The organism is Streptomyces sp. NPDC048106 (assembly GCF_040706415.1).
Taxonomy (GTDB): domain Bacteria; phylum Actinomycetota; class Actinomycetes; order Streptomycetales; family Streptomycetaceae; genus Streptomyces.
Genome location: NZ_JBEZND010000026.1, coordinates 1 through 113,785, shown reverse-complemented (window position 1 = coordinate 113,785; position 113,785 = coordinate 1). Strand labels below are relative to the sequence as shown.

At 71.8% G+C, this 113,785-nt stretch carries 100 protein-coding genes, 1 tRNA gene and 10 pseudogenes (1 of these 111 cut by a window edge); 59 read left to right on the top strand and 52 right to left on the bottom strand.

Annotated elements, in window-relative coordinates; genetic code table 11:
* A protein-coding gene (locus AB0927_RS25260; RefSeq protein WP_366669981.1) for a helix-turn-helix domain-containing protein crosses the window boundary here: on the top strand, positions 1-224 show its 3' portion. It extends 169 nt beyond the left edge of the window; only the last 224 of its 393 coding nucleotides appear in the window; its start codon lies off the left edge, out of view; it ends in the stop codon at positions 222-224.
* On the opposite strand, the gene AB0927_RS25255 is transcribed toward AB0927_RS25260, so the two are convergent.
* The 4 genes from AB0927_RS25255 to AB0927_RS25240 all read right to left on the bottom strand — a co-directional run bounded on the left by AB0927_RS25255 (position 191) and on the right by AB0927_RS25240 (position 9,397).
* Complete coding sequence (locus AB0927_RS25255) at positions 191-2,959, bottom strand: AAA family ATPase (RefSeq protein ID WP_366669980.1); 2,769 nt, start codon at positions 2,957-2,959, stop codon at positions 191-193. The two genes, AB0927_RS25260 and AB0927_RS25255, sit on opposite strands and share 34 nt — an antisense overlap.
* A gap of 279 nt (positions 2,960-3,238) precedes the next feature.
* Entirely contained in the window at positions 3,239-6,226 is a 2,988-nt protein-coding gene (locus AB0927_RS25250) for a BTAD domain-containing putative transcriptional regulator (protein WP_366669979.1), read from the bottom strand.
* 235 nt (positions 6,227-6,461) lie between these two features.
* On the bottom strand, positions 6,462-8,237 hold the full coding sequence (locus AB0927_RS25245; protein WP_366669978.1) for an HAD-IA family hydrolase: 1,776 nt from the start codon (positions 8,235-8,237) through the stop codon (positions 6,462-6,464).
* Positions 8,234-9,397, bottom strand: coding sequence for a DegT/DnrJ/EryC1/StrS family aminotransferase (locus AB0927_RS25240; protein WP_366669977.1), 1,164 nt, complete (start codon positions 9,395-9,397; stop codon positions 8,234-8,236). Before AB0927_RS25240 ends, AB0927_RS25245 begins: the two co-directional genes overlap by 4 nt.
* 204 nt (positions 9,398-9,601) lie before the next feature.
* Here AB0927_RS25240 and AB0927_RS25235 point away from each other — a divergent pair, with 204 nt between their 5' ends.
* Positions 9,602-10,042, top strand: coding sequence for a type II 3-dehydroquinate dehydratase (locus tag AB0927_RS25235; protein WP_366669976.1), 441 nt, complete (start codon positions 9,602-9,604; stop codon positions 10,040-10,042).
* 77 nt (positions 10,043-10,119) lie between these two features.
* Here AB0927_RS25235 and AB0927_RS25230 read toward each other — a convergent pair whose 3' ends face one another.
* Both AB0927_RS25230 and AB0927_RS25225 read right to left on the bottom strand, forming a co-directional pair.
* Positions 10,120-11,190 (bottom strand): 3-dehydroquinate synthase family protein, encoded by a 1,071-nt coding sequence (locus tag AB0927_RS25230; RefSeq protein WP_366669975.1) that lies wholly within the window; start codon positions 11,188-11,190, stop codon positions 10,120-10,122.
* Positions 11,187-11,969, bottom strand: a complete 783-nt coding sequence (locus AB0927_RS25225; protein WP_366669974.1) for a hypothetical protein — start codon at positions 11,967-11,969, stop codon at positions 11,187-11,189. The genes AB0927_RS25230 and AB0927_RS25225 overlap by 4 nt, the downstream gene beginning before the upstream one ends.
* 266 nt (positions 11,970-12,235) lie before the next feature.
* Here AB0927_RS25225 and AB0927_RS25220 point away from each other — a divergent pair, with 266 nt between their 5' ends.
* Both AB0927_RS25220 and AB0927_RS25215 read left to right on the top strand, forming a co-directional pair.
* The gene (locus AB0927_RS25220; protein WP_366669986.1) at positions 12,236-13,399 is read left to right on the top strand and encodes a 3-deoxy-7-phosphoheptulonate synthase class II; all 1,164 of its coding nucleotides are present in this window, start codon (positions 12,236-12,238) and stop codon (positions 13,397-13,399) included.
* 135 nt (positions 13,400-13,534) lie between these two features.
* A complete protein-coding gene (locus tag AB0927_RS25215; RefSeq protein WP_366669973.1) occupies positions 13,535-15,004 on the top strand; it encodes an MFS transporter in 1,470 nt (489 codons plus the stop codon).
* Between the two features lie 110 nt (positions 15,005-15,114).
* On the opposite strand, the gene AB0927_RS25210 is transcribed toward AB0927_RS25215, so the two are convergent.
* Positions 15,115-15,909, bottom strand: coding sequence for an alpha/beta fold hydrolase (locus AB0927_RS25210; protein ID WP_366669972.1), 795 nt, complete (start codon positions 15,907-15,909; stop codon positions 15,115-15,117).
* Between the two features lie 225 nt (positions 15,910-16,134).
* On the opposite strand from AB0927_RS25210, the gene AB0927_RS25205 reads away from it, so the two are divergent.
* Complete coding sequence (locus AB0927_RS25205) at positions 16,135-17,670, top strand: FAD-dependent oxidoreductase (protein WP_366669971.1); 1,536 nt, start codon at positions 16,135-16,137, stop codon at positions 17,668-17,670.
* Between the two features lie 5 nt (positions 17,671-17,675).
* Positions 17,676-18,620 carry an ROK family protein gene (locus tag AB0927_RS25200; protein WP_366669970.1) on the top strand — a complete coding sequence of 315 codons (945 nt, stop codon included), beginning with the start codon at positions 17,676-17,678 and terminating at the stop codon, positions 18,618-18,620.
* Between the two features lie 68 nt (positions 18,621-18,688).
* Here AB0927_RS25200 and AB0927_RS25195 read toward each other — a convergent pair whose 3' ends face one another.
* The 16 genes from AB0927_RS25195 to AB0927_RS25120 form a co-directional block, all read right to left on the bottom strand.
* Entirely contained in the window at positions 18,689-18,898 is a 210-nt protein-coding gene (locus AB0927_RS25195) for a DUF5988 family protein (protein WP_366669969.1), read from the bottom strand.
* A gap of 155 nt (positions 18,899-19,053) precedes the next feature.
* Positions 19,054-20,271, bottom strand: coding sequence for a cytochrome P450 (locus AB0927_RS25190; RefSeq protein ID WP_366669968.1), 1,218 nt, complete (start codon positions 20,269-20,271; stop codon positions 19,054-19,056).
* Positions 20,272-20,445: 174 nt separating this feature from the next.
* Positions 20,446-21,102 carry a DsbA family oxidoreductase gene (locus AB0927_RS25185; RefSeq protein WP_366669967.1) on the bottom strand — a complete coding sequence of 219 codons (657 nt, stop codon included), beginning with the start codon at positions 21,100-21,102 and terminating at the stop codon, positions 20,446-20,448.
* Between the two features lie 57 nt (positions 21,103-21,159).
* Positions 21,160-21,528: a MarR family transcriptional regulator gene (locus tag AB0927_RS25180; protein ID WP_366669966.1), complete on the bottom strand. Its 369-nt coding sequence runs from the start codon at positions 21,526-21,528 to the stop codon at positions 21,160-21,162.
* 281 nt (positions 21,529-21,809) lie between these two features.
* Complete coding sequence (locus tag AB0927_RS25175; RefSeq protein WP_366669965.1) at positions 21,810-23,228, bottom strand: MFS transporter; 1,419 nt, start codon at positions 23,226-23,228, stop codon at positions 21,810-21,812.
* Between the two features lie 146 nt (positions 23,229-23,374).
* Positions 23,375-24,592: an acyltransferase gene (locus AB0927_RS25170; RefSeq protein WP_366669964.1), complete on the bottom strand. Its 1,218-nt coding sequence runs from the start codon at positions 24,590-24,592 to the stop codon at positions 23,375-23,377.
* 34 nt (positions 24,593-24,626) lie between these two features.
* Entirely contained in the window at positions 24,627-25,589 is a 963-nt protein-coding gene (locus tag AB0927_RS25165) for a PDR/VanB family oxidoreductase (RefSeq protein WP_366669963.1), read from the bottom strand.
* 937 nt (positions 25,590-26,526) lie between these two features.
* On the bottom strand, positions 26,527-27,834 hold the full coding sequence (locus tag AB0927_RS25160) for a pyridoxal phosphate-dependent aminotransferase (RefSeq protein WP_366669962.1): 1,308 nt from the start codon (positions 27,832-27,834) through the stop codon (positions 26,527-26,529).
* A 158-nt stretch (positions 27,835-27,992) separates the two neighbouring features.
* Positions 27,993-29,684 (bottom strand): AMP-binding protein, encoded by a 1,692-nt coding sequence (locus AB0927_RS25155; protein ID WP_366669961.1) that lies wholly within the window; start codon positions 29,682-29,684, stop codon positions 27,993-27,995.
* Positions 29,681-30,814 carry a Glu/Leu/Phe/Val dehydrogenase dimerization domain-containing protein gene (locus AB0927_RS25150; protein ID WP_366669960.1) on the bottom strand — a complete coding sequence of 378 codons (1,134 nt, stop codon included), beginning with the start codon at positions 30,812-30,814 and terminating at the stop codon, positions 29,681-29,683. The genes AB0927_RS25155 and AB0927_RS25150 overlap by 4 nt, the downstream gene beginning before the upstream one ends.
* A 149-nt stretch (positions 30,815-30,963) precedes the next feature.
* A complete protein-coding gene (locus tag AB0927_RS25145) occupies positions 30,964-31,527 on the bottom strand; it encodes a gamma-glutamyl-gamma-aminobutyrate hydrolase family protein (protein ID WP_366669959.1) in 564 nt (187 codons plus the stop codon).
* Positions 31,528-31,552: 25 nt separating this feature from the next.
* Positions 31,553-32,344 carry an acetylglutamate kinase gene (locus AB0927_RS25140; RefSeq protein ID WP_366669958.1) on the bottom strand — a complete coding sequence of 264 codons (792 nt, stop codon included), beginning with the start codon at positions 32,342-32,344 and terminating at the stop codon, positions 31,553-31,555.
* The gene (argC, locus tag AB0927_RS25135) at positions 32,341-33,396 is read right to left on the bottom strand and encodes an N-acetyl-gamma-glutamyl-phosphate reductase (protein WP_366669957.1); all 1,056 of its coding nucleotides are present in this window, start codon (positions 33,394-33,396) and stop codon (positions 32,341-32,343) included. The genes AB0927_RS25140 and argC overlap by 4 nt, the downstream gene beginning before the upstream one ends.
* Entirely contained in the window at positions 33,393-34,241 is an 849-nt protein-coding gene (locus AB0927_RS25130; RefSeq protein ID WP_366669956.1) for a RimK family alpha-L-glutamate ligase, read from the bottom strand. The genes argC and AB0927_RS25130 overlap by 4 nt, the downstream gene beginning before the upstream one ends.
* Before the next feature lie 30 nt (positions 34,242-34,271).
* Positions 34,272-34,457: a lysine biosynthesis protein LysW gene (locus AB0927_RS25125; RefSeq protein WP_366669955.1), complete on the bottom strand. Its 186-nt coding sequence runs from the start codon at positions 34,455-34,457 to the stop codon at positions 34,272-34,274.
* Positions 34,458-34,516: 59 nt separating this feature from the next.
* Positions 34,517-35,677 (bottom strand): isopropylmalate synthase, encoded by a 1,161-nt coding sequence (locus AB0927_RS25120; RefSeq protein WP_366669954.1) that lies wholly within the window; start codon positions 35,675-35,677, stop codon positions 34,517-34,519.
* 253 nt (positions 35,678-35,930) lie between these two features.
* Between AB0927_RS25120 and AB0927_RS25115 the strand changes: the two genes are divergently transcribed.
* Positions 35,931-36,686, top strand: coding sequence for an arylmalonate decarboxylase (locus AB0927_RS25115; protein WP_366669953.1), 756 nt, complete (start codon positions 35,931-35,933; stop codon positions 36,684-36,686).
* Positions 36,687-36,880: 194 nt separating this feature from the next.
* On the opposite strand, the gene AB0927_RS25110 is transcribed toward AB0927_RS25115, so the two are convergent.
* Positions 36,881-37,537, bottom strand: coding sequence for a ScbR family autoregulator-binding transcription factor (locus AB0927_RS25110; RefSeq protein WP_366669952.1), 657 nt, complete (start codon positions 37,535-37,537; stop codon positions 36,881-36,883).
* A 510-nt stretch (positions 37,538-38,047) separates the two neighbouring features.
* Between AB0927_RS25110 and AB0927_RS25105 the strand changes: the two genes are divergently transcribed.
* The 4 genes from AB0927_RS25105 to AB0927_RS25090 all read left to right on the top strand — a co-directional run bounded on the left by AB0927_RS25105 (position 38,048) and on the right by AB0927_RS25090 (position 42,358).
* Positions 38,048-39,247, top strand: a complete 1,200-nt coding sequence (locus AB0927_RS25105; RefSeq protein WP_366669951.1) for a transposase — start codon at positions 38,048-38,050, stop codon at positions 39,245-39,247.
* A 135-nt stretch (positions 39,248-39,382) separates the two neighbouring features.
* Entirely contained in the window at positions 39,383-40,210 is an 828-nt protein-coding gene (locus tag AB0927_RS25100) for a response regulator transcription factor (RefSeq protein ID WP_366669950.1), read from the top strand.
* A 219-nt stretch (positions 40,211-40,429) separates the two neighbouring features.
* Positions 40,430-41,041, top strand: coding sequence for a sigma-70 family RNA polymerase sigma factor (locus AB0927_RS25095; RefSeq protein WP_366669949.1), 612 nt, complete (start codon positions 40,430-40,432; stop codon positions 41,039-41,041).
* Between the two features lie 105 nt (positions 41,042-41,146).
* Positions 41,147-42,358, top strand: a complete 1,212-nt coding sequence (locus AB0927_RS25090) for an MFS transporter (RefSeq protein ID WP_366669948.1) — start codon at positions 41,147-41,149, stop codon at positions 42,356-42,358.
* A gap of 139 nt (positions 42,359-42,497) precedes the next feature.
* Here the strand turns inward: AB0927_RS25090 and AB0927_RS25085 are convergent, their stop codons facing one another.
* From AB0927_RS25085 to AB0927_RS25075, 3 genes are all read right to left on the bottom strand, one after another.
* Positions 42,498-43,253: a glucose 1-dehydrogenase gene (locus tag AB0927_RS25085; protein ID WP_366669947.1), complete on the bottom strand. Its 756-nt coding sequence runs from the start codon at positions 43,251-43,253 to the stop codon at positions 42,498-42,500.
* A gap of 114 nt (positions 43,254-43,367) precedes the next feature.
* Positions 43,368-44,150: an SDR family oxidoreductase gene (locus AB0927_RS25080; protein WP_366669946.1), complete on the bottom strand. Its 783-nt coding sequence runs from the start codon at positions 44,148-44,150 to the stop codon at positions 43,368-43,370.
* Positions 44,151-44,252: 102 nt separating this feature from the next.
* Positions 44,253-44,882 carry a ScbR family autoregulator-binding transcription factor gene (locus tag AB0927_RS25075; protein ID WP_366669945.1) on the bottom strand — a complete coding sequence of 210 codons (630 nt, stop codon included), beginning with the start codon at positions 44,880-44,882 and terminating at the stop codon, positions 44,253-44,255.
* A gap of 115 nt (positions 44,883-44,997) precedes the next feature.
* Between AB0927_RS25075 and AB0927_RS25070 the strand changes: the two genes are divergently transcribed.
* The gene (locus AB0927_RS25070) at positions 44,998-45,948 is read left to right on the top strand and encodes a ScbA/BarX family gamma-butyrolactone biosynthesis protein (RefSeq protein WP_366669944.1); all 951 of its coding nucleotides are present in this window, start codon (positions 44,998-45,000) and stop codon (positions 45,946-45,948) included.
* Between the two features lie 615 nt (positions 45,949-46,563).
* On the opposite strand, the pseudogene AB0927_RS25065 reads toward AB0927_RS25070, so the two are convergent.
* Together AB0927_RS25065 and AB0927_RS25060 are read right to left on the bottom strand one after the other, a co-directional pair.
* Positions 46,564-47,082, bottom strand: a pseudogene (locus tag AB0927_RS25065) (PepSY domain-containing protein).
* Positions 47,083-47,119: 37 nt separating this feature from the next.
* The gene (locus tag AB0927_RS25060; protein ID WP_366669943.1) at positions 47,120-47,407 is read right to left on the bottom strand and encodes a hypothetical protein; all 288 of its coding nucleotides are present in this window, start codon (positions 47,405-47,407) and stop codon (positions 47,120-47,122) included.
* Between the two features lie 495 nt (positions 47,408-47,902).
* Between AB0927_RS25060 and AB0927_RS25055 the strand changes: the two genes are divergently transcribed.
* Positions 47,903-48,385 (top strand): DUF5994 family protein, encoded by a 483-nt coding sequence (locus AB0927_RS25055; RefSeq protein ID WP_366669942.1) that lies wholly within the window; start codon positions 47,903-47,905, stop codon positions 48,383-48,385.
* Between the two features lie 30 nt (positions 48,386-48,415).
* Here AB0927_RS25055 and AB0927_RS25050 read toward each other — a convergent pair whose 3' ends face one another.
* On the bottom strand, positions 48,416-49,609 hold the full coding sequence (locus AB0927_RS25050) for a PP2C family protein-serine/threonine phosphatase (RefSeq protein ID WP_366669941.1): 1,194 nt from the start codon (positions 49,607-49,609) through the stop codon (positions 48,416-48,418).
* A gap of 147 nt (positions 49,610-49,756) precedes the next feature.
* On the bottom strand, positions 49,757-50,200 hold the full coding sequence (locus tag AB0927_RS25045; protein ID WP_366669940.1) for a DUF5994 family protein: 444 nt from the start codon (positions 50,198-50,200) through the stop codon (positions 49,757-49,759).
* 645 nt (positions 50,201-50,845) lie between these two features.
* Here AB0927_RS25045 and AB0927_RS25040 point away from each other — a divergent pair.
* A pseudogene (locus tag AB0927_RS25040) lies at positions 50,846-51,058 on the top strand (IS110 family transposase); the annotation flags it as partial.
* A gap of 321 nt (positions 51,059-51,379) precedes the next feature.
* Here AB0927_RS25040 and AB0927_RS25035 read toward each other — a convergent pair.
* Positions 51,380-52,582: a PP2C family protein-serine/threonine phosphatase gene (locus tag AB0927_RS25035; RefSeq protein ID WP_366669939.1), complete on the bottom strand. Its 1,203-nt coding sequence runs from the start codon at positions 52,580-52,582 to the stop codon at positions 51,380-51,382.
* An 841-nt stretch (positions 52,583-53,423) separates the two neighbouring features.
* Here AB0927_RS25035 and AB0927_RS25030 point away from each other — a divergent pair.
* Positions 53,424-53,862, top strand: a pseudogene (locus AB0927_RS25030) (DEAD/DEAH box helicase); the annotation flags it as partial.
* A 113-nt stretch (positions 53,863-53,975) separates the two neighbouring features.
* Here AB0927_RS25030 and AB0927_RS25025 read toward each other — a convergent pair.
* Positions 53,976-54,332, bottom strand: coding sequence for a hypothetical protein (locus AB0927_RS25025; RefSeq protein WP_366669938.1), 357 nt, complete (start codon positions 54,330-54,332; stop codon positions 53,976-53,978).
* Between the two features lie 46 nt (positions 54,333-54,378).
* Positions 54,379-54,784, bottom strand: a pseudogene (locus AB0927_RS25020) (ATP-binding protein).
* Between the two features lie 1,265 nt (positions 54,785-56,049).
* Here AB0927_RS25020 and AB0927_RS25015 point away from each other — a divergent pair.
* Together AB0927_RS25015 and AB0927_RS25010 are read left to right on the top strand one after the other, a co-directional pair.
* Positions 56,050-56,388: a helix-turn-helix domain-containing protein gene (locus AB0927_RS25015; RefSeq protein WP_366669937.1), complete on the top strand. Its 339-nt coding sequence runs from the start codon at positions 56,050-56,052 to the stop codon at positions 56,386-56,388.
* Positions 56,389-56,628: 240 nt separating this feature from the next.
* Positions 56,629-56,832, top strand: coding sequence for a cold-shock protein (locus AB0927_RS25010; protein ID WP_055495910.1), 204 nt, complete (start codon positions 56,629-56,631; stop codon positions 56,830-56,832).
* Between the two features lie 257 nt (positions 56,833-57,089).
* Here the strand turns inward: AB0927_RS25010 and AB0927_RS25005 are convergent, their stop codons facing one another.
* A complete protein-coding gene (locus AB0927_RS25005; RefSeq protein WP_366669936.1) occupies positions 57,090-57,650 on the bottom strand; it encodes a hypothetical protein in 561 nt (186 codons plus the stop codon).
* A gap of 220 nt (positions 57,651-57,870) precedes the next feature.
* On the opposite strand from AB0927_RS25005, the gene AB0927_RS25000 reads away from it, so the two are divergent.
* The 5 genes and pseudogenes from AB0927_RS25000 to AB0927_RS24980 all read left to right on the top strand — a co-directional run bounded on the left by AB0927_RS25000 (position 57,871) and on the right by AB0927_RS24980 (position 60,944).
* Complete coding sequence (locus AB0927_RS25000) at positions 57,871-58,698, top strand: hemolysin III family protein (protein WP_366669935.1); 828 nt, start codon at positions 57,871-57,873, stop codon at positions 58,696-58,698.
* Between the two features lie 317 nt (positions 58,699-59,015).
* A pseudogene (locus tag AB0927_RS24995) lies at positions 59,016-59,219 on the top strand (xanthine dehydrogenase); the annotation flags it as partial.
* Positions 59,220-59,492: 273 nt separating this feature from the next.
* A tRNA-Met gene (locus AB0927_RS24990) sits at positions 59,493-59,566 on the top strand.
* A 692-nt stretch (positions 59,567-60,258) separates the two neighbouring features.
* Positions 60,259-60,663, top strand: coding sequence for an ATP-binding protein (locus tag AB0927_RS24985; protein WP_366669934.1), 405 nt, complete (start codon positions 60,259-60,261; stop codon positions 60,661-60,663).
* A 5-nt stretch (positions 60,664-60,668) separates the two neighbouring features.
* Positions 60,669-60,944 carry an ATP-binding protein gene (locus AB0927_RS24980; protein WP_366669985.1) on the top strand — a complete coding sequence of 92 codons (276 nt, stop codon included), beginning with the start codon at positions 60,669-60,671 and terminating at the stop codon, positions 60,942-60,944.
* An 80-nt stretch (positions 60,945-61,024) separates the two neighbouring features.
* On the opposite strand, the gene AB0927_RS24975 is transcribed toward AB0927_RS24980, so the two are convergent.
* Positions 61,025-62,710, bottom strand: a complete 1,686-nt coding sequence (locus AB0927_RS24975) for a ribonuclease J (RefSeq protein WP_366669933.1) — start codon at positions 62,708-62,710, stop codon at positions 61,025-61,027.
* A gap of 268 nt (positions 62,711-62,978) precedes the next feature.
* Here AB0927_RS24975 and AB0927_RS24970 point away from each other — a divergent pair.
* The 9 genes and pseudogenes from AB0927_RS24970 to AB0927_RS24930 all read left to right on the top strand — a co-directional run.
* A pseudogene (locus AB0927_RS24970) lies at positions 62,979-63,207 on the top strand (ABC transporter ATP-binding protein); the annotation flags it as partial.
* Between the two features lie 84 nt (positions 63,208-63,291).
* Positions 63,292-63,726, top strand: coding sequence for a hypothetical protein (locus AB0927_RS24965; protein WP_366669932.1), 435 nt, complete (start codon positions 63,292-63,294; stop codon positions 63,724-63,726).
* 250 nt (positions 63,727-63,976) lie between these two features.
* Positions 63,977-64,555 (top strand): hypothetical protein, encoded by a 579-nt coding sequence (locus AB0927_RS24960; protein WP_366669931.1) that lies wholly within the window; start codon positions 63,977-63,979, stop codon positions 64,553-64,555.
* A 42-nt stretch (positions 64,556-64,597) separates the two neighbouring features.
* Positions 64,598-65,193, top strand: a pseudogene (locus tag AB0927_RS24955) (cytochrome P450).
* A gap of 347 nt (positions 65,194-65,540) precedes the next feature.
* Complete coding sequence (locus AB0927_RS24950; RefSeq protein WP_366669930.1) at positions 65,541-65,783, top strand: DUF5302 domain-containing protein; 243 nt, start codon at positions 65,541-65,543, stop codon at positions 65,781-65,783.
* Between the two features lie 1,062 nt (positions 65,784-66,845).
* Positions 66,846-67,049, top strand: a complete 204-nt coding sequence (locus AB0927_RS24945) for a cold-shock protein (protein ID WP_014145516.1) — start codon at positions 66,846-66,848, stop codon at positions 67,047-67,049.
* 345 nt (positions 67,050-67,394) lie between these two features.
* Entirely contained in the window at positions 67,395-68,891 is a 1,497-nt protein-coding gene (locus AB0927_RS24940) for a DEAD/DEAH box helicase (RefSeq protein WP_366669929.1), read from the top strand.
* A gap of 79 nt (positions 68,892-68,970) precedes the next feature.
* Positions 68,971-69,159: pseudogene (locus AB0927_RS24935) on the top strand (hypothetical protein); the annotation flags it as partial.
* A 49-nt stretch (positions 69,160-69,208) separates the two neighbouring features.
* On the top strand, positions 69,209-69,535 hold the full coding sequence (locus tag AB0927_RS24930; protein ID WP_366669928.1) for an SCO5918 family protein: 327 nt from the start codon (positions 69,209-69,211) through the stop codon (positions 69,533-69,535).
* Here the strand turns inward: AB0927_RS24930 and AB0927_RS24925 are convergent.
* A complete protein-coding gene (locus AB0927_RS24925) occupies positions 69,441-69,833 on the bottom strand; it encodes a helix-turn-helix domain-containing protein (RefSeq protein WP_366669927.1) in 393 nt (130 codons plus the stop codon). The genes AB0927_RS24930 and AB0927_RS24925 overlap by 95 nt on opposite strands.
* Positions 69,834-69,835: 2 nt before the next feature.
* Between AB0927_RS24925 and AB0927_RS24920 the strand changes: the two genes are divergently transcribed.
* From AB0927_RS24920 to AB0927_RS24905, 4 genes are all read left to right on the top strand, one after another.
* Positions 69,836-70,423 carry a hypothetical protein gene (locus AB0927_RS24920; RefSeq protein WP_366669926.1) on the top strand — a complete coding sequence of 196 codons (588 nt, stop codon included), beginning with the start codon at positions 69,836-69,838 and terminating at the stop codon, positions 70,421-70,423.
* Between the two features lie 409 nt (positions 70,424-70,832).
* Complete coding sequence (locus AB0927_RS24915) at positions 70,833-71,168, top strand: hypothetical protein (protein WP_366669925.1); 336 nt, start codon at positions 70,833-70,835, stop codon at positions 71,166-71,168.
* Positions 71,169-71,225: 57 nt separating this feature from the next.
* A complete protein-coding gene (locus AB0927_RS24910; RefSeq protein WP_366669924.1) occupies positions 71,226-71,666 on the top strand; it encodes a tyrosine-type recombinase/integrase in 441 nt (146 codons plus the stop codon).
* Positions 71,667-71,695: 29 nt separating this feature from the next.
* Positions 71,696-72,991 carry an alpha/beta fold hydrolase gene (locus tag AB0927_RS24905; protein ID WP_366669923.1) on the top strand — a complete coding sequence of 432 codons (1,296 nt, stop codon included), beginning with the start codon at positions 71,696-71,698 and terminating at the stop codon, positions 72,989-72,991.
* Between the two features lie 146 nt (positions 72,992-73,137).
* On the opposite strand, the gene AB0927_RS24900 is transcribed toward AB0927_RS24905, so the two are convergent.
* From AB0927_RS24900 to AB0927_RS24890, 3 genes and pseudogenes are all read right to left on the bottom strand, one after another.
* Positions 73,138-73,398 carry a hypothetical protein gene (locus AB0927_RS24900; protein WP_366669922.1) on the bottom strand — a complete coding sequence of 87 codons (261 nt, stop codon included), beginning with the start codon at positions 73,396-73,398 and terminating at the stop codon, positions 73,138-73,140.
* Between the two features lie 72 nt (positions 73,399-73,470).
* Positions 73,471-74,145: a thioesterase domain-containing protein gene (locus tag AB0927_RS24895; protein ID WP_366669984.1), complete on the bottom strand. Its 675-nt coding sequence runs from the start codon at positions 74,143-74,145 to the stop codon at positions 73,471-73,473.
* An 11-nt stretch (positions 74,146-74,156) separates the two neighbouring features.
* Positions 74,157-74,384, bottom strand: a pseudogene (locus tag AB0927_RS24890) (thioesterase domain-containing protein); the annotation flags it as partial.
* 456 nt (positions 74,385-74,840) lie between these two features.
* On the opposite strand from AB0927_RS24890, the gene AB0927_RS24885 reads away from it, so the two are divergent.
* From AB0927_RS24885 to AB0927_RS24875, 3 genes are read left to right on the top strand one after another with little or no spacing between them, the layout of a single operon-like run.
* Positions 74,841-75,476, top strand: a complete 636-nt coding sequence (locus tag AB0927_RS24885) for an MBL fold metallo-hydrolase (RefSeq protein ID WP_366669921.1) — start codon at positions 74,841-74,843, stop codon at positions 75,474-75,476.
* A gap of 60 nt (positions 75,477-75,536) precedes the next feature.
* The gene (locus tag AB0927_RS24880; RefSeq protein WP_366669920.1) at positions 75,537-76,316 is read left to right on the top strand and encodes an exodeoxyribonuclease III; all 780 of its coding nucleotides are present in this window, start codon (positions 75,537-75,539) and stop codon (positions 76,314-76,316) included.
* 15 nt (positions 76,317-76,331) lie between these two features.
* Positions 76,332-76,745, top strand: coding sequence for a DUF6278 family protein (locus tag AB0927_RS24875; RefSeq protein WP_366669919.1), 414 nt, complete (start codon positions 76,332-76,334; stop codon positions 76,743-76,745).
* A 585-nt stretch (positions 76,746-77,330) separates the two neighbouring features.
* Here the strand turns inward: AB0927_RS24875 and AB0927_RS24870 are convergent.
* The gene (locus tag AB0927_RS24870; RefSeq protein WP_366669918.1) at positions 77,331-78,077 is read right to left on the bottom strand and encodes a hypothetical protein; all 747 of its coding nucleotides are present in this window, start codon (positions 78,075-78,077) and stop codon (positions 77,331-77,333) included.
* A 142-nt stretch (positions 78,078-78,219) separates the two neighbouring features.
* On the opposite strand from AB0927_RS24870, the gene ggt reads away from it, so the two are divergent.
* Positions 78,220-80,025 carry a gamma-glutamyltransferase gene (gene ggt, locus AB0927_RS24865; RefSeq protein WP_366669917.1) on the top strand — a complete coding sequence of 602 codons (1,806 nt, stop codon included), beginning with the start codon at positions 78,220-78,222 and terminating at the stop codon, positions 80,023-80,025.
* Positions 80,026-80,090: 65 nt separating this feature from the next.
* Here the strand turns inward: ggt and AB0927_RS24860 are convergent, their stop codons facing one another.
* Together AB0927_RS24860 and map are read right to left on the bottom strand one after the other, a co-directional pair.
* Positions 80,091-82,667 carry an ATP-dependent Clp protease ATP-binding subunit gene (locus tag AB0927_RS24860; RefSeq protein ID WP_366669916.1) on the bottom strand — a complete coding sequence of 859 codons (2,577 nt, stop codon included), beginning with the start codon at positions 82,665-82,667 and terminating at the stop codon, positions 80,091-80,093.
* A gap of 177 nt (positions 82,668-82,844) precedes the next feature.
* The gene (gene map, locus AB0927_RS24855; protein ID WP_366669915.1) at positions 82,845-83,621 is read right to left on the bottom strand and encodes a type I methionyl aminopeptidase; all 777 of its coding nucleotides are present in this window, start codon (positions 83,619-83,621) and stop codon (positions 82,845-82,847) included.
* Positions 83,622-83,706: 85 nt separating this feature from the next.
* Between map and AB0927_RS24850 the strand changes: the two genes are divergently transcribed.
* From AB0927_RS24850 to AB0927_RS24815, 8 genes are all read left to right on the top strand, one after another.
* Complete coding sequence (locus AB0927_RS24850) at positions 83,707-83,961, top strand: helix-turn-helix transcriptional regulator (RefSeq protein ID WP_366669914.1); 255 nt, start codon at positions 83,707-83,709, stop codon at positions 83,959-83,961.
* Between the two features lie 421 nt (positions 83,962-84,382).
* The gene (locus AB0927_RS24845; protein ID WP_366669913.1) at positions 84,383-85,225 is read left to right on the top strand and encodes a nitrilase-related carbon-nitrogen hydrolase; all 843 of its coding nucleotides are present in this window, start codon (positions 84,383-84,385) and stop codon (positions 85,223-85,225) included.
* Positions 85,222-86,508: an aspartate aminotransferase family protein gene (locus AB0927_RS24840; protein WP_366669912.1), complete on the top strand. Its 1,287-nt coding sequence runs from the start codon at positions 85,222-85,224 to the stop codon at positions 86,506-86,508. Before AB0927_RS24845 ends, AB0927_RS24840 begins: the two co-directional genes overlap by 4 nt.
* 58 nt (positions 86,509-86,566) lie before the next feature.
* Positions 86,567-88,144, top strand: coding sequence for a PucR family transcriptional regulator (locus AB0927_RS24835; RefSeq protein WP_366669911.1), 1,578 nt, complete (start codon positions 86,567-86,569; stop codon positions 88,142-88,144).
* A gap of 155 nt (positions 88,145-88,299) precedes the next feature.
* Positions 88,300-89,142, top strand: coding sequence for a nitrilase-related carbon-nitrogen hydrolase (locus tag AB0927_RS24830; RefSeq protein WP_366669910.1), 843 nt, complete (start codon positions 88,300-88,302; stop codon positions 89,140-89,142).
* A gap of 119 nt (positions 89,143-89,261) precedes the next feature.
* Entirely contained in the window at positions 89,262-90,665 is a 1,404-nt protein-coding gene (hydA, locus tag AB0927_RS24825) for a dihydropyrimidinase (protein WP_366669909.1), read from the top strand.
* Between the two features lie 11 nt (positions 90,666-90,676).
* Positions 90,677-91,699 carry a TIGR03842 family LLM class F420-dependent oxidoreductase gene (locus tag AB0927_RS24820; RefSeq protein ID WP_366669908.1) on the top strand — a complete coding sequence of 341 codons (1,023 nt, stop codon included), beginning with the start codon at positions 90,677-90,679 and terminating at the stop codon, positions 91,697-91,699.
* A gap of 155 nt (positions 91,700-91,854) precedes the next feature.
* The gene (locus AB0927_RS24815; RefSeq protein ID WP_366669907.1) at positions 91,855-93,384 is read left to right on the top strand and encodes an NCS1 family nucleobase:cation symporter-1; all 1,530 of its coding nucleotides are present in this window, start codon (positions 91,855-91,857) and stop codon (positions 93,382-93,384) included.
* A 27-nt stretch (positions 93,385-93,411) separates the two neighbouring features.
* On the opposite strand, the gene AB0927_RS24810 is transcribed toward AB0927_RS24815, so the two are convergent.
* The 6 genes from AB0927_RS24810 to AB0927_RS24785 form a co-directional block, all read right to left on the bottom strand.
* Complete coding sequence (locus tag AB0927_RS24810) at positions 93,412-94,101, bottom strand: hypothetical protein (RefSeq protein WP_366669906.1); 690 nt, start codon at positions 94,099-94,101, stop codon at positions 93,412-93,414.
* A gap of 161 nt (positions 94,102-94,262) precedes the next feature.
* A complete protein-coding gene (locus AB0927_RS24805; RefSeq protein ID WP_366669905.1) occupies positions 94,263-94,799 on the bottom strand; it encodes a hypothetical protein in 537 nt (178 codons plus the stop codon).
* Positions 94,777-96,075, bottom strand: coding sequence for a hypothetical protein (locus AB0927_RS24800; protein WP_366669904.1), 1,299 nt, complete (start codon positions 96,073-96,075; stop codon positions 94,777-94,779). The genes AB0927_RS24805 and AB0927_RS24800 overlap by 23 nt, the downstream gene beginning before the upstream one ends.
* A complete protein-coding gene (locus tag AB0927_RS24795) occupies positions 96,075-96,377 on the bottom strand; it encodes a DUF6317 family protein (protein WP_366669903.1) in 303 nt (100 codons plus the stop codon). Before AB0927_RS24795 ends, AB0927_RS24800 begins: the two co-directional genes overlap by 1 nt.
* Entirely contained in the window at positions 96,374-96,886 is a 513-nt protein-coding gene (locus tag AB0927_RS24790; protein ID WP_366669902.1) for an SAV_915 family protein, read from the bottom strand. The genes AB0927_RS24795 and AB0927_RS24790 overlap by 4 nt, the downstream gene beginning before the upstream one ends.
* Positions 96,887-97,087: 201 nt before the next feature.
* Complete coding sequence (locus tag AB0927_RS24785; protein WP_366669901.1) at positions 97,088-98,152, bottom strand: biotin/lipoate A/B protein ligase family protein; 1,065 nt, start codon at positions 98,150-98,152, stop codon at positions 97,088-97,090.
* Positions 98,153-98,232: 80 nt separating this feature from the next.
* Here AB0927_RS24785 and AB0927_RS24780 point away from each other — a divergent pair, with 80 nt between their 5' ends.
* Entirely contained in the window at positions 98,233-98,721 is a 489-nt protein-coding gene (locus AB0927_RS24780; RefSeq protein ID WP_366669900.1) for a DinB family protein, read from the top strand.
* A 16-nt stretch (positions 98,722-98,737) separates the two neighbouring features.
* Here the strand turns inward: AB0927_RS24780 and AB0927_RS24775 are convergent, their stop codons facing one another.
* Positions 98,738-99,181, bottom strand: a complete 444-nt coding sequence (locus AB0927_RS24775; protein ID WP_366669899.1) for a nuclear transport factor 2 family protein — start codon at positions 99,179-99,181, stop codon at positions 98,738-98,740.
* Between the two features lie 102 nt (positions 99,182-99,283).
* On the opposite strand from AB0927_RS24775, the gene AB0927_RS24770 reads away from it, so the two are divergent.
* Positions 99,284-99,895, top strand: coding sequence for a helix-turn-helix domain-containing protein (locus AB0927_RS24770; RefSeq protein ID WP_366669898.1), 612 nt, complete (start codon positions 99,284-99,286; stop codon positions 99,893-99,895).
* Positions 99,896-99,970: 75 nt separating this feature from the next.
* On the opposite strand, the gene AB0927_RS24765 is transcribed toward AB0927_RS24770, so the two are convergent.
* Positions 99,971-100,432 carry a pyridoxamine 5'-phosphate oxidase family protein gene (locus tag AB0927_RS24765; protein WP_366669897.1) on the bottom strand — a complete coding sequence of 154 codons (462 nt, stop codon included), beginning with the start codon at positions 100,430-100,432 and terminating at the stop codon, positions 99,971-99,973.
* 294 nt (positions 100,433-100,726) lie between these two features.
* On the opposite strand from AB0927_RS24765, the gene kdpF reads away from it, so the two are divergent.
* The 9 genes from kdpF (at position 100,727) to AB0927_RS24720 (ending at position 110,998) form a co-directional block, all read left to right on the top strand.
* Entirely contained in the window at positions 100,727-100,816 is a 90-nt protein-coding gene (gene kdpF / locus AB0927_RS24760; RefSeq protein WP_016434100.1) for a K(+)-transporting ATPase subunit F, read from the top strand.
* Between the two features lie 2 nt (positions 100,817-100,818).
* Positions 100,819-102,480: a potassium-transporting ATPase subunit KdpA gene (kdpA, locus tag AB0927_RS24755; RefSeq protein WP_366669896.1), complete on the top strand. Its 1,662-nt coding sequence runs from the start codon at positions 100,819-100,821 to the stop codon at positions 102,478-102,480.
* Positions 102,481-102,512: 32 nt separating this feature from the next.
* Positions 102,513-104,615, top strand: coding sequence for a potassium-transporting ATPase subunit KdpB (gene kdpB, locus AB0927_RS24750; protein WP_366669895.1), 2,103 nt, complete (start codon positions 102,513-102,515; stop codon positions 104,613-104,615).
* Positions 104,616-104,620: 5 nt separating this feature from the next.
* A complete protein-coding gene (locus AB0927_RS24745) occupies positions 104,621-105,253 on the top strand; it encodes a potassium-transporting ATPase subunit C (protein WP_366669894.1) in 633 nt (210 codons plus the stop codon).
* 172 nt (positions 105,254-105,425) lie between these two features.
* Positions 105,426-105,950, top strand: coding sequence for an SAV_915 family protein (locus tag AB0927_RS24740; RefSeq protein WP_366669893.1), 525 nt, complete (start codon positions 105,426-105,428; stop codon positions 105,948-105,950).
* Positions 105,951-106,000: 50 nt separating this feature from the next.
* On the top strand, positions 106,001-107,776 hold the full coding sequence (locus tag AB0927_RS24735; RefSeq protein WP_366669983.1) for a gamma-glutamyltransferase: 1,776 nt from the start codon (positions 106,001-106,003) through the stop codon (positions 107,774-107,776).
* 182 nt (positions 107,777-107,958) lie between these two features.
* Positions 107,959-109,368, top strand: a complete 1,410-nt coding sequence (locus AB0927_RS24730; RefSeq protein ID WP_366669892.1) for an NAD(P)/FAD-dependent oxidoreductase — start codon at positions 107,959-107,961, stop codon at positions 109,366-109,368.
* Positions 109,365-109,874, top strand: a complete 510-nt coding sequence (locus AB0927_RS24725; protein ID WP_366669891.1) for an O-acetyl-ADP-ribose deacetylase — start codon at positions 109,365-109,367, stop codon at positions 109,872-109,874. Before AB0927_RS24730 ends, AB0927_RS24725 begins: the two co-directional genes overlap by 4 nt.
* Before the next feature lie 110 nt (positions 109,875-109,984).
* Positions 109,985-110,998 carry a LacI family DNA-binding transcriptional regulator gene (locus AB0927_RS24720; protein WP_366669890.1) on the top strand — a complete coding sequence of 338 codons (1,014 nt, stop codon included), beginning with the start codon at positions 109,985-109,987 and terminating at the stop codon, positions 110,996-110,998.
* A 98-nt stretch (positions 110,999-111,096) separates the two neighbouring features.
* Here AB0927_RS24720 and yicI read toward each other — a convergent pair whose 3' ends face one another.
* Positions 111,097-113,367, bottom strand: a complete 2,271-nt coding sequence (yicI, locus tag AB0927_RS24715) for an alpha-xylosidase (protein WP_366669889.1) — start codon at positions 113,365-113,367, stop codon at positions 111,097-111,099.
* A gap of 281 nt (positions 113,368-113,648) precedes the next feature.
* Here yicI and AB0927_RS24710 point away from each other — a divergent pair.
* A pseudogene (locus AB0927_RS24710) lies at positions 113,649-113,785 on the top strand (xylose isomerase); the annotation flags it as partial.

Sequence of the window (113,785 nt, the reverse complement as noted above, 5' to 3'; positions counted from 1 at the left end):
GGCGCATGCTCACCCTGACCCTGCGCAACCTGGAGCGGGACGGCCTGCTCAGGCGCACCGTCTACGCGACGGTCCCGCCCCGCGTCGAGTACGAACTCACGGACATCGCAAGGGAACTGCACAAGTCCCTCCTCTCGCTGACGGACTGGGCCGAGCGGCACCGGGCGGCCATCTCGGAGGCGCGGACCGCCTATGACGCCGGGCGCCTGACCGAGGCGGGCTGAACCCGCCGCGACCGCCTGCGCAGCGGCGCCGTCCCCAGGTCGGCGGGGAGGTCCTTGCGCCGCTTGACGTCGAGCTTGCGGTAGACCCTGGTCAGGTGCTGTTCCACCGTGCTGGAGGTGACGTAGAGCTTCGCGGCGATCTCCCGGTTGGTGTAGCCGAGCACCGCGAGGTGGGCGACCCGCCGCTCCGACTCGGTGAGCTGCCGGGCGTCGGCGGGGCGCGGCTCGGGGGCGGCGGGTTCCGTCATGGCGAGCAGTTCGTCGCACAGCGGCACCGCAGCGCAGGACAAGGCCAGATGCCGCGCCCGGCGCAGCGTGGTCCGGGCCCGGGAACTGTCGCCCAGGGCGGAATGGGCCCGCCCCAGATCGGCCAGCACCCGCGCCTGTTCGTAGGCGTCGCCGCACTCCTCGAACAACTCGACGGCCTCCAGCAGCAGATGGGGCCGGCGCTCCGGCGCGCTCACCGCCGCCAGCATGCGCAGCGCCCGGCCCCGGCCGCTGCGGCCGGCCGCGTCGGACCGGGTGAGCTGCTCGCGCACCAGGCGGCGCGCCCGCTCCTCGTTGCCGAGCTGCAACCAGGCCTCGGCCGCGCCGGTCCGCCAGGGCACCAGGGCCGCCGTGTCCAGGCCCAGGGAGCGGGCGAGGTCCCCGCACGCCGCGAAGTCGGAGAGCGCCGCGTAGGAGCGCTGGGCGGCCAGGTGGTACCGGCCGCGGGCGTGCAGGTAGGAGAGGCCGTAGCGGGTGCCGAACATCGTCTCCGGCGGGGAGAACGCCTGGTGCCGCTCGGCCACCGCGAACTCTCCCGAACGGGCCGCCGCCAGGGTCAGCGTGCTCAGGGGGAGCCCGACGGCCACCCCCCAGGCGTGCGCGGGGAGCAGCGTCAGCGCCTCCTGGGCGCCGTGCAGTGCGCCGCTCAGGTCACCCCGGCGCAGCAGGGCCTCCGCCCGCAGGGCGCCGAACACCGCCCGCCGGGTCGGCTCCGGCCGGGCGTCCTGCCCGACGAGGGCGGCACACCGGTCGAGGACCACCTCCGGCAGGTCGGCGTCGAGCAGCCCCCACAGGGCCAGCGCGGCGCTCTCCTCGGCCCAGGCGGGGTTGCCGTGGGCCCGCAGGTCGCGCAGGCAGTGCTCCACCCAGTCCGCCCGCTCGGCCGTACGACCGCTGAGGAACAGCTCGCACAGCGCCGCCGCCACCGCCAGCCAAGGGTCGCCGCCGGACGCTCCGGCCGGCCCCCGGACCGCCGCCGGTCCGTCACCCGCGGCCCGCGGGAACGGGGACGCCCCCTGCCGCGCCAGCCGGGGATGGGTGAAGGCCAGCCAGGACTCCAGGGCGCGGGCGTCGGCCTCCGCCGCGGGGTCCTCGGGGGCCGCCGCGCGCAGCCGGGCGAGCACGGCGTCGGCGTCCTCGTCGCGGCCGTGCCAGAGCAACTGCCGTATCAGGCCCGGCAGTCGGTCGGTCGCCAGCCGGCCCGCCCGGGCCGCCGCCACCAGCGGGTCCAGGTGCCGCAGCACGGCCGAGGGGCTGAGCCGCCACTCGGCGTCGGCGAGCCGCTCCAGGGCGGCGGCGCGCTCGGCCGGGCCCGTGCTCGCGTCACCGGCCAGCTCGAAGAAGCGGACCGCGCGCTCGTACCGGCCCGCGAGCAGCTCCGCCTCCGCCGCCTCCGTCAGCACCGCCACCGCCCAGGGCTCCATCCGCTGCCGGGACTCGGCGAGATGGTGGGCCACGGCCGGCGCCGACTCGCCGAGCGCGTGCAGCAGCGAGGCGGCCCGCCGGTGCAGCGCCGAACGCTCGGGCCCGGAGAGGGTGGCCGCCACGGCCCGCTGGGCGGCCGGGTGCGGGAAGCGGCCGTCGCGCAGCACGCCCGCCGCCGTCATCCGGGACAGCTCGCGCTCCACCGCCCGGGTGCCCGACTCCGCCTCCAGCCCCGTGAGCCGGGCGATCCGCTCGGGGGTGGCGTGCTCGCCGAGCACGGCCAACACCCGGGCCACCGGCAGCAGTTCAGGGTCCCAGCGGCGCAGCAGGTCCACCACGGCGGCGCCGTACCCCTGCTCGGTGACCGGCTCGGGACCGCCCTGCCGCGCGTCCTCGACCAGGGCGTCGAGCAGCAGCGGGCTGCCGCCGCCGATGCGGTGCAACTCCTCGGCGAGACCGGGTCCGGCGGCCGGGTCGGCCAGCCGGTCCCGCACCAGCCGGGCGGTGCCCGCCGCGGACAGCGGTGCCACCCGCAGCCGCTCGGCCCGTGGATCTCCCAGGAGTTCGGCGATGAAGGGGGACACCACCTGGTCCTCGTCGCGCCGCCAGGTCGCCACCAGCAGCACCGGGGCGGCCCCCAGCCTGCGCGCGAGGTAGAGCAGCCCGCGCGCCGACTCCGGATCCGCGTGCTGGAGATCGTCCACGGCGACGACCAGCGGGGTGCGCGCCGCCGTCTTCAGGATCCACCGGCAGAACTCGTGGTAATCGGGCACCGGTTGCTCGGCCAGTTCGTCCGGGACCGGCAGGCTGTGCAGCAACTGGCTGAGCATGCTGCCCGCCAGCTCCCGCTCCAGCGGGGAACAGGCCGCCCGCAGCGCGCGCAGTCCCGCCCGCTCCGCGCCCTCGACCGCGCCGCGCAGCAGTGCCGTACGGCCGCTCGCCGCGACTCCCTCGATCAGCAGCACCCGGCCCCGTCCGGCCAGGGCTTCGCCGGTCAGGTGCCGCAGCCGCGCCTCGTGAGTCTCTCGCTCGTACAGATGCATGCCAACTCTCCAGAGCAGACCTGGCACTCGGTACCGGGGTGGCCGGGTCCGGGTGCCGTGGGAACCGTCGTCGTGGAAGGAGGCCCGGGCGGGGACGTGTGCGTCGCGCCGGGGTGGCTTCCGTGGCCCCCTCGCGACGCCGTTGTCGCGAGGGGTGGGTACTACGACGACTGTCAAACTACGGAGAGGTGGTGGGGGGTTCAACGGGGTCTGACCGCGGGGTTCGCCGCCGGTTACCGCACGGTGGGCCGACTCGCCGAGAGGCCCGCGGAGCACCGGTTACGCGGGTGACTTCTCCTCGTCCGGTCCGTGCAGCGGCAGCAGCAACCGGGCCTCCCCGGTGGGGGAGAGCTCGCGTGCCACGCCGAGGCAGTACCGGGCGGCGTCCGTCGCGCCCCGCTCGTGGGCCAGCCGGCCCGCCCGCACGAGCAGCGCGCAGGCCTCGGCGGACACGTCCCCGACGGGACCGCGTGCCGCCGTCATGTGCTGCACCGCCCTGCGGCAGTGGTGCGCCAGCACGGCCGGCGCGCGGGTCGGCCGCCGGGTCAGCCGGCGCGCCGCCTGGAGGTGCTTCGCCGCCCGCACTGCGTGCGGCAGCCGTGAGTAGGCGACCTCGCCGACGATCCCGTGCGCGAACTCGTACTCCACCGCGTCCAGTTCGGGGCAGCGCCGGCAGCGCCGCAGGAACCCGCGCCGCTCCAGGGCGGTGAGCGGCTCCCGGACCCGGGCGGGCCCGTGCCGCTCCTCCGGGTCGCTCAGCGCGGCGATCTCCCGGTCCAGGAACCGGCCGCCGAACACCGAGGCGTCGTAGAGCAGCGCCCGCTCCGCCGCCGGCAGGGTGTCGATGCGGGCCGAGACGACGTGGTGCACCAGGGCCGGCACCGGGACCGCGCCGTCCGGGCGGCGGGCGTCGGCGTCCCGCCGCGGCAGGACCGGCTGCGGCCCGGCCGCCAGCGCGCGGGCGTACTCGGTCAGGAACAGCGGGTTGCCGCCCGCCTGTTCGGCCAGCGCCGCGTGCGTCCGCGCGGTCCGCCGGTCGGCGGGGCCCGGGAGGAGGTCGCCCAGCAGGGCGTCGACCGCCTCGCGCGGCAGCGGGTCCAGGGTCAGGGTGGTGGCGTTGCGCCGGCCGCCGGTCCAGTAGGCGGCGCGGTCCGCCAGCTCAGGCCGCGCCGTCACCACGACCAGCAGGGGCAGGTCGCCCACGGTCTCCGGCAGCTCGCCGACGAGCCGGAGCAGCGTGTCGTCCGCCCGGTGCAGGTCCTCCAGGACGACCACGAGCGGCTCCCGGACGGCCAGTTCCTCGACCAGCCGGCGCCAGGCGGCGAGTCCGGCGCCGTCACCGGCGGGCGGCGGCCGGCGCCCGGCGTCGGCCGGGGGCGCGAGCAGCCGGCGCAGTCCCTCGGCCAGCCGTTCGGAGGTCCGCCCGGTACCGGTCAGCCCGGTCACCGCCGCCCGCAGCGCGCGGTCCTGCCGCAGGGCGTCGTCCTCCTCGGCGACACCCGCGTACGCGCGGACGACGTCCACGAGCGGGGCGTACGGGTCCTCCGGCTCCGGTGCCCGGTGACCGAGCAGGCAGCGCGGCCCGGCCTCGGCGGACAGCAGGCGCTCGAACTCGCGTACCAGCCGGGTCCTGCCGATGCCCGCCTCGCCCAGCACGGTCACCAGGTGCGGGCGCCGGTCGCGCGCCGCCTGCCGCGCCCACCAGTCCAGTTGCCGCAGCTCGCGCTCCCGCCCGGCGAACGGGGGCCCGGCCCGGCGGGTGTCGCCCGCCGGCAGCGGCACGAGCACGTCGTGTCCGCCGGCGGGCGTGCCGGACGCCTGGCAGCGGACCTGCCCCGCGGTCAGGGCGCGGGTGGCGTCGCAGATCCGGACCGTGCCCGGGACGGCGTCGAACAGCAGGTCGAGCCAGGTGCCCGGCAGCGGCCCGGTGACCTCGGCGTCCTGCGAGCCCCCGGGCGGCCCGGACACCGGGGCGACCAGCACCTCCCCGGAGGTGACGGCGACCCGCAGTCGTACCTCCGGGTCCGCGTGCCCGGCGATCCGCAGCGCCGCCCGGACGGCCCGGAGCGCGTCGTCCTCCCGCGTCCGCGCGGCCCCGAACACGCACAGCGCGACCGGGCCGAGGCAGCCCTGCGGGCGCCCGCCGAGCCCCGCGGCGTGGTCGCGCACCAGAGACCGCACCTCCTCCAGCAACCGCTCGGCCACCTCCGGGGGAGTGCCGGCGTCCACCACGTCGGCGCGGACGAACAGCGCCGTCACCCGCCTCAGTTCGGCGGTGCCGCCAGGCGAACCCGCGGCGCTCCCGACCGGCCCGAGGGGGCCGCGCTGCGACGCGGTCTCCCCGTCCGGGGGCGCGGAGCCGTGCCGCGCCGCAGTGCCGGGCGCCGGGCGCCCCGGCGGACCGTCGTCCGATCCGGCCGCCGGGTCCTGCGCCGGGGGGCCGCCCGGCCGGCGGCCGATCACCGGCTGCCGGCCGGACGACGGCCTTCGCGGCGGGCCGCCCGAGGAGGCGAGCCCGGGGTCGTGGTCGAGGATCGCCCGCTCCAGCTCGCGCAGTTCGGGGCTCGGATCGAGCCCCAGCTCCTCGACCAGCGCGGTACGGGTACGGCGGTACACCTCCAGCGCGTCGGCCTGCCGCCCCGCGCGGTACAGGGCCAGCATCAGCTGCCGGGACAGCCGCTCCCGCCGGGGCTCGGCGCTGACGACGGCCTCCAGCTCACCGAGGACGGCGAGGTGGCGGCCGGCCGCCAGCGCGGCTTCCATCCGGTTTTCCAGCACCGCGAACCGCTCGTTCTCCAGCGCCGTGAGCTCGGGCCAGTCGTAGCCGCCCGCGGCGAGATCGGCCAGCGCCGGGCCCCGCCACAGCTCCAGCGCCCGGCGCAGATGCCCCTCGGCCTCGTCCCACTGCCCGAGCGCCAGCGCCCGCTGCCCGCGCCCGGACAGCTCCCGGAACTCGCACAGGTCGATCGCGGCCGGATCCGCGCGGAGCACATAGCCGGGCGCATGGGTGACCAGCACCTGGGCCCCCTGCCGGGAGATGCCGTCGCCCAGCGCCCGGCGCAGGCCGGAGACCGCGTTCTGCAGGATCTTGCGTGCCGTCGGCGGCGGCTCCTCGCCCCACAGCGCCCGCAGCAACTGCCCCGTGGAGACGACGGTGTTCGCGTGCAGCAGGAGGTGACCGAGGGTCGCCCGCCGGCTGATCCCGCCCAGCGGGAGCGGTACGTCGTCGCGGAACACGTGCAGCGGGCCGAGCACACGGAACCTCATCTGGCATCGGACCCAACGGACGAAGCGGGCGTGCGCGTTTCGATATCCACCATGCCGGCGCGCTCCTTGGGGGAAAACGCTCTGCGAAGCGACTGTAGCTGGCGCCAGTTGCTTCATCAACGGCTTCGGAATTCGAACCGCGGGGGCGACCGCGCGGCCCGGAGCTGGGTACTTTTCCGGGAATTTTCCGACGGCTGACATCCGGCTGACATTCAGCCGAGGTGCCGTTGAGTTCTCACTGAGGTTTCCCGGAGGAATGCGCGCTCAATTCGGTGGACGGCGCGCACAGTTCGGCCAGCTCGCCGGGTTTGTGGACCACGAAGTCGGGACGGGCGGCGAGCAGCGTCGGCTCGTCGGTCTCGCCCCACAGGGCGGCCACCGCCCCCACCCCCGCGCCGCGGGCCGCGGCCAGGTCCGTCACCGCGTCGCCGACCATGATCGCGTCGTCCGCCCGGACGTCCAGCAGTTCCAGCGCGCGCAGCACGATGTCGGGCGCCGGCTTGGCCCGCGGGACCTCGTCGGAGCCGATGATGTGGTCGAACAGGTGGGCCACGCCGAGCCCTTCCAGCAGGGCGCGCGCCCGCCAGCCCGCCTTGCCGGTCGCCACGGCCAGCCCGAGCCCCTGGTCCCGCAGCCCGTGCAGCAGCTCGTCCACCCCGGGGAACAGCGGGACCTGGCCGGCCAGCCGGGTGCTCTCCCTGACGAAGGGGCCCTCCATCTCCGGCGGCAGCCCCATGATGCGCATGATGTCCGGGAAGTAGCGGCCGAGATGCCGGTTGTACTCCTCGAACGGCGGCTCGCCCGATCCGACCACCTCCCGGTAGGCGAAGGTGAAGGCCTGCCGCATCACCTCGAAGCTGTCGACCAGGACGCCGTCCAGGTCGAAGACCACGGCCCGCGGCGGCCGGGCCCGCCCCGGTACGGGACGCGGCGTGGCCGGGGCAGGGGCCGGGACGGCGGCCGAGGCGTACAGGCGCTCGACGGCGTCGACCGTGCGGCGCGCGTCCGCGATCGCCGCCCCCCGGCAGGCCGGGTCGGCCCAGCGCGCCGCCAGATCGTCCAGCAGCCGGTCGTACTCGGCGCCGATGCGCTCCTGCGCGACCGGCACCGTGGTCACCTCGCCGCGCCGGGTCACGGTCAGCACCGGCTGCCCCAGCCGATCGGGGCTGAAGCCGAAGGTGCAGGTCAGTTCGAGGGTGCCGGTGCTGCCCTCGACCACCACCCGCGTGATGTCGCTCGGCTGGTGCGAGGCCCAGCTCGCGGTCAGCGCCACCGACACCCCCTCCCGGGTGACGAGGAAGCCGCGCGCGGTGTCCTCCACGTCGCCCGCGCCGCCGGCGGCCGCCTCCCGGCGCCAGCCGGCCCGCAGCCCGGGGTCGTTGATGAAGTCGTCGGACACCGAACCGGCCACCTGCCCGAACGGCTCCGGCGGCAGCAGCGGCGCCACCACGTCGAGCAGGTGCCAGCCCAGGTCGACCAGCGCGCCGCCGCCGGACAGCCGCCGCCGGGTGAACCAGCCGGCCCCGTCCGGGATGCCCCGGGCCCGGATCCAGCTCGCGGACACGTGCCGTATCCCGCCCACGGTGCCGGCCAGTTCCAGCAATGCCCGGACGTCGGCGCGGAACCGCGCCGCGCTGCCGGCCAGCAGGACCGCGCCGCCGGCGGCCTCGGCGGCGGCCAGCCGGTCGGCCTCGGCCGGGGTCAGGCACACCGGCTTCTCCACGAACACCGGGACACCCGCCCGCAGCAGGTCCTCCGCCACGGCGGCGTGCAGATGGTTCGGGACCGCGACGACCGCGAGGTCCACCGACCCCGGCGGCAGCTCGGCCACCGAGGCGAACACCGGGAACCCGTCCGCCGAGACGGCGGCCCGGGCGGCCGGGTCCGGATCGACGACGGCCGCGACGGCGAACTCCTCGTGCGCCACGAGCCGGGGGAGCCAGATCGAACGAGCCGCCCAGCCCGCGCCGATGACGGCCACCCGCGGCGTGCGCCCACCCTGCCCGGTCATACCGCGGCCAGGGTGTCGGCGAGGATCTCGGCGATCTGGTGCATCTGCCGCTCGCTGCCGAGCAGCGTACGGTGGTGCAGCCAGACGGTGTCGGTGTAGACCGCCTCCGTGACGGGGCAGCGGGCGGCCAGCTCCTCCACCGACAGCTCGGGGGCGCCGGTCTCCCAGAAGCCGGGGCAGCGGTACAGGGCGCGGAACGCCGCGAACGCGGGCACGCCCCGCTCGACCAGGGCGTCGACCAGCCGGTTGCGGCGCTCCTCGGTGATGCCCGGGACGCGGAACATCATCATGTAGTGCGGGTCCCGGTCGCAGCGCTCGTCCCGGCTCTGGGGCACGACCCCGTCGATCTCGCCGAGCAGCCGCGACAGCAGGGGCGCCCGCTCCTCGCGCAGGGTGATCTGGTCGTCGAGCCGGCCGAGCTGGGCCCGGAGCACGGCGGCGGAGAACTCGTTCATCCGGAAGTTGGAGCCGGACGTCTGGTGGAAGTAGCCGCGGTCGGCGGCCGGGCGCCCGCAGCTGTGGCGCAGGAACGCCGCCTCGTACTGGTGCTGTTCGGGGAAGGTGACGGCGCCGCCCTCGCCGGCCGTCATGAGCTTGCCGTTCTGGAAGCTGAACGCGGCGACCGAGCCCAGCTCGCCGATCCGCCGGCCCTGCCAGCGGGCCCCGTGGGCGTGGGCGGCGTCCTGGATCAGCGGTACCCCGCTGTCGGCGGAGAGCTTCGCCAGGGTGTCCATGTCGGCGACCTGCCCGGCCATGTGCACCGGCATGATCGCGGTGGTCCGGGGGCCGATCGCGCGCTCGGCGGCGGCCGGATCGATGCACAGGGTGCCCGGATCGATGTCGACCGGCACCGCGACGGCGCCCAGCCGCTGGGCCGCCTGCGAGGAGGAGATGAAGGTGAAGGCCGGCACGATCACCTCCGAGCCCGGCCCCACGCCGAGCACCTGGAGGGCGAGTTCCAGGGCGTGCGTTCCGTTCGTCACGGCCAGGGTGTGGTCGGCGCCGTGGTAGGCCCCGAACTCCTCCTCGAACGCGGTGACCTCACCGCCCCCCATGCGCCACCACTGGCCCTGCTCCAGCGCGCGCGTGAGTCCCGCGCGTTCGGTGTCGTCGAACTGCGGCCACTCCGGGAATTCCGGAATCTCTCGGGAAACGCTCACGGTCCCTGTCCTTCTGCTCGTTGGGGAAGCGTCCAACAGGACGCTATCCGGCACGTTCTCCGCCGTTCATCCCCTAGCACCCCCCTGAATCCAGAAGGCATTTCCACAGTTGTGGCTCCGTACCGGTGCCCGTCGGAATGCCGGACCGGAACAATCGCGTCGAAGGGTGAGGACGGAAAAACCTCTCACGGAAAAGGTGATGTCATGAGTCGGCTGCTGCTGGTCAACGGCCCGAATCTGGGAATTCTCGGGCGCCGCCAGCCGGAGATCTACGGAACCGACACCCTCGCCGACATCGAGAAGGCGGTCGCCGAGGAGATCGCGGGACGGGGCTGGAGCCTGACGAGCGTCCAGGACGACTCGGAGGGGGTTCTCGTGCACGCCGTCAACGAGCACCCGGACACGGTCGGCGCCATCGTCAACCCCGGGGCGCTGATGATGGCGGGCTGGAGCCTGCGGGACGCGCTCGCCGCGTATCCGCACCCGTGGATCGAGGTGCACATCTCGAACATCTACGGCCGTGAGCGGTTCCGGCACGAGTCGATCCTGGCGCCGCTCGCCTGGGGCGTGGTGGCCGGCCTGGGCACCCACGGCTACCGCCTGGCGGCGCGGGCCCTGCTGGACCGGGCGGCGGGCGAGCGTTAGGGCGTGTTGCGCACCACGGAACGCGGCGTCGCCGCCACCCGGTCACCCGGGGGCGGCGACGCCGCGGCGTGCCCACCTCAGTCGCGTGGCATCTCCGCCAGGCAGTCCCGCACGGCCTCCTCCGGCACATCGCGCACCAGCTCGGCCCCCGACGGCCCGTCGAGCACGAAGGCGAGCCGCCCCGGCGCCGACCCCGAGGCCTTCTTGTCCAGCCGCATCAAACCGATCAGCGCGTCCACGTCCGCGCCGCGCGGCAGCCGCCACGGCAGCCCGTAGTGCCGGACCACGTCGAGGTGTTCGTCCACCCGGGCCCGGCCGATCCGGCCCAGCGCGCCCGCCAGCCGGCCCGCGAACACCGTCCCGACGGCCACCGCCTCGCCGTGCCGCAGCCCGAACCCGGTCTCCGTCTCCAGGGCGTGGGCCAGCGTGTGGCCGTAGTTCAGCAGGTGCCGCGGTCCCGTGTCGCGTTCGTCCGCCGAGACGATCTGGGCCTTGCGCCGCACGCTCGCCGTGATCTGCTCGACCGTGGACAGCCCGCGCAGGTCACCGGCGCCGATGAAGTGGCAGCGGGCGATCTCGCCGTAGCCGTTGAGCCGTTCGCGTTCGGGCAGCGTGCGCAGGTAGTCGGTGTCGCACAGCACCGCCTTCGGCTGCCAGTAGGTGCCCACCAGGTTCTTGCCCTCGGGCAGGTTGACGGCCGTCTTGCCGCCGGTGCTGGCGTCCACCTGGGCCAGCAGGGAGGTGGGCAGATGGATCACCGGTACGCCACGGTGGTACAGCGCGGCCGCCAGCCCGACCGTGTCGGTGGTGGTGCCGCCGCCGCAGGAGACCACGACGTCCTCACGGCCGAGACCGGCGTCGGCGAACTGCCGGCACAGCGCGCCGACCGTCGCCAGCGTCTTGTGCGCCTCCCCGTCCGCGGCCTCGATCAGCCGGTACGGCACCCCCGGATCCGGGACCAGACCGGCGGGCCGGGCCGAGACGACCACGGCGCGCGACGCGCCCAGCCGGGCCACGTGCTCCGCCAGCAACTCCCGTACGCCCGACCCGATATGGACGTCGTACGACCGCTCGCCGAGCTCCACCCGCACCCGCCGCGCGGACTCGTGCCCGGTACCGTCCGCCGCGCTCCGCGTCCCCCGGTTCACAGCCGGTCCCCGGAAGCCGCGACGGGCACGCGCGCGGCGCGGCGCAGGATCTCGCCGCGGACGGTGAGCGCCGCGGCGGCGCTCGGGCCCGCGGGGATGCCGAGGCGGTCGTGGGCCGCCTCGGTCTGGTGGAAGAGCAGGTACGGCTCGGGCAGCCCTTGTCCCGGGCGCTGGCCGCGGATCGTCCGCCGGGTGCGGTGCAGATACGCCTCCAGGGGCGCCGGCGCCGCCTGCTCACCGTGCTCCGGGACCGGACCGGCCCCCGCGGCCAGGGCCACCCGCTGCCGGGGCGACAGCCCGGCCGACCAGCGCTGCCAGCACTGGAACAGGAACGCCGGCCGGGACGCCTCGGGCAGCAGCCCGGCCACGCCGCGCAGATGGGCCACGCCCAGGGCGAGCGCCTCCCGCGGGCCGGGATCGTCGACGTGCCGCACCGCCAGGGCGAACTCGCTGGCCACGGCCGCCAGTTCGTCCCGCACGTCCCGCTCGCTCTCGTGCGGATGGCGCACCGGGCGGGTCACGGTCCGCGCCGCCGACGGCGTCCAGCCCGCGTCCGGCTCGGCCCGCAGCACGTCGGCCACGGCGTCCCGGGTGGCGGGCCGGGCGTCGAGCCACAGGTCCACCGACCGGCCCGTCGGCTCGTCGGTCCGGGAGAAGAAGAAGCACGCTTCCGGGTCGCCGGACCGCACCAGCCGTGCCACGCGTGGCACCACGGCGGGCAGGCCCGAAGGCGCGTCGGAGCCGCCGTACAGGGAGACGAACAGCCATTGCCGTGCCATAGCGGTATCCACCTCGGTCATCTCGGTCGACTCGACCGTCGCGGGACAGTCCGGTCCTGATCCGCCGCCGACGGTAATGATCCGCGCGCCGCACCCGCAATCGACGACCCGTGATTCCAGGGGCTCCCCGGGAAATTGAGGGAGTTGATAGGGGTACGGCTAGGGGATCTCCCGCGCGTTCCAATGGCACCGTGAATCCGACTCTTTACGAGCGACCGACTCTTTCCCAGCGATCGACCGAAGAACTCCCCGGACCGTCCCAGAAGCTGGCCGGGAGAATCTCCGAGGCGCTGCGCCGTCCCGCGGCCCAGCAGCCACCATGGCCCGACCCCGAGCAGGTGCGGTCGGTCTCCGCCTTCCTGGCGAGCCTGCCGCCGCTCGTCACGCCGGACGAGATCCGGGGGCTGCGCGCACGGATGGCGCGGGTCGCCCGGGGGGAGGCGTTCCTCCTCCAGGGCGGCGACTGCGCCGAGACCTTCGCCGGTGCCACACCGGCGCACATCGGCGCGAACGCCGTGACGCTGCTGCGCATGGCGGCCGTGCTGGCGGAGGGCTCCGGGCTGCCGGTGGTACCGGTGGGCCGGCTCGCCGGCCAGTACGCCAAGCCGCGCTCCGACGGCGTGGACGGCCTCGGCCTGCCGGTGTACCGGGGCGACATCGTCAACTCCGCCGCCCCCGATCCCGAGGCCCGCGTCCCGGATCCGGTGCGCATGACCGAGGCGTACCGCACCGCCCGCGACACGCTCGCCCTGCTGCGCACCGGCCGTTTCAGCGGGATCCACACCAGCCACGAGGCGTTGCTGCTGGACTACGAACGCCCGCTGCTGGCCGTGGATCCGGGCGACGGGCGACTGTACGGCGGCTCGGCGCACTTCCTGTGGATCGGCGAGCGCACCCGTCAACTCGACGGGGCCCACGTGGCGTTCGCCGAGCTGCTCGCCAACCCGGTGGGCGTGAAGCTCGGTCCGGACATCACTCCTGCGCTGGCGGCCGAGTACGCCGAGCGGCTCGACCCCCGGGCGGAGCCGGGCCGGCTCACCCTGATCAGCCGGATGGGCAGCGCCCGGGTGCGGGACGTGCTGCCCGCGGTCGTGGAGCGGGTCGCCGCCACCGGACGCCAGGTGGTGTGGAGTTGCGACCCGATGCACGGGAACACCCGTACCTCCTCCCTCGGTTACAAGACCCGGCACGTCGACGACATCGCCGACGAACTCGAAGGCTTCTTCGAGGTGCACCGCGCGCTCGGCACCCATCCCGGAGGCGTGCACCTGGAGTTCACCGGGGACCGGGTGACGGAATGCCTGGGCGGTCCGGGCGAGGTCACCGAGCACGAACTCGGCGGCCGGTACGAAAGCACCTGCGACCCCCGGCTCAACGTCGAACAGGCACTGGAAATCGCCCGCCTGACCGCGGAGCTGTGCCGTCGCTGAAAAGGCACATTCATGTGCCCGTGACAGGAACATCCATGTGCCCGTGTCACAGGAAAGTGCCTTCTTCCGCACTTGCCTTGGGGCACGCATCATGGCTTCTGTAACAAACAATGCCCTATTGGAGGCGAATCGGAAATGGGCCAGCCCGCCCCCCGAACAAACCGTTCCCCCTGGCTGACCATCGCCGTGCTCTGCGTCGGCCAGATGATGATCGTCATCGACCAGAACATCGTGAACGTGGCACTGCCGGCCGTCCAGCGCGGTCTCGGCATCTCCGCCGAGAACCTCGTCTGGGTGGTGAACGCGTATGTCATCCCCTTCGGCGGTCTGCTGCTGCTCGCCGGGCGGCTCGGTGACCTGATCGGCCGTAAGACGATCTTCCTGACCGGTATCGCGCTGTTCTCCGCGGCCTCCCTGCTGTGCGGCTTCGCCGGAAACGAGGCGTCCCTCATCGGATTCCGCTTCGTGCAGGGTGTCGGCGGTGCGATCGCGTCCGCCTGCATCCTCGGCATGGTCGCGACCATGTTCTCGGAGCCCCGCAAGCAGGCCCAGGCGATCGGCGCGTACAGCTTCGCCTCCGCCGGCGGCGGCGCGGTGGGACCGCTGCTCGGCGGTGTCCTCACCCAGTACCTCAACTGGCACTGGATCTTCTTCATCAACGCGCCGATCGGCGCCGTGCTCGTCCTGACCGGGCTGCGCGCGGTCCCGAAGGAGCGCGGTCAGGGTCTCGGCAAGGGCACCGACTTCCTCGGCGCGCTGCTGGTCACGGCCGGCATGATGCTCCTCGTCTACACCATCGTGGACGCCGAGCGGGTCGGCTGGGGGGCCGCGCAGACGCTGATCCTCGGCCCGCTGTCGATCCTGCTGCTGGCCGGCTTCGTCGTCCGCCAGGCCACGGTGGCCCAGCCCCTGCTGCCGCTGCGGATCTTCGGCTCGCGGAGCCTGACCGCGGCGAACATCGTCCAGTTCATGATGATCGCCGGCATGTTCGGCCTGCTCTTCTTCGGCACCCTGTACGTCCAGCGGGTGCTCGGCTACGGCCCGCTCCAGGCCGGTCTGGGCTTCGTGCCCATCGCGGTGGTCATCGCGGCGGTCTCCCTCGGCCTGTCGGCACGGCTGATCACCCGGTTCGGCCAGCGGCCCATGCTGTTCACCGGGCTCGTCCTGATCGTGGCCGCCTTCGTCCTGCTCTCCTTCGCCCGTGTGGACGGCACCTACGTCGCCGACTTCCTGCCCGCCAGCCTCGTCATGGGGCTCGGCTTCGGCCTGGCGGCGCCCGCCATGATGGGCCTCGGCATGGCCGCCGTGACGCCCGAGGAGTCGGGCATCGCCTCCGGCCTGTTCAACACCACGCAGCAGATCGGCGGGGCGATCGGCCTCACCGTGCTCAGCGCGTTCGTCACCTCCCGCACCGACAGCCTGAAGAACGCGGGGCACAGCGAGGCGTCCGCGCTGGTCGGCGGCTACCACGTGGCCTTCCTGCTGGCGGCCGGTTTCGTCGCCGTCGCCCTGGTCATCGGTGCCGTCATGCTGCGGGCCACCGGACAGCAGACGGAGCGGGCGCAGGCCGACGCGCCGGCCGAGCCCGACGTGGCGGTCTCGTAGCGAGGCGTCCCAGGGATCGCACGCCCGAGCGGCGGAGCCCGGCCCCAGGCCGGACTCCGCCGCTCGGGCGTGCGACGAACGCGCCCCGCACCCGCGGGGCGCGCCCGCGCTCATCCGCCGTACGGTCCGCCGGGCGCCCCCCGCCCCAGACGCCCGACCGCGTCGCGGATCGTCGCGAGCACCGGGCGCATCTGGTCCTCCAGGTAGAAGTGGCCGCCGGGGAAGGTGTGCACCTCGAAGGGGCCCGTGGTGTGGGCGCGCCAGGCCCCCGCCTCCTCGGGGCTGGTGTGCGGGTCGCCGTCCCCGGTGAGCACGACGAGCGGCGCGCCGATCCGGGCGTCCTCGCCCTGCCGGTAGCGGGCCACGGCGCGGTAGTCGCTGCGCAGCGCGGGCAGCACCATGCCGAGCAGCTCCGGATCCGAGAGGACGCGGGCGTCGGTGCCGCCGAGGGCCCGGATGTCCGCGACGATCGACGCGTCGTTGTGCGGGACGTCCCCGCCCCGCACCCGGCTGGGCGCCCGGCGCCCGGACACGAACAGGACGACGGGCCCGCCGCCGTCCCGTTCCATCAGCCGCGCCACCTCGAAGGCCACGAGCGCGCCCATGCTGTGGCCGAACAGGGCGACCGGCCGGCCGTGCGCGCCGGTACCGGCCTCGGCCAGCGCCGCGTGCGCCTGCCGGGCGAGTTCCGGGATGTCGTCGATGCCGGCGAGGTGCCGGCGTTCCTGACGCCCCGGATACTGCACGGCCATCACCTCGAAGGCCGGGGACAGCGCCGCCGACACCGGGGCGAAGTACGGCGCGGAACCGCCCGCGTGCGGAAAGCACACGAGTTCGACGGCGTCCTCGGCGGCCCGGTGATAACGGCGTATCCACTGGTCGGAAACGGAAGTTGGAGAAGGCATGGGTGTCCTTTCCCGGACGGATCACATCACCGTCAACGTGACAGAGGAGGGGAAGCCGGACAACCCCAGACCGCCCCCTTTCCAGGGCCGTCCAGAGGGATTTCCGGGGATTCTCCGGAATGTTTTCCGGGGTCGGTGTCCCGAGGTCAGGGGAGGGTTAGGGGTTCTCCGCCGGAAGGCGTGCTCATTACCTTTTCGCTGTTGTTCCGACAAAAAGGGGAAAGCATGCCCACTCGGAGGTCATTCCTCACATCCGCAGGCGGTCTCGCGGTCGCCGCCGCCGTGGGAACCGCGTCCGCCGGGACCCTCGCGTCCGCCGCGTCCGACGGCCCGTCCGACGCCTCCTGGGCACGGCTGGCCGACGTCCTCGGCGGGGAACTGGTCCGTCCCGCCGACTCCGGTTACGGCAGCGCCAAGACCGTCTATCTCGGTGAGTTCAGCGCGGTCGACCCGCAGGCGGTCGCCTACTGCCGGACGCCGGGCGACGTGCGGGCCTGCCTGGAGTTCGCCCACCGGCAGGGGATCGAACTGCGCACCCGCAGCGGCGGCCACAACCTGGCCGGCTGGTCGACCGGAGAGGGGCTGGTCGTCGACGTCTCCGCCTTCGACCAGGTCCGGGCCGGTGAACGGACGGTCCATCTGGGCCCCGGCGCGATGTCGATCGACGCCCTCACCGCCCTGGAGCCGCAGCACCTCCAGATCGTGACCGGCACCTGCCCCACCGTGCGGCCCGGCGGCTTTCTCTCCGGTGGCGGGATAGGCCACCAGACGCGCAAGTTCGGCACGGGCTCCGACCGGCTCGTCTCCGCGCGGGTCCTGCTCGCCGACGGCCGCCTGGTGACGGCCTCCGAGACCAGCGAGCCCGAGCTGTTCTGGGCGCTGCGCGGCGGCGGGGGCGGCAACTTCGGCATCGTCCTCGACTTCGAGGTCGTCCCGGTCGACCAGCCCGGCGGCGTGTACTTCGACACCGAATGGCCCTGGGACAAGGCGCAGGAGGTGATCGAGGCCTGGCAGCGGTGGAGCGTCGCGAGCCCCCACGACCTCGGTTCCGCCCTGCTCGTCGCCCTGCCCGACGCGGCCCCCGGCAGCACGCCGTCCGCGCTGCTCACCGGCGCCTACTGGGGCGACCGGGCCGAACTCGTCGCCGGGCTCGCCGAGCTGGCGTCCCAGGCGGGCACCCGGCCGGTGCGCCAGGAGGTCAGCGAACTGGCCTACGGCGACGTGATGCGCCGGATCTACGGCTGCGGGCAGATCACCATCAGGGAGTGCCACCTCACGGGCCAGAACCCCGACGGGCAACTGCCCCGCAACGGCCTGCTGCGCGAACGCACCCGGATCTTCGACCGCCCGGTCACCGGATCCGTCCTCGCGGACGCGCTGGCCTCCTACGACGCCGACCGCCGGGCGGGCCAGACCCGGCTGCTCTCCTTCACCGCGACCGGCGGCCGCGCGAACGAGACCAGCCGTACGGCCACCGCCTACTGGCACCGCACCGCGCAGTTCATGACCGGGTTCGCCGCCATGACCCAGAACCCCGCACCGCCCGAGGACGAGGAGGCGGACATGACGGCCTGGGTCGACCGCGGCTTCGGCATCCTCGAACAGGTCTCCGCCAAGGAGGCGTACGTCAACTTCCCCGACCCGCGTCTGGGGGACTGGCAGCGGGCCTACTACGGGGACAACTACGCGAGGCTGCTCACCGTCAAGCACGCCTACGACCCGGGTGACGTCTTCCGCCACCCGCAGAGCATCGGCAGCTGACCGCGATGACGGGCGGACTCAGCACTCACCTCCCGTCCCCCGCCGGGCGGCCGGGACTCCTCGGGATCGACATCGGCGGCACCAAGGTCGCGCTGCGCGTGCGGGACGGCGCGGGCGACGCGCGGGAGACGTTCCGCTGGCCCGCGGCGGGCGACGCCGACGGCGACCTGGCCCTGCTCACCGAACGGGTCCGGGCCCTGGCGCGGCGCCGCCCGGCCCCGCCCGGCGCGGTCGGCGTGGCGGTGCCCGTGGCCTGCGACCCCGCCGGACGCGTGCGCACCTGGCCGGGACGGCCGGGCTGGGAAGGGCTGGACCTGGCGGCCGCGCTGCGCCGGATGCTGCCCGGCACCCCCCTCGGGTGGGCCGACGACGGCGACCTGGCCGGCCTCGCCGAGGCCCGTGCGGCGGGCTGCCGGAGCATGCTCTACGTCGGGGTGGGGACCGGCGTCGGCGGCGGGCTGGTCCACGACGGCCGCCTGTGGCCGGGCCCCGGCCGGGGCTCGTTCGAGCTCGGGCACCTGGTCGTGGACGCGGCCGGGCCGCGGTGCGACTGCGGTCGCACCGGCTGTGTGCAGGCCGCCGCCTCCGGGCCGGCCACCCTGCGCCGGGCCACCGCGCTGCGCGGCCGGCCCGTCGGCTTCGCCGAACTGGCCGACGGCGTCCGGGCCGCGGCACCCTGGGCGACCGCCGCCGTCGACGCGAGCGCCGCCGCCCTGGCCCGGGCCGTGGTCGGGGTGTGCGAACTGGCCCACCCCGAACGCGTCGTGCTCGGCGGTGGTTTCGGCGCCGGCATCCCCGGTTTCGCCGCCACCGTCGCCGCGCGGGTGGCCCGGCTCGCCCGGCCGGGCGCCGACGCGGTGCCCGTGACCCCGGCGGCCCTCGGCGCGCTGTCCTCGCTCGACGGCGCGCTGCTGCTCGCCGCGGACTCCCTCGCCCCGGCAGCGGCGTGAGACCCCCGCGAAAACGCTCCCGCGGCCCGGGAATCCCCGGGCCGCGGGAGCGGTGTGCGCGGCGTGGTCTACTCCGCGATGGCCGTACGGGTCGTCCACTGGAAGACGGCCAGGTGCTCGCCGTCGACGGTCCTGAACTCCCCCTCGTGGATGAAGTGTTCGTATCCGGCACCGAAACGGTGCTTGATCTTCTCCGTCAGCGACGACGTCTCCTGCAGGCGCTCTTCGGACGGCAGGGCGGCCGGGCCGCCGATCAGCAGGGCCTTGAACTGGGGCACGGTGACAACCTCCGGTGAACGGAACACGGAATCCGGCGGAATCGCCCCGAACGGGGGCTGATGCGATGGTCGCCCTCCGGGAGGCGCCCCAACAACCCCTATATGACCCGGTATATCCGCCGGTCGTGACCGAGTCCGCGACCCGTCCCGGCCCGTCAGCCGAAGCGCAGCGACAGCTCGTTGGGGCCGGTGATGCCGATCGCCGGCCGCCACGTCACCGGGCCGACGACGGACGGCGGACCGAGGCGCTTGGCCAGCGCGGGCAGCGCCTCGCCGAGTTCCATGCGGGCCAGCGGCGCGCCCAGGCAGTAGTGGGGGCCGCCGCCGAACTGGAGCACCGGCGACTTGCGGGCCACGGTGATGTCGAACGACTCGCCGCCGGGGAAGGCACGTTCGTCGCGGTGCGCGGCCTGCACGCCGACCATGAACATGGTGCCGCGCGCGAACCGCTCGCCGCGGAACTCGATGTCCTCGGCCGCGTAGCGGTACACGGCGTTGGACGACGGGTTCCAGCGCATGATCTCCTCCACGGCCTGCGGCGCCAGCCCGGGATCGCCGCCGAGCAGGCTCCACTGGTCCGGGTGCTGGGAGAACGTCACCATGGCGTTGGCCAGTTGGAGCCGGGTGGTGTCGTGCGCGGCGAACACCATGGTGACGACGAGGTTCTGCAACTCGTCCCGGGTGACCGTGCCCTCCGCCCGCTGCACCGCCACCAGCGCGGAGATGAGGTCGTCGCCGGGATGCGCGGCCTTCTCGGCCATCAGCCGGTCGACGTACTCGTACAGACCGCTGACGGCGGCCTCCACCCGGGCGGGGATGTCACCGCCGAGGGCCAGACTGAAGACCAGGCCGATGTCACTGCTCCACGTGCGGAAGACGGGGAAGTCCTCGGCGGGCACCCCGAGCAGCTCCGTCATCACCACGAGCGGCAGCGCGTCGGCGAACTCCTCGAAGAAGTCGCACTCCCCGCCGTCGGCCAGCCGGCCGGCGAGCCGCTCGGAGGTCTCCCGGATGAGCGGCCGCAGCCCCTCCACCATGCGCGGGGTGAACGCCTTGTTGACGAGGCCCCGCATCCGGCGGTGGTCCGACCCGTCGCGGTTGACGAGCCCGGGGACGAACCAGTCGTACACGGGCCCGTCGAGGATGCCGTTCTGCTCCATGAAGCCGTGGCCGTCGTGCTTCAGCCGGGCGTCGCGCACCAGCTCCTGCGCCTCGGCGTAGCGCAGCACCACCAGCCCGATCGGGGTGCGTGCGTACCAGTGCTCCGCCTGGGCCCGGCGCACTTCCGGGGTGTCGAAGCGGAACGCCGGATCGAGGACATCGAGAAACGGGACTTCCTGGGAAACCTCCGCGGCTTCCAATTCCGTGGACATGCCTCATCCTCTCTAGCGTGGCACACATCGGGACGGGTGGGAATTCCAGTCACCGGAAATCGTTCACCGGAAATCACTCACCGGAACTCGCTCACCAGGACTCTAGGTGCGGCTGAATTCACGGCCAAGGAATTCACCGAACGGCGGTCCGACCTCGGCAAGTTGAAATTCAGCTCAAGATCGGCGCGCCGTCGGGCGGCTTTCCCAGGCCGTGGCCAGGGCCTTCGAGAACATCTCGGTGGTCTGCGCCCCGGAGACGCCGTACTTGCGGTCCAGGACGAAGAACGGCACACCGGTCACGCCGACCACCGCGGCCTCGCGGACGTCGGAGCGGACGTCGTCGGCGTAGGCGGCCGGGTCCGCGAGGACGGCCCGCGCCGCGTCGGCGTCCAGCCCGGCCCGCACGGCGAGCTCCACGAGGCGCTCGTCATCGTCGTAGACGGACCGCTTCTCGGCGAAGTTCGCGTGGTAGAGCAGCCGGACCAGCTCGTGCGCGCGGTCCTGCTTCTTGGCGAAGTGCAGCAGGCGGTGCATGTCGAAGGTGTAGCCGTGGTCACGGCCCATGACGTAGTCGAGGCCCTCGGCGGCGCACTGCCGGCTCAGGTTGTCCTCGTTGGCCAGGGCCTGCGCCCGGGTCCAGCCCTTGCCCTTCATCAGGACGTCGAGGATCGGCTCGGCGTCCCCCTTGGTCCGGCCCGGGTCCAGTTGGAACGACCGGTGCACCACCTCCACGTCCGCGCGGTGCGGAAAGGCCGCGAGGGCCTTTTCGAAACGGGCCTGCCCGAGGTAGCACCAGGGGCAGTTGATGTCGGTCCAGATCTCCACGCGCATGCGGAGTTCTCCTTTTGTCGTCGCTGTTCTTGTGAAGGATGGTGCGGGGGCGCCGGGTCACGAGGAGGCGGTCGCGAGGGCGGCCACGCCGGTGTCGAAGGTCTCCGCGGCCGCGCGGGCCGTCTGCGCCCCGGACAGGGTGATCCGCACGAAGGTGGCGCGGCGGTCGCGCGGATCCGCCCGGCGCACCACCAGCCCGTCGCGCTCCAGACGGTCGAGCAGCCGGCTGGTGGTGGAGGGGGAGCCGGCCACCGCGTCGGCCAGCTCCTTGATCCGCATCCGGGTGCCGGCCTGTTCGAGCGTGCTCAGCGCCAGGAAGCCGGAGAGGCTGATGCCGTGCCGGCGCAGCAGCGCCCGGTCGAGTTCCTGCGCGACGCGCCAGGTCCCGACGATCCGTTCCCGCCAGCGGGCGGACTCGGTCAGCATCGGCCGCTCCCCGGTGCCGGGCACCGGGCACCGCCCGCGCCAGGCGGCGGGCCGCCCAGGCGGTGGCCCGGTTCGCTCCGGTGGGCGGGTGTCGCCGTCATCGTCGTCCGGCACATGGATCTCACCGTCATCTCGTCGGCTCCTGGACTGTGCGGGGTCGGTCGCATGCGGCGGCCGGGCGGGAGGGCGCGGGCATGGCTGAGGCGCCGCCCGGGGCGGACGGCGCCCGCCAGCGGCGGCCCCGGGGGCCGCGCCGGCACCGGCCGGGTCCACCGGCCGGCTCAGCCGGGCACGTGCTCGGACTCCGGCTCGCTCCGCGTCTCGGCCGAGGACACGGCCGTGACGGCCGGCCGCTTCTTGATGGCCAGGGCGAGGAACCCGCCCAGGATCAGCAGCCCGGCACCGATCAGACCGGCCAGGCGCAGGCCGCTGACCACGTCGGAGGCGGCCGCGTCGGCGTACGTGCCGCTGAACGTGGAGTTGGCGACGGCCACGAGGACCGCGAGGCCCACCGCGCCGCCCACCTGCTGGGCGGTGGACGCCATGGCGCTGGCCACGCCCTGCTGCTCCGCGGCGACACCGGAACCGGCGGTGGCGAAGACGGAGACGAACACCAGACCGCCGCCGACACCCCAGACGAGCGAGCCGGGAAGCAGCGCCCAGAAGGAGCCGCCGGTGGTCATGACCACGGCCGTAAGCCCGATGCCGATGCCGTTCACGACCATGCCGAGGAACAGGGTGATGCGCGGACCGAAGCGTTCCATGCACTTCGGCGCGAGCTGGCCGGATCCGATGATCGAGAACAGGGTGAGCGGCAGGAAGGCGAGACCGGCCTGGATCGGGCTGTAGCCGAGGACCGGCTGCACATAGGTGGTGAAGATGTAGTACGCCCCCGCGAGCGCGGTCTGGAAGACCAGCAGCACCGCCATGGCCACCACCAGGGGCCGGTTGCGCAGCAGGTGCAGCGGCATGAGCGGGTTGCGGGTCTTCGCCTCGGTGAAGAAGAAGGCGAGGAGCAGGACCACGCCCAGGGCCAGCGCGGAGACCGGCAGGGAGCCGGTCCAGCCGTGGTCCGGACCGGTGACCAGGCCGGTCACGATCGCGGAGACACCGATGGTGGCCAGCAGCGCGGCGGGCACGTCGAAGCCGCCCGAGGTGTTGACCGGACCGTCGCGGCGGATGGCCTTCGGCGCCGGGATGAGGATGACCAGGGCGAGCGGGATGTTGATGAAGAACACCCAGCGCCAGGAGGCCAGGTCGGTCAGCACGCCGCCGAGCAGCGCGCCGGCCGCGAGCCCCAGGGAGCCGGCCGCGCCCCACACCGAGAACGCCTTGGTGCGCTGCTGCCCCTCGAAGGAGGTGGCGATCAGCGCGAGCACGGCCGGGAAGAGGAGCGCCCCGCCCATGCCCTGGACCAGCCGCGCCCCGATCAGCATGGCCTGGCCGGTGGCCAGACCGCCGACGAGGGACGCGACGGCGTAGAAGGTCAGCCCGGTCATGAACAGGCGGCGCGCGCCCAGGCGGTCGACCGCGCGGCCGCCGAACAGCAGCAGGCCGCCGAAGGCCACGGAGTACGCCGAGACCACCCACTGCAGGGACTGGGCGGAGAAGTGCAGGGCCTGACCGATGTCCGGCAGGGCGACATAGACGATGTTCAGGTCGACGGAGATGATGACCTGCGAGAAGGCAAGCAGGAACATCACAAGTCCCGCTCTCCGGGCGGGAGTTGCTGTTGTCACGAAACCCTCCTAGGGGCTGACGGATGTGCGTTGAGCTCCAACTGGGCGCGGGGAGGCCGCCCTTCCCATTGGATGTGTGACCTGGGTCACACAAGGTGGTGTCCCGGTCAGGCGTGCGCCCGGCGCGGCCGGGAGAAACGCCGGGTGACCGGCCGCTCGACGAGCGCGTACAGCGCCCACGCCAGCAGCAGCGAGACCAGGAACTCCCCGACCATCAGCGCGATGCCGGTCGGGGTGGCGAACAGCCGGTGTCCGAGGAGTTTGCGGGTGTACTCCAGCACCGTGTAGTGCACCAGGTAGAAGGCGAAGGAGACGTCGCCGAGCCAGACCAGCGCCCGGTTGCGGAAGACGCTGTACCGCCCCTCCCGGTCGGCCAGCGCGCCCGCCGCGATCAGCAGCGCCGCCGGGATCACGCAGGCCACGCGCAGGCCCCATATCAGCGGCAGGTTGAGCGCCACGACGTACGAGACGGCGAGCAGCACCCCGGCCCAGACCATGCCGATGTTGCGCCACCGGCCGAGCAGCACGGCGCGCGCCACCAGCATGCCCAGGACGAAGTCCAGCAGCCGGGCGGGCGGGAAGATGTAGGCGAACCAGAAGTAGTTGGCCGAGTCCGACGGTTCGTTGGGCACGACGGCCGTGCCCACCGGGATGAGGGCGTAGGTGAGCAGCGGCACCACGCAGATCGCCGCGAGGACACCGCCGATCCAGTACTTCAGCCGGTGCGCGGGGATGCGCCGCAGGAGCGGGAACAGCGCCGGGAACGCGAGGTAGAAGAACGCCTCGGTGGACAGCGACCAACCGACGTTGTTCACCGCGAAGTTGGTCGGCACGTCCGGCGACCACGACTGGAGCATGAAGAAGCTCAGCACGTCCTGGAGCGGTGTGGTGGCCCCGTCGACGCCCTCCACCAGCACCCGCGCCAGGATCCAGCCCACGATGTACGGCGGCACGATCTTGACGTAGCGCCGGCGCCACCAGGCCCCCGCGGACTGGGTGCCCCGGTAGGAGTAGACCAGGATGAAGCCGCTGAGGATGAACCAGAAGGGCATGGTCAGGCCGCCGACCTGCTCGACGGCTCGGTAGAACCGGTGCTCCAGCGAGTCGTCGGCGAACAGCCGCAGGGCGGGGAACATCAGCGCGGAGTGGAAGAGGAAGACGGCCACCGCCACCGGGGCGCGCAACCCGGTGAGGGTGGGCAGGCGGGCGAGCTGCGACTTGTCGGCCGCGGACGGGGCGGCCGGTCTCTTCGGACCGGCCGCCGGCGGGGCCACGGCGACCGGCGGCCCGGGGGCGGCCTCTTCGGCGAAGTGCTCGGTGGTCATGGATCGCTCACTCCTTGGGAGGGTCTTCGAGGCGTCACAGGTCGAGCACGAGACGGGGCGAGCGGCAGCGCGAGACGCAGATCAGCACGGTGGCGTTGGAGTCCCGTTCCGCGTCGGTGAGGACGACGTCCCGGTGGTCGGGCACCCCGTCGAGCACCGGGGTCTCGCAGGTGCCGCAGACCCCGTCCCGGCAGGAGGCGTCCACCAGCACACCGGCGTCCTCCAGCACGTCGACGATCGACTCGTCGGGGCCCACCACGACGGTCATCCCGGACTGGACGCACTCCACCTCGAAGGACGTCTCGCCCTCCGGCGGCGCGGTGGCGGTCGTCGCGAAGCGCTCGACGCGGAGCCGGTCGCGCATGCCGAGCCGGTCGCACGCGGACTCCACGGCGTCCAGCAGCCGTTCGGGCCCGCAGCAGTACACCAGGGCGCCCGCCGGGGCCTCGGCCAGCACGCGGTCGAGGTCCAGCCGGCCGCGCTCGTCCTTCGGCTGGAGCGTCACCACCCGCTCGGCCGTGGCGAGTCGGTCCAGCTCGTCGGCGAAGGCCATCGAGGCGCGGCCGCGGCCGGCGTAGCAGAACCGCCAGCGCCGGCCGCGGGCCCCGGCCTCGCGGGCGTGGGCGAGCAGCGGCGTCACCCCGATGCCGCCGGCGACGAAGAGGTAGTCGTCGGCGTCGGCCAGCTCGAAGTGGTTGCGCGGACCGCGCACGGTGACGCTCGCCCCGGGCCGCAGCGTGGTGTGCGCGTAAGCCGAACCGCCGCGCGACGCCGGGTCCTTGAGGATGGCCACCCGGTACCGGCCCGGGTCGTCCGGGTCTCCGCACAGGCTGTACTGGCGGACCATCCCGTCGAGGTGCAGATCGATGTGCGCCCCGGCCGTCCAGGAGGGCAGCGGCTTGCCCCGGGGATCGACCAGCTCCAGGGACAGGACGTCCTCGGCCTCCCAGGTCATCCGGTGCACCAGCAGGTCGTACGGCTCCTCGGCACCGCTCATACGGTGCCGCCGAAGCGGATGTCATTGCCGAAGGCGACGTTGTGGCTCTTCACGTCGATCGTGACCCGGTCCCCGTCGGCGATCCGGAAGCCGTCGTGGAAGCTGGCCTTGTCGGCGCCCAGCAGCACGTAGTTGACCAGTCCCGGGCGGCGCAGCGCGGGATAGTCGAACAGGTTGTCGGTCATGTCCTGGACCTTGAAGTACAGCGCGTCCCCGCCGCAGTCGAACCGGCCCTCCCAGGCGGGCACGTCGTCCCGGGTGATGGTGACCCGCCCGCTCACCGTCGCCGGCGGCTCGCCCAGGAAGAGCCAGGGCGCGATCGCGGTGTCGCACAGCTTGCAGTACGGGTTCCAGCCCGGGTTCATCCGGTGCAGCCCGATGTCGCACAGGTCGTTGCCGAAGGTGTAGCCGGCGTAGTGGGGGGTGCCCGTCTCGTCGTTGACGTAGACGAGCACGACCTCGGGCTCCTCGATCAGCGCGACCGGGTTCTCGGGGACCACGAGCGTCTCGCCGGGCAGCCGCAGCCAGGAACCGAGGCCCTTGAAGAACCAGTTGGGCGGCACGAACTCCTGATCGTCGCTGGGCGCCGAGTCGAACTTGGAGCGGTGGGTCCCCATGAAGCCGCTGACCAGGGCATTCTGGGTGGCCGTGGGCAGCAGCGGCGGCAGCAGGCGCAGCCCGGGGTCGTCGGCGGCGACGGTGACGGGCTCGGCCCCGCCGGTGACGGCGTCCACCACCGCGTCCGCGTCGGCGCCCGAGGCGAACTCCGCGGCCGGCGACCGGCCGGTGACCCGGTAGAGAGTCAGCGTCTCACCCGGTGCCGGGGTGCCGAGGCCCACATGACGCTCGCCGTGGTACTCGGTCTCGAAGATGACGTGCATGACGGTCCCTCCCAAAGGGGTGACTCGGAGAAGAGATGACGGAGGATCAGAAAGGGCTACGCGGCAGGCGGGTTCGATTCCCGTCCGCCCGCGCGGTCACCGGCCAGGTCGGCCAGCGCCGCCCCGACGCGGTCCACGTCGGCGCGGATCCACGGCAGTTCGAGGGGGTCCGGGGCGGACAGCGCCGCGAAGCGCCGCTCGTCGCTCTCGCCGTAGAGCCGGCTGGTGGCCGCGCGCAGCCGCAGGGCACCCGCGTCGTCGCCGAACGCGCTCGCGGGCAGGACGCCCAGGCCGTACCGCTCGCCGAGCAGCGCCGCCAGTCCGGCGCCGGTGCGCACGCCGTGGGCGGCCGCCAGGTGCTCGCGCAGCGGCTCGAAGTCGGGGTACAGGTAGCAGGTCGCGCGCACGGGGGCGAGGTGGGCCCCGACGGCCGTGAAGCGGTCCGCCACGGCGCGCGCCACCGCCGCGTGCAGCCCACGGGCCGCGTCCATGTGCCGTACGACCTCGGGCGGTTCACCGAACGCGTAGGCGGCGGCCTCCTGCACGGGCGCGGTGGGACTGGACCAGATCTGGCTGGCGATGCCGGTCAGCCGGCCGCGCAGCGCCCCGCCGAGCCCGCCCTCGGGGAGCCGGGCCACCCCGATGCGCCAGCCACCCAGCGCCAGGTTCTTGGTCAGACCGGTGGTGACGACGGTGCGTTCGGGGGCGTACACCGCCGGGGAGACCGCGGGGGTCTTCGGGTCGAACACCAGGTCGCAGTAGATCTCGTCGGAGATGACGACCAGGCCGAGCTCCCGGGCCGCCTCGGCCAGCCGCCGTACGGTGCCGGGCTCGGCCACGGTGCCGGTCGGGTTGTCCGGCACGGTGACCACGACGGACCTCGGGTCCCGCCCGGCGGCCCTGGCCGCGGCGACCCGCTCCCGCAGCCGGTCCGGATCGGGGACCCCGCCCTGGCCCGGCAGCACGGGGACGAACAACGGTTGTACGCCTATGAGTTCGGCCTGCGCCGCGTAGCTGACCCAGCTCGGTGCCGGGACGACCACGTCACCGCCGACGGCCAGGAGCAGCCCGAAGAGCAGCGGCTTGCTGCCGGGCCCGGCGACGACGTCGTCCGGATCGGTGGGAAGTCCGCGCCGTCCCCAGTAGCCGGCGACGGCGGTGCGCAGGGCGGCGCTGCCCGCGACCGGGCCGTAGGCGTTGTGGTGCGCGGCGGCGGCCAGCCGCTCCCTGAGGACGGGCAGCACCGGGAGCCCGATCTCGCCGCTGGCCATGGAGATCACCTGCTCACCGGCCAGCCGCCTGCGGGCGAGTGCCTCGTCGGCGGCGAGCGTGGCCGACATGGTCACCGGAGCGGGTTCGGGCATGACTGACTCCCATGAGTGGAAAAGGCATGAGCGTGGACCGGGGGGCCGGCCGGCGTCGCGCACCGGCCGGCCCCCGGTGGGGCCCGCGCGCACCCGGACACGGCGTCCTGGCGCAGGGAGTTGGCGGCGCGGGCCCGGAACAGGGGGCTCGGGCGGGGTTACGCCGGACCGAACCGGGCCCGCAGTTCGGCCTTGCGGATCTTGCCGGTGAGGGTCTTGGGCAGGAAGGGGATCGCCTCCAGCCGGTCGGGCAGGAACCGCTCGTCCTGGCCGGCGGCGCGGACGTGCTCGCGGATCTCCTCCAGCGAGGGCACCTCGTCGCCGCTGAGCACGATCACCGCCAGGATCGGGTCGGACACCGTGCCGCCCGGTCCGACCACCGCGACCTCGGACACCTTCGGGTGCCGGGCGATGATCGACTCCAGCTCGGCCATGGGCACGACCATGCCGTCCCGCATGATCGCGTCCTTCGCGCGGCACAGCACCCGGATGCCGCCCCGGCCGTCGTCACGCGCCACGTCACCGGTGTCGAACCAGCCGTCGTCGATCATCTGCTCCTCGAAGACGGCGTCGCGCCGGTAGTACGTCAGCGCCTGCGACGCGCCGCGCACCCGCAGCCGCCCGACGGGCGCCCGCTCGTCCGGGTTGAGGCACTTGTCGATGCGGATCTCCATGGCGTCGATCGGACGTCCATTGCTGTGCGCGGCCCAGTCCTGGTTGTAGTCGAGCCGCGTGATGGTCACCGGGCCGTTCTCCGACATGCCCCACAGCGAGTAGGTGCGCGCCCCGAGCGTCGCGCGCAACTCGTCGACCAGCGGCTGGAGCACCGGCGCCGAACCGGTCACCACATGGCGCAGGCTGCTCACGTCGCGCGGGTCCTGGCGCTGGGACTCGGCGATGTCGGTCAGCGTGGGGGGCGGCCCGTACACCAGCGTGCCCCGGTAGCGTTCCACCAGGTCGAGCACCGCGTCGTTCTTGCGGATGTCCTGGAAGACGATGGTCCCGCCCAGCATCACCCCGGCGAGGATGCCCTGGGCGAACCCCGAGTAGTGGACCAGGGGAGTGGTCACCACCGCCACCAGGGTGTCGTCCAGCAGGAACGTGTCGGCGTACCCGCGGACGGCCGCGTGCACGGTGTTCTGGCTGTGCAGCACGCCCTTGGACTCGCCCGTGGTGCCCGAGGTGAACAGCACCACGAACGGGTCGTCGGGGGCCAGCGTGCGCCCGGCCATCTCCTCGTCGCCGTGCACGTCCTCCCAGGCCCTGGCCACGAAGTGCTCGTGGAAGTCCTGGGCACCCTCGGGCGCCCGGCCGCCCAGCACCAGCACGTGCTGGAGACTGGTCAGCTCGTCGCGCAGCCCGGTGACCACCTTCGCCAGCGGAACGCCGTCCCACTCGGGCACCGTCACGCACACCCGGGCCTCGGTCAGCCCGAGCCGGTGGCGCAGCTCCTCCTCGGGACAGACCGGGGAGATCGGGCAGATCACCGCGCCGACCCGGATGCAGGCGTAGATCAGCGGCACCATCTCCCACCGGTTGGGCAACTGCACCGCCACGAAGTCACCGCGCTTGACGCCCAGTTCGACCAGCGCGCCGGCGAACCGGTCGGTCAGCCGGGACAGATCGGAGTAGTCCAGGGTGTCGGTGCGGGCATGCGCGATCCGGCGGGCCGCGATGGCCAGCTTGTGCGGACGCAGCCGCGCCTGCCGGCGCAGATCGTCGAGGAACGTCTGGTCCCGCCACCAGCCGCGCTGGCGGTACAGGGCCTCACGGGCCGGACGGTCGTGGGGCAGCGGGCTGGTGATCGAGACGGTCTCCAGCGGCCGCGGCCGTACCGGGGCCTCGGTCATCGGTGCTCCTTCCGGCGGGCGGACACGAGTGTCGGCAGGGGGTCGCTCTGCGGCCTCTCGGCGGCGATCTCCAGCAGGTCGCGGGTGTTGTTCCGGACCCGGGTGGCGACCCAGTCGAAGACCCAGTCCTTGCGCGCGTCACCCGGCAGTTCGAACGGCACGATCCGGGCCAGGGCGAGCCCGGCGGCGGCGGCGCCGCCCACGTTGGCCACGACGTCGGGCACCAGCGTCGTACCGGCCACGGCCATCTTCAGCTTCGCCTCGGGGCTGACCGTGATGTTGCCGCCCTCGACCACCAGACCCGCGCGCAGGCGGTGCACGTTGGCGGAGTTGACGGCGTTGTGGTTGGCCGCGAGCACCAGCACGTCGGCGTCCACGTCGAGCCATGCCTCCGGCTCCTGGGAGACGGTGACCTCCTGCGGCAGCCGGGAGCGGTCGATCCGCCCGAAGCTGTCGGTCAGGGCGATCAGGTCGTCGGCGGGCAGCCGCTCGGCGCTGATGGTGCCCTCGATGTCCGCCACCCCGACGATCCGGTGGCCGCGCGCCTCCAGGAAGCGCGCCACGGCCCGGCCGACGGTGCCGAAGCCCTGGATGACCACGCGGCGCGAGCCGGTGGCGCCGTGCAGCTGCTCCAGCGCGGCGAGAGCGGCGACGCCCACCCCGTGACCGGTGCAGTCCACCAGCGGCTCGTAGTAGGTGCGCCAGTCGTAGGGCATGTCGACGGCACGGTTCTTGCGGCGCGGGTCGTAGCCCGCCTCGGCGAAGAACACCGCCCGGTCGGCCGGCGTGACGCCGAGGTCGCAGCCGAGGTGGAGACCGCCGTGCAGGAGCGGCGCGACGGTACGGCCGAAGGTGCGCAGGGTCTCCTCCCGCGCCGTGCCGTCGGAGACGATGCCCGCCTTGGCGCCGCCGATCGGCAGGCCCACCAGGGTGAGCTTGTGCGTCATCCCGCGGGCCAGGGCGCGCACCTCCTCCTCGGTCACGTCGGGCGTCATCCGGGTGCCGCCCATGGCCAGCGAGTCGACCAGGGTGTCGACCACGACCCAGCCCTTGAGCGGGCCACCGCTGCCGTTCAGGGACACGGTGAAGGCGGGTTCTCCGGCCTCCAGGCCCTCGTCTTGAACGCTCATTTCGCGAACCTCACGATCGATCGGATGAATCAGGCGATGAATCCGGCGATGAATCCGGCGTCGGATCAGGCAATGAAGATCAGGCAATGGATGGGGCGATGGATCATGCGGTGAGTCAGGCGGTGGGTCAGTCGGAGCCGGCGCACCGCTCAGCGGTACAGATCGGCGAATCCGCGCAGGATCTCGCGGCCGTCCGTACGGAATTCGAGATGCGCCTGCGAGCCGAGGATCCGGCCGTCCGCCGACCGCAGGAATTCCACCGGGGCGTGCTCCGAGCGCCCGATCGACCGGAATCCCTCGGGCGCCGCGCGCAGATAGAGCGTGTGCCGGTGGAACACGGTGACGGTCGGTTTCACGTAGGAGAACAGGGGCTCTTCCTTGTCGACCCCCACCTCGTACCCGCCGACCCGCTGGGGCCCCTCGGCCAGTTCGCCGCCGTGGGCGACGGCGATGATCTGCATGCCGCCGCAGATCCCGAGGACGGGCACACCGGCGTTCATGACGAGGTCGACGAGCGGCCGGTAGTGGTCGCGGTCGTAGGCCCGCACCTTGGTCCCGCTGAGGACGATCGCCTGATAGCGCCCGTCCAGCCGGCCCGGCACCGAGGTGGCGTCGACCGTGTCCGTCTCGGAGCCCAGTTCCTCGAACCGCGCGCGCAGTTGCTTCAGGGACAGCGTCCCGTTGTTCACCACCAGAACCCGGGATGTGGCCACGAGTTCCGCTCCTCTCCGCTCGGGATCATGACCGGGTGACGACCGTGCCGGTGCGCCCGGCGAGGAGGTCCGCGAGCGGCGCGCTGCCGATGACCACCCGGCCGACGCCCCGCTCCAGCGCCTCACCGGCGGCCCGGAGCTTCTTGCGCATGCCGCCCGTGGCCCCGCGGTCGCGGAAGGCCGCGGCGGCCTCGGCGGTGATGTGCCGCACCGGCTCGCCGTCGACCAGCAGGTGCTCGACGTCCGTGACCAGGACCAGGGCCGCCGCACCGGCGCCGCCCGCGACGGCCGCGGCGGCCCGGTCGGCGTCGGTGTTCACCTCCTGGCCCGCGGGGTTGCGGGCGAGCGGCGTGACCAGGACGCTGTGCCCGGGCCGGGCGTGCCGGAGGAGGCCCGCGTCCACCCCGGTGATAGGTCCCACCAGGTTGTCCAGCTCGACCAGTTGCTTGTCGCGCCACCACCAGCGTTCGCCCTCACCGGCGCGGACCAGCCCCTCGCTGCCGACCAGCCGGGACGCGGAGACACCGCGGCTCGCCAGCCGTCGGACGACCTCCGCGCCGAGCTCCGCGCTGACTGCCTTGATGTCATCGATCACCTCGGGGGTCGTCCAGCGGCTCTGGTTGCCGTAGCGGTCACGCAGCACCGCCGAGGGCTCGGTGTACCGGGGGTGCAGCCGCTTCAGCGGCTTGGACCAGCCGTGCACCAGGACCAGCGGACGCTCCCGGCCGTGCTCGGCCAGGTCGTCCCACCAGGCGTCCGTCAGCCCCTCCAGGCAACTGCCGCCCAGCTTCACGACCGTGGGAGTGGGCCCGCTCATGCCGGCATCACCGGCTGCATGGCCAGCCCCGTCTCCTCCGGCAGCGAGAACCGCAGGTTGAGTGCCTGCACCGCCTGCCCGGCCGCGCCCTTGACCAGGTTGTCCAGCGCCGCGAGGACGACGACGCGCCCGCCCTCGGGGTCGTGCAGCGCGGTCACGTCGCAGAAGTTGGACCCCAGGACCGCCTGCGGGTCCGGCACCGGGATCAGCGTCTCGGTGTGCCTGCGGACCCTGACGAACGGGCGCCCCTTGTAGAAGCGCAGGTACGCCCGCTGGAGCTGCCGGGCGTCCACCTCCTGGTCGGTGAACACATAGGAACTGGCCATCAGACCGCGCACGTGCGACACCCCGTAGGCCGACATGCTCAGCGAGCCGATCGTGCCCGGCTTGCCGCGCCCGAAGAAGTCGCCTACCTCGGCCGCGTGGCGGTGCCCCGTGGGGGCGTACGGCGCGATGGCCCCGCTGCGCAGCGGATGCAGGTCCGGGGTGCGTAGCTGGAGTCCGCCACCGCTGGAGCCGCTCTTGCCGTCCACCACCACCGTCCTGATGTCCAGCCCGAGCCCGAGGACCAGCGGGGCGAGCCCCAGCGTGATGGCGGTGGCGTAGCAGCCGGGCAGCGAGATCAGCGGGGCGCCGACCAGTTCCTCGCCGACCAGCTCCGGGACGCCGTAGACGAACCGGTCGGCCAGCTCGGTGCGCCGCCGGACCTTGGGGTACCACCGCTCGTGCAGCTCGGGGGTACGGATCCGGAAGGCGCCGCTGAGGTCGAGGACGCAGGGCACCTGGTCGGCCAGCCGCTCGGCCAGCTCGGCCGAGACCGGCGCGGGCGTCGCCAGGAACACCGCGTCGCACCGGCCGGAGAGGTCGGTGGTGACCGGTTCCACGGTCAGGCCGAGGTCCAGCCGGAGACCCGGATGCAGCTCGGACGGGCGCCGTCCGACGCTGGAAGAGCCGCCCAGGAACGTCAGTTCGAGTTCCGGGTGCTGGCTGACCAGCCGGATGAGTTCCCCGCCGGCCAGTCCGGAGGCGCCGACGACACCGACGCGGATCATCCGACGACCTCCCGTACGTAACGGGCCACCGCCGAGGGGATGTCGGCGCCCGTCACCGAGGCCACGCCCCGGAAGCCGGGCGCGTGGTTGACCTCGTTGACGACGAAGCCGGACGGCGTCCCGAACAGGTCGATGCCGTAGATGCCGGGGCCGAGGACGTCCACGACGCCGTCGACGAGCTTGGCGACCTCGGGATCGTGCGCCACCGACTCCGTGCGGTTGCCGAGCGCCGCGTTGTTGCGCCAGTCCGTGCCGCCGCTGGTGAACCGGGCCGCGGCGACCAGTTCCCGGCCGACCACGAGGCAGCGCACCGAGCCGCCCTCCAGGTACGGCTCCACCAGGCAGGCCTGCTCGAAGGCGTGCCCGAGGTCTTCGACGTAGTCGTACACCGACTGTGCCGTGTCCGCGTCCCGCAGCAGCGTCACGCGCTTGCCCATGCCCCCGAAGACCGGCTTGAGGACCAGCGGCAGCGGCAGCTCCCGCAGCGCCTTCTCGAAGTCCCGGCGGGACAGCACCAGCCGGAAGTCGGGGACGGGCAGGCCGGCGGTGCGCAGCAGGTCCCGCAGGACCAGCTTGTTCTCGCAGGCGTTGATCGCCGCGGCCGAGTTGAGGGTGGGTATCCGGGAAGCCTCGGCGATGTTCGCCAGCAGGCCGCCCCGGGTGTAGCTGCGGCTGCGCACGAGTACGGCGTCGTAGTCGGCGAGGGACGCGGCGTCCGGGTCACCGAGGCACAGCGCCCCGTCGTCGACCCACTCGATGTGCAGACCGAAGGCGTCCGCCGAGCGGATCAACTCCCTTTCCTCCCAGGCGATCCGGTCCGAGACGATGGCGATGTTGCCGCCCATGAAGGTCACTCCCTCCCCGCGCTCGCGCGCTCACTGGCCCCAGTCACGGAGCTGCACCTCGACCATCTGGAGGGAGAGCCGGGAGTCCTGGACGTCCTCGACCCGGAGCGTCAGCATGCACTCGGGGCAGGCGATGGTCTCTCCCTTGACCATCGGCGGCGTCGTCAGGTCGGTCTCGCACTCCGGGCAAGCGCCGGTCAGCATGGTGGTGGACATCTCTGCCTCTCCTTGGGGTGGTTGGCCGGGCCCGGACGGCCCGGGAATCGGCTCGTCCGTCAGCGGCCGGCGGACCGGAACTCCTCGGCGCGGGCGCGCAGGGCCTCCCGGTCGAGCAGCGGATTGCCCCGCTCCCCCTGACGAGGCGTCAGCCAGGCGATGAGCGCGTCGATGTCGAGCCCCTCGGCCTCGTCGGCGAGCGCCCAGCGCACCAGCGCCGGCGTCAGCCGTGACCTGACCCGCAACTCCCGCTGGTTGCCGACGAGTTCGGCGGGCAGCGTCTCGTACGCCTCGGGGTTGCTGAGCTGCCCCGGCAGTTCGTAGGCGAAGGCGTGCGAGGTGGTGGGGCCCGACTGGAAGGCCTCGCCGAGCCCCGACCCGGCCAGCGCCACGGCGGACAGCTCGGTGAGGTGGCTCAGGTCGAAGCGGGTGTCGCCGTGCACCACGCGCAGCGAGGTCAGCAGCTCGGCCAGGGGAGCGTTGCCGCCCCGCTCGCCGATGCCGCCCACCGTCGCCGAGATCCACTCGGCGCCGGCCCGCACCGCGGCCAGCGAGTTGGCGACGGCCATGCCCAGCATGTTGTGCGAGTGGATCTCGATCTCGGAGCCGTCGATGGCCGTGAGATCGGCGATCTTCTCCTCCATCTGCCACGGTGAGAGACAGGCGACGGTCTCCGCGAGCCGGAACCGGTCGGCCCCGGCGGCGAAGCCCGCCGTGACGTACGGCACCAGCCGTTCCCTGGGGGTGCGGGCGCCGTCCTCGCCGCTGAACGTGACGTGGAAGCCGTGCTCCTTGGCCAGTTCGATTGCCGCGCGCGCCACGTTGTGCAGGTACTTGGCGCTCGGCGTGCCCAGCTTCAGCCGGGCGTGCTCCTCGGAGGTGGGGATCGAGAACATCACGTGCGTCACGCCCAGGCGCCGCGCCTCGTCCAGCGCGCCCCGCACCTGCTGACGGTCCCGCACCACGACCAGGGACATGCTGCGTTCCGGGCCGATGGACTCGTGGGTGGCGAGGATCAGGTCCGCGTCCTTGGGCGAGGGGCCGGAGATCATGCCCACCTCGACCAGTTCCACGCCGGTCCGCACCAGCAGGTCGGCGATGACCGTGGCATCCTTGGGGCCGAACTCCACGCCGGCCATGTGCGCGGAGTCTCGCAGTGTCGCGTCGGACAGGTGCGGCAGCCCCGGCGGGAGACCGTCGCGTTGCGCTGTTACCGCCATCGCATTCACTCCTTGGGAATTCCGGAAACGGGCGCTGCGGTGAACGTCTGGCGCTTAGATTTCCGAACCGCCCATTAGGGGTCAAGGATTCCCGTGTCAGGGATATGCGAGACTTTGTCAAGCGAATGTCAGGAAGCACAGACAGAGGAGAAAGAGGTCAGAGGCCTGCCAAATTACCCGGCGCGGGCTGTCCTCGGCGGCGGCTGCGGATTATGGTCGGGCTCGTTCGATTCGAGAGATTGGGGATCCCGTCATGGCCCATTCCGCCATACCTCGGCTCGGAGTTGTCGTCCCGCCGGAGAATCCGACGGCCGAGCCGGAGTTCAACAGCCTGGTCGGCGACCGGATGCACGTCTTCGCGACGCGTTTCCCGGTCACCCCGGGGATGGCGCTGCGGGAGATGCTGGAGACCTACAACGCGGTGCTGCCCCGGACGCTGGACAGCTTCGGGGAGATGCGGCTGGACGCCGCGCTCGTGGCGTGCAGCGCCTCCCACTACCTGCTGGGGCCCGACGGCGACCGCCGGTTCTGCGCGGAACTGGGCGAACGCGCCGGCTATCCGGTGCAGTCCTCCACCCAGGCCATCCTGGCCGCGTGCGAGGCCCTGGACCTGACCCGGCTGGTCCTGGTGTCGCCGTACGAACCGTGGCTGACCGACGCCTCGCGGACCTTCTGGGAGCAGGCCGGCCTCACCGTCGTACGGACCGTGCCGGTACCGGCCGGTGACCATTTCAACCCGTACGAGGTGACGACGGAGACCATCCTGGAGCGGGTGCGCGGCCACGACGTCCCGGACGACGCGGCGCTGCTGTTCACCGGCACGGGCATGTACACCCTCGCCGCGCTGGACGAACTCGCCCGGCAGGACGACCGGGTGCTGCTGACCTCCAACCTGGCCGGTGCCTGGTGGGCGCTGCGCACCGTGGACTGCCGTCCCGTCGAGGACGACCACGCGCTGCTGCGGCGGCTCGCCCGGCGGACGGAGGCGCTCGCCGCGGACGCCGCCTGACCGTCCCGGCTCCCTGAACGGCCGTCCCGTACGTCCCCCGGCGGGACGGCCCCCCTCGGGCACGGCCACGGCGCCGGGGCTGACGCCGCGGCCGTGCCCACCTGCGCAAAGAGGCCGGTGCTCCCCGAGAGCACCGGCCTCAGTCGTGCGTACGGGACGACGGCCGCGCGCGTCGCCCCGTACGGCCGACCGCGTCACAAGCCCTGGCGGCCCGCGGGGTCGTCCTGGGGTCGCCCGTGGCCGATGTCGTCGGCCGGGTACGTGCCGTCGGCCGCGATCCCGCGCAGTACCACATGCCAGATCGCGGTCAGTTGGGACTCCACGCTCTCCCGCTCCTTCCTGGCGGCCCGGGTGCAGCGCAACTGTGCCTCGGCGCCGGTGAGCAGATGGACGACGAGGGCCCGCACCGCGGCCGGATCGATGCCGGGCCGCAGTTCACGCTCCGTCGCCGTCCGCAGCAGGCGCTCCACCGTGGGCAGCCAGGTCGAGGGCCAGTCGGCCGAACCGATCTGCCGTTCGCGGCTCAGCCGGGCGGCCGCGCGCACCAGCGCCTCCTTCTCCAGCAGCCGGGCGAGTTCCAGGGTCAGGTCGACCACGGAGTGCAGGGGCCGTTCGGGATCGGCGGTCACCCTGCCCACCACGTCCCGGGTGATCGAGCCCCCGCGCACCTGGACCGCGTCGGCCAGGTCGTCCTTCGCCGGGAAGTGGAAGGTCAGGGCGCCGATGGAGATGCCGGCCGCCTTGCTGACCCGGGACAGTGTCGTGGTGCGGTAACCGTCGCGGTCGAACGCCTCCGCGGCAGCCTGCATCAAGGTCTCCCGGGTGCGCGCGGCTCTCTCCTGTTTCACCATGGTCCGTCTCCAGAAGTCCACCCGGCGGGGGAGGTCGTACAGGGGCCCGTCGAAGGCCGGACGGTCGCACCGGGTATGCGTTCCGGATGAACGGCGCGCGGCCCTGTCGCACCCGTCCAACTCACCGAACGCCGGCGTTCCTTCCCGTTTCCGCGGCCTGTCCACAACGCGGACCCCGTCGATCGCACAGACGTACCTGAGCTCGTATCCCCTTCGATCACTCATGCGTCCCGTTCGCGCGATTCCTGCCGCTGATTAGCTCATGCACAACATCAACATCGAGTGGAAGCGAACATTCCAGCCATGTCCGCGCCGGCCGCGCGCATCGCACGAGAGGGCTCCCCCGGACAGGCCCTCCCCAACTCCTCAGGTCACCGGCCGACTTGGCAAAGGTGGTGACAGCTACAAGAATAACAAAGAGAGCGTTCGTTATGATTTTGAAGGCGTGATGACGCCTGCGCCACGCCCCGTCGGCCCGGTCGGGCGAACGGCCATGCCAGGGAGGAACGCATGATGACGGAGGAACCCACGACCCGGGATGCGAAGGTGACGGCATCCCCTGAACCGGTCGCCGCCTTCGCGGAGGTCCTGTTCGGTCATCTGCCCCGTGCGGACCAGCGCCGCTGGGCCCGGAGCTATCTCCAGGGCCTGCTCGCGGCGCAGGGACGCAAGTCGATCCGGCACCTGGCCGCTGCCGTCTCCGCCTCGCCGACCGCCCCGCAATCGCTGCACCAGTTCGTCAACGCCAGTCCCTGGGACTGGAATCCGGTCAGGCACGAGCTGCGGCGCTGGGCGCGGGAACGTGTCACCGTGCGCGCCTGGACGCTGCGCACGGCCGTGCTGCCCAAACGCGGCGAGATGAGCTGCGGGGTGCACCGCCGCTTCGTGCCGGAACGCGGACGGACCGTCAACTGCCAGCTCGGCCTCGGGGTGTTCGCGTCGTCGGACGGCGAGGGCCTGCCCGTCGACTGGAGCCTGCTGCTGCCGGGGCGGTGGCTGGAGGATCCGCGGCTGCGGGGGCGCGCCCGGATCCCGGACCCCGTGTGCCACCAGCCGCTGTGGGCGCACGCGTTGTCCCTGGCGGAGGCAGCGGTCGCGGCCGGGCCGCGCGTCCCGGTCGTGGCCGACCTCGGCGACGGCCCCGACGCGGGCTCGCTGGCCATGGTGCTCGGCCGGCGCGGGCTCGACTTCGTCGTCGCGGTCCCGGCCGGGCTGCGGGTGCTGCCCGCCGACGCGGCCCCGTGCACCGGGCCGGCCGCCTCCGGCGAACCCGGCCGACCGGCCGGGGTCCTCGGCGCCCGGGACTTCCTGTACCGGCGCAGCGTCCGCAGCGCCCTCGCCGTACACGTCGGCGATCCCGCCCGGTTACGGCCCGCCCACACCCGGTCCGCGCTGGTGCGGCTGCCCGGCACCCGCCAGGTGTTCCGCCTGTTCACGGAGGTGCATCCGGTCGAGGGCAGCCGTCCGAGGGTGTGGCTGACCAACCTGACCGACCGGCGCCCCGAGCAACTGGGCGACCTCGTCCGGCTCCAGTACGGGGCGCACTCCGCGCTGGCCAGGCTGGAACGCGACTACGGAATGCTCGACTTCGAGGGCCGTTCCTTCCCGGGCTGGCACCACCACATGACCCTGGTCTCCGCCGCCTACACCTACGACCGGCTGGCCGGGGCCACGGCCGGGGAGCCCGTGCCGATGCGCGCGAGCGCGTGAACGGCGGGCGGCCAGGCCGCCCGGCACACCGGGGCGACGGCCGACCCGGCCCGGTCGTGCGTCGACCGGGCCTGTCGATCACTCACCGAGGTCGGTTCATCGTCGTTCCACATCCCCAGGGAGTCAGTGAGTCGCATGGTCAACGTCCTCGTAGTGGGTGAGCGCGCCGGCGCGGCCGAGTCCACCGTCCACGACCTGCGTCGCCAGGGCTACGCAGCCCGCAGCGTCGAGACCGGTTCCGCGGCCCTGAAGCTGCACCGGGTCGCCGACCTGATCCTGCTCAGCCTCGAACTGCCCGACATCGACGGCCTGGAGGTCTGCCGCACGATAAGGGCCGCGGGTGACACCCCCATCATCACCGTGACCGGCCGGGACAACGAGGTGGACCGGGTCCTCGCCCTCCAGGCCGGTTCCGACGACTGTGTCACCGAGGCCTGCGGCTTCCGCGAGGTCATGGCCCGCATCCAGGCCGTCATGCGCCGTGCCCGGCCGCGCTCGCCGGCCGGCTCGCGGGCACTGACGATCGGCGCGCTGCACATAGACGGCGGTTCCCACGAAGTCCTGGTCGACGGGCGGCGGGTGGACGTGACGACCAAGGAGTTCGACCTCCTCCGGCTGCTGGCCTCCCGCCCCGCCGCGGTGGTGTCCCGCCGGGAGATCATGGCCGAGATCTGGGAGAGCGACCGGGTGGCCTCCAGCCGCACCCTGGACACCCACATCAGCAGCCTGCGCGCGAAGCTCGGCTCGGGCGACTGGATCGTCACGGTACGGGGCGTCGGTTACCGCATCGGCCGGGTGTGCCCCGAGACCGGCGTACCGACTCCGGCCGCGGGGCCGCGGGCGGGCACCGCCGGGAGACCGGCGGGGGAGTCCATACCCGGCGGTCCGCCCGCGCTCGGCCGACTTCCCGAAGTGGCGCCGGAGCAGCCCGCGGACCGCGAAAACCGAACAGTTGCTATGTAACCTTGAGCTGCCCCACCAGGTCAGGATCCCCGCTGGCCCTCCGGTCCGTGACGGCGACGGCTCGGCCCCGGCAGGTCCGGACTCCGCGCCGAGCCGTGCGCACCGCTCACCGCGTCCACGACAGCCGCCCGGCGTTCCGCCCGCGGACCGCTCCGCCCGGGGACCGCCTCGGCCGTGCGCCCGCACCGCGCGGCGGACGTACCGATCGCAAGGACTCTGATGACGGACATCACCACGGCCCCCGTGCCCGAGACCGATGAGCAGCGCTCGGCCCGCTTCGAGCGGGACGCCCTCGTCCTGCGAACTCCCCTGTACGCCCAGGCGATGCGGCTGACCCGGAACCCCGCCGACGCGGAGGACCTGGTGCAGGAGACCTACACCCGGGCCTACCGGAGCTTCCACCGGTTCCACCCCGGCACCAACCTGCGGGCCTGGCTGTTCCGGATCCTGATGAACCTCTACCTCACCTCCTACCGCAAGAAGCAGACCGAGCCGCGCTGCACCCCCACCCCCGAGTTCGAGGACTGGCAGCTCGTCAGCGTCGCGTCGCACACCTCCCACGGGATGCCCTCCGCCGAGGCGCAGTTCCTCGACCTCGTGCCGGACCCGGCGGTCAGCCAGGCGCTGATGTCGATACCCGACGGCTTCCGCACCGTCATCTACCTCGCCGACGTGGTGGGCCTGCCGTACGACGAGATCGCCGCGCTCGTCGGCATCCCCGCCGGCACCGTCAACTCCCGTCTGCACCGCGGCCGGCGCAGGCTGCGCAGCCTCCTGGACGGCTACCAGGGCCTCACCGCGCGGGACACGGGCCGCGGGGAGGGGACGTAGCCGCCCCCGGACGACACCCGCCGCGGGACGACACCCGCCCCCGGACGACACCCGCCACCCCGACGCCGCCGCAGCGCGGCCAGATCAACGAAGGTGCGACACCTCATGACCACCGAGACACCCGCCGGTTCCCGGGCGACAGCCCCGCCGGCGCCCGGCCGGCTCCCCCTGTCCGCGCTGCTCGCGCTGGCGACTGCCGTCTTCCTCACCAGCCTCACCGAGACCCTGCCGGCCGGTGTGCTGCCCGCCATGAGCAGCGCCCTGCACGCGAGCGAGTCGGCCACCGGACAGACCGTCACCGTGTACGCGATCGGTACGGCGCTCACCGCGATCCCGCTGACCGCGGCCACCGCCGGGTGGCGGCGCAAACGGCTGCTGCTGACCGCCGTCACGGGCTTCGCGATGGCCAACACCGTCACCGCGCTCTCCTCCGACTACACCCTGACCATGGTGGCCCGCTTCGTCGCGGGCGTCGCCGCCGGTCTTGCCTGGGCCCTGCTCGCCGGGTACGCCCGGCGGCTGGCCCCGCCCGGCCTGGAGGGCCGCGCCATAGCGATCGCGATGGCCGGGATCCCCGTGGCGCTCGCCCTGGGCGTGCCGGCCGGCACCTTCCTCGGTTCGGCCTTCGGCTGGCGTACGGCCTTCCTGACCATGAGCGCGCTCACCGTCGTCCTCATCGCCTGGACCGCCGTCTCGGTGCCCGACCATCCCGGCCAGGAGCGCGGGGAGCGGGTCCCGATGCTGCGCTCCCTCGGCGTGCCCGGCGTGGCGCCGGTGCTGTTCGTGACCCTGGTCTTCGTCCTGGGCCACACGATCCTGTACGCCTACATCGCCACGCTGCTCCGCGACCGCGGGCTGGGCGGCGCCACGGACCTCGTCCTGCTGGTCTTCGGCGCGGCCTGCCTGGTGAGCATCTGGGCGGTGGGCGCCCATATCCACCGCCGCTCCCGCGGCCTCACCCTCGCCTGCGTCCTCCTGGTCGCCGCGGGCGCGCTGCTGCTCGCGCTGCCGGACGGCGGCGACCTCCTCGTTTATGCGGCGGTGACGCTGTGGGGGCTGGGCTGGGGCGGCGTGCCCACGCTGCTCCAGACCGCGGTGGGCGAGGCGGGCGGTGAACAGGCGGACGCGGCCCAGGCCATGCTGGTCACCCTGTGGAACGTGGCCATGGCCGCGGGCGGTGTCGCGGGCGGCGTCCTGCTCGACTCCCTCGGCACCATCGCGTTGCCCCGCGGCCTGCTCCTGCTGCTCCTGCCCGTCCTGCTGACCGTCGCCGGCGCCCGCACCCACGGCTTCCCCGTCCGACGGACGGGGGGCTGAACCGGGCGGGTGCCACCCGGCACCGGCCGGGCGCGGGCCGGCAGGCGGGCGGGCCGGCGGGCGGGCGGGCCGGCGGGCGGGCCAGGGCCCCGCGAAGGCGGTGGCCCCGGCCCGCCGACGGCCGGTCGGTCCCGCCCGCTCACCGGGCGGTCCAGCCCCCGTCCACCGCCATGGCGGCGCCCGTGACGAACGAGGAGCGGTCGCTGCACAGCCATACCGCCGCCTCCGCTATCTCGGCCGGCGTGGCCATCCGCCGCTGTATGGACCGGGCGACGAAGGGATCCGCCAGTTCCGGGTGGTCGGTGAGCACCTGGTCCATGAGTTCCGTCCGGGTGCTGCCGACGACGAGCGTGTTCACCCGGACCCCGCGCTGCCCGTACTCGTCCGCCGCGGCCCGGGTCAGGCCGACCACCGCGTGTTTGGCGGCGATGTACGGCGAGACGGTCCCGGTGGCCCGCACCCCGGCCACGCTCGCCGTGTTCACGATGGAACCGCCGTCGCCGGACTCCAGCATGGCCGGCACCTCGTACTTCAGGCAGTTCCAGACCCCGCGCAGGTTGATGTCGATGATCCGGTCGAACACGGTGTCGGGGGTCTCGTGCAGCAGCGTGCCCGAGGTGGCCCACCCCGCGTTGTTCAGCGCCCCGTCCAGCCGGCCGTAGGTCTCGACCGCGATGCCGACCGCCCGCCGTACGTCGTCGGGCCGTACGACGTCTCCGGGCGCCGGGACGGCCCGGCCCCCCGCCGCGGTGATCTCCTTGGCGACCACCTCCAGCGCGTCGGCGCGGCGGGCCATCAGCACGACCGCGGCGCCCTCGGCGGCGAACAGCCGGGCCGCTTCGGCCCCGATGCCGCTCGACGCCCCGGTGACCAGGAGAACCTTTCCGTTCAGCATTCCTCGCACGTTCGTACCCCGTCCTTAGGCTGAACCGCGGCGCGGGCCGCGCCGCGATGACGTGAGAAGTGCCGTATCCACTGCGCCGGGCGCGCGTCGCGCACCCGGGCGGGCTCAGACCAGCGACTGGCCGCCGTCCACGGTGACCACCGATCCGGTCACGTAGGGGTTGGCCATCAGGAACACCGCCGCGGCCGCCGCCTCTTCGGCGGTGCCGTAGCGGCCCAGCGGCAGATGCGCGCCGGCCGCGGCGACGGCGGCGGCCGCCGCGTCGGGATCCGCGTCCCCGAGCCGCAGCCGGTTCCGCAGCGAGGGGGTGTCCAGACTGCCGGCGCGTACGGCGTTGACCCGGATCCGCCAGGGCGCCAGTTCCACCGCGAGCGCCCTGGCGAGTCCCTCGCACGCGGCGGCCGAGGCGATCGCCGCCGCGGCCCCGGCGACCGGGCGCACGGTGTAGAGGCCGGACATGAAGGCGAGCGAGCCGCCGGCCGGCAGCCGGCCGGCGGCGCAGCGGGCCGCGGCGTAGCCGCCCCACAGCCGTACGTCGACGGCGTCCTGGACCTCGGGGCGCCCGGCCTGTGCCAGCGGCAGGCGACGCGAGGTGCCCGCCGTGACGAGCACGTGGTCCACCGGGTCCGCCAGGTCGAAGACCTCGGCGAGCCGGGCCTCGTCGGTGACGTCGGCGGTCAGGGTCCGCACCATGGCGGACTCCGGCAGCGACCGGGCCGCCTCCTTCAGACGCGGTTCGTCACGGGCCACGAGCACGAGCCGCGCGCCGACCTCGGCCAGCAGCCGGGCCGCGGCCAGGCCGATGCCCGAACTGCCGCCGATGACGAGGATGCCGTGCCCGCGCAGGGACGTGGGGAGGGGGGAACGGACCGGGGTTGGGGGACTCACGAAGACCTCCGGGTCGATACGACGGACGTGCCGGGATGTGCGGGTGTTCCGTTCGTACGGCAGGGGAAGCAGTCGCCTGCTGTGGGGGTCCCGTGCGGTGACTCAGTCCGACAGCGCCGAGGCCTGCCGGGCGCCTATCTCGATCGACTTGGCGACGCTTTCCACGGCGATGCCGGGGAGCAGCAACTCCCACATGACGGCCGTGCGGTGCGGCAGGTCGGCGCGCCGGCAGATCAGGTCGGAGTAAAGCTGAAGGCCGGTACACGCACCGACCAGGAACTCGGCCGTCTCGCGGGTGGAGACGTGGTCGCGCAGCTCGCCGTTGGCGCGAGCCTCCAGCAGACACGCCTCGAAGATCCGCCGCCACTCCGCGTACGAAGCGGTGTCCTCGAACTGGAGACTCGTCTGTTCCACGGCCAGCCGGACGCCGGCGCGCAGCAGCGGGTCCTCCTGGAGCTGGCGTGCCCACACCAGGGTGATGTCCACCGCCCGTTGCAGGCCTTCCGTGCCCAACCGCGGGATGATCGTGGCGGGTTGGGCGTTCATGACCTGACGGGCCAGGGCCTCCTTGCTGGGGAAGTGGAAGTAGACCGCGCCCAGGGTGACGCCGGCCCGCTTCATGATCTCCCGCATGCTGGCGCCGTTGTACCCGCGCTCGTCGAAGACCTCCGCCGCCGCACGGAGGATCTCCTCCCGCGTCCGGGTGGCACGTTCCTGCTTCGGCTCCGCCATGGAACAGTCGGCCTCTCTCGACAATCAAAAAGAACATACGTTATGTTACGCGGCGCGAGGTCGCCCTGCCAGATACCCGGGTAATTCAATCCGAATGCTGTTCCTGGAGAGTCTGATGACTGGAACCGTTCAGCCCCGCAACTCCTCGCTGCCGGACGCGTGGCAGCCCGTGACGAACGAACTGGTGCACAAGCACGACCGCGCGGAGGTCCTCCTGAAGCGCTTCGAGCGGACCGGGCCGGACACCTTCACGGTCAGTGCCGTGTGGCCGGCGAAGCACTCCTTCTACGGAACGGACGTCGGCGTCTACGACCCGATGCTGTTCATCGAGACGGTGCGCCAGAACGTCCCGCTCCTGTCGCACGTCGGCTACGAGGTCCCCTTCGAACACCGCCTGATCTGGCAGGACTTCACCTGCGAGATCGGCCGGTCCGCCATGCAGGTCACCGAGTCGCAGGCGACGCTGGAACTGCGCATAGCCTGTTCGCGGATCGTCCGCCGGGGCCCCCGCATGGCCGCCCTGACCATGGACGTCATCGCCCTGCGCGAGGGCATGCACCTGGGCACCGCCCGCGTCCGCTTCACCAGCAACCCGCCCGCCGTCTACCGGCGGCTGCGCGGCACCCGGGCCGACCTCGACCGGGCCGTCGCCGCCGCGCTGGAACCGGCACCGCCGGTGCACCCCGGCCTGGTCGGCCGGGCGCACGGCACCGACGTGGTGCTGTCGCCGTCCGAGTTGCAGGGGCGGTGGCTGCTGCGCAGCGACACCGGTCATCCGATCCTCTTCGACCACCCCGTCGACCATGTCCCCGGCATGCTCCTGCTGGACGCGGCCCGCCAGGCGGCCCACGCCGTGTCCGCGCCCGGCGCCGCGGCCCCCGTGCGGTTCGACGCGCGGTTCCACCGGTACGTGGAACTGGACGCACCGTGCTGGATCGCCGCGGAGTCCGCACAGCCCGACCTGATGGGCCGCCCCGGCGTCACCGTCAGAGCACTGCAGAACGGCGAGGTGGCCTTCTCCTGCTCCGTGGCCACCGAGTCCCCGGCCCTCTCCCGAGCGGCCTGACCCGCACCCCCGGAACCCGTCGGGGCGCGTCTCCCCCCTTCCGGCGCGCCCCGCGGCCACAGGGGCCGGGCGTGTGGGATCCCGCGAGGGATGAGAAGGTCTGCCGGGTGAGCGAGACACCACCGAACACCCTGCGATACCGCTTTGACGGGCCAGAAGAGGCTCCGGTCCTGATCCTGGCTCTCTCACTGGGCACGACCTGGCACAGGTTGTAAAGACCGTCCAGGGACGTCTTCGCCAGTCCAGCGCGGGCATGAAACCGCAGGTCAGGAGCTCCTGGTCCGGGAGCAGCCGCCCAGTTGGTGATGGCTGTGTGATAGGCGGGTGATACGGCGAGGCCCCGCCGGGCCCGTCCTGACGGGACCTCTGCCCAGCCGTGAGACGACGAAGCCGCACCGGAGCGCTCCGGTGCGGCTTCGTCGTGAGATCGGGTGCGCCGGCGAGGGCGATGCGGTCGGCGCCCTATGCGGTCCGTGTTCGTGAGACGCTTTCGGGGATGCGGGGATTTGCGATCGCACTCGCTCCCCCGTCCATTCGAGGGATCTGCTCCTCTGACGGCACGCCCCGGACACGGATGGGGCGGAGCCCTCACGAACCGCACAGGGAAAGCCCAGCTCAGGCGCGAGCGCGCCCGGCATTGCGGCGTGTGACCCAGCCGAGGGCGACGTCCACCGCGAGGAAGCCGGCGAGGGGGATCCCGAGTAGCGGGACGTAGTAGCCGAGGACGGCGACCACCGCGACGCAGGGCGCCAGCACCTGCACCGGAATCTACCGCCAGGCGCCGCGGGAAATCGGGCGGCCGAAGGCGGAGCCGCGGCCATGCTGCCACCACATGCGGTAGCCCCGGAGGATGAGGAGGATCAGGGCCAGGGCGAGGCCAGCCAGTGCGACCTGGTTGGCGAGGCGGGTCAGGGTGCCGGTGTGGGCGTCGATGCCCCACCGGGTCAGCTTGGCCAGCACCGGGTGGTCGGAGAAGCGCAGCACGTCGGTGACCTCGCCGTGGCCGGGTCGACGGCGATCGGCTTTCCTACCGTGCACTTCCGCCCACAGCCCTGCGACCTCCCTCGACGGGGCATGGGCCGCTGCCACCGTCGCCAGCGAATGGCACAACGGCGAACGCGCCGAAACTCCCATCCGCGACGAAGGTCACATCCCCCGCGAAGAGCCGGTGTCAGTCACCCCGAGCGGGTGGAGTCGACTCGTCTTCTTCCTCCTCCATCAAGCGGATGCCCTCATGGGTCAGCGACGCGGTGGCGGGCGTCTTGTGCGATGTCCATTCGACGGTGATCAGGCCCGCGTCGGCCAGGTAGGCGCAGGCTGCGGAGAGGTCCGCGTCGGGAAGACGGACCTCGTCACGGAGTGTCTCTCCGCTGACATCAGGACGATTGCGTTCGACGGCCCCATACAGGGATCGGAGAATCGCTTTGCGGCAGGTCTTGCGTTCACGGAGTGTCGTCATGGCTGTCGCTCTCGGGCTCGTGGCCGACGGTGCAGGCGCTGATGGTGGGCGGAGGCTTCGTAAGCCGCCGAAGTCCTGTCACTCACACCTCGTCTGCGTTTTGCGGCCTGGCTGATTCGCTGGACGCCGGCCAGGACTATGCGGGCTGTGAGGCGCGACGCCCACCTCGACGACGCCACGAGCGGCTCCGGAGTCGCCGCGACGAGGCGGACCCAGGCGTTGCCCGCGGAGGGCAACGGTTCGTCATCCATGCGTACCTCCTGCGGGCGATGGCGCTGAGGACATATGCGGCCACCGCTCGGAACATTCGCCATCCGGCTGCCCGCCGCCCTTCCGCCTGCGCCCTTTTCTGAAGCGTATGCCGCGACTGTGCTCCCTGCCGTCGAAGCAGGCACCGGGGTCGAATTCCCAGGAGATCCCGGGGGCTCGGGGAGTAGCGTGGGAGGGCGAGGCGAGTCGCGTGTTCGCACCGGCTCCCGAAGACGGGTGGTCCCCATGACCGGCTCCGATTCACCCTCTGATTCCCGGCATCTGCCGAGCGGTGTTCACGAGGCCGTACGGCCTGGGTGCGCGCTCCTGCGGCTGGAGACTACGGAGTCGCGGGAAGGTGTCCTGGATGGTGCGTGGTGGCCGCGGTCGCGCGACATCGGTGCCGAGCTGCCCGAGCTGCTGAGCGCCCTCACCAGGCACCTCGGCCCCGTCACGCGCGTCGGGCTGGACACCACGGCCTGGGCAGGGCTCCCGACGCGGATCGTCGTCGACGACCGGGTGGTGCACATCGACTCCTTCCCCGTGGGTGACGACACGGTCCTGATCACCCGGGGCGACCAGGACCTCTTCTCGCTGCTGGTGGTCCCGCCGAACGCGACACCCGAGGCCGCCCGCGCTGCGATGGCCCAGGCAGTGCGGGCAGACAACATCAGCCAGGCGGAACAGATCCTCATCGATACCGGGAGCGGGCAGGAGCCGTCGGACTGATGCTCCGCACCTCGACCGAGGCCGGTGAGGTCAGCCGCGCCACTCCACCATGAGCAGCGTCGCGTCATCCGTGGTGTGTCCGCCCCGCGCCCGCTTGAGAGTGTGGGACAGGGAGCGCGTCACCGCCCGGACCCCTCGGCCGGTCCTCTCCAGATGGTTCACACAGTCGATCAGTTGGTCCTCCCCGAAGTCCTCCCCGCCGGACTTGTGCTCCTCGACCACTCCATCGGTGAAGCAGAGGACCCGGTCCCCGCGCTCCAGCCCCAGTTCGCTGACCCGTGGCTCCGAACCGCCCAGGCCGACCGGGAGGGTCGTCGGGGCGACCAGGCGCTGCGCGACGCGGTGGTCGCGGACGAGTATCGGCGGCGGGTGTCCGGCATTGACCCACTGCACCCGTCCCGTCGTCGTGTCCAGCTCCATCATCTGCGCGGTGACGAAGTGTTCGGGACCGAACTGCTCCGCCACGGCGCGGTCCATGACGTCGTAGATCGCCGACAGTCCGGTGCCGAGGCGGCGGGCGTGGCGGTAGGCGCCGATGGCCACGGTGGCCATCGTGGCCGCGTCCAGTCCGTGGCCCATCGCATCGATCATGACCACGTGGAGGACGTCGCCGTTGAGGGCGTAGTCGAAGCTGTCGCCGGCCACGTCATAGGCGGGTTCTAGGATCCCGGCCACGGCGACCCGAGGCATGATCATCGCCAGCGGCGGCAGCAGGGACCACTGGATCTCCGCGGCGGCGCTCATCGCCTCACCGCGCCGGACACGGAAGAACAGGTCGGAATAGCCGTGCTTGGTCACCAGCAGGTCGGCCACCAGGCCGGAGATCCGGAGCAGCAGGCGGCGGTCGTCGTCATCAACACTGTCCAGCGTCACCGCCATGACCCCCACCTGGTCACCGCCGTCCAGCAGCGGCAGATGGACCCGGACACCGTCCTCCTCGGGCAGCTCGACGCGAACCGCGTCGAGAAAGCAGCGGCCCGCCTCGGAGCCGTCGATCACGTGCGGTTCCCCGTCCGTGAGGCCCTCACCGGGCAGGGGCACGAGCAGCAGCTGGCCGTAGTCCTGCAACAGCACCTGCGGACAGCGGCCCCCGAGCCGCTCCACCACGTCTGCGACAAGCGGCCCGATCAGATGGGGAGGCAGCTCGTGCGCTCCATCGAGAACCGCTCCCAGCAACGCTTCCCCGAAGCTCTCGGAGCGGTCCGTGCGCCGTCCGGACGTCATCCGCTCACCGCCGTGATCCGCATGTATCGGTTGCGGCGGGGTGGGTCGACGAAGAGATTGCTCGTGCCATCGCTCCACCGGGGGACATCGACGACCGGCGCGGCCGGCCGGTCACATGGGCCCGACGGCGTCGGGCCCTCACCTGAGTCAGGGGCCTCCTTCCGACTCCCATGTGGCTTCTCCGTCGAGGCCGTTCTCGGCGATTGCCAGGATGCGCGGAGCCGGCAGCGGGTTCTCGGGGTCGGCGGCGGCGGTCAGCAGCCGGCTGGCCGCTCCGGCCGGCTCCTCGGGCGGGATCACCAGCAGCTCCCAGCGACCCACCGTGCCGCAGTCCAGGGTGATGGCATGCGCTTCGGCGGCGAGGCCGGTCAGGGACACCTCGATCACGTGGCCGGGCGCCAGCACCGTCTGCGGGGCATCGGGCCAGGACGCGGCGTCCACGGTGACGCGGATGACGGTGCCGACAGCCGGGTCCAACGAGCCGACCAGCGCGGGCAACTCCAGTTCCAACGCGTCACAGCGCGGCCACCACGCTCCGTCCAGCGGGCCGTGACTGACATCCGGAGTCAGACGCAGCCGGGGCAAGGGCATCCGATAGCTATGTGCGTCATCTGATGACGTACCCTCGGCGGCCTTGCTGACGTCGTCCATCGTGCGATCCCGTCCCGGGCGGCTTGCGGCTGCCCGCGTGTCTCGCTCGCCGGGAACGGCTCCGCCGTGGTCGCGCGGCCGAATAGCTCTCGGTACATATCAGCCTACTCCGGCCGTGGCAGACGGCGCGGCGCTCAACCGTCGTGCAGGTGGCAAGCGGCTCGGCTGTCCCGGCCGCCGGCTCATCGTCCCTTTGCTTGATCACCGGCTTGCCGGGGATCAAGCTTTCCACGGGCAGGATCAGCGTGCGGGGAGCGACCGGGCCGGGTAGCCCTACCATCTCTCCGAAGTTCTGCCAGCCCAGGACTCGAAGGCGGCTTGTCCGGCCTGGTCGAACGGATGGAGCAGGGAGACCCAGAGCTGCATGCCGGTCGGTGAGCGGACGCTGCTGCAGACGGCGGGCGATGTCGCGGTGCTGAGCGTGCGGATGGGCGACGACCTGAGTGAGTACGACGAATCGTGCGCAGGCGGCCAGCCGTTGGATGCTCTCAGCTCACCGCACAGATCGACGAGCTGAATCAGCGCCTGACCCGGCTCGTCGAGCGCAGCCCCATCGAGTACTCCTCGGGCCGCCGGACCTCGCGTCGGCTCAACCGTGGCGGCGACCGGCAGGCCAACGCAGCTCTGCACCGCATCGTGTTCACACGGCTGCGCTGCGATCCCCCCACCCAGGCGTACTACGAACGCCGCACCCAGGAGGGCAAGACCCGCCGTGAGATCATCCGATGCCTCAAGCGGTATGCCGCCCGCGAGGTATTCAACCTGGTCAGCCATGTTGCCCGCACCCCTGCGTTATAGGGGCGTCGGTGATAGGGAGAGGCCGCGCCGGGGAGACCTCTGCCCGGCGCCGCTGGACGCAGCCCCACCGGAGCACTCCGGTGTGGCTGCGTCCAGAGCTCGACTGTGCCTGCCGTATCAGGGCGAAGGCCCGCCGCACCTTGTCCTCACGTCGCGCGACACCGCATCACGGCCGGGCCACGTATAACCACCCCCGAGAGCATTACCGATCAACGTCTTCCCCACCGCTCACCGGCACGTGAGTGCCGCTCAAAGGTGACTGGCTATCGCCGTGCTGATTCCCTGCCACCCCACCGCCGAGCGGGCCGCTCCCAGCAGGGACTAGGCCATCATTGCTGCGGGGTCGGGGCTCGGTCCGGCCGGCTGGCTGCGGTTGCTGTGCCAGTCCAGTATCAGGACCGTGGCGTCGTCCTTGAGGTTGCCGTGGCAGGCGTCGAGCACCGCAGCGGTCAGGGTCCGGACGGCTTCTCGAGGGTGCAGCGCGCGGGTGTCGTGGACGACCGAGGCCAGGTCGACGGCCGCGGCACCGCGTTCCTGCATTCCGTCGGTGAGCAGGACCAGGCGGTCCCCGGGTCTCAGGAGTAGTTCCTGTAGGCGGTAGGTGGTGGGTGCCGCCACACCGAAGGGCAGGTTGACGGCGAGTTTCACCTCTTCGACGGCATTGTCACGCAGCAGCAGGGGCCGGGGCTGGCCGGCGTTGACCAGTTCGCACAGGCCCGTATCGAGGTCGACGCACAGCAGCTGTCCGGTGGCCAGGCCGTAGCTGTGGCTCAGCAGGGCCTCGTGGGCGCGGCGGGCCTGCTTGAGGGCGTCACAGCCGCTGCGACGTGCCCGCCGCAGCGCGCCGACCAGCAAGGTGGCCAACAGAGCAGAGTTCGTGTCGTGGCCCATGGCATCGGTGATCGACAGGTGCAGAGTGTCGCGGTCCAGCGTGTAGTCGTAGGTGTCGCCACCGATGTCGTCGGCCGGGACCAGCCCGGCGGCCAGAGTGAACTGGGCCGCCTCGCAGCAGGAGGCCGAGGGAAGCAACTGGTGCTGGATCTCCGCCGCCAGGCTGGTCTCGGTAGTGCGCCGGCCCTGGTGGTACAGATCGGTGAAGCGGCGGTCCGTGACGATGATGTAGGCCAGCGCGTGGGCCGCGTGGCGGATCTGGCGCAGCACGGTGTCGTCTGCGGAGGGCAGGCTCACCTCCAGGACGCCGATGCAGTCGCCGCGGTTGGTGACGGGAGTGATGACGCGTCCTCCTCCTTGGCCGTCCGGTTCCACATTCTGGCGCTGGCTTTGCAGAACGCTGTCGTAGACGCTGCCCTGCAGGTCGACCGGCTCGCCAGGTTCGGCGGCCTTGTCACCGGTCGCGGCGAGGCGTACCAGCCGCTGGCCGATGAGGTCGACGAACAGGAAGGACACGGCCTCGGCACCGAACCGCTTCTGCAGGTCCTGTGCCACCACGTCGACGGACTCACCGGGCGGGGCCGCTTCCGCAGCGGCCAGCAACTCGCCCAGTTCCAGATCTCCACCCTTCACAGCAACCTCCTGTCGGTTGCCGCACCTTCTTCCCCGGGTCTGTGCAACCTCACATGTTTTGCCCATTTGCCTGGTCAGGGCGGGATTCCAGATCGGTGCGAGCACGTCCCGCCTTCGTCAGGCGGCGTTCGTGGGCGATCGTGCGGCCGGTGCGTCGGCGGACATGGGATGCGGAGGAAACAGCATGTCGACTGCATGGCGAGCGATACGGGAACGGGCCGATGCCGCTCCGGTCCACGGTGGTTGCTCGACGCGGTGCCGGTGCGCCCCCAATTCGCCGGGTCTCCTGGCCACAGTGCCTTGCTCCAGCCGTCGCGCAGCGTGCCGCTTGGCAACTCTTCCTAAGACGTTGAACTCCGAGTAGACAGATTTTGGGGGCCGTGCAGTGGGAGTTTTTGCCGCGAAGAGCAGAGTGGAATTATCCACCGCACACGGGTCGCTCCGGCGCGCTACTGTCTATCTCAGTTGCAGTTTTGATTCCCGAAACTTCAAGTGCCCCCAGCAGGCTTCTGGGGCCCGCATCCTTCGGGGTGCGGGCCCCAGCTGCATGCCCATCCCGCAGCGGCTTTCACCCGCGGGGCGCCCCGGAGGAATCCGCAGTACCACTACGAGCGGTTCCTCCCTCAGGGCGCAGACGCATCCTGAAGCGCTGCACCGCAGCCGGCGCCCGCATCGGCACCCGGATCGCGAGGTCCCATCGCGTCACCCATTTCAGCACCTGTGCCCACGGATGTCTTCGCCGCCAGGTCTGCTTTTCGCCACCGGTCCATACTTGTAATTCTCCGTGCCATTCATCGCAGCGGGAATTCCTTGATATGTGCCACATCGAGGAAGGTTCCGCATGAACAGTATGTACACGAACCACCTCCCCGCCCGCACCGGTGAGCGCCGTACCGGCGCCGGAAGGGGCGGCAGCGGCTACGGCTCACAGGCACCGCGCCGTACCGGCGGGCCCGTCCGCTCTGGCGGTTACGGCCGCCGGCCAGTCACAGCGCAAGGTGAGTTCGCGCTGCCCAGGACGATCACCCCCGCGCTGCCCGCCGTCGAGGGCTTCGCCGAACTCGACATGCCCGAGCAGCTGCTGGCCGAACTCGGCAGGCAGGGTGTGACCGCACCGTTCCCGATCCAGGGAGCGACGCTGCCGAACTCCCTGGCGGGCCGTGACGTCCTGGGCCGCGGGCGCACCGGTTCCGGTAAGACCCTCGCCTTCCCCTCGCCTTGCTCGCCCGCACCGCCGGACAGCGTGCCGAGCCCGCCGGCCGCTGGGGCTGATCCTTGTAGTGACGGTCTGACCGGGTAAGCAGGCACAAGCCGACATCTGACCAGCAGTGTGGGCTCGACCGGCATATCGGTCGGGCCCACACTGCGTGCAGCGGGCTCCCGACGCCGTCGCTCAGTGGTCGGAATAGCTGAAGTCGCCCACGGTCCAGGCGCTGACGTCCTCGATCGCAACCCGGTACATCCCGCCTGTCTCCGGGATCCCCATGGTGCCCTGCAGGATCCGGGCGACATGGAAGTGCAGATGCATAGGGGGCCCGTTCGTCGCGGGGGTGTTGAAGGCAGCGGCGAACTCGCCCAAGCGGGCGGAATCCGTCAGTACCTCCGAGACCCTCTGTCGCCACACTGCTTCGGGAGCCAGCCGACCGGTGATGACAGCACCACCGGTGACCACGGTCAGGGACATCTGATTGCTCTGGCCGGACTCCACCAGGGCGGCGAGGTCAACCAGCAGTTCGTCGGGCTTCGACACGAGGCAGATTATATTCACCGGCCATCCGGCTGCTTGAGCGGTGACGCTACCAGGCAAGGCAGGCGCTCACGGTCTTGCCGCCGGAGGCCCGGCGGGTGGCCGTCGTGGGGTAGGCCGGTTGACCATGGGCCAGCCGAAGCCCCCGGTGCCGGTGCCGGTGCCGGTGCCGGTGCTCAGGTCAAGGGTGCGCATGCGCGGCGCATGTCGACCGCGTCGTGGACGGCCACCTCGATGGCGTCGGGGTGCGCAGTCAGTTCCAGTGTGCAGCGGCCCCCGCCGTGGCGCAGGGCATTGGTGACGAGCTCGGACACGACCACGACAGCAGTGTCCGCTGCGTCAGGGGCCACGGCCGGCTGCCGCAAACCTTCGAGGAAGGCCCGTGCCGTATCGCGTGCGTCGGTAAAGGCCGTTGCGGAACGGACGGCAGCGGTGTCGGCAATCACCGTGATCATCACGGTCACCCTGGTCTCTGGATCGTCCATGCCATGCCCGTGCCTCCCCACCCCCTGTGCCCGCCTCTCACCCGCCGACCCCGCAGAGCCACAGCGCTTGCCCGAAGGGGGGAGGACCACAGTCGACGCATGACGGCACCTGCTGCCGTGAGCCCGTGTCTCGGCAGCCCACGGTCTGCTCGGGTCGGGGGCCGTGCCGGTTCGAGCAACCGGCCTATCCGCGACGATGCCACCGGCTTCGTCACGGCGCTGAGGCGGCAGCAGGAGCGTCGACCCGCGGATCGCGGCATCCGAGTGCACACTTCCACGAGCTGCTCGATCATCCCGGGATCGTCGAGGGCGGCGCAGACCTCGTGCCGCGCCCGTCAACGGCCGGGTGCCCGCCGACGGTAGCCGCGGCGCAGTCGGCGACGTCACGCTCAGCCCTACGTGCTGCGCGGCGGTGGGTCACTGTGAGCGCCGGACTGAGCCTCGGAGCTGCTTGGACCAGCCATGGACCGGTCGAGGCGGATTGCCTCGTCTTCGAGTACGCGAAAATCTATGTCAGCCAGAGTAGACATTGGGCTGCGGCGTGGGTAAAGTTTCTCTCGTAGTCGAGATCGAGCGAGGCTCGGCAGACATGAACTGCCGGTCAGTAGTGCAGCAGTTGTAGTTCGCAGGGCGGTGCGGTGGTGGAGTTCCGAAGCCAGAGCGGTTGCAGGACGGCGACGGGACTGACGACCGGACCGGGTGGCCCGCAGTGATCAGGGGCCGCCATGAGCAGTACCGCAGTGGCAGTACCCGTAAGTGCAAGTTCGCAGTACCCAGCAGTGAGGTCATTGAGCAGTACCTCGGTGAAGGCGCCGGCTGCGGGCGCGCGCACCGGGTGATTCGGCAGTGGGGTTCTAAGCCAGAGCAGACGCAGGTCGGGCGACGGGGCTGACTGCCGAAGAGTGGCGCTGTTCGAGGCCACCAGCAGTTTGCGGTACCAGCAATTCGCAGTTCCCGTCAGTGAGTTGTTGATCGAGAGGGAAGAACGGAGGAGCCGAGCGCCATCAGGATCGCCCGGGCGGAAGTCTTGGACCCGGGTACCGCAGGACATCGATAGTGAGGTGGTCTCCGGTCAAGCAACCGCGATCCCCGCGTCCCCGACAGTGTCTCTGTCGGGTCTGCGGAAACAGAGGGCCGGTGCAGTATCAGGGCCGGCAGATGGTGTAGTAGTTCCTTCGGGGCCCTGGTGCCAGTACGGCGCCAGGGCCCCTCCACGTGTTCCACAGAGAGGTGCAATGACAGCAGACGACACCTTCGGCCGTCTCGATGACGACGACTACCCTGCCTACACCATGGGCCGAGCCGCCGAGTTGCTCGGCACTACCCCTGCCTTCCTCCGCGCCCTCGGCGAAGCCCGCCTGATCACCCCCCTGCGCTCCGAAGGCGGCCACCGCCGCTACTCCCGCTACCAACTGCGCATCGCCGCCCGTGCCCGGGAGCTCGTCGATCGGGGCACCCCCATCGAGGCCGCCTGCCGGATCGTCATCCTCGAAGACCAGCTCGCGGAAGCCCAGCGCATCAACGCCGAATATCGCCGCGCCGCCGAATCGGCGAACCCGACGGCAGCAGCATGAGATGAGTGTGCCCGTCAGCGTCGGCGGGCACCGCACGCACGGTCTCGTGTGTGGCGTGATCATTTCTTGTGGTGACCCGGTGTGTGGGCGTGTAGCGTCTGCGTCAGCTGTCGTGGTTCGGAATTCCCTGCCCGCGCCTTTGGTGTGGGCGTTTTGCTGTGCTGTGCCGCAGGGACCAGGACGATCACCTCCGTCTGCCACATGGAGTGGGAGGCGTTCATCGACTGGAAGGCATGAGACATGGCAACGGGAACTGTGAAGTGGTTCAACGCGGAGAAGGGCTTCGGCTTCATCGCCCAGGACGGCGGCGGCCCGGATGTCTTCGCGCACTACTCCGCGATCAACTCCACCGGCTTTCGTGAGCTCCAGGAGGGCCAGGCCGTGACGTTCGACGTCACCCAGGGCCAGAAGGGTCCGCAGGCCGAGAACATCAACCTGGTCTGACCTCGCAGACCTGCCCGAGAGGTTGCGCACGCCGCGTCAGGTGGCCGCCGCCCGTGCAGGCCCTGCCTGCTGTCGCGCCGGGCCGATGCAGGATCAGGGGGCCGCGCAGCAATGGCTGCGCGGCCCCCTGATCTGTGGAGGCCCGGGGCCGCCGCGACTTCGGCTTGGAACTTCCTGACCTCAGCCGCTGCAAGCGCCGTCGGGCACGGGAGCCGCATGTCTGGCGCGGCTACGGTGCAGCTCGGAGGAGCCGACGTTCAGACGCTCGTCCAGGCGTCGAGGAAGGCTTTCCGTCCAGCCGGGTCGTCCGACCTGCGGTCTGAGTGCAGGACGCGCCAAGCGGTGAGCTCGAGATCTCGGAGCCACAGTTCTCCGATGACCTGTGTCTTGAGGTCGGGCAGATGGTCGGACTCGACGAGGGCCTGACCGATCACCTCCCCGGCCGCGACGCGCTGGGGCGGGGTCATCTCATCGACGGCCGAGAGGATCTGCCGGGCCAGGGCGGCTCCCTCTCCTGCCAGCGAACGCAGCACCGGATCCTTGATGTTGACGGGCAGCAGGTACGCGGTGCCCGAAGACCTCCACAGGTCCGACCAGAAGTGCTCTCCTGCCGCGGTGGGGGCAGGCAGCGCGGCCAGCAGCCCGAGGAGATGGCCGGTGGCCGCATAGCCATCGGAGTGGGCGGCTGCGACCACTGCGACGCCGGCGATGCCCTCCATATCGAGCTGGCCCGCCTTGAGATGCGGAGCCAGGTCCAGTTGGTGTTCCAACTGGTCTGCGAGCGCGGTGGATACGTAGGGACGGACCTCAGGAAGCATCGGCGATCCTTGCGCGTAGGCGAGCGGAGATGCCCGTTCGTAAGCACTGATCGTTCCCAGGACCAGCCGTTCTACTCGGCTTCGGCAGGCTCAATTGGCGGTAGGCCAACGGGGCCGGAGTTCCCACGGTGGCGAACCGGCTCAGGCCCGGCGACGTGGCTCTGGGGTTCTGGACCGACCTCCCGTCATGTGTCCGGGTGAGGTTTCCTAGCATGATCGCATGGTTGCCAGTGACGCCCAGGAGCCCGGGGGAGGACGAGAAGCTGTGTCCCGCGACGCCGCTGAGGTTGAATATCACGTCGTGTCAGCGCGTGGAGAGCGCCGTGCAGACGGGCTACCCGACGAATCACCAGGCGACCAGGCAGGGAAGGGGGCTCACTCGCTTACTGCTCTGGTGGATCGGGTGGCCGACCTGGCCGATCCGATCAAGCCGAAATTGCGTGGCTGGCTCCATGCCGGAATGGTCCCCGCCGCACTGATCGCGGGCGTCGTACTCATCTGCCTGGCCGGTACTCAGCAGGCGGTCCTGGCCTGCGCCGTGTACTCGATCACCGCCTGGCTGCTGTTCGCGACGAGCGCCATCTACCACCGTGGCACCTGGGGACCGCTCGGCGAGGCTCTTCTGCGACGCCTGGACCACGCCAACATCTTCCTGATCATCGCCGGCACCTGCACCCCCCTGGCCGTGCTCCTCCTCCCGCCCGAGCAGCGGTCCGTGCTGCTGTGGATCGTCTGGACGGGAGCGTTGGCCGGCATCGCGTTCCGGGTCCTGTGGGTCGGAGCTCCGCGCTGGCTGTACACCCCGTGCTACCTGGCCCTGGGCTGGGCGCCGGTGACCTACCTTCCCGACTTCCTGCACACCGGCGGAGCAGCAGTAGTCATCCTGATCGTTGCCGGCGGTCTCCTGTACAGCGCGGGCGCGGTCGTCTACGCCCTGCAGCGGCCCGACCCCTCACCCCGCTGGTTCGGCTATCACGAGGTCTTCCATGCCCTGACCGTGGCAGCGTTCACCGCGCACTACGCCGCCATCTCCCTCGCCACCTACTGACCGTGCCGGGTTCGGGCTCGCGCCGCTCGTCACACACGTTGCCGCGTGCTGATCCACGACGGGCGGGGCCGTCCCCTGGGCGTCCCCCTGCTTGAAATCCGTCCGCCGTCCCGCCTGTTCTGCGGGGCGGCGCTCCGTGGGGCAGGTAGGGACAGAGGAACGAGAGAAAGGCGAGACAGCGGTCTTCAGCTGACCTGCGATGGAAGGCGCCCCCGTGTTCGAGGCGGAACCATGAGGGAATGGCGGGGCCACGAGGTGCTCGATCATGAGCGGCAACACACACGTTCAGGGAATGCGAGCACGCCGTGATCGATGCCGGAGGGGACCCCGACAGCTGCCCCGAGAAGCTCTCAGCCCTCGTCCACGTACATGCTGCTCCGCCCCGCATGCCGATCTTCGGCGCCGTCGAGTTCAGCCAGGCCGCATGCCTCCTCGGCTACCGCGTCACCGTCTGCGACGCCGGACCCGTCTTCGCCACCGCCGCCCGCTTCCCGTACGCCGACGAAGTCGTCGTCGACTGGCACGGTGAGCCTGCTCGCCGTTGACCACGGGGGCTTTTCACGGAAAGGCGCATGGACGTCACACCTGCCCGGCCTGGACCAGCACCGCCGACCAGCTCGTGGAGACTTCTCCAGGTGTGCCCGTACTCCAACGGCACCCGAACTCAGAATCCAGATCCAGACCGGGTGAGCAGTGGCCATGTCGGTCGATCATGAGCAATCGGGCCCGCTCCGAGCGCATGCGAAAGTCGATTGGGTCGAATCCGATCGGTGCCGTACAGTTCACCGTACCGACGCGGGGTGGAGCAGCTCGGTAGCTCGCTGGGCTCATAACCCAGAGGTCGCAGGTTCAAATCCTGTCCCCGCTACTCAAACGTGAAGGCCCGGCATCCACCGGGCCTTCACTGCGTGTGGGCCGGTTCGAACCTGGCTCCCGCGCGAGCAGGGCACCGCGGTCGCAGAACGCGTCAACGCACTGGGCTGCACCGACGCCGTACGCCGCCTCAGCCACCGTGCTCACGGAATCGCGGATCTGACACAAGGCGGCAATCCGTTTACACGGCGCAGCCTGCCGTCCTGCCGGCAGGCTGCGCCGATGGATCAAACCCCGCCGACCATGGGCAGACAGGAGGGACATGGGCATCGCTGGTTTCCTGGCTGGTTTTCGGTCGTCCCGGTCAGTGGTGCGATCCCAGTAGCTGGCTGCCTCGCGCCGATGCGGTGCGCGGAGTGTCGGCGACGGCGAGGGAGTGCGCCTGGTGTCGGCGGGCGTATCGCTCACAGCTGTGCTTCGCCGTCGGGGCGGGGTGCCGGAACGGCCAGAACGGCGGTGTCGTCGTCCATCCCGGTACGGAAGGCGTCGAGGGGGCTTCAGCGCACTCACCCAGCATGCGCCGGCACCGTCGAATTGCCGGCGGACGACTTGCGCGGGATCTGCCGGTCACCCGGCAGACACAGATGGTTCACCGGGCAGGCATGGGTAACCCGGCAGATGACTCCCACCGGCTGCGCAGAGCACCGGTTGGCGGCGGCCCAGAGCCACCTGCGCTGGAGGAACCCCGTGAACGGCGAATCGACCACCCCATCCTGCGAGACGCGCTTCCCCGCAGTCACGGCGAGCATCACGGCCGCCCGGCACTGGGTCCGCGAGTGTGTGGACGGTTTCGGCGGCCCGCTGCGCCGGCACCGGATGATCCAGACCGCCGAACTGCTCGTCTCGGAACTGATCACCAATGCCATCCGCCACGGCTCAGGCCCGCCCCTGATCCAGCTCACCTGGAACGGGCGGTGGCTGCACACAGCCGCCAGCGATTCCAGCGACCGCTGGCCCCGCAAACGCGCCACCGCGAACACCGAGCCCGGCGGCTTTGGCATGCAACTCCTCGACCGACTTACCCGACGCTGGGGCGTCACCCCCGGTCACCCCGGCAAAACGGTCTGGGCCGAACTCAGCTTCGATTCTTGAGCGCGGTGGCGGAGCTGACCACCAACAGCGTCGTCCACGGCGCCGGCTCGGGCGCGCTGCGGATCGGGACCGAGAGCGACCGGATCGTCTGCGAGGTCCACGACGGCGGACAGCTGAACGATCCCCTGGCCGCCCGCCGCCCGCCGCCCGCCGCCCGCCGCCCGCCCCATCCCACGCAGCCCAGCGACAGGAGGCTCCTACTCGTCCACCAGCGCGCGGACCTCGTTCCTGTCCACACCGGCCCCGACGGCACTACCATTCGCCGCTACCTCCCCGGATGACCAGGTGGCTGCCGACCCCGTGCCCGACCTCGATGCCGGCGGCCCCTGGCCGGAACGGGACCGTGCTGCCGGGCTGTGGTTCAGGCGTCGATGATGACGGGGATGATGAGGGGCTTGCGGCGGTGGGTGCGGAACGCCCAGTCCGCCACGGCGCGGGCGAGGAGTTGTTCGAGTTGACGCGCGTCCCCGACGCCTTCCTCGGCCGCGGTGGCCAGGGTCTTCTCGATGACGGGGATGACCGGCTCGAAGGTGGCGTCGTCGTGGACGAAGCCCCGGGCCAGGAAGTCGGGGGCCTCGGCGAGGGAGCCGGTGTCAGCGTCGACGATCGCCACCACCGTCACCACGCCTTCGGCAGCGAGGGTGAGGCGGTCCTTGAGAGATGCCTCGGTGGCGCCACCGACCTCCATGCCATCCACGTAGACATTGCCGGCCGGGACCTTGCCGGTGATGGACGCGCGCCCGTCGACCAGGTCGACGACGACACCGTCCTCGGCGATGACGACCCGGTCCGGGTCGACACCGGTACGGATGGCGAGGTCGCCGTTGGCTCGCAGGTGGCGCCATTCGCCATGCACGGGCATCACGTTGCGGGGCTTGACGATGTTGTAGCAGTAGACGAGTTCGCCGGCGCTGGCGTGTCCGGAGACGTGCACCTTGGCGTTGCCCTTGTGGACCACGTGGGCGCCCCACCGGGTGAGTCCGTTGATCACCCGGTAGATGGCGTTCTCGTTGCCGGGGATGAGGGAGCTGGCGAGCAGGACGGTGTCGTCCTTGCCGATGCGGATCATGTGGTCGCGGTTGGCCATCCGTGACAGCGCGGCCATCGGTTCGCCCTGGGAGCCGGTGCACACCAGCGTGATCTTGTGGTCCGGGAGCTTTTCCAGCTCCTTCGTGCTCACGATCAGACCGGAGGGGACCTTCAGATAGCCCAGGTCACGGGCGATGCCCATGTTGCGGACCATCGACCGGCCGACGAAGGCGACCTTGCGGCCGTGCTGGTGGGCGGCGTCCAGGACCTGCTGGATGCGGTGCACGTGGCTGGCGAAGCTGGAGACGATGACCCGGCGCGGCGCGGTGCGCATCACCTGCTCGATCGCCGGGTTCAGCTCTCGCTCGGAGGTGGTGAAGCCGGGTACTTCGGCGTTGGTGGAGTCGGTGAGGAACAGGTCCACGCCCTCCTCGCCGAGGCGGGCGAAGGCGCGCAGATCGGTGATGCGGTCGTCGAGAGGGAACTGGTCCATCTTGAAGTCGCCGGTGTGCAGCACCATCCCGGCCCGGGTGCGGATCGCGACCGCGAGGCTGTCGGGGATGGAGTGGTTGACCGCCACGAACTCGCAGTCGAAGGGCCCGAAACGGCGCCGGTCGCCCTCCCGCACCCGCACCGTGCGCGGCCGGATGCCGTGTTCCTTGAGTTTGGCCTCCAGGAACGCCAACGTCAGTTTGGAGCCGACGACGGGGATGTCGGACCGCTCGCGCAGCAGGTACGGTACGCCGCCGATGTGGTCCTCGTGGCCGTGGGTGAGGACCACGGCCACGATGTCGTCCAGGCGGTCCCGGATCGAGGTGAAGTCCGGCAGGATCACGTCCACGCCGGGCTGGGTCTCCTCGGGGAAAAGTACGCCGCAGTCGACGATGAGCAGCTTGCCCGCGTGCTCGAAGACGGTCATGTTGCGGCCGATCTCACCCAGGCCGCCCAGGGCGATGACCCGCAGCCCTCCTTCCGGAAGGGGCGGTGCGGCTTTCAGCTCAGGGTGTGGATGACTCATACCCTGACGGTACCCGGAGAGCGGGACAGGGTTGATCCATTGCCTGTGTGCTCCAACGAGCGCTCGATACGACCCGCCGCCATGAAGATGTACTTGCGCTCAGGTCTGCACCCGCTCATCTGCCCGCTGCCCCGGCCCCAAGACAAGAGGGCAACCGCAGCCGCAGCGACCGCAGCGACCGCGGCGTGTGCCGGGGTGGCGTCGCGCGTCGGGGGCCAGTAGCTGCGAGGTGATGCTGGGGTGTCAGGTCTCCCGGTGCCCGATCAGGGGGACGCGACAGAAGCTGAACGTGACACTCGCGTTTGCACGACCCGCGAGTGCTGCTGCTGGATGAGCCCTATCAGGGCTTCGACTGGGAGACCTATCTGCGGTTCTGGGACCTTGCCGCACGGCTGCGCCAGCGGGGGCGTTCGGTTCTGGTCGTCTCTCATCTCGCCTACGACGCCGAGCGCCTGGACGGCGGCCGCCTCCGCACGCAGGAGAGGGAAGCCGCATGAGGGAGCAGGTGGTGCTGCTTGTCACGGCCACCCGGTACACGCTGGTACACGCTGGTCGAACACACCCGGAACCGGTTCGCCGCGGTGCTCATCGCGGTCTTCCTTCCCTTGTGGACGCTACTGGCGTACGTGTCGATGCCGGACAAGCCGGTACAGCTGCGCCTTCGGGCCACCGAGGAACCGCTGGTGCTCCGCGGCAACGAGCTCACCGCGGTCAGCGGTGCGCTCAACGCGGTCACCTTGATCACTGCGTTCCTGATGTTCGCCGCGACCTTCAGCGGCAGCATGTTCGACCGGCGCCTCGCCATGGCCGGCTTTCCCCGGCCTCATCTGATCGCGGCGAAGCTGACCGGCCTCACCCTCGCGTCGGCCCTGGTGGCCGCCTACGCGGCAGGCGTCATCTGCCTGGCCTGGGCGCCGCGTCAACCCCTGCTGCTCGCCGGGGCACTGTTCGGCGCCGGGCCGCCACGGAGCCTGCGCCGGCAGTCGCGTCCCGTGAACTCGTCGGCATGCAGATGACCGACAAGCCACTGCTCAGGCCACTGGCCGCCCCCGCCGTCATGCCGCTCCTGGTGGGCCGTCTTGTGCTGGGCCCCGCTGCCTGGAACGCCACTTCGCCCGGCACGGCGCGATCGTCCCCGACTGGCTGCCCGGTGGCAGAGCCGTATGGCTCCGTGACCCTGGCCTGATCGAGGAAGTGCTGCGCAGTCCTGGAGTGGAGCACAACACGACCGGCCGTCTCCTGGGTCGCGCCATGGGTGCGACGGAGATGCTGAACCAGCTCAGCGGCGAACAGCACCGTGCGGTGAGCCGGCTGATGATCCCCGCGTTGCGCGGTGACCACCTGTCCGCCCACCGGGCTGCCACCGCCGCCGCGGCACAGCGCATGGCGCATGCCTGCCCCGTCGGAAATCCGTTCCGCCTGCTCCCCTTGCTGGACACGGCCGCCCCCGAAGCCAACGTCAGCGCGTGCCTCAGCGTCGACGACCCCCGCGTTATGCACACCTGGACCAAGGCCATTGCCCGGCTCCGCCAGTCCACCATGCGCCCCGCGGTGATGGCCTGCGCGCTCGGCATGCTGCCCTGGTGGCCCACAGGACACAGGGCTTGGAGAGCCTGCCTCCACCTGGTACACGAGGAAGTCGCACGGCGACGCCGCACCGGCGCAACGCACGACGACGTCCTGGGACTCCTGCTGGCATCCGACAGCGAGGAACTGACCAACGAGGTACTGTGCGACCAAATCGTCTTCTACCTGCTGGCCGCCAAGGCGCCCGCCCTCACGGCGGCCTGGGTCGTCGAGCGCGGCGCGCGCACACTCGGACGTCTGGCAACGGCTGGTCGGTGAGGCGTCCGCGCAGGATGACACCGCCCCTGCCCAGACGCGGTCATCCGCGAAACGCTGCGTCTGCGACCACCGGTCACAGCCATCCCCTGGCTGCTGCACGAACCGTGCGACATCGGCGGTCACCACGTGCCGGCCGGGACGTTCGCCGTGGCGAGCCTGTGGGACCTGCATCGAAACCCGGCTCTGTACCCGATCCGGAAGCGTTTCGTCCCGAACGGTTCCTACAGAGCCGGCCCCCGCGCGGCGCCTGGCTGCCCTTCGGAACCGGCTCGCACGCCTGCATGCGGTCAGCTGGCCTTCATCCAGGTCAAACTACTGATTCACACTCTTCTCCGCCGCGGGCAGCTGCGGCCGGCGACGGATCGAGACGAGGGGATCCGCAACCGCTGCAGCACAGAGGTCTACCCTGCCCAAGGCTGCCGGGTCACCCTGCGCCTATCTTGAAGACGTCATCCGTAGGGCCCTCGACGATTGCTGGTCGGCCGGTTCTCCGCTCGGCGGTAGCGGGAACCGCCAAGCGGCGTTGGCTGGGACGGTCCAGGAGTGCGGCTCGCGCCAGCCGGCAGGGTCCGGGACGCCCGCGCGGCCGGCCGGATGCTGTTCCAGGGCCGTGTATTGTCTTCGGCTCGTCAAGGTGACGCCAGTGCCTCCTGATGTGGCTCACGAGGCCAGCCTGAAGTCGTCCTGCAGGCTGACCTCGCTGCGGCAGGCCCAGGGGAAGCAGCGGTTGACCACCTGCCGAGGCCCGCAGGGCCGCCGTCGTGCGTCGCAACGGCTGAGAGCCGTTGCCCTGGCAACCAGGCCACGGGATCGACGACCCTGCGCCCGGCCCGAAGCCGTCCTATGTGCCTCACCTGCAAAGTCAACGCCGCTGGCCGCGAGAGGGATGGCCGCCGAATCGGAGCAGGATGATGTTGCCGGCGCCTCGCACTGCGCCCGGCATGACAAGCTGTGCTTGCCCACCCCCCGAACCCAGGAGGTCACCATGACCGCAGAGCCCGTATCTACGGAAGGTTCGGAGCCGGATGCCCCCGAGACGTCCCCTCTGGAGCCGGACAGCGACGGCAACTACGACCTCAAGCGCAAGTTCCGCGAAGCCCTGGCGCGCAAGCGCGGTGCGCAGGCGGATGCCGCTGATATTGCCGCCAAGTCCGATGCGTCGAAGGTGCGTTCGGCGCACGGCCCGGCTGCGAGCCAGCGGTCGTTCAGGCGCAAGAGCGGCGGCTGAGCCGATGAGTCCCGCGATCTAACCGCTTCACCGGCACTCGCGCCATCCACTCGCGCGTCCCGTGCAGTGGCCCGCGACGTGCGCATGCCTGTGCGCGCGTCGCGGGCGGGCGTAGCCGGGTGCCCCGCCTGGGGGAATGGCCCAGATGCGGTTGGCTCGGGTCGGTGGCGCCGCCGAACTGGAATTCCGGGATGAGGGCACTGCCTCGTCCGAAAACGACTGCGACTTTCCGGGGTGACGGTAGGCATCCGCGTGGCAAGGACATTCGTTCCCCGTCCTGCTGCGGCTGAACGTCGGTTCCGCTTCGGGCGCTGTGCCGCGACGGCCACGAAAACGGTAGCGAGCATCCCGGCCAGGCCGCGATCACTCTGCGTCGTGAGGCGGAGCTGCCGATGCCCAGGGCGTCGCTCAGCGGTACACCCAGCAGGGTGTTCCCGGGAGGCCGCCGGGGCATGACGGGGTGCGGCTGCGTCGGGGTGGTCTGTCGTACCGCCGCCCAGGTGGTGCCGAGTGTGCGTAGCCGGCCGGTGTCCATCGTGTCGTGCAACCGGGAGAGGAGGAGGTCTTCCTCGACCCGGGCCGTCAGTTCCTCGCCGTCCGGGCCTGAGGCTCGTACGGCGGCCCACAGCACCGTCTTTTCCACGAAGGCATGGCTGAAGACCAGCTGATGGTCTTCGATATGGCCGCTCCCGTGCGTGCGCCGGAGACGGGCCGTGACGCTTGCCGGAGCCACCCTGATCTCCACGCCCGCCCGCACCATCCCTTGGGGGAGCAGCATCAAAATCTGTGCCCGCGAGCTGAGGTTTCAAAGGGACAGGCAGACAGATTCTCTATCGCATTAAGTGGGGGTGGGATTCTTCACCGTACACAGGCCGCTTCGGCATGCTACTGTCGATATCAGTTGCAGTTGTGGTTCCCAAAACTTCAAGTGCCCTCCGGGTGGCGTCTGTGTCACTGGAAGCACTTTTGTTATCCGGTCTTTTTCCGGGCGGGGTGATCATCGCGGCGACACGGGGTCCGTGCAGTGCGGATCCCGATGCACTGCCCCAAAGGAGAAATGACATGGCTGCTGGTACCGTGAAGTGGTTCAACGCGGAAAAGGGTTTTGGCTTCATCGAGCAGGACGGTGGCGGCGCTGATGTGTTCGCCCACTACTCGAACATTGCCGCCCAGGGCTTCCGCGAGCTGCTGGAGGGCCAGAAGGTGACCTTCGACATCGCGCAGGGCCAGAAGGGCCCGACGGCCGAGAACATCGTTCTCGCCTGACGCTGACTGTCGCGTAGTTGCAGCTGGGGCCCGCGTCCTTCGGGGTGCGGGCCCCAGCTACTCGCATTTCCGCAGCGGTTTCGCCTGCGGACGAAAACCAGGGAACCCGTAGGCTCACCGCATGCGGGGCATCCTTCAGGGGTGCACGCATCCCTTCATGGCTTCATCGTGGCGGACGCTTGAACATTGCGTCTGCTTCGCGCCACTCATTCCAGCTCCTGTGTCGCACGGACTTTTCGGCGGCCAGCTTCGCTTTCGCATTCCACCGGTCCATTCTTGCAATTCTCTGTGTTGCTGATCGCTGCGGGAATTCCTTGATATGTGCCGCATCGAGGAAGGTTCCGCATGAACCGCATACGCACGAACGACCGCTTCGCCCGCACCCGTAACGGCAGTGCCGAATCCGGAAGGGGCGGCAGCCGATTCGGTTCTTCGGCCAGTCGCCGCTTTGCCGGGTCGAGCCGTTCCGGTGGTTACGGCCGTCGGCCCGCCGCGGTCCAGGGGGAGTTCGCGCTGCCCAGGACGATCACTCCCGCGCTCCCCGCCGTGGAGGGCTTCGCCGATCTCGACATGCCCGGGGCGCTGCTGGGCGCGCTCAACTCGCAAGGCGTGACCGTACCCTTCCCGATCCAGGCCGCGACCCTGCCGAATTCCCTCGCCGGCCGGGACGTACTGGGCCGTGGCCGCACCGGCTCCGGCAAGACCCTCGCCTTCGGGCTGGCGCTGCTGGCCCGTACCGCCGGGCAGCGCGCCGAGGCCAGGCAGCCGCTGGGGCTGATCCTCGTACCCACGCGTGAGCTGGCGCAGCAGGTCACCGATGCGCTCGCCCGGTACGCCCGCTCCGTGAGGCTGCGGCTGGCCACGGTGGTGGGCGGAATGCCGATCGGCCGACAGGCGAGCGCGCTGCGCGCCGGCGCCGAGATCGTCGTCGCCACACCGGGACGCCTCAAAGACCTCATCGACCGCGGCGACTGCCAACTGAACCAGGTTTCCATCACCGTCCTCGACGAGGCCGACCAGATGGCCGACATGGGCTTCATGCCGCAGGTCACCGCCCTCCTCGACCAGGTCCGCCCCGAAGGCCAGCGCATGCTGTTCTCCGCCACTCTCGACCGCAACGTCGACCTGCTCGTGCGCCGCTACCTCAGCGACCCCGTCGTGCACTCCGTCGACCCCTCGGCCGGCGCGGTCACGACGATGGAGCACCACGTGCTCCACATTCACGGCGCCGACAAGCACACGGCCACCACCCAGATCGCCGCATGCGACGGCCGCGTGATCATGTTCCTCGACACCAAGCACGCCGTCGACGTCCTCACCGAACACCTCCTGAACAGCGGGGTACGGGCCGCCGCCCTGCACGGCGGGAAGTCACAGCCACAGCGCACCCGCACGCTGGCACAGTTCAAGACCGGACACGTCAACGTGCTGGTAGCGACCAACGTCGCGGCGCGCGGCATCCACGTCGACAACCTCGACCTCGTCGTCAACGTCGACCCGCCGACCGACCACAAGGACTACCTCCACCGCGGCGGCCGCACCGCCCGCGCAGGAGAGTCCGGCAGCGTCGTCACCCTGGTCACCCCCAACCAGCGCCGCGGCATGACCCGCCTCATGGCAGCGGCCGGCATCGTCCCGCAGACCACCCAGGTCCGCGTCGGCGAAGAGGCCCTGCACCGCATCACCGGCGCCCAGGCCCCCTCCGGCATCCCGGTCGTCATCACCGCACCGGTGGTCGAACGCCCCAAGAAGCGCGGCGCCGCCTCACGCGGCCGACGCCGCCCCGTCTCGGCGGCCCGCCGCGCGCTCGTATCGCAGTCCACCGCCGGTGCGGCGGCATAGAACCTTCGTGTCAGGAAGCCCGCCCAACTTCGCAGGAGGCACCCTTTGACGCTGGACCAGACGCAGTTCCGCTCGACACGTTCGTGACGGCTCCGGATATACGGACCGGATCCGCCTGCGTGACATCGCCGACGTCATCGGGCCCTTCGCCTCGCCGCTGGCCACGAGGGCCGAAGCCGAGCGTGCGATGCGCTGCCGCCGACTCGGGGCCCCGCCCGTGGTCGACGGACACGGCAACGCTCTGGGCGTCCTCGCCCTCTCTCGCTGAACCGCCGTCACCCTACCGGGCCCCGTCTTCTCTTCTCCCTGGAGGCATCATGCGCTGTGTCATCGCTCGCTTCCCGTTCGACCTGACCAAGAGCGGCGTGGTGGAGTCGATGAAGGGCGTCACACCTGAGCTGGTCACCGGTGAGTTCGTCATCATCGGACGACGCCACTACCCCGCCAAGCAGGTCGGCCAGGTCGTCACCCGCCAGGACCGGCGTGATTTCAGCACCGGCGAAGTCCTCAGGGCCATGACCCAACTCGGCTTCACCTGCCTCACCCGCCCTACCGCCGCATCTGTGCCCCTGGCCGACCCGTACGGGCCGGCTTCCGCAACGCTCGGCGTTCCCCCTGTCCGCCTGACGTACGGACAGGTGTGAGCCGAACCGAGCAGTGAGACCCCACCAGCGTGGGCGAATTCCAGATCTGCTCCGGGCTCCACCGCCGGGTCACGTGGTCCTGGAGGAAGTCCCGCAGCCCGGGGGTTCTGGCCGATCTTGCCGGGCTTGGGGCGCGGTTCGCGGGCGTCCGCGCGGCGCTGGGCGGCGTGCGGACGGTAGGACCAGCCGCCGTGGGGCATGAGCGTGAGGTTGCGGCGATCTCCCGGCTTACGGTGGAGGGACTGCGGCCAAGCTCGGCTGCGATGGCCCGGACTGACCGGCGAATACATCGATGCATGTGTGCAGAGAAACACTCCCCAGGGTTTCAAAGAGCTTGCCTGGGACGTGGAACACGGATGGGGGGATGCCGACTTCAAGAAGGATCTGATTGCTGCCGGCATCATGGGAATCCTCGTCGGAATTCCGCAGGGCCTGGCGCTTGGCGCCGCAGGAGAGCCTGATCTGCTGGTGAAACCACGGCAGCTGATGCGCAAGGACATCCGCTACCGCATCATCATGTGCGTGCCACGCGCACTCCCGGCCTTTCTGGTGACGCTGTTCGTCTACGCGGTCGGGGTGGACCTGCTGCCGGTGTACAGAGGAGTGCCCTACGACACTCCCACGTCAGATCTCAAGTTGACTGCCGTCCTCGCTCTCCTCATCGCTTCCCTGGTGTTCGGCCTGCTGGCGGCATCCCGGCGGTCCGGGGCCGGCCGCCGCTACTTCGTCTTCCTCCTGTGCTCCCGGCGGAAGCTGCCCTGGCGGCTGGCCGTGTTCCTCGACTGGGCGTACAGAGCAGGCTTCCTGCGCCATTCCGGCTCGCGCTACCAGTTCCGCCACCGCGAACTCCAGCAGTGGCTCCAGCGTCATCACGGCACATCCCCGTGACAGAGTGAGGTTTTCTCAGCTGTGATCATTTCCAGATTCCGTGGAAGACGTGGGCGGCGCGTGTGATATCGCCGATCCGGCCTGGGGCTGAGGGTGATGTGTTTGAGCGTGCGCCAGCGTTCCTTGAGTCTGCGGCGGCGCGTTCACCGCGGGCTCGGATGTTTCTGATCTACGGACCAGGAAACGCATGGGTGCGGGCAGTGGTGATGTCGGGTGTGGGGCCCGGCTCGACATCAGGTGACCAACGTGGGGCCTCTGGGTTTTGCAGCGGACGATCTTGTGAGAGAGAGCCGTCCTACCAGGGGACCCCACGACCGTGTGCAACCGGGCCGCTCCCATCCCCGCCCCTCAATCTGCCGCCCCAGCACGCACGTGGACTACATCGCTGAGAAAGCCTCAGTGGCTCGCGATGAAGGCCGAAGACCTGGAGCCGACCACGATCTACACCTACCAGGTGACCCTGGATCGGGTGCGCGGAAAGCTCGGGAACCTCCGGCTGCAAGAGCTTACGGAGGACCATGTGGTGGAGTGGACGCGGTGGGCGCTCCGAGGAGGCCGTGTACGCGGTGCGAAAGCCGGAATGGGGCTCGGGGTCACGTCGGTGGACATGAGCCTGGCCAGGCTGAAGGATGCCCTGAACCGCGCTGTCACGCGCCGCCTGGTAACCGTGAACGTAGCCAGCGAAGTGCACATCCCGCTGAAGGCGCGCGAGGCGTGGAGCGGAAGACGAAGGCGGGCGGCCTGAGGTGGTCGGACATCGACCTGCACGCGGGCACGCTCAGCATCGCCTAACACGCGGACCATGATGGGAAACCGCACGGTGGTGGAGAAGGACACGAAGAGCATGGCGGGGGAACGCGTTTTGCCGCTACCAAGCCTCGTGAAGGAGGCGCTCAAGACGTTCCGCGCCATGCAGGCACTGGAACGCCTGGCGGCAGGCGAAGGCTACGGGGGTGCCGGCTACGTACTCGTGGATGAACTCGGCGCCGCGCTGAACGGTCGGCAGTTGCGAATGCAAGCGTACAAGATCATGGACGGAAACAGCCTTCGCAGGGTCCGTCTGTACGATGTTCGGGCGTCTTGCCTCACGTACCTCGCCAACAACGGGGTGCCGGATCACCTGCTCGCCATGTGGGCCGGACACACGAACGTGAAGACGACGAAGAAGTGGTACGTGAAGCCGGACGTGGCGGACCTGCTTCCCGCAGCGGAGGCATGGGGAGGTCTTGCAGGGGGCGTGTGACAGATCGTGACAGATGAAGGTGTGAGCCCGTGAGCGAAGCCAAGATCGAAACGCTGCAATACCGCTTTGACGGGCCAGAAGACGCTCCTGTCTTGATCTTGGGACCGTCCCTCGGTACCACATGGCACATGTGGGACAGACAGGTCCCGGAGCTGGCCAAGCAGTGGCGGATCTTCCGGTTCGACCTGCCCGGCCACGGCGGGGCGCCCGCCCACGCGGCCGGTTCCGTGGCCGAGCTCGGCGCCCGGCTGCTGGCGACCCTGGACTCGCTGGGCGTGCAGCGCTTCGGGTACGCGGGCTGTGCGCTGGGCGGCGCGATCGGCGTCGAACTGGCCCTGCGCCACCCCGAGCGGGTGGCCTCGCTCGCGCTGGTCGCGGCCTCGCCCCGGTTCGGGACGGCCGACGAGTTCCGGCAGCGCGGAGTGATCGTACGCACCAACGGGCTGGACCCGATCGCGCGGACCTCGCCCGAGCGCTGGTTCACCGGCGGGTTCGCGGCGGCGCAGCCCGCGATCACCGAGTGGGCGGTGCAGATGGTGCGCACCACGGACCCCGGCTGCTACATCGCCTCCTGCGAGTCCCTCGCCGCGTTCGACGTGCGGGCCGAGCTGGGACGGGTGGGCGTGCCGACGCTGGTCCTGGTCGGCTCCGAGGACCAGGTCACCGGCCCCGCCGAGGCCCGCACGCTGGTCGCGGGCATCCCGGACGCCCGGCTCGCGGTCGTGCCCGGGGCCTCCCACCTGGTCCCGGTCGAGCAGCCCGCCGCCGTCACCGATCTGCTGGTGCACCACTTCTCCACCGCCTGGCAGCAGCCCTACGACACCGGCCAGCTCGCCCTGCCGGGGGCCCAGGTCACCGCGCCGCTGCCGGTGGTGCCGCCGCAGGCCGTGGTCCCGGTCGCCGAGATCGCCCCGGCCGTCGCGGCGGCGCCCCCCGCGGACCGGGCGGACCGGTACGAGAGCGGGCTCAAGATCCGGCGGGAGGTGCTCGGCGACGCGCACGTGGACCAGGAGCTGGCCGGGGCGGACGCGTTCTCCGGGGACTTCCAGGAGTTCGTCACCCGCTACGCCTGGGGCGAGATCTGGGACCGGCCGGGCCTGGACCGCCGCACCCGGAGCTGCGTCACGCTCACCGCGCTGATTGCCGGCGGCCACCTGGAGGAACTCGCCTCCCACACCCGCGCCGCCCTGCGCAACGGCCTCACCCCGGACGAGATCCGCGAGGTCATCCTCCACGCCGCCCTCTACTGCGGCCTCCCCGCCGCCGACAGCGCCTTCCGGGTGGCCCGGGAGGTCATCCGGGAGGAGACGACGCCGGAGGAGTGAGCGAACGGTTCCGCCGCGGGGCCGCGGCACACGGCAGGGCGGGACCCCCGGGCCGGGTGAGCCCCGCAGGCCGACCTGGTCTGTGGTGGCCCCCGCCCGGGGCGCCCGCCCACCGCCGCCACGGGGACGGCGGGCGCCACGCGACGCTACGCGACTCGCGTCATCTCCTGGCAGGTGTCCTCGAGGACCGCGTTGATCCGGTCCCAGTCGCCGTTGTGGCGGCGGTCCAGCACCGCGAGCCAGCGCTCCAGCCCGAAGGCCACACAACTCGTCTGAGCCGGCCTTTTGTTGCTGCTGAGGGTGATGGCACACCCCTTGCCGAAATACTCCCGGTGGACGTTGAGGGAGGCGATCGCCAGTCCGTCCACGATGAACTCGCGCTTGACCGGGAGGGCCTGCTGCACCATGGCGCGACCGCCCTGCTGCAGTGGCCAAGGACGGTATAGCGCTTGCTCTCCTCGATCTCCTGGTCGGCGAGCTCAGCGTAGATGGCGTAGCACGCGGCGGAAGGCAGCATGAAGCGGCTGTCGCGGAGCTGCGTGGCAGGGAGGGTCCCGCCCGCGTAGCGTTCCGGCTCCCCGGACACTGCGGCGGTGTCGAGCGGCGCGGCGGCCAGGGCCATGTGCGGGAAGCTGTGGAAAATGCCGAGCCGGGCCACAGCGCCGACGGGCAGCAGCATGGGCGCGGTGAACTCCTGAGCCCCGCAGGCGGCGGCCCAGGACAGGAAGACGGAGCCCAGCGTGCGCAGTGCCCGGCTCGGACCGGTCCCGGGCCAGGGCCTGGCGCAGGGAGTCGGCGAAGCGGTCGACGTCCTCCAGGTGGAAGAAGTGCCCGCCGCTCACGGTTCGCGCCTCGAAGGCTCCGGAGGTCTCCTGAGACCAGGCCCGGATGCTCGACGGTGGCGCTTCCTCGTCCTCCGAGCCGGCGAAGACCGTGATCGGAACCGAAAGCGCCTTGCCTGCCTTGTGGCGCCACGCCGCCACGGCCGTGAAGTCCGCGCGGAACACCGACAGCAAGAGCCGGCGCAGTTCCGTGTTCGCCGCCACCTCGGCGGGAATGCCCCCCATGCGCACCACGGCGTCCCACAGGGCGCCGTCGTCCAGTCGTGGTCGCCTGCCCGTGGCTTCCCGAGGCGCGGAGCAGGGTGCGGACAGCCTGACAGGAGCAGATGGCGTGGCTCCGGCAGTCCGGCGTCGACGATCCGCCTGGCCAGTTCGTACGCGATGAGCGCGCCCATGCTGTGCCCGTACAGGCAGTACCCGGCGGCCAGGTGTGGCCGGACGGCCGTGGCGAGGCCGTCGACGATCGCTTCGAGGCTCAGCAGCGGGGGCTCGCCGAGGCGGCGCTCGCGCCCGGGGAACTGGGCGATGAGAGGACCTGCGCAGCCCCGCAAGCACCCGGCTCTTCGGCGCGGGGGACACCGTATGCCGCCCTGAACTCGACTGGCTGCCTACCTGGCGCCTCGCCCTCGCCACCGGCCGGGTCGCCGGTCACAACATCGCGGCGGCGCTGAACGGTGAGCCACTGGCCGCCTTCCCCGCGGAGAGGGGCCGCAAGCTGAGTCGTGCCAACCTCCCTGACCTCGGCGGCACGGGCATCCTCGCCAGCGGTGGCAGGACCCGGGCGACCGGCGGATGGCTGCTCGCGCTCCGGCGCCGAGCCAACCGGTCTCACTTCGCCACGTACGCGCCGGGTGATCAGCGCATGAAGCGACTGGGGTGAGCGCGTGCCGGTCGGGCGGCCCGGCGGACGAGTCCGCGCGCCGCCGGCGCTCTCGGCCGTGAGCCGCCACCAGCCGGATCGCCACCCCCGCGCGTTCCCCCCACCCCCTCCGGCAGGATGGTGAGACATGAAGCTCACCAAGAAGTCCCATGCCTGCGTCCGGGTGGAGAAGGACGGGCAGGTGCTCGTCATCGATCCCGGTGGGTTCAGCGAGGAGGACGCGGCGCTCGGCGCCGACGCGATCCTCGTGACGCACGAGCACGCGGACCACTTCGACGAGTCCCGGCTGCGGACGGCGATGGAGAACAACCCCGCCGCGCGGATCTGGACGCTGCGCTCCGTCGCGGAGCGGATCGCCGCGGCGTTCCCCGGCCGGGTGCACACCGTCGGGCACGGCGACACCTTCACCGCCGCCGGCTTCGACGTGCGGGTGCACGGCGAGCTGCACGCCGTGATCCACCCGGACCTGCCGCGCGTCACCAACGTGGGGTTCCTGCTCGACGGCGGGAAGCTCTTCCACCCCGGCGACGCCCTGACCGTCCCGGACCAGCCCGTGGAGACGCTGATGCTCCCGGTCATGGCACCGTGGAACAAGATCGCCGAGGTGATCGACTACGTCCGCGAGGTGCGCCCGCGGCGCGCCTACGACATCCACGACGCCCTGCTCACCGACCTGGCCCGGCCGATCTACGACCACCAGATCGGCGCCCTGGGCGGCACCGACCACCAGCGGCTCGCGCCGGGGGCCTCGGCCCGGGTGTGAGGCGGGGCGTGTGAGGCGGGGCGGGCCGGGTTGTCGTACCCGCCGGGTAGGTTGTGGGACATGCGCATCGCGACCTGGAACGTGAACTCGATCACCGCCCGCCTCCCCCGTCTGCTGGCCTGGCTGGAGAGCAGCGGCACCGACGTGCTCTGCCTCCAGGAGGCCAAGGTCGCCGAGGAGCAGTTCCCCGTCGAGCCGCTGCGCGAGCTGGGCTACGAGGCCGCGGTGCACGCCACCGGCCGGTGGAACGGCGTGGCGGTGCTCTCCCGCGTCGGACTGGCGGACGTCGTCAAGGGGCTGCCCGGCGACCCCGGGTACGAGGGCGTGACGGAGCCCCGCGCCCTGTCCGCGACGTGCGGCCCCGTGCGCGTCTGGTCGGTCTACGTGCCCAACGGCCGCGAGGTCGGCCACCCGCACTACGCCTACAAGCTCCAGTGGTTCGAGGCCCTGCGCGCCGCCGTCCTCGGCGACGCCCAGGGCAGCCGCCCCTTCGCCGTCCTCGGCGACTACAACGTGGCGCCGACCGACGACGACGTCTACGACACGGCCGCCTTCGAGGGCGCCACCCACGTCACCCCCGCCGAGCGCGCCGCCCTCACCGCCCTGCGCGAGGCCGGCCTCGACGACGTCGTCCCGCGCCCGCTCAAGTACGACCACCCCTTCACCTACTGGGACTACCGCCAGCTCTGCTTCCCCAAGAACCGCGGCATGCGCATCGACCTGGTGTACGGCAACGCGCCCTTCGCCAAGGCCGTCAAGGACGCCTTCGTGGACCGCGAGGAGCGCAAGGGCAAGGGCGCCTCCGACCACGCGCCCGTGGTGGTCGACCTCGACGTGTGATGCCACGCTGGGTCCATGAACCTTCCGTTCCTGGGCCCCCGGCACAAGAAGCACCCCGCGCCGCCCGCCGACCCCGAGTCGGTCGCCGCGCTGCTGTCCGAGTGCGAGCTGCTCCGCGCCCAGGCGGCCCGGGCCGGTGTCCGCCTGGACGACACCCCGGCCTCCCTGGAGGCCCTGGACCAGATGGTCCCGCGCTGGCGCGACGACGCCGAGACCCTGCCCTGGCTGGGCCATGACGCCGGGCTGTACCTGGGCACCGTCGTGGTGCGCACCGTACCCGGCGCCGCCTGGCGGATCGGCGCCGGCGGCGAGCCCGTCCTGTGCCTCGACTCCGGCCGCGAGGTGGAGGTGGTGGACGCCGGACGGCAGTGGGCCGCGACCGGCGTGCCCGAGCTGTCCCAGCTCTACGGGGAGATCGCCGAGGTCTGAGTCCCGGCCGCGCCCGCCCCAACGCGGGCTTAAATACGGCTAATGCCGGAAAGGTGCGTGTCGCCCCTCGGCACCCCGGCCGGCTGGATAGTTTGCGGCCACCACCACCCGCGAGAGTGGAGTAGGGCTGCGTATGGCCGTCGATCCACCGATCGAACCGAGGAACGGCGACTGGAAGAAGGCGTACGAGGCAACGCGCACCGGCCGGTTCGTCCGGCGCCCCGTCAATCCCCCTCCGTTACGCCCCCCACGGCCCACCCGTCACCGGAGTCCGCGGGCGCGTCCGGCATCTGGCCCCGGCGGCAGCCCGAGGGTCCCACCGCCATGCCGGGAACTTCGCCCCCCGACGTCTCGACTACGATGGTGCGTTCCGCCCCGTGGTGAGGTGATCAAGCCGCACCGCACCGGGACGGAGGCACTGTCGCCGGGCGGGGATCCCATGGTCCCCGCACCGTGAGAGGGGCGGCAGTTCATACGGGCCAGGCTCGTCCGGCGGCAGCCGGAGATCACTGCTCGCACGGGCGAGGAGAAGGTCAGCTGCGCCGGACGAGTTGCGCTCGACGGCCCGTCACCGCCGGCCGCGCGTCAGGCGGACCCCGCGGGCTCCGGCTCCGGTTCAGGCAGCGGACCGCGCGCCGCCCGGGTCACATCCGCCACCAGCTCCACCACGTCGGGGCCGTAGGCCCCCGAGTTGCGGACCCTCAGCAGGAGCACGAAGGTGCCGTCGCCGTACTTGCGGGCCAACCGCGTGTGGTGGCGGGCCAGATAGCGGGTCGCGGCCTGGTTGGTGATCGCGCTCTGGCCGCAGAACAGGAACACCGGGCGGGCCTGGTCCTCGGTGGTGACCCGCGCGAGCAGCACATGCTCCGACACGGCCCGCTCCATCAGGTAATGCTCCCCGCCGATCTGGAACCGGCCCCGCTCGGCGACCGGTTCGGGCGCGGTGTTGATCCGCAGCCCCGGCAGCATCGCCGACAGGTGCGCGGCCATCCGGCGGTTCGAGGCCGGACCGCCGACGCAGAACTCGGTGCGCTCGCCGAAGCCCTGACGGACCGCGTCCTGGGTGACCACCTCGGCGTGCGCCCCGCACTCCTTGATCAAGGCGGACAGTTCCAGCAGCGCGAACACGTCGAAGCGGTGCACCGCGGGCTCGGTCGCGGCCGGGTCGCGGTTGACGACGAGCAGCGACTCGGCGTGTTCCGGCAGCCCGAAGAAGCCCTGCTTGCGCCGGAGTTCGCGGCGCCACAGATACGTGCGGGCGAGCCAGCCGAGCGAGGCGGAGATGCCCGTCGCCAGCAGGCCCAGGACGAGGTTGCGCACGTCGTCGTTCATGGCCGCGCATGGTAGCGGGCCGTGGCGCCGCGGGCGTACCGGTGTTCGAAATGTGACGGTCGTGTGGCGAGCGGTCGAGACGTACTGTCATTGGTGTGACAATGTGGCTACGCTGCGCTGACTGTTCCGACGGGAGGTTCGGATGGGTCGTCCAGGCACGCGGAGACTGGCGGTTCTGACGGTGGTGTCGGCCGCCGTGGTGACGGTGGGGGCCGCGGCGCCGCCCGCCCCGAAGGCGGGTGAGACGGCCGCCAAGACGCCGGTGGCCGTGGGCTACGGCGGGGCCGTCGCCAGCGTCGACAAGGACGCCACCGCCGCCGGCATCGAGGTCCTCAAGCACGGTGGCAACGCGGTGGACGCCGCCGTCGCCACCGCCGCCGCGCTCGGCGTCACCGAGCCCTACTCGTCCGGCGTCGGCGGGGGCGGCTACTTCGTCTACTACGACGCGAAGACCCGCACCGTCCACACCATCGACGGCCGCGAGACGGCACCGGGGTCCGCCGACTCCGGCCTGTTCCTGGAGAACGGCAAACCGCTCTCCTTCAACGACGCCGTCAGCAGCGGACTCAGCGTCGGCACCCCGGGCACGCCCGCCACCTGGCAGACGGCCCTCGACCGGTGGGGCACCCGCAAGCTCGGCAGCGTCCTGAAGCCGGCCGAACGGCTCGCCCGCGACGGCTTCACCGTGGACGACACCTTCCGCTCGCAGACCGCCGCCAACGAGACCCGGTTCCGCTACTTCCCGGACACCGCGAAGCTGTTCCTGCCCGGCGGGCAACTGCCCGCCGTCGGCTCGACCTTCAAGAACCCCGAACTCGCCCGCACCTACGAGGAGTTGGCGAAGAAGGGCATGGGGGCGATCTACCAGGGCGACATCGGCGACGACATCGTCGACACCGTCGAACACCCGCGCGTGGACCCGGCCTCCGGCTGGAAGGCCCGCCCCGGCAAGCTCGCCGAGAAGGACCTCGCCGTCTACCGGGCCAAGCTCCAGGCGCCCACCCGGACGTCGTACCGCGGCCTGAACGTGTACTCCATCGCCCCGTCCTCCTCGGGCGGCACCACGGTCGGCGAGGCGCTCAACATCCTGGAGAACTCCGACCTGTCGAAGATGAGCGAGGCGCAGTACCTGCACCACTTCATCGAGGCCAGCCGGATCGCCTTCGCCGACCGCGGCCGCTGGGTCGGCGACCCCGCCTTCGAGACCGTCCCCACCAGCCAGTTGCTGTCGCAGCGGTACGCCGACTCGCGGGCCTGCCTGATCAAGGACGACGCGGTCCTCACCAGCCCGCTCGCCCCCGGCGACCCGTACCACCCCAAGGCCTGCGACCGGGGCGGCACGGCGGCGCCGACGACGTACGAGGGCCAGAACACCACCCACCTCACGGTCGCCGACAAGTGGGGCGACGTCGTCTCGTACACCCTCACCATCGAGCAGACCGGCGGCAGCGCGATGACCGTGCCCGGCCGGGGCTTCCTGCTCAACAACGAGCTGACGGACTTCTCCTTCGCCCCGGCGAACCCGGCGGTGCCCGACCCGAACCTGCCCGGTCCGGGCAAGCGGCCGCGCTCCTCGATCTCCCCGACGATCGTCCTCGACCAGGCCAACCGGCCCGTGGTGGCGCTGGGTTCGCCCGGTGGCGCGACCATCGTCACCACCGTGCTGCAGACCCTGACCGAGTTCCTCGACCGGCGCCTGCCGCTGGTCGACGCCATCGCCGCGCCGCGCGCCAGCCAGCGCAACGCGGCCCAGACGGAACTCGAACCCGCCCTGTACGACAGCTCGTTGAGGCAGCAGCTGGAGGCCATCGGCCACCACTTCAGCCTCAACCCGGAGATCGGCGCCGCGACCGGAGTGCAGCGGCTGCCGGACGGCAGGTGGCTGGCCGCGGCCGAGAAGGTACGACGCGGCGGCGGCTCGGCGATGGTGGTGGACCCCACGCCGTAGGCCCCGCGGGCACGACGTGCCGGGCGCCGGGGGCGGTTCGCCCCCGGCGCCCGTGCGCGAAGTCCTCACCCCATCGGGTCGGCGGGCGGGGCCTGCCGGTCCTGCGGGGCGGTCGCCGGCGGCTCGGGCGTGCGGAAGTCCAGCCGCCCGTCCGCGACGTCCACGGTGACCCGGCCGCCCTCGGCGATGGTGCCGTCCAGCAGCAGCCGCGACAGCCGGTTGTCCACCTCGCGCTGGATGGTGCGGCGCAACGGCCGGGCACCGTACTCCGGTTGATAGCCGCGCTCGGCGATCCAGTCGACCGCCGCGTCCGTGAACTCCACCGCGACGCCCTGGCCGTCCAGCAGCCGCCGGGTGCTCTCCAGCAACAGGTCGGTGATCTGCCGTAGTTGCTCGGTGGTGAGCTGCCGGAAGACCACGATCTCGTCGATGCGGTTGAGGAACTCGGGCCGGAAGTGCTCGCGCAGCGGCCGCAGGATCTGCTCGCGCCGCGCCTCCTCGTCGGCCTCCGCGCCGCCCGGCCCGAAGCCGATCCCGGCACCGCGCCGGGTGATCGCCTCGGAGCCGAGGTTGCTCGTCATCACGATGACGGTGTTGGTGAAGTCCACCGTGCGGCCCTGGGAGTCGGTGAGCCGGCCGTCGTCCAGCACCTGGAGCAGGATGTTGAAGACGTCCGGATGCGCCTTCTCCACCTCGTCCAGCAGGAGCAGCGAGTACGGGTGCCGGCGCACCACCTCGGTGAGCTGGCCGGCCTCCTCGTGGCCGACGTAGCCGGGCGGGGCACCGACCAGCCGGGAGACGGTGTGCCGCTCCTGGTACTCGCTCATGTCGAGGCGGACCATGCGGTCCTCGCTGCCGAACAGCGCCTCGGCGAGCGCGCGGGCCAGCTCGGTCTTGCCGACGCCGGTCGGCCCGAGGAAGAGGAAGCTGCCGATCGGGCGAGAGGGGCTGGCGAGCCCGGCGCGCGAGCGCAGCACCGCCTCGGCGACCACGGCGACGGCCTCCTCCTGGCCGACGACGCGCTGGTGCAGATGCTCCTCCAGACCGAGCAGCCGTTCCTTCTCCTCCTGGGTGAGCCGGCTGATCGGGATGCCGGTCTGCCGCGAGACCACCTCGGCGATGGACTCGGCGCTCACCTCCAGCTGGCCCTCGTCGGCCTGTCCGTCGCCGGTGGCCTCGGTGATCCGCCCCTTCAGCCCGGCGATCCGGTCGCGAAGCTGTTTGGCCTGCTCGTAGTCCTCGTCGGCGACCGCCTGGTCCTTGTCCCGGACCAGTTGGTCCACCTCGCGCTCCATCGCCCGCACGTCGGTGCCCTTGGTGCGGGCGCCGAGCCGGACCCGGGCGCCGGCCTGGTCGATCAGGTCGATCGCCTTGTCCGGCAGCCGCCGGTCGGTGAGATAGCGGTCGGACAGCTCCACGGCGGCGACGAGGGCCTCGTCGGAGTAGCGGACCTGGTGGTGGGCCTCGTACCGGTCGCGCAGCCCGCGCAGGATCTCGATGGTGTCCTGGACGGTCGGCTCGGGCACCAGGACCGGCTGGAAGCGGCGGGCGAGCGCCGCGTCCTTCTCGATCCGGCGGAACTCCTCCAGGGTGGTCGCGCCCACGATGTGCAGCTCGCCCCGCGCGAGGGCGGGCTTGAGGATGTTGCCCGCGTCCAGGGCGCCGCCCTCGCCGCCGGAGCCCGCGCCGACGACGGTGTGCAGCTCGTCGATGAACACGATCAGCCGGTCGGAGTTGGCGCGGATCTCCTCGACGATGTTGTTCAGGCGCTCCTCGAAGTCGCCCCGGTAGCGGGTGCCGGCCACCACGCCGGTCAGGTCGAGGGCGACCACCCGCCGTCCGGCCAGCTGGTCGGGCACGTCACCGTCGGCGATCCGCTGCGCGAGGCCCTCCACGATGGCCGTCTTGCCGACGCCCGCGTCACCGATCAGCACCGGGTTGTTCTTGCCGCGCCGGGACAGCACCTCGACGGTCTGCTCGATCTCGGTGTCGCGTCCGATCACCGGGTCGACCCGGCCCTCGCGGGCCAGGTCGGTCAGGTCACGGCCGTACTTGTCCAGGGTGGGCGTGCTGGTGGGCCGCTGCCGCTCCACGCGGACCTGGCCGGTGCCCTCCGGCGCCTCCGGCGGCAGCGCGCTCGCCGGGAACCGGGCCGCGTGCAGGATGTGCCCCGCCGCCGAGTCCGGGTTCGAGGCGAGCGCGCTGAGCACGTGCTCCGGGCCGATGTACCCCGCCCCGGTGGAGCGGGCCATGTCGTGCGCGTCCAGCAGGGCCCGCTTCACCGCGGGGGTCAGGGACAGCGAGGTCGGTGACGGCACCTCGCCCGGCGGGTGCGCGACCGGGCCCGCCCGGTCGTCGATCTCCGTCGCGAGCGAGTCCGGATCCGCCCCCGCCCGGGTCAGCAGGCTCCGCGTGGGCTCGGTGGCCACGGCCGCGCGCAGCAGATGCTGGGTGTCCAGGTCCCGGCTGCCGTGTTCGGCCGCGTACTGCGCCGCTCCTTTGACCAGCTCCCGCGCCGGCTGGCTGAGCAGCCGGCCGATGTCGATGTGCCGCGGGCCGGGCGCGCCGGTGCCACCGGCGGCGCCACTGAAGAAGCGGGCGAGGAATTCGCCGAAGGGGTCAGGAGGGTAGCCGTTGGTCATGGCGTTGCGTTCCTTCGCTGACGGGTGGCTCCGCCGGGTAACCGGGTTCGGGCTGCTCATGCCCACGATGGCATGAAGTGTGGGGGTGGGCATGTTCGCCGAAGGGGGCGGAGGGCGCGCTCGCGCGCGGCGGGGTGCGGGTGCGCGGTGACCGACCGCGCGGTTCCCCGCCCCCAGTCAGGCCGTCACTCGTGCCGTCAGGATCCGGGGGCCCTCCTCCGTGATCGCCACGGTGTGTTCCGCGTGGGCCGCGCGGGAGCCGTCGCTCGTGCGCAGGGTCCAGCCGTCGGGGGCCTCGTAGTAGTCGTCGCGACCGCCCCCGATCAGCATCGGCTCGATGGCGAGGACCAGGCCGGGGCGCAGCGGGAGGCCGCGGCCGGGGCGGCCCTCGTTGGGGACCCCGGGGTCCTCGTGCATCCGGCGGCCGATGCCGTGGCCGCCGAAGTCCTGCGGGATGCCGTAGCCCGCCGCGCGGCAGACCGTGCCGACGGCGTGGGCGATGTCGCCGACGCGGTTGCCCACGACGGCGGCCGCGATGCCGGCGGCCAGCGCCCGTTCGGCGGTGTCGATCAGCCGGAGGTCCGCGGGGCGCGGCCGGCCCACCACGAAGCTGATCGCCGAGTCGCCGGCCCAGCCGTCCAGTACGGCCCCGCAGTCGACGGAGAGCAGGTCGCCGTCGCGCAGCCGGTACCCGGTGGGGACGCCGTGCACGATCGCGTCGTTGACCGAGGCGCAGATCACCGCGGGGAAGGGGGTCGGGGCGAAGGAGGGCCGGTACCCGAGGAAGGGCGACGACGCCCCCGCCGCCCGCAGCACCTCCCGTGCCACCTCGTCCAGCTCCAGCAGCGAGACCCCGGGGCCCGCGGCCTTCCGTACGGCGCTCAGGGCCTGCCCGACGACCTGGCCGGCGGCATGCATCGCGTCGATCGACGCGTCCGTCTTCAGTTCCACCATGCCAATTACTATACCGGTATTTGAATTGGAGGTCTGGGTGGTGGGCGGTATTTGAATGGGGAAGGGCGGCGGGCACAATGGGCGCATGGTGCGCACCCCCCTCACCCCCGAAGAGCACGAACGCGGCGAGCGGCTCGGGCGGCTGCTGCGCGAGGCGCGCGGCGACCGCAGCATGGTGGAGGTCGCCGCCGAGGCGGGCGTCTCGGCCGAGACCCTGCGCAAGATCGAGACGGGCCGCGCCCCGACCCCGGCCTTCTTCACGGTGGCCGCACTGTCCCGGGTGCTCGGCCTGTCGATGGACGACCTGATCACCCACTGCACCCTGCTGCCGACCGCCTGACCTCGCAGACCCGAAGGCGCACGGGACGCGTGCTCATGGACGACGGCGGAGACCCGGGCCGGTGACGCGGGGCTCCGCTGATCTGCGGCCGAGCCAGGCGGGCACGGCCGACGGCGACGACTCGCCCCGGCTGCCGGCTCGGCTCTTGTCGTCGTTACGGCGCGTGGCGTGCCTGGCCGATGGCATGGGTGAGGTCCGGCGATGCGGTGGTCGGCCCCGCCGCCCCTTCAGGGCGCCCCGCCGCACGGCCGACGTCAGGGTGACCGTCGCGCCCCGGCTCACCCACTGGAGTGTGAATCGGGGTCGTCCCAGCGGGTTGATGGCGATGGTCTTGGCAAGGCGCCTCAGGAGGCTTACGTTCGTGCCTCTACGGTCGCTCTACGGGTGTAGAGGCTCTGACGTCGTGTCGAAGGAGCACCTCATGGCCAACGTCGTCCGCGCCGCGCTGGTCCAGGCCACCTGGACCGGCGACACCGGGTCCATGGTGGCGAAACACGAGGAGCACGCCCGTGAGGCGGCCCGGCGGGGCGCGCGGGTCATCGGGTTCCAGGAGGTGTTCAACGCCCCCTACTTCTGCCAGGTCCAGGACAAAGAACACTTCCGGTGGGCCGAGCCCGTGCCGGACGGGCCGACCGTGCGGCGGATGAGAGACCTCGCCCGGGAGACCGGCATGGTGATCGTCGCGCCCGTGTTCGAGATCGAGCAGCCGGGGTTCTACTACAACACCGCCGCCGTGATCGACGCCGACGGCACCTACCTGGGCAAGTACCGCAAGCACCACATCCCCCAGGTCGAGGGCTTCTGGGAGAAGTACTACTTCCGCCCCGGCAACCGCGGCTGGCCCGTCTTCGACACCGCCGCCGGCAGGGTCGGCGTCTACATCTGCTACGACCGCCACTTCCCGGAGGGCTGGCGGCAACTCGGCCTCCAGGGAGCCCAGTTGGTCTACAACCCCTCCGCCACCCACCGGAGCCTGTCCGCCCACCTGTGGCGGCTGGAGCAGCCCGCCGCGGCCGTCGCCAACGAGTACTTCGTCGCCGCCATCAACCGGGTGGGACAGGAGGAGTACGGGGACAACGACTTCTACGGAACGTCGTACTTCGTGGACCCCCGGGGCCGGTTCGTCGGCGACGTGGCGAGCGACCGGGCCGAGGAACTCCTCGTGCGGGACCTGGACTTCGGACTCATCGACGACGTACGGCAGCAGTGGGCCTTCTACCGCGACCGCCGTCCCGACGCCTACGAAGGGCTGGTGCAGCCGTGAGCGACCTCTACTCCCGCCACCGCAGGGTGATGCCCGACTGGCTCGCCCTCTACTACGACGACCCGATCGAGATCACCCACGGCGAAGGGCGCCACGTCTGGGACTCGGACGGCAACCGCTACCTGGACTTCTTCGGCGGCATCCTCACCACCATGACCGCGCACGCGCTGCCCGAGGTCACCAAGGCGGTCAGCGAACAGGCCGGGCGCATCCTGCACTCCTCGACCCTCTACCTCAACCGCCCGATGGTCGAACTCGCCGAGCGCATCGCCCACGTGAGCGGCATCCCCGACGCCCGCGTCTTCTTCACCACCTCCGGCACCGAGGCCAACGACACCGCCCTGCTGCTCGCCACCACGTACCGGCGCACCAACACCGTCCTGGCCATGCGCAACAGCTACCACGGCCGCTCCTTCTCCACCGTCGGCGTCACCGGCAACCGCGGCTGGTCCCCGACCTCCCTGTCCCCGCTCCAGACCCTGTACGTGCACGGCGGCGTCCGCACCCGGGGACCCTTCGCCCACCTGGACGACGCCGCCTTCATCGACGCCTGCGTCGCCGACCTGCGGGATATCCTCGGCCACACCCGGCCCCCGGCCGCGCTGATCGCCGAACCCATCCAGGGCGTCGGCGGGTTCACCTCCCCGCCCGACGGGCTGTACGCGGCGTTCCACGACGTGCTGAGGGAGCACGGCATCCTGTGGATCTCCGACGAGGTGCAGACCGGCTGGGGCCGCACCGGCGACCACTTCTGGGGCTGGCAGGCGCACGCCCGCAGCGGCCCGCCGGACATCGTCACCTTCGCCAAGGGCATCGGCAACGGTGCCTCCATCGGCGGTGTCATCGCCCGCGCCGAGATCATGAACTGCCTGGACGCCAACAGCATCTCCACCTTCGGCGGCACCCAGCTCACCATGGCCGCCGGCCTCGCCAACCTCACCTACCTCCTCGAACACGACCTCCAGGGCAACGCCCGCCGGGTCGGCGGCCTGCTCGGCGAGCGCCTTCGGTCCGTCGCCGCCCAACTGCCCGGCGTACGCGAGGTCCGCGGCCGGGGTCTGATGATCGGCATCGAACTGGCGAAGCCGGGCACCGACGAGGCCGACCCGCAGGCGGCCGCCGCCGTCCTGGAGGCGGCCCGGGCCGGCGGCCTGCTCATCGGCAAGGGCGGCGGTCACGACACCAGCGCCCTGCGCGTCGCCCCACCGCTGTCGCTGACCGTCGCGGAGGCCGAGGAGGGCGCCGGCATTCTGGAAGACGCGCTGAGGAGCGCGTACTCGTAACAAACACGCACTACACAAGGGGACACCTGGCACTGCCGAGCACCAAGGGGACACGGCCATGACCACCACCTACGAATCCCGCCTCGCCGCCCTGCCGGAACCCGCCCTCTCGGTGCGCCAGGTGCTGACGCTGGAGCGGGTGCTCGCCGGGGAGCCCGAGGTGGTGGCCGGCGCCGGCGGCCTCGACCGGCCCGTGCGCTGGGTGCACGTCGCCGAGGCCGCCGACGTGGGCGTGATGCTCACCGGCGGCGAGATGGTGCTCACCACCGGCGTGCTCCTCGCCGGCGACGAGAGCGGGCAGGCCGAGTACATCCAGTCCCTGCACCGCGCCGAGGCCGCCGCCGTGGTCCTCGGCCTCGGGCGGGCCTTTCCCACCCCGCCCGAGGTGATGCGCCGGGCCGCCGAACGCTGCGGGCTGCCCCTGGTCGTCCTGCACCGCCCCTTCCCCTTCGCCGAGCTGACCGAGGAGGTGCAGTCGCGGCTGGTGCGGCGCAAGTTCGCGGCCGTCAGCCTCTCGGAGGCGGTCCGCACCGACCTCACCGCGCTGATCACGGCCGGCGCCCCGCTCCAGCGGCTCCTCGACGAGGTCGCCCGGCACAGCGCCTGTCCCGTCGTCCTCACCAACCTCGCCCACCGCGTCCTCGCCACGGCGGGGGAGCGCTCCGCCGTGGACGACGTGCTGCGCGACTGGGAGCGCGTCGCCCGGCAGGCCGGCGGCGGCGCCCTCGACGCCTGGATCAGCGCCGAACTCGGCGGCCGCGGCGAACGCTGGGGCCGGCTGCTGCTGTGCGGCTACCGGGGCGAGGCGGCCACCGGGCGGCTGCTGGCCGACCGGGCCGCCGAGGCCCTGGTCCTGCACCGCATGCTCGGCGGCTCCGCGCTGACCTGGGAGGAACAGTCCGCGCAGAGCCTGCTCACCGACCTCGCCTCCGGCGTCGTCCCCGCCCGCCAACTGCTGCCCCGCGCCCGTGCCGCCGGGCTGCCGGTCAATCTGCGCACCTTCGTCCCGCTCGTCGTCCCCGACGCCGAACCGGCCGTGCTGGACCGGCTGTTGCGGGTGCTGGGCCTGTCCGGGCTCGTCGCCGAGCTGTCCGACGGGGTCACCGCCGTATTGCTCAGCCTCCCGCGCGACCGGCCCGCCGACGCGCTCACCACGCTGTTCGCGGCCCGGCTGCGCGAGGGCACCGGGCGGAGCACCGCGCTGGTCGCCGCCGCCGACCCGCGCACCGTCTGGGACGAGGTGCCCGCCGGGCTGCGCGAGGCCCGCCATGTCGCCGAGGCCGTCACCGGCTCCTCCGCGGCCCTCGGCCTGCCCGCCGTCGTACGGCTGAAGGACGTCCATCTGCGGGGCCTGATAAGGCTGTTGCGGGAGAATCCGGACGTGCAGTCGTTCGCGGAACGGGAGTTGGACGGGCTGCTGCGGGCGCCCGAGCCCGAGCTGCTCGGTGTGCTGCGCACCTATCTGGCCACCGGCCGCAACAAGTCCCGCACCGCCCGGCTCCACCATGTCTCCCGCCCCGCGCTCTACCGCCGCCTGGAGGCCATACAGGGCCGCCTCGGCGTCGACCTGGACGACTTCGAACAGGCGGCCTCCGTGCACATCGCGCTCCTCGCGCACGATGCGCAACAACGCTGAAACCTGTGATCACCTGGGAAAACGGCGGTGAAACATGGGCCCGCGCAGACATGACACGGTGGCACGCGAAGCCCCCGGGGACGTGACACGCTGCCCGTCGAAGAGGGCCCGTCCGGTTCCTAGGCTCACCGCACACCCAGCTACCGGAGGTCCCGATGAGCCGAGTGATCCGTGCCGCCCTCTTCCAGACCGCCTGGACCGGCGACAAGGAATCCATGATCCAGGTCCACGAGCAGGCGGTCCGCGACGCGGCCGCACAGGGCGCCCAAGTCCTCTGCTTCCAGGAGCTGTTCTACGGCCCCTACTTCTGCCAGGTCCAGGACAAGGCGTTCTACGACTACGCCGAGCGGATCCCCGAGGGCCCGATCGTCCAGCGCTTCCAGTCCCTCGCCCGCGCCCTCGGCATCGTCCTGATCCTGCCGATGTACGAGGAGGAACAGCCGGGCGTCCTCTACAACACCGCCGCCGTGATCGACGCGGACGGCAGCTACCTGGGCAAGTACCGCAAGACCCACATCCCCCAAGTGCAGGGATTCTGGGAGAAGTTCTACTTCCGCCCCGGCAACAGCGGCTGGCCCGTCTTCGACACCGCCGTCGGCCGGATCGGCGTCTACATCTGCTACGACCGCCACTTCCCGGAGGGCTGGCGGGCGCTCGGCCTCGCGGGCGCCGAGATCGTCTTCAACCCCTCGGCGACCTCCCGCGGCCTGTCCAGGTACCTGTGGCAGCTGGAGCAGCCGGCGGCGGCCGCCGCCAACGAGTACTTCGTCGGCGCGATCAACCGGGTCGGCGTGGAGGAGCTGGGCGAGAACGACTTCTACGGCACGACCTACTTCGTGGACCCCGAGGCCCAGTTCGTCGGCGAGGTCGCGAGCGACAAGGAGACCGAACTGGTCGTCCGCGACCTGGACCTCGCCAAACTGCGCGAGGTCCGCGACCGCTGGCAGTTCTACCGGGACCGCGCTCCCGGCGCGTACGGCCCGCTGACGGCCCCGTAGGAACCGCGCCCGTGCGCGGCGCCCCGCGCGGGGCGCGGGGCCGGGCCTGATCCGCGGCCACCGCCGCGTGGGCGCGAGCGACCACGACGCCACCCGCAGCCGACCACGAGAGAGGACCCATGACCGGCCGAACCATCATCCGCGGTGGTCTCGTCATCACCGCATCCGACGAGATCCACGCCGACGTCCTCATCGAGGACGGCCGCATCGCCGCCCTCGCGGCCTCCGCGACCCCCGCCGCCGAGGCGCTCACCGCCGACCGCACCATCGACGCCACCGGGAAGTACGTCATCCCCGGCGGCGTCGACGGCCACACCCACATGGAGATGCCCTTCGGCGGCACCTACGCCTCCGACACCTTCGAGACCGGCACCCGCGCCGCCGCCTGGGGCGGCACGACCACCATCGTGGACTTCGCGATCCAGAGCGTCGGCCACACCCTGCGCGAGGGCCTGGACGCCTGGCACGAGAAGGCCGAGGGCAACTGCGCGATCGACTACGCCTTCCACATGATCGTCTCCGATGTGAACGACGAGACGCTCAAGGAGATGGACCTCCTCGTCGAGGAAGGCGTGACCTCCTTCAAGCAGTTCATGGCCTACCCCGGGGTCTTCTACTCCGACGACGGCCAGATCCTGCGCGCCATGCAGCGCGCCGCCGAGAACGGCGGGCTGATCATGATGCACGCCGAGAACGGCATCGCCATCGACGTCCTGGTCGAACAGGCCCTCGCCCGCGGCGAGCGGGACCCGCGCTACCACGGCGAGGTCCGCAAGGCGCTGCTGGAGGCCGAGGCCACCCACCGCGCCATCCGGCTCGCCCAGGTCGCGGGCGCGCCGCTGTACGTCGTGCACGTCTCGGCGACGGAGGCGGTCGCCGAGCTGACGCGGGCCCGCGACGACGGGCTCCATGTGTTCGGCGAGACCTGCCCGCAGTACCTGTTCCTGTCCACCGACAACCTCGCCGAGCCGGACTTCGAGGGCGCCAAGTACGTGTGCTCGACGCCCCTGCGGCCCAGGGAGCACCAGGCGGCGCTCTGGCGGGGCCTGCGCACCAACGACCTCCAGGTGGTCTCCACCGACCACTGCCCCTTCTGCTTCAGCGGCCAGAAGGAGCTGGGACGCGGCGACTTCTCCAAGATCCCCAACGGGCTGCCGGGGGTGGAGAACCGGATGGACCTCCTCCACCAGGCCGTCGTCGAGGGGCACATCTCCCGCCGCCGCTGGATCGAGATCGCCTGCGCCACCCCGGCGCGGATGTTCGGCCTCTACCCGAAGAAGGGCACCATCGCCCCGGGCGCCGACGCCGACGTGGTGATCTACGACCCGCGGGCCGAGCAGGTGATCTCCGCCGAGACGCACCACATGAACGTCGACTACTCGGCGTACGAGGGCAAGCGGATCACCGGCCGGGTGGAGACGGTCCTCTCACGCGGCGAGACCGTCATCGACCGGCGGGAGTACACCGGGCACGCCGGACACGGCGTCTACACCCCCCGCTCCATCTGCCAGTACCTCGACTAGGAGCAGTGCCCATGGACTTCGGACTCGTCCTGCAGACCGACCCGCCGGCCTCCCGCGTCATCGACCTCATGCAACGGGCCGAACACAACGGCTTCCGTTACGGCTGGACCTTCGATTCCGCCGTGCTGTGGCAGGAGCCGTTCGTGATCTACAGCCAGATCCTCTCCCGTACGCAGAAGCTGACGGTCGGCCCGATGGTCACCAACCCGTCCACCCGCACCCCGGAGGTCACCGCCTCCACCTTCGCCACCCTCAACGACATGTTCGGCAACCGCACCGTGTGCGGCATCGGCCGCGGCGACTCCGCGATGCGCGTCGCGGGCCGCAAGCCCAACACCCTGGCGCGCATCAGCGGCGCCATGAAGGTGATCCGCGCCCTCGGCCGGGGCGACTCCGCCGACCTCGGCGGCGGCGCGGTCGTCAGGTTCCCCTGGGTGCGGCCCGGTGCCCGGCTCCCGGTGTGGATGGCCGCGTACGGGCCCAAGGCGCTGAAGATGACCGGCGAGGAGGCCGACGGGTTCATCCTCCAGCTCGCCGACCTGTACCTCACCGAGTACATGGTGAAGACCGTCAAGGACGCGGCCCGGGCGGCCGGCCGCGACCCCGCCGACGTCACCATCTGCGTGGCGGCCCCGGCGTACGTCACCGCCGACGACTCGCCCGAGGCCCTCGCGCACGCCCGCGACCAGTGCCGCTGGTTCGGCGGCATGGTCGGCAACCACGTCGCCGACCTGGTCGCCAAGTACGGCGAACACTCCGCCCAGATCCCGGCGGAACTCACCGACTACATCAAGGCCCGGCAGGGCTACGACTACGCCCACCACGGGCGCAGCGGCAACCCCGACACCGAGTTCGTGCCCGACGAGATCGTGGACCGCTTCTGCCTCGTCGGCCCGGCCGAGCGGCACGTCGAGAAACTGAACGCGCTGCGCGCCCTGGGCGTCGACCAGTTCGCGCTGTACGACATGCACGACGCGCAGGAGGCCACCATCGACGCCTACGGCACGCAGGTGATCGCGGCCGTCAACTCCTGACCGCGCGAAGCCTCTTCACTCTCTCACCCGGTCCCCTCGGGGGTCCCACCCCAACCCCCCACCCCTGGTCACCCCTCCCCGCCTCCCCGCGGGGAGGGGCTGCTGCCCGCAACGGCCTGCGCCGACCCACCTCGACTCCCGATTGGGGCCTGCCCATGACCGACACCGCTCCCACGCACATACCACCGTCGGCCCAAGTCACCCTCGCCGACGGCCGGGTGGAGATCGCCCCCGGCGCGCCGCAGCCCAGCGGCCGCTACGCCAACGAGGACCTGCTGCCGGTCCCGGCCGGGCGGCGCACGTGGACGACGTACAACTTCTCCGCGCTGTGGGTCGGCATGGCCCACAACACCGCCTCCTGGACGCTGGCCTCCGGCCTGATCGCCGTCGGCATGGACTGGAAACAGGCGGTGTTCACCATCGCCGTCGCCAACCTGGTCGTCCTGGTGCCGATGCTGCTGACCGGGCACGCCGGACCCAAGTACGGCATCCCCTTCCCGGTCTTCGCCCGCGCCTCCTTCGGGGTGCGCGGCGCCAACCTCCCCGCCGTCGTGCGGGCGTTGGTGGCCTGCGGCTGGTTCGGCATCCAGACCTGGATCGGCGGCGAGGCCATCTACTTCCTCGCCGGGAAACTGATCGGCGACGGCTGGTCGGGCGCGGCGCACGTCGCCGGCTACGCCTGGACCATGTGGCTCTCGTTCGCCCTCTTCTGGGTGCTCCAGGTCGCCATCATCCACCGGGGCATGGAGACCATCCGCCGCTTCGAGAACTGGGCCGCGCCGTTCGTGCTGGTCGGCGCGTTCGTGATGCTGTGGTGGATGGCGTCCAAGGCGGGCGGGGTCGGACCGCTGTTCGACCAGCCGTCCCGGCTCGGCTGGGGCGGCGAGTTCTGGAAGCTGTTCTGGCCGTCCCTGATGGGCATGATCGGCTTCTGGTCCACGCTGTCCCTGAACATCCCGGACTTCACCCGCTACGGCCGCAGCCAGAAGGCCCAGACCCGGGGCCAGGCACTCGGCCTGCCCACCACGATGACCCTCTTCGCCCTCCTCTCCGTGCTGGTCACCTCCGGATCCCAGGCGGTCTACGGCAAGCCCGTCTGGGACCCGGTACAGCTGGCCGCGAAGACCGACAACGTGGTCGGCCTGCTCTACGCCCTGGTCACGGTCCTGGTGGCGACCCTCTCGGTGAACATCGCCGCCAACCTCGTCTCCCCGGCCTTCGACTTCTCCAACGTGGCGCCCAGCAGGGTGAGTTTCCGCACCGGCGCGCTCATCACCGCGGTCCTCGCGGTGCTGATCTGCCCGTGGAAGCTGTACTCCGACCCGCAGGGCTACATCTTCACCTGGCTCGGCCTGGTCGGCGGACTGCTCGGCACCGTCGCGGGCATCCTCGTCGCCGACTACTGGATCGTGCGCCGCACCCGGCTCGTCCTCGCCGACCTGTACCGCACCGGCGGCCGCTACTGGTACGCGGGCGGCTGGAACTGGCGGGCGGTCCTCGCCTTCCTCGCCGGCGGCGTCCTCGCGATCGGCGGCGCGAGCCTCAAACCGCTCTACGACGGCCGGCCGGTCCCGGCCCTCGCGCCGCTCGCGGACTACGGCTGGGCGGTCGGCCTGGGCACCTCGCTGGTGCTCTACCTGGTGCTGACCCTGCTCACGGGCGGCCGGGAGCGGGCCACGGCCTGAGCCGTCCCCCGGGGGCGGGCGGGCCGATCAGCCGGATCCGGACCCGGATCCGGACTGCCCGCCCCCGAGCGCCCCGACCGCGGCCCGCGCCGCCTTGATGGCGCCCTTGTTGATCTCGTCCGTCCCCGGCGCCTTCTTGGTGTCGAAGTCGCTGCCGCTGTACGTCACCACGACCAGGGCGTTGGAGACGCGCACCACCACCACGCCCTCGCGGGTCTGCTGCTTGTCCTCGGTGGAGAGGTCGACGACGGAGTACGCGCTGTCCCCGAGCCCCGGCACGGAGCCGCCGCCGTCCTTCTTGCCCACCTGCTGCCGGTACTCCTGCTCGGCCTCCTGCTCGGAGCCGCTGATCTCGTAGGAGACGTCGAGCCAGTGGTAGTCGTAGCCGTGCAGGGCGTTCCAGGAGCAGGTGCGGCGCAGTTCGGGATCGGTCGAGGGGATCTCCTTGCCGCCCGTCTTCGCCCCGGGTACCAGGGCCTTGACGGTCGAGGCGGGCACGGCGGAGCAGGGGGAGGACGCGCTGGCGTACTTCTTCGCCGCCGGGGCGGAGGCCGAGGGCGCGGCGGACGACGGGCCGGACGTGCTCGCCTCGGCCCGGTGCCCGGCGGACGTCCGCGGCGCGGCGGGACCGGAGGACAGCGCCCATCCGGCGCAGGCGAGGACCGCGACCGGGGTCAGCCGGGCGGTGAGGGCGAGCGGCAGAGGCAGAGAACGCACGGCGCACATCTCGTGGGGGAGGGGGGACGGGGACGACAGTGTCACACGGCTGTCCGTGCGGCGGAAGCGCGAACTCGCTGGGTGTCCACGCGGTCACGGGGGCACGGTCACGACGTACCGCTCCGCCCGCTTTTGCGTGGACCTTCTCGCGCGGGGCGGTGTCACCGGCCCGCGGGACGCGTCTCCAGCCAGCGGCGGGCGCCGACCTCGCTCGGGTACTCGCGCACCGTGAAGGCGGCGGCGCACCAGCCGACGGCCCAGGCCGCGAAGGCGGGCAGGACGGGCGCCGCGACCACCACGAGCAGCCGGCCGACGAGGGTCAGCCAGGTGGTCCGGCGCACCTCGTCCCGCTTGCCGGAGCGGAACTCCTCCGGGACCGGCGGGTCCTGGAGCTTCTCCCGGTGACCCCGGCGCTGCACCAGCCAGCCCCACACCAGCGCGACCACGGACGCGAGGGCCTGCGCCCAGTCCCACACCGTGCGTACGGCGGACGGCAGTTGCTCCCGGAAGCCGCTGTACAGTTCGAGCGCCGCGTAGCAGAAGAAGGCCAGCACGAGGAACCACAGCAGGGCACCGCTTGCGCGGCGCAGCCAGTAGCGCGGGCCGCGCGCGTACCAGGTGGTGCCGAGCCCCGGCAGGGCCGGGACGCGGACGGGGGCCGGGCCGGCCGGGGCGTCAGAAGAGGCTCTTGATGCCATGCCAGGCGTCCTTTCCGAGTCGCTTGAAGTCGTCCCCGGTCTTGGACAGTACGTGTCCCGAGCCCGTCAGGACACCGCCGACCACGCCGTGGTCGTGGATGTCCTCGCTCCAGTGCTCGTGGAAGGAGTGGTCGATGATGCCGGTCGCGCCGATCACCACCGCACCGCCGACCCCCGCCACCACCGCGACGGGCACGTCGAAGGGCGCGGCGGCCACCAGGCCCGCCGTGATGGCCGTACCGGCCGCGAGCCCCGCGATGTTGGCACCGCCGTCGACGGTGATCGACTTCTGCCACGACCAGCCCTTGTCGTGGTCGTCGGACGCCTCCAGGAGCCCGCACGCGCCGGCCGCCGCGACGTCCAGGACCGGGATCTCCTTCAGGAAGTCCGGGACCGCCTCCAGGCTCTTGCCCGCGCGCAGCAGATCCGCCGCGTCGGCCAGCTTCACGTTGAGGGCGCGGTCGTAGGGCAGCTTGGTGCTGCCGTTCTCCGCGCGCGCGATCGCGTCCTCCAGGTCGTCCACCTTGGTGAGCGCGTCCTTGTACGCGCTCTTGGCGGGCAGGTCCTTGGGCAGCGCCTTGCCCGCCTTCTGGTACGCCTTGCGCTCGGCGCGCAGCTCCTTCTTGGCGTCCTGCGCCGCCTGCTTGGCGTCGTCCAGCTTGGAGCGGGCCTTCTCGCCGCCGGCGCGGGCGTCCTCGGCGTCGTACGCGTACAGACCGCGCAGGTAGTCCGCGATGGTGACCTTGTCGCCGGTGGACACCGCGCTGTCCTTCGACGTCACCTGGTCGTACAGGTCCGACAACTGCTGCGCCGCCTCCAGCCGCGCGTGCTGGGCGGTGTGCAGGATCCGGTCGCGCGCCTTCCCGTACTCGTTCATCGCGGAGATGATCTTCTGGTCGTCCGCGCTCGGCGGGTTCGCCGTCATGATCGGCTGCGGCGCGCCCTTGGCGTCCGTGACCACGCCCTTGCGGGTCGCGGTGTGCTCCGCGTTCTGGAGGGACGTCTCGCACGTGGTCAGCGAGTCGGCGAGGGTGCCGAGGATGGTGCCCGCCTGGTGCACCAGCTCGGCGAAGCCGCCGGCCGTGATCTCGTCCTCGCTCCACTTGCCGCGGAACGTCTCGGCCGCCTCGCCCTTCCAGCTCGCGTCGCTCGCCAGCTTCTCGACCGCCGTGCTCAGCGGCTTGACCACGCCGTCGAGCTTCTCCTTGGCGTTCTTGTACGTGGTGGCCATGGTGTGCAGCCCGCCGATGTCGCCGCCGACCCAGCTGTCGCCCATCAGTCCAGACCCTCCGTCAGGTCCTCGAAGACGCCGTGGATGTCCACGTCGTGCCGGTGGAAGGAGTCGCGCGCGTACGCGGCCTTGTCGCCGTGGTCGTCCATGCGGTCGGCGAGCCCGGTGTGCAGGGCGATGATGAGGTCCGCGACCTCCTTGATCGCGGCGTCCAGCGCCGGGTCGCCGCCGCTGACGATGGCCGGGGACACGTCCGGGGCCAGCTTGCGGTAGTCGCCGGCCTGGTCGTGGAAGGCCTTGGCCAGCCCGGCGAGGTCGTCGTAGATGACCTTGAAGTCGGCCGTCACCGGCGTACCTCCTGTGCGAGGGCGGCCAGGTCCTCGGGCCGCCAGTTGGCTTCTCCGGGCGCGACGCGCGGGTCGAGCAGGACGGTGATGCCCCGCCCGTCCAGCTCCTCGGCCAGCGGGCCGAGCGAACTGGCCACCCACGGCTGCGCCTCGCCGAGCGCCGCCGCCAGCCTGGCCGGGGAGGAGAAGGCGAAGGCGACCGTGCCCTGGGTGGGGTGTTCGAAGAGTTCCACGACGATGAAGGGCACACGGGCCGGGCGGCCGTCGGTGCCGGTCCCGGCGACGGACCGCGGATGCGCGGGCACGCACACCGGCGTGTGGTACGGCGGCACACCCGGCCGGGGGCCCGGCCGGCCGTCGGCCGCCGGGGGCGGGGGAGGGGCGGACTCGGCGAGGTCCAGCAGCGCGGAGCGGCGCGGTCGCGGTCCCTGTCCGGGGGCGGCTTCCCCCGGTGGTTCCGGCACCGGCTCCACGAAATCGAGCAGGCGTGAACGTATCGGCGCCGTCACCGCCGTCACCTCTTCCCCGTGGTCGTGCATGGCCGATTCAGGCCCGACCACGGTAGCCAGCGGACGGCGGGGCAAATCCGGTATGTCGCGGCAGGTGACCTGGACATGCACCGAACCCATACGCGGGCTTGGCCGGGGCATGGGCATACCTTGACCCGTACCTGAATCGTGCCCGTCCGTGAGGAGACGGTCACGCGACGCCTATGGCACCCGGGCGGTCCACTCCTCGGTGGCGAACTTCGTGCGGACCAACTCCTCGGCGCGGGCCAGCTCTTGCGCCGTGACCTCGCCGGTGGTCAGCCCGTAGCGGCCGCGGAAGGAGGCGATCATGTTCTCGATCACCTGCTCCCGCGCGAGGCCCGTCTGCCGGCGGAGCGGGTCGACCCGCTTCTTGGCGCTCCTGGTCCCCTTGTCCGACAGCTTCTCGCGGCCGATGCGCAGCACCTCGGTCATCTTGTCGGCGTCGATGTCGTAGGACATCGTCACGTGGTGGAGGACGGCGCCGGGGCCGCCGTCCGGGCCGACCACGCGCTTCTGGGCGGCACCGGCGATCTTGCCGGCCTCGGTGGCGATGTCGTTCAGGGGCTGGTACCAGGCCTTGATGCCCATGTCGGCGAGGGCGCCCAGCACCCAGTCGTCGAGGTAGGCGTAGCTGTCCGCGAAGGAGAGGCCGGAGACCAGGGACTCCGGCACGGACAGGGAGTACGTGATCGTGCTCATGGGCTCGACGAACATGGCCCCGCCGCCGGAGACGCGGCGCACCACGGTCACCCCGTGCCTCGCGGCCCCTTCGGGGTCCACCTCGTTGCGCAGCGACTGGAAGCTGCCGATCACCACGGCGGGCGAGGCCCACTCCCACACCCGCAGCGTCGGGGCCCGCCGCCCGGCGGCCACCTCGGCGGTGATCACCTCGTCCAGCGCCATGTGCAGGGCCGGCGCCTGCGGCTCCCCGTGCACCAGTTGCCAGTCGTAGTCGCTCCACTCGGTCGCGCGGGCCAGGGCGCGCCGGACGGCGATGCCGACGCCCTCCGCCGTCAGCCCGAGCATCATGGTCGGCTCCGGCAGCGCCGCCGTGATCCGGGCGGCCAGCCCCGCGGCGTCCGTCGACGCGGGCGCACCCTCCAGGGCCGCGTTGATCGAGAAGATCGCTTCGTCCGGCTCCAGGAAGAAGTCCCCGGCGACGCGTACGTCGCGCAGCACGCCTTCCTCGACATCCAGATCCACGACGACCAGCTTGCCGCCGGGCACCTTGTACTCGCCATGCACGGCTTCGCCTCCTTTCACGCGGCTTTGACTCAGATTCTGCCCGAGACGCCTTGTCAGTGGCCGCTGGCACCATGCCGCGCATGAACACGGATCACATGGAGAAGAAGGCGCTGTCGGCGTTCCTCGCGGCGCAGCGAGCCAGCGTGCTGGCCATTGTCGACGGCCTCGGCACGCAAGCCCTGACCGCGTCGGTCCTGCCCTCCGGCTGGACCCCCCTCGGGCTCGTGGAACACCTCGGGTACGCGGAGCGGCACTGGTTCCAGGAGATCGTCACCGGGGCGGCCGAGCCGTTGGCCTGGCCCGACGACCATGCCCCGTTGACGACGCCGCGAACGCCCGAGATGGTGTTCGCCTTCTACGACGACCAGTGCCGGCGTTCCGACGCCGTGATCGCCCGTACGCCGCTGTCGGCAGCCCCGCGGGGCCGTCACCCCGGTCCGCTCGGGGACGAGATCACCGACCTGCGCGGGGTCGTGCTGCACATGATCGAGGAGACCGCGCGGCACGCCGGCCATCTGGATGTCGTCCGCGAACTCCTCGACGGGCGGACGGGACTCGGCCCGCGCTGAGTGCCGCCCCGGCGGCTCAGCCCGGCTGGTCCGTCGCGGCGAGCAACTGGCTCGCGCGACCGTCCGCCGCGGCGAAGGCGAGGTGGTCGTGGTAGTCGCGGGTCTCGACGATCAGGCCGTCCCTGACGCGCAGGACCTGGATGTTGGCGGTGCGGAAGGTGCGGCCGGTGGCGGGGTACAGGCCCGCGTAGGCGAACTCGGCGATCACCACCTCGGGATCGTCGGTCTCGTGGACGTGGACGTCCTCGGCGCGCAGGCGGACCGCGTCGGCGGCCGCCAGGGCGGCGAAGCGCTCGCGGAGTTCCGCCCGGCCGTGGACGCGGCGCGGGGGCACGGGCGAGAAGACGATCTCCACCTCGGCGTCCTCCGCGTAGAGCTCGGGCAGTTCGCTCCACTCGCCTGCCGAGATGAGGCCGATCAACCGCCCGAAGACCTCGCGCGGCGTAGCTGATGCGGACATGGCTGACCTCCGTGACCCGCGCCGCCTACAATCGGATAGGCGACTCCGGTTCACGACGATACGGATACGCGACTCCGTTTGTCCAGGCATGGTGAGGACCACGTGACGACAGATCAGACTCCCCCCGCCAAAGGCGCGAAGCCCCTGCGCGCCGACGCACGGCGAAACCGCGCGCGGCTGCTGGAGGTCGCCGAGACGGTCTTCGCCGAGCGGGGTACCGGCGCGTCGACCGAGGAGATCGCCCGGGAGGCGAAGGTCGGCATCGCCACCGTGTTCCGGCATTTCCCCACCAAGGAAGCCCTGCTCGAAGCGGTGCTCGTCCGGCGACTGGAGCGGATGGCCGAGGAGGGGCGGCGCCTGCTGGCGGAGGCCGGGCCGGCGCACGCCCTCTTCGCGTTCTTCGACCTGGTGCTGGACCAGTCCCCGGTCAAGAACGCCTTCGCCGCGGCGCTCGCGGACGCGGGAGTCGATGTGCGGGCCGCCACCTCCGAGGCCGGGCGCGCCCTGCGGGAGGTGCTCACCGAACTCCTCGACGGCGCCCAGCGGGCCGGTGTGGTGCGACGGGACCTGGAGGTACCGGAGCTGACGGCGATCCTGGTGGGCACCTGCCGCATGCTGGAGCACCTGGACGGCCATCCCGAGTCCGCGCGGCGCGCCCGCGCGGTCGTCCGCGACGGCCTGAGAAGCGGACAGCCCCCGCTCCCGGCGGTCTGAAACCGTCGTACCAGGTGAACGTGCCGGTGGCGGCCTGACCGCTGGTGGCGAGAGCCGTCACCAGCAGGGCGGCCGTCATCCGAGCCAGGTTCCGTCGCGCATGACGACTCTTCCGCGCAGTTCCGGCACCCCGCGCCAGGCGCGCACGGTCCTCGGGACCACGCGTACGTACACGAAGGAACCCTCTTCCGCGCGCGGATCCCACCCGAACTTTCCGGCGAACGCCTCCGCCGCGCCCGCGGGCACCTCCCGGTCCGGGAAGCACTCCGCCTCACCCTGGAGGAGCACCACGTCGGTGGTGTCCGGCAGCGCCAGGCGCACGCGCGGCTCTTCGCGGACGTTGCGCACGGTCGCGGACGCGGCGTCGGTGCACATCCACACCGCTCGGCCGTCCCACGAGAACCACAGCGGCACCTGGTGCGGCCCGTGATCAGGGTGAGCCGTCGACACCCATACGTCCCGCTCGGTGACGAGCCGCTCCAGCGTGTCGCGCATCCGCTCCGCCGTCCGGCGGCGAACGGTTCCCGTGGTCTCCATGAGGGCCGACCCTAGCCAGCGGGCGCCCGGCGCGCCTGGGGCGCACGACCTACTCCCCGCGACCGACGACCGGTCGGTCTCTGGTCCCGTAAGAGACCCGTCAAAGGCGGAAGCGCGGCCGTAAGAGGCCCGTCAACGGACGGTCGGAACCGGCCACGGAGGGGCTTTGCTCTTACCGTCCGCTTTCCCTCGCACCTGATTCCAGGAGTTCACGATGGCCGATCTGGCCTTCGTCGTTACCGCACTCGCGGCCTTCGCGCTGGTGGCCCTCATCGCCAGGGGGGTGACGAAGCTGTGACCGCCGAGAACATCGTCGGCCTGGTCGTGGCCGTCGCCCTGCTGGGCTATCTCGTCCTCGCCCTGATCTTCCCGGAGAGGTTCTGACGGTGAGCCCCGTACTCGCAGGCCTCCTGCAACTGCTCGCCCTCATAGGCGTGCTGGCACTCGTCCACCACCCCTTCGGCGGCTACATGGCCCGGGTCTACACCTCCTCCCGGCACCTGCGGGCCGAGAGGTGGATCTACCGGGGCATCGGTGCCGACCCGGACACCGAGATGACCTGGCCCGCCTATCTGCGCGGGGTCCTCGCCTTCTCGGCCGTGAGTGTCCTGTTCCTCTACCTCCTCCAGCGGCTCCAGGGCGTGCTGCCCGGCTCGCCGGGCTTCGCCTCGGTCGGTCCGGCGCAGTCGTTCAACACGGCGGTGTCGTTCGTGACCAACACCAACTGGCAGTCGTACTCCGGCGAGCAGACGATGGGGCACGTGGTGCAGACCGCCGGTCTGGCCGTGCAGAACTTCGTCTCCGCGGCGGTCGGCATGGCGGTGGCGATCGCCCTGGTACGCGGCTTCGCCCGCTCCCGCACCGGTGAACTCGGCAACTTCTGGGCGGACTTGGTGCGCGGCACGCTGCGCATCCTGCTGCCGGTGGCCGCCGTGGCCGCCGTACTCCTGGTGGCGGCCGGGGCGATCCAGAACTTCTCCGGCATCCACGAGGTCGGCCAGTTCACGGGCGGCTCCCAGCAGTGGAACGGCGGCGCGGTCGCCTCCCAGGAGGCCATCAAGGAGCTGGGCACCAACGGCGGCGGCTACTTCAACGCCAACTCCGCGCACCCCTTCGAGAACCCCAGCGCCCTCACCAACCTGCTGGAGATCTTCCTGATCCTGGTCATCCCGTTCTGCCTGACCCGCACCTTCGGCGTGCTGGTCGGCTCGGCGAGGCAGGGCTACGCGATCCTCGCCACGATGGCCACCATCTGGGTGGGCTTCACCCTGCTGATGATGTGGACCGAGTTCTCCCACCACGGCCCGGCGCTCCAGGCGGCGGGCGGCGCGATGGAGGGCAAGGAGGTCCGCTTCGGCGTCGGCGGCTCCTCGGTCTTCGCGGTGGCGACGACGCTCACCTCCACCGGCGCGGTGGACTCCTTCCATTCCTCCTTCACCGGCCTCGGCGGCGGCCTCACCATGCTCGGCATGATGCTGGGCGAGATCGCCCCCGGCGGCACCGGCTCCGGCCTGTACGGCATGCTGATCATGGCCGTGATCGCGGTGTTCCTCGCGGGCCTCATGGTCGGCCGCACCCCCGAGTACCTGGGCAAGAAGATCGGCGGCCGCGAGATGAAGCTCGCCGCCTGCTACATCCTCGTCACCCCGGCGCTGGTGCTGGTGCTCACCGCGGCCTCGATGGCGCTGCCGACCCCTCCGCACTCGATGCTCAACCCCGGCGCGCACGGGTTCTCCGAGGTGCTGTACGCCTTCACCTCCGCGGCGAACAACAACGGCTCGGCCTTCGCCGGCCTGAACGCGAACACGGACTGGTTCAACACCATGACCGGGCTCGCGATGCTGTTCGGCCGCTTCCTGCCGATGGTGTTCGTCCTCGCGCTCGCCGGCTCGCTCGCCGGACAGCGCCCGGTGCCGGTCACCGCGGGCACCCTGCGCACCGAGAAGCCGCTGTTCACCGGCCTGCTGGTCGGCGCGATCCTGATCATCACCGGTCTCACGTACTTCCCGGCCCTCGCGCTGGGCCCGCTCGCCGAAGGGCTGGCGTGATGTCGACCGGAACGGAATCCCACGAGGACACGATGTCCACTTCCTCCACTCCCACCCTCGCACCCCACCAGGACGCGCCCGCCGGGCACGAGGCCGACGACGGCCGCGTCGGAGCGGGCCTCTTCGACCCGGGGCAGTTGCTGAAGTCCCTGCCCGAGGCGGTGCGCAAGCTGGACCCGCGGGTGATGGTGAAGTCGCCCGTGATGTTCGTGGTGTGGACCGGCTCGGTCCTGACCACCGTCTTCTCCTTGACGGACCCCACCGACTGGTTCGGCTGGACCATCAGCGCCTGGCTGTGGCTGACCGTGGTCTTCGCCAACCTGGCGGAGGCGGTCGCCGAGGGCCGCGGCAAGGCCCAGGCCGACACCCTGCGCAAGGCCAGGACCGACACCGTCGCCCGCCGGCTGGCGCACGGCACCGAGGAGCGGGTCCCCGGCACCGCGCTGACCATCGGCGACCTGGTCGTGTGCGAGGCCGGCGACACCGTCCCCGGGGACGGCGATGTCGTCGAGGGCGTCGCCTCCGTGGACGAGTCCGCGATCACCGGCGAGTCCGCCCCGGTCATCCGCGAGTCCGGCGGCGACCGCAGCGCCGTCACCGGCGGCACGAAGGTGCTGTCCGACCGCGTCGTCATCAAGATCACCACGAGGCCCGGCGAGACCTTCATCGACCGCATGATCGGCCTGGTCGAGGGTGCGGCCCGGCAGAAGACCCCCAACGAGATCGCGCTCAACATCCTGCTGGCCTCGCTGACCGTGGTCTTCCTGCTGGCCTGCGCCACCCTGCCGCCGTTCGCCGACCACGCGGGCACCCACCTGACCCTGGTGGTGCTGGTGGCCCTGCTGGTCTGCCTGATCCCGACCACCATCGGCGCGCTGCTGTCCGCGATCGGCATCGCCGGCATGGATCGCCTCGTGCAGCGCAACGTGCTCGCCATGTCGGGCCGCGCGGTCGAGGCCGCGGGTGACGTCTCCACGCTGCTGCTGGACAAGACCGGCACCATCACCCTGGGCAACCGCCGGGCCGCCGAGTTCGTGCCGGTGCGCGGGACGACGGAGGCGGAGGTCGCGGACGCGGCCCAGCTGTCGTCGCTGGCCGACGAGACCCCCGAGGGCCGCTCGGTCGTCGTCCTCGCCAAGGAGCGGTACGGGCTGCGCGAACGCCACCGGGAGGAGCCGGCGCACGCCGAGTGGATCGCCTTCACCGCCCAGAGCCGGATGTCCGGCGTGGACGTCGACGGCCGAATGATCCGCAAGGGCGCCACGGCCTCCGTCGCCGCCTGGGTCGAGGAGCAGGGCGGCGAAGTCGCCGCGGACGCACCGGAACTGACCGACCGGATCGCGCGGGCCGGCGGCACCCCGCTGCTGGTCGCCGTCCACGACGAGCGCGGCGCCCGCGTCCTCGGCGTCATCCACCTCAAGGACGTCGTCAAGGAGGGCATGCGCGAGCGGTTCCGGGAACTGCGCCGCATGGGCATCAGGACGGTCATGATCACGGGCGACAACCCGCTGACCGCGAAGGCGATCGCCGAGGAGGCGGGCGTCGACGACTTCCTCGCCGAGGCCACCCCCGAGGACAAGATGGCCCTCATCAAGCGGGAGCAGGCCGGCGGCAAGCTGGTCGCGATGACCGGCGACGGCACCAACGACGCGCCCGCGCTCGCGCAGGCCGACGTCGGCGTGGCGATGAACACCGGCACGTCGGCCGCCAAGGAGGCCGGCAACATGGTCGACCTCGACTCCGACCCGACCAAGCTGATCGAGATCGTCGAGATCGGCAAGCAACTCCTCATCACCCGTGGCGCTTTGACGACGTTCTCCATCGCCAATGACGTCGCGAAGTACTTCGCGATCATCCCGGCGCTGTTCGCGGCCGTCTACCCGGGCCTGGACAAGCTGAACGTCATGCGGCTGTCCTCGCCCGACTCCGCGATCCTGTCGGCCGTCGTCTTCAACGCGCTGATCATCATCGCGCTGGTGCCGCTGTCCCTGAAGGGCGTGCGGTACCGGCCGATGAGCGCGGACCGGATGCTCCGCCGCAACCTCGGTCTCTACGGCCTCGGCGGCCTGGTCGCCCCCTTCGTCGGGATCAAGCTCATCGACCTGCTCCTCTCCCTCGTCCCCGGAATCGGCTGATCGCCATGAACCTCTCCGTCACGAACACCGTCCGGCCGCTCTGGGCGGGCCTGCGGGCCCTGCTCGTGCTGACCCTGGTGACCGGCGTCGTCTACCCGCTCCTCGTCACCGGTGTCGCCCAGGCGCTGTTCCACGACAAGGCGAACGGCTCCGAGATCACGTCGCACGGCAAGGTCGTCGGCTCCTCGCTCATCGGCCAACAGGGCTACGGCTCGCGGTACTTCCAGCCCCGGCCCGCCGACGGCCTCGCCGGCAACTCCCTCAACACCCGGTACAAGCTGCTCGTCTCCGGCGCGACCAACCTGTCGGCCGACAACCCGAAGCTCGTCAAGGCCGTCGAGGACGCCAGGGCGAAGGTCGTCAGGGACAACTCCGTGCCCGGCTACACCGTCCGGCCCTCCCAGGTCCCCGCGGACGCGGTCACCTCCTCCGGCTCCGGCCTCGACCCTGCCATCTCCCCGGCGTATGCCGAGCTCCAGGTGCACCGGGTCGCCGCGCGGAACGGCCTGCCGGTGGCCCGGGTCGAGCAACTGGTGAAGGACCACACCCAGGGCCGCGCCCTCGGCTTCGTGGGCGAGCCGCAGGTCAACGTCCTGCAACTCAACATCGCGCTGCGGGACCTCACCGCCCGGCGGTGACGGCCTCGCCCGGCCCGCACGGCTCGACGTATCCGGGCCACCGGTAGGTACGACAACGCCGGGACATACAAACCGAGTTGTCCCGGCGTACTGTCGACAGCGAGCCCCGGTCCGCCTCCCCGCGTCCGGGGTCTCCCACACTTCACGCGCCCTGCCTTACGGGAGGCACCCCATGGCAGAACTCCGCTGCGGCGACGATCCCGCGCCCCCCGAACCCTTACCGGACGGGCCGCTGTACGTCCCGGTCCGGCCGGGACCCTCCGGATACGCGGTACGGCTCTTCCGCACCCCGCTCGGCGAGCGCACCGCCGTCGGCTTCACCTCCGTACGCCGGCTCACCGCCACGCTCGGCTCCGGCCAGGCCTTCATCCGCCTCGCGGGGGCCGGGCTGCGCACCCTGATCGCACCGCTCGGCGTCACCGTCCTCACGGTGGACCCCCGGTGCACCGCCCCCGCCCCCCGCCCCCGCGCCACGGACCGCACGGACCGCACGGACCGTCCGGAAGGGGACACCGACACCGGGATGACCACGACCCACCCCCGGCCGCCGGAGGGCCGTGGGCCTGCCCCGCCCCCGCCCGCGCCGGTACCCCGGAGTCCGGCGGGACGCAGACGTGGAGCGGGTCCATCGGTAGCCTGTCGGCTGACCGGACGGCCGACCGACCGGACGGCAGGCAGCAGCCGACACTCCCCGTGAGGTGAGACGTGCAGTTCACCACCCGGCCCACCCTCCAGGGCACCTTCGGCATGGCCTCCGCCACCCACTGGCTGGCCGCCCAGTCGGCGATGGCGGTCCTGGAGGACGGCGGCAACGCGTTCGACGCCGCCGTGGCCGGCGCGTTCGTGCTGCACGTCGTCGAACCGCACCTGAACGGCCCGGCGGGGGAGGTGCCGATCCTCCTCGCGCCGGCCGGCGGCGCGGTACGGGTGCTGTGCGGGCAGGGCGTGGCCCCGGCGGGCGCGAGCGCCGCGCACTACCGGGACCTCGGCCTGGACCTGGTCCCCGGCACCGGCCCCCTCGCCGCCGCGGTGCCCGGCGCCTTCGACGCCTGGCTGCTGCTCCTGCGCGACCACGGCACCAAGTCCCTTGAGGACGTGCTGAAATACGCCATCGGCTACGCCGAGCAAGGCCACCCGCCGGTGGAGAACATCGGCGCGACCGTGGAGAGCGTACGGGCGCTGTTCGAGACGGAGTGGACCTCCTCGGCGGAGCTGTACCTGCCGGGCGGCAGAGCGCCCCGCCCCGGCACGCCGCTGCGCAACCCCGCCCTCGCCGCCACCTGGCGCCGGCTGCTCGCCGAGACCGCGCGGGCCGGGAACCGGGAGGCCCGCATCGACGCCGCCCGCGAGGTGTGGCGCTCCGGCTTCATCGCCGAGGCCCTGGTACGGCAGTCCCGCCGCCCCACCCTGGACACCAGCGGCGAACGGCACACCGGGACGCTCACCGCGGACGACCTCGCCGACTGGTCGGCGACGTACGAGGACCCGGTCTCCTACCACTGGCACGGCTGGACCGTGTGCAAGGCGGGCCCCTGGAGCCAGGGCCCCGCCTTCCTCCAGCAACTCGCCCTGCTCCCGCCGGAACTCCCCGAGTACGGCAGCGCCGACTACGTCCATCTCCTCGTCGAGGGCTGCAAGCTGGCCATGGCCGACCGGGAGGCCTGGTACGGCGACGCCGCCGAGGTGCCGCTCGCGCGGCTGCTGTCCGCGGAGTACAACGCCGGGCGGCGGACGCTGATCGGGAGCGAGGCGTCGTACGAACTGCGCCCCGGCGCCCCCGGCGGCCGCACCCCGCGTCTGCCCGGCTGGGCCCGCGAGCCGGTGCCGCGCGTGGCCGAGGGGTTCGACCCGATGGGCGTGGGGGAGCCGACGGTCGCGCGGCTGTCCGGCGAGCCCCGGGTGGCCGCCGACGGCGGGACCCGCGGCGACACCTGCCACCTCGACGTGGTCGACCGCTGGGGCAACATGATCGCGGCCACGCCCAGCGGCGGCTGGCTCCAGTCCAACCCGGTCGTGCCCGAGCTGGGCTTCCCGCTCGGCACCCGGTTGCAGATGACCTGGCTGGAGGAGGGCCTGCCGAACACCCTCACCCCCGGCCGCCGCCCCCGTACCACCCTCACCCCGTCCCTCGCGCTGCGCGACGGCGTGCCGGTCATGGCGTTCGGCACGCCCGGCGGCGACCAGCAGGACCAGTGGCAGCCGCACTTCTTCCTCGCCGTCGCCCTGCGCGCCCCCGTCCGCGGCGGCCTCGACCTCCAGGGTGCCGTCGACGCCCCGAACTGGCACAACGACGCCTTCCCCAGCTCCTTCTACCCCCGTGGCCACCAGCCCGGTGCCGTGACCGTGGAGTCCCGGATGCCGGAGGCGGTGGTGGCCGGACTGCGCCGCCGCGGCCACGACGTCACCGTCGGCCCCGCCTGGTCCGAGGGCCGGCTGTGCGCGGTCGCCCGCGACCCGGAGACCGGCGTGCTGTCGGCGGCGGCGAACCCGCGCGGCATGCAGGGGTACGCGGTGGGACGCTGAACGACCGGGACACACCGGGCTCTTGCCCGCCGCCCGCACACCCCGCCGCCCACGGACCCCGCCGGCCGCCGCCCGCACGCCCCCGCGCCCGCTTGCCGCGCGGGGGGCCGTGTCGCCCGTACTCCGGCATATCCTGAACCCGAGTGGCCATCGGCTGACGAAGGGGTCCGAAGGTGCCGTCGATGCTCGATGCGGTCGTGGTGGGTGCGGGGCCGAACGGACTGACCGCCGCCGTGGAACTGGCCCGCCGGGGCTTTTCCGTGGCCCTGTTCGAGGCGCGCTCCACCGTGGGCGGCGGCGCCCGCACCGAGGAGCTGACCCTGCCCGGCTTCCGGCACGACCCGTGCTCGGCCGCCCACCCCCTGGGGATCAACTCGCCCGCCTTCCGCGCCCTGCCCCTGGAGCGCTACGGCCTTGAGTGGCTGCACGCCGAGCTGCCCATGGCGCACCCCTTCCCCGACGGCACCGCGGCCGTGCTCTCCCGCTCCGTCGCCGAGACCGCCGCCTCCTTCGGGCCGCGCGACGCGGGGGCGTACCGAAGACTCGTCGAGCCGCTGCTCGCCCACTGGGACACGCTCGTACGGGACTTCATGTCCCTGCCGCTGACCGCGCTGCCCCGCGACCCCGTCACCCTGGCCCGCTTCGGGCTGGCCGGGCTGCCGCCGTCCACCTGGCTGATGCGCCGGTTCAAGGACGAGCGGGTCAAGACCCTGTTCGCCGGGCTCGTCGCCCATGTGATGGCCCCGCTGGACGGGTTCGCCACCGGTGCCATCGGCCTCGTCTTCGCGCTGGCCGCGCACGCCCGCGGCTGGCCGGTGGCCCGCGGCGGCTCCCAGGCCATCTCCGACGCCCTCGCCGCCTGCCTCGCAGACCACGGCGGCCAGGTGCACACCGACTACGAGGTCAAGCGGCTGGACGACCTGCCGCCCGCCCGCGCCTACGTCTTCGACACCTCGCCCGCCGCCCTCGCCCGCATCGCCGGCTTCGGCGGCTACTACGACCGCTACCGCTACGGCGCCGCCGCCTTCAAGATCGACTACGCGCTGGACGGACCGGTGCCCTGGACCGCCCCCGAGGCCCGCGTCGCCGGCACCGTCCAGATCGGCGCGAGCCGGGCCGAGATCGGCACCGCCCTGCGCGCCGCCTCCCGCGAGGGCCGCGCCCCCGAGAGGCCGTTCCTGATCACCGTGCAGCCCAGCGTGGCCGACCCCGGCCGCGCCCCCGCGGGCAAGCAGGTCTTCTGGGCGTACGGGCATGTGCCGGGCGGCTGGTCCGGCGATCTCACCGACGCCATAGAACGCCAGCTGGAGCGCTTCGCCCCCGGCTTCCGCGACCGCGTCCTCGCCCGCGCCATCGCCGGGCCCGCCGAACTGGCCGCCCGCAACGCCAACTACGTGGGCGGCGACATCGCCTGCGGCGCCGCCTCCGGGCTCCAGTTGCTGCTGCGGCCCAGACCGACCCTGTTCCCGTACCACACCCCCCACCCGGCCGTCTTCATCTGCTCCTCGGCCACCCCGCCGGGCCCCGGGGTCCACGGCATGTCGGGGCACAACGCGGCCAAGGCGGTCTGGCGGAGGCTGAGACAGACATGACCGCGATCCTCCTCGTCCAGGGCGACATCACCCGGCAGAGCGCCGACGCGATCGTCAACGCGGCCAACTCCTCGCTGCTCGGCGGCGGCGGGGTCGACGGCGCCGTGCACCGGCGCGGCGGCCCCGCGATCCTCGCCGAGTGCCGCGCCCTGCGCGCCTCGCGATACGGCCGGGGACTGCCGGTCGGACGGGCCGTGGCGACCACCGCCGGGCGGCTCGACGCCCGGTGGGTGATCCATACCGTCGGACCGGTCTTCAGCACCGGCGAGGACCGCTCGGAGCTGCTCGCCTCCTGCTACCGCGAATCGCTGCGCGTGGCCGACGAGTTGGGCGCGAGGACGGTCGCCTTCCCGGCCGTCTCCGCGGGCACCTACGGGTGGCCCCTGGACGACGCCGCCCGGGTCGCGGTGGAGACGGTGCGGGCCGCGGACACGGCCGTCGAGGAGGTCCGCTTCGTGCTCTTCGACGAGCGGGCCTACGAGGCGTTCGCGGCGCGGGTCGGCTGAGCGGACCGGCGGGCGCCGCCGGACGTGACCGGGTCACCGCCGACGTATCCTGACTTGCTAGTTTAGGCACCAGGCGCTGGCGAAGCGCTTCGCAAGTCTTGGAGAGCCGGATGGTCACTCTCGCCGAGGTCGCTCGGCACGCCGGAGTCTCGGCCAGCACGGTGAGCTATGTCCTCAGCGGCAAGCGGATCATCTCCGCCGCCACCCGGCAGCGTGTCGAGCGGAGCATCCGCGAACTCGGGTACCACCCGAACGCCGGCGCCCGCGCGCTGGCCAGCAGCAGGTCCAACATCATCGCGCTGATGATCCCGCTCCGCACCGACATGTACGTGCCGGTCATGATGGAGATCGCCATCGCGGTGGCCACCACGGCCCGCACGCACGGGTACGACATCCTGCTGCTCACCGGCGAGGAGGGGCCCGACGCGGTGCGCCGGGTGGCCGGCAGCGGGCTGGCCGACGCCATGATCATCATGGATGTCGAACTCGACGACGAGCGGCTCCCGTTGCTGCGCGAGACCGACCAGCCGTCCGTGCTCATCGGCCTGCCCGCCGACACGACGGGGATGACGTGCGTCGATCTCGACTTCACGGCGACCGGGGCGCTGTGCGTGGAGCATCTGGCGCGGCTCGGGCACCGCGACATCGCCGTCATCGGTGAGGCACCGGCCGTCTACGAGCGGCACACCGGTTTCGCCGAGCGCACCCTCGACGGCCTCCGGTCCCGGGCGCGGGAGCTGGGCGTCCGTGTCCTGCACCGCCCCTGCGAGGGCGGGTACGACGCACTGGCCCTGATCCTCGCCCGCGTCTTCGACGAACGCCCCGGCACCACCGGCTTCGTCGTGCAGAACGAGTCGGCGGTGGAGCCCCTGCTCGCCCTGCTGCGCCGGCAGGGCAGGGCCGTGCCCGAGGACGTGTCGGTGGTCGCGATCTGTCCCGACCAGGTCGCCGCCCAGGCATCCGTGCGGCTCACCTCGGTCGCCATCCCGGCGTCCGAGATGGGCCGGTGTGCCGTGGAGCGCCTGCTCGCCAAGATCGAGGGCCGCGGCGGCGACGACATCGTGCTGCTCCCGCCGGAGCTGGCCGTCCGCGCGAGCACGGGTCCGGCGCCCGCGACCCCCTGAGGCCGCCGCCCACCGCACGTCGTTCGCGGACGGGTGGGGGCGGGACGTGCGCACACGTCCCGCACCACCCCCGGTCGGACCGGGTGCTCCGGGCCGGCTCAGGCCAGCGGCACGGTCACCTCGCCGCTCCCGGTGGCGCTCGCGCCGCCCGCGACCCGCACGGTGAACGGTTCGTCGCCGCCCGCCGCGGTGACGCGCAGCGTGTCGCCCTCCCGCCGGACCCGGAAGGTGGCCGCGGTGCGGCCGGCCCGGTCCGGGACGGTCACGGTGCGCTCGTAGCCGTCCTCGGCGGTCGGGTGGACCAGCAGCGTCAGGCCGTCCAGCCAGTCGTCGTCGGCGCGTCGGCCGTCGGCGGCCAGCGGCAGGGCGGCGCCCTCGCGGACGTAGAGCGGAAGGCTGTCGTAGCCGTGGCGCTCGGTGCGCCAGGTCGGTCCGGTGACCGTCTCGCCGGTGAGCAACTGGGTCCAGGTGCCCTCGGGCAGATAGACCTCGACCTCGCCGTCCTCGGTGAAGACCGGGGCGACCAGCAGGTCGGCGCCGAGCATGTACTGGCGGTCCAGCGGGCGGCAGGCCGGGTCGCCGGGGAATTCGAGCAGCATCGGGCGCATCGAGGGCACGCCGGTGCGGTGGGCCTCGACGCCGACGCCGTACAGGTACGGCATCAGACGGTGCTTGAGCAGGGTGAAACGGCGGGCGACGGCCACGGCCTCCTCGCCGAACGCCCACGGCACGCGGTAGGAGGAGGAGCCGTGCAGACGGCTGTGCGAGGAGAGCAGGCCGAAGGCCAGCCAGCGCTTGAACACCGAGGCGTCCGGCGTGCCCTCGAAGCCGCCGATGTCGTGGCTCCAGAAGCCGAAGCCGCTCAGCGACAGTGACAGCCCGCCGCGCAGCGACTCGGCCATGGCCTCGAAGGAGGACCAGCAGTCACCGCCCCAGTGCACGGGGTACTGCTGGCCGCCCGCGGTCGCGGAGCGGGCGAACAGCACGGCCTCGCCCTGTCCGCGCTCCTTCTCCAGGAGCTCGAAGACGGTCCTGTTGAACAGCTCGGTGTAGTAGTTGTGCATCCGCTCGGGGTCCGAGCCGTCGTGCCAGACGACGTCGGTGGGGATGCGCTCGCCGAAGTCGGTCTTGAAGCAGTCGACGCCCTGGTCGAGGAGCGGCTTGAGCTTCGACTGGAACCAGGCGCGGGCCGCGGGACTGGTGAAGTCCACCAGCGCCATGCCCGCCTGCCACAGGTCCCACTGCCACACGTCGCCGTCGGCGCGGCGCACCAGGTGCCCAAGCGCGGCGGCCTCCTCGAACAGCGGGGACTTCTGCGCGATGTAGGGGTTGATCCAGACGCTGATCCGCAGGCCCTTGGTCTTCAGCCGGGCCAGCATGCCCTCGGGGTCGGGGAAGACGTCCGGGTCCCACTGGAAGTCGCACCACTGGTACTCGCGCATCCAGAAGCAGTCGAAATGGAACACCGACAGCGGGATGCCGCGCTCGGCCATGCCGTCGACGAACGACATCACCGTCTCCTCGTCGTACGAGGTGGTGAAGGAGGTGGTCAGCCACAGCCCGAAGGACCAGGCGGGGGGCAGGGCCGGGCGCCCGGTGAGGCCGGTGTAGCGGGTGAGGACGTCCTTCGGGGCGGGACCCGCGACGACGTAGAACTCCAGGGTCTGGTCCGCCACGCTGAACTGGACCTGGCCGACGGACTCCGAGCCGACCTCGAAGGAGACCTTGCCGGGGTGGTTGACGAAGACGCCGTAGCCGCGCGAGGAGAGGTAGAACGGGATGTTCTTGTACGCCTGCTCGCTGCTGGTGCCGCCGTCGGCCTGCCACATGTCGACCACCTGGCCGTTCTTGACGAACGGGGTGAAGCGCTCGCCGAGGCCGTAGACCTGCTCGCCGACGCCGAGCGCGAGCTTGCCCACCATGTGGTGCTCGCCCTCTTCGGTGGTGGCGAAGGCGGCGCCCCTCGTACCCACCTGGGTCAGCTCGCGGCCGTCGGCGTCGCGGAAGCTCAGCGTGAAGGGGGCGGAGCGGTCCAGCCGCACGCTGAGGGGGCCGCTGGTCAGCTCGGTGACGCTGCCCGCGGTGCGGACCTCGCCGGCACCGCCCTGCACACCGCCGACGGTGAACTCGGGGCCGGTTCGGCGCTTGCCCGCGTGGTGGGTGAGGCGGACGCCGATGACCCCCTCGGCCGGGGAGAAGCACTCGATGGAGACGAGGGGCGCGTTGAGCGTGTCGCCCCTCCCCGTCACCCGGCGCACGGCGGCATACGCGTTGAAGCGCTTCGATTCCTGGCGGACATCGCGCACATCGGTGGCGTAGGCGATCTGTATGCCATCGCGAATGAGCCAGAAGCCATCAGTGAACTTCATGATCTTCCTCAGGGGGAGCGGGAGCGGCTGTCGGGTGGGCCACGGGCAGCGTCACGACGAACGTGATCGTACACATGGCATCTCCGGCCCGGCGGTCCCGGTTCGCGTGTGAGCGCCTCTGACCAGGTATGACTACGAAATGAGCAACATGCCTCGCGCTGAGTGGTGAAGAGGATGCGCCCCGGAGGCTAGCGGGAGCACAGCTTCTTGGCGTATTAGTCATCAGGTCAAACAAAACCGTCCGGCAGCGTTGCCGGACCGCGTGACAGCAAGGGCCGCAGATGTCGAAGCGCTTCAACGCCACCCCTGAGGACAGGTTCACCTTCGGTCTGTGGACCGTCGGCTGGCAGGGAAGGGACCCGTTCGGCGATGCCACCCGCCCGGCGCTCGACCCGGTCGAGACGGTGCAGCGCCTGGC

Coding starts and splice junctions, on each gene's coding strand:
- AB0927_RS24960 (WP_366669931.1), top strand. CDS start 63,977: ATGCTGAACCAGCTCAGCGGCGAACAGCACCGTGCGGTGAGCCGGCTG.
- AB0927_RS24975 (WP_366669933.1), bottom strand. CDS start 62,710: ATGAGTCATCCACACCCTGAGCTGAAAGCCGCACCGCCCCTTCCGGAA.
- AB0927_RS24875 (WP_366669919.1), top strand. CDS start 76,332: ATGAACCTTCCGTTCCTGGGCCCCCGGCACAAGAAGCACCCCGCGCCG.
- AB0927_RS24730 (WP_366669892.1), top strand. CDS start 107,959: ATGCTCGATGCGGTCGTGGTGGGTGCGGGGCCGAACGGACTGACCGCC.
- AB0927_RS25000 (WP_366669935.1), top strand. CDS start 57,871: ATGGTTGCCAGTGACGCCCAGGAGCCCGGGGGAGGACGAGAAGCTGTG.
- AB0927_RS25095 (WP_366669949.1), top strand. CDS start 40,430: ATGACGGACATCACCACGGCCCCCGTGCCCGAGACCGATGAGCAGCGC.
- AB0927_RS25255 (WP_366669980.1), bottom strand. CDS start 2,959: ATGCATCTGTACGAGCGAGAGACTCACGAGGCGCGGCTGCGGCACCTG.
- AB0927_RS25005 (WP_366669936.1), bottom strand. CDS start 57,650: ATGCTTCCTGAGGTCCGTCCCTACGTATCCACCGCGCTCGCAGACCAG.
- AB0927_RS25160 (WP_366669962.1), bottom strand. CDS start 27,834: ATGCCCGAACCCGCTCCGGTGACCATGTCGGCCACGCTCGCCGCCGAC.
- argC (WP_366669957.1), bottom strand. CDS start 33,396: ATGATCCGCGTCGGTGTCGTCGGCGCCTCCGGACTGGCCGGCGGGGAA.
- AB0927_RS25105 (WP_366669951.1), top strand. CDS start 38,048: ATGATGACGGAGGAACCCACGACCCGGGATGCGAAGGTGACGGCATCC.
- AB0927_RS25250 (WP_366669979.1), bottom strand. CDS start 6,226: ATGAGGTTCCGTGTGCTCGGCCCGCTGCACGTGTTCCGCGACGACGTA.
- AB0927_RS24775 (WP_366669899.1), bottom strand. CDS start 99,181: ATGTCCGCATCAGCTACGCCGCGCGAGGTCTTCGGGCGGTTGATCGGC.
- AB0927_RS25170 (WP_366669964.1), bottom strand. CDS start 24,592: ATGACCACCGAGCACTTCGCCGAAGAGGCCGCCCCCGGGCCGCCGGTC.
- yicI (WP_366669889.1), bottom strand. CDS start 113,367: ATGAAGTTCACTGATGGCTTCTGGCTCATTCGCGATGGCATACAGATC.
- AB0927_RS25090 (WP_366669948.1), top strand. CDS start 41,147: ATGACCACCGAGACACCCGCCGGTTCCCGGGCGACAGCCCCGCCGGCG.
- AB0927_RS25125 (WP_366669955.1), bottom strand. CDS start 34,457: ATGTCCACCACCATGCTGACCGGCGCTTGCCCGGAGTGCGAGACCGAC.
- AB0927_RS25015 (WP_366669937.1), top strand. CDS start 56,050: ATGACAGCAGACGACACCTTCGGCCGTCTCGATGACGACGACTACCCT.
- ggt (WP_366669917.1), top strand. CDS start 78,220: ATGGGTCGTCCAGGCACGCGGAGACTGGCGGTTCTGACGGTGGTGTCG.
- AB0927_RS25115 (WP_366669953.1), top strand. CDS start 35,931: ATGGCCCATTCCGCCATACCTCGGCTCGGAGTTGTCGTCCCGCCGGAG.
- AB0927_RS24735 (WP_366669983.1), top strand. CDS start 106,001: ATGGCCTCCGCCACCCACTGGCTGGCCGCCCAGTCGGCGATGGCGGTC.
- map (WP_366669915.1), bottom strand. CDS start 83,621: ATGGTGGAACTGAAGACGGACGCGTCGATCGACGCGATGCATGCCGCC.
- AB0927_RS24740 (WP_366669893.1), top strand. CDS start 105,426: ATGGCAGAACTCCGCTGCGGCGACGATCCCGCGCCCCCCGAACCCTTA.
- AB0927_RS25175 (WP_366669965.1), bottom strand. CDS start 23,228: ATGTTCCTGCTTGCCTTCTCGCAGGTCATCATCTCCGTCGACCTGAAC.
- AB0927_RS24765 (WP_366669897.1), bottom strand. CDS start 100,432: ATGGAGACCACGGGAACCGTTCGCCGCCGGACGGCGGAGCGGATGCGC.
- AB0927_RS25100 (WP_366669950.1), top strand. CDS start 39,383: ATGGTCAACGTCCTCGTAGTGGGTGAGCGCGCCGGCGCGGCCGAGTCC.
- AB0927_RS24850 (WP_366669914.1), top strand. CDS start 83,707: ATGGTGCGCACCCCCCTCACCCCCGAAGAGCACGAACGCGGCGAGCGG.
- AB0927_RS24925 (WP_366669927.1), bottom strand. CDS start 69,833: ATGCATCGATGTATTCGCCGGTCAGTCCGGGCCATCGCAGCCGAGCTT.
- AB0927_RS25155 (WP_366669961.1), bottom strand. CDS start 29,684: ATGACCGAGGCCCCGGTACGGCCGCGGCCGCTGGAGACCGTCTCGATC.
- AB0927_RS24885 (WP_366669921.1), top strand. CDS start 74,841: ATGAAGCTCACCAAGAAGTCCCATGCCTGCGTCCGGGTGGAGAAGGAC.
- AB0927_RS25235 (WP_366669976.1), top strand. CDS start 9,602: ATGAGTCGGCTGCTGCTGGTCAACGGCCCGAATCTGGGAATTCTCGGG.
- AB0927_RS25140 (WP_366669958.1), bottom strand. CDS start 32,344: ATGAGCGGGCCCACTCCCACGGTCGTGAAGCTGGGCGGCAGTTGCCTG.
- AB0927_RS25075 (WP_366669945.1), bottom strand. CDS start 44,882: ATGGCGGAGCCGAAGCAGGAACGTGCCACCCGGACGCGGGAGGAGATC.
- AB0927_RS25190 (WP_366669968.1), bottom strand. CDS start 20,271: ATGTCCACGGAATTGGAAGCCGCGGAGGTTTCCCAGGAAGTCCCGTTT.
- AB0927_RS25070 (WP_366669944.1), top strand. CDS start 44,998: ATGACTGGAACCGTTCAGCCCCGCAACTCCTCGCTGCCGGACGCGTGG.
- AB0927_RS25120 (WP_366669954.1), bottom strand. CDS start 35,677: ATGGCGGTAACAGCGCAACGCGACGGTCTCCCGCCGGGGCTGCCGCAC.
- AB0927_RS25200 (WP_366669970.1), top strand. CDS start 17,676: ATGACGGGCGGACTCAGCACTCACCTCCCGTCCCCCGCCGGGCGGCCG.
- AB0927_RS25130 (WP_366669956.1), bottom strand. CDS start 34,241: ATGGGCGGCAACATCGCCATCGTCTCGGACCGGATCGCCTGGGAGGAA.
- AB0927_RS25225 (WP_366669974.1), bottom strand. CDS start 11,969: ATGGCACGGCAATGGCTGTTCGTCTCCCTGTACGGCGGCTCCGACGCG.
- AB0927_RS25165 (WP_366669963.1), bottom strand. CDS start 25,589: ATGAGCGGTGCCGAGGAGCCGTACGACCTGCTGGTGCACCGGATGACC.
- AB0927_RS25215 (WP_366669973.1), top strand. CDS start 13,535: ATGGGCCAGCCCGCCCCCCGAACAAACCGTTCCCCCTGGCTGACCATC.
- AB0927_RS25055 (WP_366669942.1), top strand. CDS start 47,903: ATGACCGGCTCCGATTCACCCTCTGATTCCCGGCATCTGCCGAGCGGT.
- kdpB (WP_366669895.1), top strand. CDS start 102,513: ATGTCCACTTCCTCCACTCCCACCCTCGCACCCCACCAGGACGCGCCC.
- AB0927_RS24900 (WP_366669922.1), bottom strand. CDS start 73,398: ATGGTGCAGCAGGCCCTCCCGGTCAAGCGCGAGTTCATCGTGGACGGA.
- AB0927_RS25110 (WP_366669952.1), bottom strand. CDS start 37,537: ATGGTGAAACAGGAGAGAGCCGCGCGCACCCGGGAGACCTTGATGCAG.
- AB0927_RS24725 (WP_366669891.1), top strand. CDS start 109,365: ATGACCGCGATCCTCCTCGTCCAGGGCGACATCACCCGGCAGAGCGCC.
- AB0927_RS24835 (WP_366669911.1), top strand. CDS start 86,567: ATGACCACCACCTACGAATCCCGCCTCGCCGCCCTGCCGGAACCCGCC.
- AB0927_RS25210 (WP_366669972.1), bottom strand. CDS start 15,909: ATGCCTTCTCCAACTTCCGTTTCCGACCAGTGGATACGCCGTTATCAC.
- AB0927_RS25010 (WP_055495910.1), top strand. CDS start 56,629: ATGGCAACGGGAACTGTGAAGTGGTTCAACGCGGAGAAGGGCTTCGGC.
- AB0927_RS24780 (WP_366669900.1), top strand. CDS start 98,233: ATGAACACGGATCACATGGAGAAGAAGGCGCTGTCGGCGTTCCTCGCG.
- AB0927_RS24870 (WP_366669918.1), bottom strand. CDS start 78,077: ATGAACGACGACGTGCGCAACCTCGTCCTGGGCCTGCTGGCGACGGGC.
- AB0927_RS25045 (WP_366669940.1), bottom strand. CDS start 50,200: ATGCCCTTGCCCCGGCTGCGTCTGACTCCGGATGTCAGTCACGGCCCG.
- AB0927_RS24830 (WP_366669910.1), top strand. CDS start 88,300: ATGAGCCGAGTGATCCGTGCCGCCCTCTTCCAGACCGCCTGGACCGGC.
- AB0927_RS24940 (WP_366669929.1), top strand. CDS start 67,395: ATGAACCGCATACGCACGAACGACCGCTTCGCCCGCACCCGTAACGGC.
- AB0927_RS25085 (WP_366669947.1), bottom strand. CDS start 43,253: ATGCTGAACGGAAAGGTTCTCCTGGTCACCGGGGCGTCGAGCGGCATC.
- AB0927_RS24945 (WP_014145516.1), top strand. CDS start 66,846: ATGGCTGCTGGTACCGTGAAGTGGTTCAACGCGGAAAAGGGTTTTGGC.
- AB0927_RS24720 (WP_366669890.1), top strand. CDS start 109,985: ATGGTCACTCTCGCCGAGGTCGCTCGGCACGCCGGAGTCTCGGCCAGC.
- AB0927_RS24820 (WP_366669908.1), top strand. CDS start 90,677: ATGGACTTCGGACTCGTCCTGCAGACCGACCCGCCGGCCTCCCGCGTC.
- AB0927_RS25050 (WP_366669941.1), bottom strand. CDS start 49,609: ATGACGTCCGGACGGCGCACGGACCGCTCCGAGAGCTTCGGGGAAGCG.
- AB0927_RS24860 (WP_366669916.1), bottom strand. CDS start 82,667: ATGACCAACGGCTACCCTCCTGACCCCTTCGGCGAATTCCTCGCCCGC.
- AB0927_RS24805 (WP_366669905.1), bottom strand. CDS start 94,799: ATGGCATCAAGAGCCTCTTCTGACGCCCCGGCCGGCCCGGCCCCCGTC.
- AB0927_RS24880 (WP_366669920.1), top strand. CDS start 75,537: ATGCGCATCGCGACCTGGAACGTGAACTCGATCACCGCCCGCCTCCCC.
- AB0927_RS25205 (WP_366669971.1), top strand. CDS start 16,135: ATGCCCACTCGGAGGTCATTCCTCACATCCGCAGGCGGTCTCGCGGTC.
- AB0927_RS24915 (WP_366669925.1), top strand. CDS start 70,833: ATGAAGGCCGAAGACCTGGAGCCGACCACGATCTACACCTACCAGGTG.
- AB0927_RS25185 (WP_366669967.1), bottom strand. CDS start 21,102: ATGCGCGTGGAGATCTGGACCGACATCAACTGCCCCTGGTGCTACCTC.
- AB0927_RS24815 (WP_366669907.1), top strand. CDS start 91,855: ATGACCGACACCGCTCCCACGCACATACCACCGTCGGCCCAAGTCACC.
- AB0927_RS24910 (WP_366669924.1), top strand. CDS start 71,226: ATGATGGGAAACCGCACGGTGGTGGAGAAGGACACGAAGAGCATGGCG.
- AB0927_RS25245 (WP_366669978.1), bottom strand. CDS start 8,237: ATGACCGGGCAGGGTGGGCGCACGCCGCGGGTGGCCGTCATCGGCGCG.
- AB0927_RS24930 (WP_366669928.1), top strand. CDS start 69,209: ATGCGCTGTGTCATCGCTCGCTTCCCGTTCGACCTGACCAAGAGCGGC.
- AB0927_RS25150 (WP_366669960.1), bottom strand. CDS start 30,814: ATGAGCGTTCAAGACGAGGGCCTGGAGGCCGGAGAACCCGCCTTCACC.
- AB0927_RS25060 (WP_366669943.1), bottom strand. CDS start 47,407: ATGACGACACTCCGTGAACGCAAGACCTGCCGCAAAGCGATTCTCCGA.
- AB0927_RS24745 (WP_366669894.1), top strand. CDS start 104,621: ATGAACCTCTCCGTCACGAACACCGTCCGGCCGCTCTGGGCGGGCCTG.
- AB0927_RS24950 (WP_366669930.1), top strand. CDS start 65,541: ATGACCGCAGAGCCCGTATCTACGGAAGGTTCGGAGCCGGATGCCCCC.
- AB0927_RS24800 (WP_366669904.1), bottom strand. CDS start 96,075: ATGGGCGACAGCTGGGTCGGCGGCGACATCGGCGGGCTGCACACCATG.
- AB0927_RS25180 (WP_366669966.1), bottom strand. CDS start 21,528: ATGCTGACCGAGTCCGCCCGCTGGCGGGAACGGATCGTCGGGACCTGG.
- hydA (WP_366669909.1), top strand. CDS start 89,262: ATGACCGGCCGAACCATCATCCGCGGTGGTCTCGTCATCACCGCATCC.
- AB0927_RS24845 (WP_366669913.1), top strand. CDS start 84,383: ATGGCCAACGTCGTCCGCGCCGCGCTGGTCCAGGCCACCTGGACCGGC.